The following is a 110,421-nucleotide window of genomic DNA, read 5'->3' on the forward strand; positions in this document are numbered from 1 at the left end:
CGCTACAGGCCTATGTGGGGGCCGGCGCGGGGACGAAGGCCGTCTCGGCGGCGCAATAGGTGCGCCAAAAAGAGGGCATTGCTCTTTTCCAGCGCATATTCGAACATCCCTGCTGGCCGCGGCGGCGACGCTGAGTCGCTCCGCGGGCGGTTTCCTTTTGGAGCGATTTCTCCGATGAACAAGATTCCGATGACGGCTGAAGGCTATTCCGCGCTCGAAAGCGAGCTGAAGAGGCTGAAGCAGGTGGAGCGCCCGCGCATCATCCAGGCGATCGCGGAAGCGCGTGCGCATGGTGACCTGTCGGAGAACGCCGAGTATCACGCCGCCAAGGAAGCCCAGGGCCTCAACGAGGCGCGCGTCGCCGAACTCGAGGACCAGATAGGCCGCGCCGACGTAATCGACGTCACCAAGCTGGCCGGCAACACCGTCACCTTCGGTGCGACCGTCAAGATCGTCGACGAGGACACGGACGAGGAAAAGGTCTACCGCATCGTCGGCGACACCGAGGCCGACGTGAAGGCGGGCAAGATCTCGATATCCTCCCCGATCGCCCGCGCCATGATCGGCAAGAAGCAGGGCGATTCCTTCGAGGTCGCGGCCCCCGGCGGCGCCCGCGGCTACGAGATCCTCAACATCAGCTTCAAGTAGGCCCTCGGAGCGGGACGCTCCCGTTTCGTCCGCTCACTCCCGCGAAAGGTCCCTTTTCGCCCGCTCACTCCCGCGAAAGCGGGAGTCGGGAAGCGATCAAGCACGGCCGCGACGGACGCAAGCGATTCCCGCTTGCGCGGGAATGAGCGGAGGTCCGTAGATCTCAGCCTTCCACGCGCTCGAACCCACGCGGTTGAACCCACGCGGTTGAACAATAAGCGCCGCCCATGGTTCGAGACGGGCGCCAGGGCGCCCTCCTCACCACGAGGTCCTTCATGTTTCGGGCGCAGCCAAGCCCGCCGCCCTCATCCTGAGGAGCCCGCGAAGCGGCTGTCTCGAAGGATGTGCGCTTCCGGGGATGTGCGCTTCCGGGGATGCGCGCTTCCGGATAAGCCTCAGTCCTCTTCGCGCCGGATCGAGGCGCCCAAGGCGTTGAGCCGCTCGTCGATGCGCTCGTAGCCGCGCTCGATCTGGTGGGCGTTGTGGATGATGCTGGTTCCCTCGGCGCACATCGCCGCGATGAGCAGCGCCATGCCGGCGCGGATATCCGGCGACGTCAGCTTCGCCCGGCGCAACCGGCTCGGGCCCGTGACGATGACGCGGTGCGGGTCGCACAGCACGATCCGCGCGCCCATGCTGATCAGCTTGTCGACGAAGAACAGCCGCGACTCGAACATCTTTTCGAAGACCAGCACGACACCGTCGCACTGGGTCGCCGTCACCACCGCGATCGACATCAGGTCGGCGGGGAAGGCCGGCCATGGCTGATCCTCGATCTTGGGGATGTGTCCGCCGGCGTCGGCATGGATCTTCATTTCCTGCTGCGACGGGATCAGCAGGTCGTCGCCGTCAATCTGGCAGACGACGCCGAGCCGTTCGAAGTTCATGCGGATCGCGCGCAGATGCGCCACGCCGGCGTCGCGGACGCGGATCTCGGACTTCGTTACCGCGGCCAACCCGATCAGCGAGCCGACCTCGATATGGTCCGGTCCGATCTTGTGGCTGGCGCCGCCGAAGCTGCTCGTACCCTGGATCGTCATGGTGTTGGTGCCGATGCCCTCGATCCGGGCCCCAATCGCCACCAGGAAATTGGCCAGATCCTGCACGTGCGGCTCCGATGCCGCGTTGCGCAGCACCGTGGTGCCTTCGGCGGCCACCGCCGCCATCAGCGCGTTCTCGGTGCCCGTCACGCTCGGCTCATCGAGGAACACGTCGGTGCCGATCAGCTTCGACGCCCTGAAATGGTAGTTCTCGTTCTCCTCGATCGTCGCGCCCAGCTGCTCGAGCGCCAGGAGATGCGTGTCGACCCGGCGCCGGCCGATCACGTCGCCGCCCGGTGGCGGCAGTGTCACGCCGCCGCAGCGCGCCAGCAGCGGGCCGGCCAGCAGGATCGAGGCGCGGATGCGCGCGCAGGCGTCCGCGTCGAGGTCGACGACGCGCACTTCCTTGGCGTGGATGTTCAGCGTCTGCGGCCCGATCCATTCGGCGTCCGCGCCGAGCGAGCGCACGAGATTGACCAGCGTCTCCACGTCGCGAATGCGCGGCACGTTGTCGAGCCTGACGGGCTTATCGGTCAGAAGCGTCGCGGCGATGATCGGCAGCGCGGCATTCTTGTTGCCGGCCGGCGTGATCTCGCCGGACAGCTGCTTCCCGCCCTCCACGATATACCGGATGCCAGGCATGATGTGTCCTCGTTGGTGTTCTTGGCGCGCTGGGCCTATTCCAGCGGCACCGACGGTTCGTGCTTGGACTGGCGGATCGTCAGCGTCGTCTTGACGCTTTTGACATTGGCTGCGCCGGTCAGCTCGATGATGAAGTCCTGGAAGCCGCGCAGGTCCTTGGCGACACATTTCAGAAGAAAGTCGGTCTCGCCCGACAGCATGTAACATTCGCGCACGATCGGCCACTCGCCGATCCGCTCCTCGAAGGCGATCAGGTCGGCCTCGGCCTGGCTCGACAGGCTGACGAAGGCGAAGGCCGTGACGTCGTAGCCGAGGCTCTTCTCGTCGAGCAGCGTGCGGTAGCGACGGATGATGCCGGCGTCCTCCAGCGCCCGCACCCGGCGCAGGCAGGGTGGCGCGGAGATGCCGACACGGCGGGCGAGTTCGACATTGGTGATCCGCCCGTCGGCCTGCAGCTCTCGGAGGATTTTCCAGTCGATCTGGTCTAGGCGGGCCTTCAAGCGAACTCCTGAACTGACGGGGAATCGAACGGCCACGGGCCGCCTTCCGAATAATCGTTGCGCCGACGCGACACAATATGTCGCCGGCTTTCCATCGCCGAGAGGCCATTTTGCGGTGGACTCGATTGACAAAGACAATCGATCACTTGATTTTGTCAATCGAATTGGGAGAGCCATGTCCGTTTCCGAACCAGAAACCGGGGCCGTTCGCCGTTTCACCCGCTTCTATACCCGCCAGATCGGACTGCTCAACGACGGGCTTCTGAAGAGTCCCTACTCGCTCGCCGAGTCGCGCGTGCTTTACGAGATCGCCAACCACGACGCGGTCGCGGCCAGCGACCTGAGCCGCGAACTCGGCCTCGACGCGGGCTATCTCAGCCGCATGCTGCGCGGCTTCGAGGACAAGGGCCTGATTGCCCGCTCGCCGTCGAAATCGGACGCCCGCCGCCAGCTCCTGCGGCTGACCGAAGCCGGCCGCGAGGCCTTCGCCGGCCTGAACCGGTCATCCGCCGAGCAGGTCGGGGCGATGCTGGCGCCGCTGTCTCCCGGCGACCGCAAGCGTCTGGTCTCCGCCATGGCGACGATCGAGCGGCTTCTGGGCGGCACCGAGCGGCCGGCCGCGCCGATCGTCCTGCGGCCGCAGCGCCCCGGCGACATGGGCTGGGTCGTCCACCGCCACGGCGTGCTCTACGCCCAGGAATACGGCTGGGACGAGACCTTCGAACCGATGGTCGCCGATATTGTCGCGGCATTCATCCGCAACTTCGATCCCAAACGCGAGCGCTGCTGGATTGCCGAGCGCGGCGACGACATTCTCGGCTCGATCTTCCTGGTCCGCGAAAGCGACACCGTCGCCAAGCTGCGCATGCTCTATGTCGAGCCGGAAGCCCGCGGCACCGGCCTCGGCCGCCGCCTCGTTTCCGAATGCCTCGCCTTCGCCCGCGCCTGCGGCTATGCGAAGGTCGTCCTGTGGACGAACGACTGCCTCGATGCCGCCCGTCGCCTCTATCGGGACGAGGGCTTCGAGCTGGTGAAGGAGGAGAAACACCACAGTTTCGGCAAGGATCTCGTCGGGCAGTATTGGGAACTCGAGCTATAGCCCGCCTCATTAAACCCATGATCCTGCGGCATCGCCTCACATGACAGACGGCCCTCGGCGGTCTATTTGGGCATGACCCCTTTGAAAAGACCTCCGGAAATCCGTGTCGACCCGAACCGAACCCGATACCGCCGCCACGGCCACCGCAGACCTCGGCCCGCTGACAGGCTGGGCGCTGACCGCCGGCGGCATGGGCCATGAGGTCCAGTGCCTCGGAATCCTCGAGGCGCTCGGCATCGAGCCGGTGATAAAGCGCGTCGACCCGGGAAAACTCCACCGCGCCATGGCGCCCTGGGGTCCGGCGGCGCGCCATCGCGACATCGCCCCGCCCTGGCCGGACGTGCTGGTCGTCTCCGGCCGCCAGTCGATCCCCTATGCCCGCGCCATACGCCGGCGCTCCGGCGGCCGGACCGTGACCGTGGTGCTACAGAGCCCCGGCGCGCCGGCCTCCTGGTTCGATCTCGTCTGGGTGCCGGAGCATGACAGGCTGAGGGGCGAGAACGTCATCGCCACCCTCACCTCGCCGCACCGCCTGACCCATGAGCGGCTGGCCTCCGAGGCCGAGGGATATCTGGCTGACATCGCCCATCTGCCCCGCCCGCTGGTCACGGTCCTGGTGGGCGGCGCCAGCAGCGCCTACACCTTCTCCAGCCGCGAGGCCCGCAAGCTGGCCGAAGACCTGCGCGCCTTCGCCACCCGCCACGGCTGCGGCCTTCTCGTCACCCCCTCGCGCCGCACCGGCCTTGGCAAGACCGCGATCCTCAAGGAAAGCCTGGCCGATCTGCCCGCCGTCGTCTGGGACCTTACTGGCGAAAATCCGTACTTTCCCTATATGGGTTTGGCCGATGCCTTCATCGTTACCTGCGACTCGGTGAATATGCTTGGCGAGGCGACGTTCACCGGCAAGCCGGTCTATGCCTACAGGTTGCCGGGGGGAACGCCGAAGTTTCAGCAGTTTCAGGAGGCGCTGGTCGACTTTGGGGCGGTGAGATGGTTCGATGGCAGCCTAGATAGCTGGACCTACCGCCCGTTAGATGCCACAACCGAAGTTGCCGCCGCGGTCCGTCAGTTGCTGGCCGCCCGCGTCCGGACTTCTTGATTACAGTGCGTGATCCCATGTCCCTGCTCGATTACGATGCGCTCGAGCGCACGACCACACAGACCGAGCCCTACGAGTGGCTCATCGTCCCCGATTTCGTGAAGGCCGAGGTCTTCGACGAGATCGTCGAGGACTATCCGCGCGTGCCCGGTCCCGGCTCCCATCCGCCGAGCGAGCTGGAAATCGGCGGCAAGTTCGCCGAGTTGATGACGGAACTCGACGGCCCGCGCTTCCAGGAGATGATCGAGCGGAAGTTCGACGTCGATCTTTCCGACAAGCCGACCATGTACACGGTGCGCGGCTTCTGCCGGAAGACCGACGGCAAGATCCACACCGATTCCGAGACCAAGGTCATCACCGTGCTGCTCTACATGAACCAGCACTGGGAACAGGACGGCGGGCGCCTGCGCATCCTGCGCAACGGCACCGATCTGAACGACTACGTCGCCGAGGTTCCCCCAAACGGCGGCACGTTGCTGGTGTTCAAGCGCTCAGACAGGTCCTGGCACGGCCACGAGCCCTTCGAGGGCCAGCGCCGCGCCGTCCAGATGAACTGGGTCACCGGCGCCGACGTCGTTGCCTACGAGCAGCGCCGGCACCGCATTTCCACCACTTTGAAGAAGCTCAATCCGCGCAACTGGGGCGCGTCCGCCTGATCGGGCGGACTCGGCTCAACGCGGCAACGGTCCCGTCATGGCTACCCATCACAGCAAACTCGTCATCATCGGTTCCGGCCCCGCCGGATACACCTCCGCGATCTACGCGGCCCGCGCGATGCTCGACCCCGTCCTGATCCAGGGCCTGGAGCCGGGCGGCCAGCTCACCATCACCACAGATGTCGAGAACTATCCCGGCTTCGCCGACGTGATCCAGGGCCCGTGGCTGATGGAGCAGATGCAGAAGCAGGCCGAGCATGTCGGCACCCGGCTCGTGCGCGACTACGTGACCGAGGTCGACTTCTCCCGCCGGCCGTTCCACCTGAAATGCGATTCCGGTGACGACTATGTCGCCGATGCGGTGGTCATCGCGACCGGCGCCCAGGCCAAGTGGCTGGGCCTGCCCTCCGAACAGAAGTTCAAGGGCTTCGGCGTGTCGGCCTGCGCCACCTGCGACGGCTTCTTCTATCGCGGCAAGGAGGTGCTGGTCGTCGGCGGCGGCAACACCGCGGTCGAGGAGGCCCTGTTCCTGACCAATTTCGCCTCCAAGGTCACGGTCGTGCACCGCCGCGACAGCTTCCGTGCCGAGAAGATCCTGCAGGACCGCCTGTTCAAGAATCCGAAGGTCGAGGTGGTCTGGGACACGGTCGTCGACGAGATCCTGGGCAACGACCAGCCGCCGGGCGTGACCGCGGTGCGCCTCAAGAATGCCCGGACGGGCGCGACGAGCGAGCGCGCGTTCGACGGCGTCTTCATCGCCATCGGTCACGCGCCGTCGACGGAAATCTTCAAGGGCAAGGTCGACATGCGGCCGAACGGCTACATCGTCACCGAGCCGGGAACGACCAATACCAGCGTGCCGGGCGTCTTCGCCGCCGGCGACGTGACCGACGAAACGTACCGGCAGGCGGTGACGGCTGCCGGGATGGGCTGCATGGCGGCGCTCGACGCCGAGCGCTGGCTGGCCGAGGCAGAAGAACGCGCAGCCGCCGAGTGAGCAAGCGGCGACACGGTTCGGACCTGTCGGGTTCGGGCCTGTCTGGGGGGAGAGCCTTGATATGGATTGGGACAAGCTGCGCATTTTCCATGCCGCGGCCGATGCGGGAAGCTTCACCCACGCCGGCGAGGCGCTGGGGCTGAGCCAGTCGGCCGTCAGCCGGCAGGTCAGCGCGCTCGAGCAAGAGCTGAAGGCGCCACTGTTCCACCGCCATGCCCGAGGCCTCATCCTCACCGAACAGGGCGAGCTGCTCTATCGCACCGCGCACGACGTCTTCATGCAGCTGGAGTCGGTCCGCACCCGCCTGACCGACTCCCGCGAGAAGCCGCGCGGCGAGCTGAAGGTGACCACGACGCTGGCGCTCGGGACGACCTGGCTCGCCCCGCGCCTGCGCGAGTTCGTCGAGCTCTATCCCGACATTCATCTTCAGATGATCCTCGACGACGGCGAGCTCGACCTGTCGATGCGCCAGGCCGACATCGCCATCCGTCTGCGGCAGCCGGTTCAGCCGGATCTGATCATGCGGCGGCTCTTCACGGTCCATTTTCACGTCTATGCGTCTCCGGAATACCTGAAGCGCCACGGGACCCCGCGCACGATCGACGATATCGACAAGCACAACATCATCACCTTCGGCGACCCGGCACCGGCCTATTTCCGCGATATCAACTGGCTGGAAACCGTCGGCCGGCCGGATGGAGACCCGCGCACCCCGGTCCTGCGGATCAATACGACGCATGGAATGCGCCGCGCCGTCGACGCCGGAATCGGCATCGCGGTGCTGCCCGACTACCTGATCGATCAGGGGGCAAGCCTTGTCCTGCTGTTGCCGGAGGAGAAGATCCCCGCCTTCGACACCTTCCTCGTCTATCCCGAGGAGCTGAAGGACACCGCGCGGATCAATGTTTTCCGGGATTTCCTGCTCGCGAAGGCGCGCGGCTGGAAGTTTTAACGGCCCGCCGGACAGCCATGAGCCGCACTCATATCTGACATGCGTGCATGCCCGTTGTGCAATGCACCTCAAAGCGGCATATCAACGATCAAGCTGTAGGCAGCAAGGCAAGGCGCTACCTCCTCCCGGCGCTGAGCCTCGATGCGGTCAGCTGTTCCCCTCTGGAAGGCGATTTACTCGCGAATCCCCCCTCGCGGGAAAATCGACTAAATGGCCGGATCGCCTTTCGCGATCCGGCTTTTTTTTCGTCACCGCGATCGTCGGGTGGGGAGCCTCCCCACGGCGCGCACCAGTGCCGGGGCCTGACGGCCCGCCCGGTCACATGAACAGCTTCTCGCCCTCGTAGCCGGAATAGAGCGAGGCGACCTGCTCGCCGTAGCCGTTATAGAGCTGCGTCGGCACGCGCTCGCCGGTGCCGAGCACTTCCTCGTCCGCCTGGCTCCAGCGCGGATGCGGCACGTCCGGATTGACGTTCGCCCAGAAGCCGTACTCGGTCGGCAGGATTTCCTCCCACAAACCCTTTGGCCGCTCGGCGGTGAAGGTGAACCGGACGATCGACTTGATCGACTTGAAGCCGTACTTCCACGGGGTCGCCAGCCGCAGCGGCGCGCCCATCTGCTTGGCGACCGGCTCGCCGTAGGCGCCCGTGACGAGAAAGGCCAGGTCGTTGGTCGCCTCCTCGATCGTCAGGCCCTCGACATAGGGCCAGGGATACCAGAACTGCTTCTGCCCCGGTGCCATGATCGGGTTGTAGAAGGTCTCCATGCGCACGTATTTCGCACGCGACAACGGGGCCGCCAGCGCCACCAGCCTGGCGAACGGAAAGCCGGTCCACGGCACCGCCATCGACCAGGCTTCGACGCAGCGGTGCCGATAGAGACGCTCCTCCAGCGTCATCTTGCGGATCAGCTCGTCGATGCCGAGCGTCATCTCCTTCTCGACGTCGCCGTCGATTTTCACCTCCCACGGCCGGATCTTCAGCGCTTGGGCGTCATTGGCGATCTGCTTGTGCGAACCGAACTCGTAGAAATTGTTGAAGGCGAGGTTGTATTTCTGCGGCGTGACGTCCCGGTCGAGCTCGAAGCGCTCGTTGCGCGGCGCCGGGTAGAGATCGGCCGTCGGATCGTCGCTTTGCGCGCGCGCGATGCCGGCGGGCAGCAGCGCTCCGGCGACCGACACGCCCGTCGCCGCCATGAACGCGCGACGGTTCAGGAACATCTCCCGCGGTGTCGCTGCGGACTCGGGCATCCACCATCCCGGTCTGTTTCGGATCAGCATCGGTCATTGCTCCTTCCGATTCCACACCCGACTACGCCGGGTGGGAACCAAGAGCAATTCACGCTTGCGCGACGCGGCTGTGAGCGGAGCGGGATTGCCGCCAACCCCACCGTCGCGGCGACCGGCGATCCCGGACACCGCAAGGAGGCGGTCCGGGATGCGGCCATCCGCGATGACAGGCACGACCGGCCGGGTGCTCAGGCCGCTTCCTTGCGGTGGCTCTCGATCACCTGGTCGGCGAGCTTGCCGGTCAGTTCGGCGAGGTGATCGAAGCGATAGACATAGGAGCCGACGCCGGCCGTCGCCGACCTGAGCTCGACGATCAGGTCGCGCATCTCCGATTCCGGCATCTGCGCCTGCACCACGTCCCAGCCGGTCCAGCCGGGCCTAGCGTCGAAGCCGAGGATCTGGCCGCGGCGCTGCGAGACGATGGTGTTGACCTTCGACGTCGCCTCGGACGGCGCCGCGATCTCAACGTGCATCACCGGCTCGAGCAACACCGGCGAGCACTGCGGCAGCCCCTCGCTCATGCCGATGCGCCCGGCGGTGCGGAACGCCATGTCGGAGGAATCGACCGTGTGATACGAGCCGTCCGACAGGTTGACCGCCACGTCGACGACCGGGAAGCCGAGCGGCCCGTGGGCGAGATAGTCGCGCACGCCGGACTCGACGGACGGAATGTACTGCTTGGGCACCACGCCGCCGGTGATCGAGTCGGTGAACTCGAAACCGGCGCCGCGCGGCAACGGCTTGATCTCCAGCACCACGTCGCCGAACTGGCCATGCCCGCCCGACTGCTTCTTGTGGCGCCCGCGCTGGCTGACCGACTTGCGGATCGTCTCCTTGTAGCCGACGCGCGGCTCGTGCATCTCCACGTCGATGGCGAACTTGCCGGTCAGTCGCTCCATGGCGACGCGCAGATGCATCTCGCCCTGCCCGTACAGCACCATCTCGCCCGCCTCCTGGTTGTGCGAAAGCGACAGCGAGGGGTCCTCGTCCATGATCTTCTGGATCGCCGACGTCAGCTTCACCTCGTCCTTGCGCTCCTTGGCGGCGATCGCCTTGCCGAGCACCGGCGCCGGCGGCGCCACCGAGCCGAGCTGGGAAACGCCCTTCTCCGTCGAGATGGTCTCACCGGTGGCGATGTCTTCGAGCCGGCCGAGCCCGACCGTGTCTCCGGTCGTCGCCTGGCCCGCCTTGCTGGCGTCCTGGCCCTTGAGCGTGAACAGGCCACCGATGCGCTCGTCCCCGCCCTTGGCGCCGCAGACCGTGTCGCCGTCACTGAAGGTGCCGCGCAGCACGCGCGCCACCGACAGCTTGCCGCCATGCGTCGTATGGAACGTCTTGAGGATATGCGCCACCGCGCTCGAGCCGCTGCCCAGGCCCAGCCGCTCGATCGTCTGCTGGATTGTCGGTGCCTCGTGCCGAAGCGCCTTCATCAGGCGCAGGATGCCGTTGCCGTGCTCCGCCGAACCGGTCAGCAGCGGCACGATCTGACTTTCCCTCAGTTCCGTCGTCAGGTCGTCGAACACCCGGTCGCGCGGCGGCTCGACGTCGGACAGAAGCTGTTCCATCAGCTCGTCGTCGTAGTCGGCGAGCTTCTCCAGCATCGAGAAACGGGCGTCGACCTCCTCCGCCTTCGCCGTGTCGCTCATCTCGATCACCTCGCTCGGCGCGTGCTCGCGGTAGACGAAGGCGCGCTCGAGGGCCAGATCGATGAAGCCGGTGACGATATCGTTCTCCCAGATCGGCAGTTGCCGCAGCACGATCGGCTGAGCGGACGCCGGCTGCAGCCATGCCAGCACGTCGCGCACATTGCCTTCCGCCTTGTCGATCTTGTTGAGGAAGATGAGCCGCGGAATGCCGAGGTCTTCGAGTTCCTTGAGGATGAGCTGCAGCGCCGGAACCTTTTTCTCGTCGGCTTCCGCCACCACGATCGCCATATCGACCGCGGGAACCACGTTGCGCGCTTCGTGCAGGAACTCGATCGAGCCCGGACAATCGACGAAGGTATAGGTGTCGCCCATGAACTCCGTCGTGGCGACATTGACCTCGACGCTCATGCCGTGCGCACGCGCTTCCGGAGAGGCGTCGCCGACGGTGTTGCCGTCGCTGACCCTGCCCTGCCGGGTGATGGCGCCGGTCCGCGCCAGGATGCTTTCGAGAAGTGTCGTCTTTCCGCTCAAGTACGGGCCGACCAGCGCGATGCACCGGGCAGCCCCCACCGCTCTGCCGTTCAGTTCGGACATGCCAGCAATCCTCCCTTCGCCGGGCGGACCGCCGTCGTGTTGTCATGGTATCGCGCGGGCCCGCCCGTGACCTCGCCTGAAGGTATCGTTCCAGCCCTTGGCCCCGGACGCAAGTGGGGGCTTCGCGAATGTGCCGGCCAGGACCGGAGCGCGGGCTAGTTCCGTGCCGTCCTGAACGCAAGCGGCGCCAGTTGAACGATCAGGATGGCGACCATGATGAGCGTCGCGCCCCCCAGCCCGATGACCGTCAGCCGCTCGCCAAGCAGGAGCGCACCCGCGGCGGCGGCGAACAGTGCCTCCGACGACAGGATGACGGCGGCGTCGGCCGGCGGTGTCCAGCGCTGGCCAATCGCCTGCAACGTGTAGCCGACGCCGCCCGACAGCAGGCCGGCATAGAGGATTTCGACGCCGGCGGCCGCGATCCGGTCCATCTCGACGGGCTCGGCGAACGGCGCGATGGCGGTTCCGAGCAGCCCGCCGATCACGAATTGGACGAAGGCAATCGTCACCGGCCGGCCGGTCCGCGCCGCAGTATAGCCGAGCAACGCGACCTGCAGCGCCCAGAAGACGGCGGCGATCACCATCAGTCCGTCGCCGAGCCCGAGCGGGGCGATACCGCCGCCCGACAACAGGATCGTGCCGGCGAACGACATCGCCGCCGCCGGCCAGGCGACCGCATGCGGCATCGAGCGGAACACCACCCAGGCAACGAACGGCACGAGCACGACGTAAAGCCCGGTCAGGAAGCCGGCATTGGTTACGCTCGTATACTGCAGGCCGATCTGCTGCAGGATGCTGCCGGCGAAGAAGGTGATCGCCGTCGCGATCGCGAGCATCCAGCCCGTCCGGTCCATCGCGGCGCCGCGCTTCCGCTCCCTGAGGGCAAGAGGCAGGATTGCGACCGCCGCCAGCAGGAAACGCAGGCCGGTGAACAGGAACGGCCCGACATTGTCCATGGCCGTAGACTGGGCAACGAAGGCCGTGCCCCAGATGAAGGCGGCGAACAGCAGGGTGAGGTTTGCGAACGAGCGGCGCACGCGCCCGGATAGTCCGGCGACGCGGGCGATGCAAGTCCGCCGGGCAAAACCGACGGGCACACGCCACGGTCGGCCTTCGGGAATATTCGCCGCGGCGAAACGTTAATCGGACTGCATGGCATCGGCGAATCCAGACGGAGGACATCGATCATGACGCGTATCACGCAGTCTCCACGGGCCGTCCTGACGCATCTGTTCACGACCGGGGGCCTCGCGCTGGCCGTAGCGACGGCCGTGCCGGGCGGGGCGATCGCAGCCGGCGGCGGCGGCGGTGGTGGCGGGGAAAGCGGCCCGATCAAATCGTGCCCGCGCGGCCAGATCTTCGATGGCCGGACCGGCCAGTGCATCAAGCAGTCGAGCACGACCATCGACGATACGAGCCGCTACACCTATGGCAGCTGGCTCGCCCGCACCGGCCGCTACGGCGAGGCGATCGAGGTTCTGAGCCTGGTCGAGAACAAGGACGATCCGCGCGTCCTCAACTACCTGGGCTACGCCAACCGCCAGCTCGGCCGGTTCGAGGTCGGGCTCGGTTTCTATCGCCAGGCGCTCGCCGCCGACCCCGACTACGTCAAGGCACGGGAATATCTCGGCGAAGCCTATCTGGTGCTCGACAGGCCCGCGCTCGCCCGGGAGCAGCTCCGCGAGATCGGAATGCGCTGCGGGACGGGCTGCGAGGAATACGCGCTGCTCGCCGAAGCCATCGCCGACGACGACCGGGCGCGGGCGCGCCGGTCTTAGCGCCGCCGGTTTCGAGCACCGGCGGCAGGAACGGCAAGGCCGCTCTAGAGCACGTGGAACGTCCAGGCGATATCATCGCTAAGCACCCAATCTCCGCTGCCGTTCTGGTCATAGGTGCGCACCTCGAACCACCGCTTGGGATTCGGGCAGGAGTTGCCACCAGCGCTCCAGAATGCCTGCAGATCGTTGCCGGACGATTGGCCCCACTCAACCGCGGCCACGCCGATTCGGTTCTGTGTATTGATCCGCCTTTTCGGCTTGATGCAGTAGACGCCCGTTTGAGGATTGGTCACTCGCCTGACACCGATGCTGCGAATGATGTCGTCGCCAAGATCTTAATAGACAGCGATCCTGGCGAAGCTGTACGTTCCGTCACCCCGAGCCCCTTTTTCAGTAGACGGCGAATTTTCCTCGGCGGCATATAGATTAGACGCAGCGAATACACCCACCACAGCAACAACAAACAAAAGAAGCAAACGTAAAGGCATTCGGTATCTCCTCTTACCGGGTTTTTCGAATTCGAAGCGCCGCAGACCAAGGCATCCATTAATCTTCCGCTAGGGAAGCCAGCAGGGCCTCGACGATATGTCAGCCGGATAATCGCCGTCGGGATTTCTCGCCAACGGCCTTCCGTCGCTGGCGTTTCCGGCTGAACCCGGCCATGGTGCCGCCGCCATGACCCAAACCGCCGATCCGATCATGAATGCCGCTCCGCCGTCGCCCGAGAAGGGGCGCAGCGAGGTTGCCGCGTCCATGTCGATCGCCCTGCCGCTGGCGCTGACCAATCTCGGCAACATCGCCATCAACACCACCGACGTGATCATGGTCGGCTGGCTCGGCGCCGAGGCGCTCGCCGCCGGCATGCTGGGCTTCACGCTGATCTTCCTGTTTCTCCTAGGCGGCATCGGCCTGACCTCGTCGGTGCCGGCACTGACCGCCCAGGCACACGGCTCCGGCGATGCCCGCGCCGTGCGGCGCACCATCCGCCAGGGGCTATGGGCCTCCGTGCTGTATTCGGCGCCCGCGATTGCGGTGCTCATGCACGGCGAATGGATCCTGCTCAGGCTCGGCCAGGACCCGACGGCGTCCAGGCTTGCCGGCGAATACCTCGCCTTTGCCGCGTGGAGCATACCGTTCATCCTCGGCATCATGGTGCTGCGCGCGCTGCTCGCCACCCTCGACCGCGCCGCCGTCATCGTCTGGATCACCGGATCGGGCATCGTCCTGAACGCGGCCGTCAACTATGGCCTGATCTTCGGCAACTGGGGGCTGCCGCGCCTGGAAATCGTCGGCGCCGGCGTCGCCACCATGGCGACCAGCGCCGTCGGCTTCACGATAATCGCCATCTACGTCGTCGCGCATCCGGCGATCCGCGGTTACCACGTGTTCCGGCGGCTCTGGCTCGCCGATTTCGAGCGGTTGAAGGCGATTGTCAGGCTCGGTGCACCGATCGCCCTGACCGCCTTGCTCGAGGAGGGCCTGTTCGCCGCCTCGACCCTCATGGTCGGCTGGCTCGGAGCGCTGACGCTGGCCGGCCACACGATCGCGCTGCAATGCACCGCCGTCGCGTTCATGATTCCGCTCGGCATCTCGCAGGCCGGCACCGTCAGGGTCGGCATCGCCGCCGGCCGCCGCGACAGCCAGGCGATCGGCCGCGCCGGCTGGACGGCGATGACGCTCGGGCTTGCCGTCATGTCCATTGCCGCTCTCGCCTTCTGGGTCGTCCCGGAGCCGCTGGCGCGGCAGTTCCTCGACGCCTCGGACCCTGACGCCGCCGAAGTCCTCGCCATCGCCGTGTCGCTGCTCGGCGTCGCCGCCTTCTTCCAGCTTTTCGACGGCGCCCAGGTCGTCGGCCTCGGAATCCTGCGCGGCCTCAATGACACGCGGGTGCCGCTGGCCTACGCGGTCTTCGGCTACTGGATCTGCGGCGCGCCGCTTGCCTATGTGCTGGGCTTCGTCTTCGGCTACGGCGCCGTCGGCATCTGGGTCGGCTTCATCCTCGGCCTCGGCGCCGTCGCCGTCTTGTCGCTTGCCCGCTTCTCCGCGCGCGACCGCAACGGCCTCGTCGAGAAATTCGTCGCCGTGAACGCCTGATTGGCAAAGCCGAACCGGGATGGATATGGTGAGGTTCGATCCTGCCGATTCCAAGTCCTGGAGCTTTCTACCGATGCTGATCCTGCGTTCCGCCGCACCGTCCCCCTTCGGCCGCAAGGTCAAGATCGCGATGGGCATTCTCGAGCTCGGCGACAGGATCGAGATCAAGCCCGCCGATTCCAATGCCGGCGACGAGGAACTGTTCCACCAGAACCCCCTCGGCAAGATTCCGACGATGATCCTGGAGGACGGCACGTCGCTGTTCGATTCCCGGGTGATCCTGGACTATCTCGACGACCTGGCCGGTGGCGGCAGGATCATGCCCAGAGGCGAGGGCCGCTTTGCCGCGCTGCGTCTGCAGGCGCTTGCGGACGGCATGATGGATGCCTCCATTCTGCAGACCTACGAGAAGCGCTTCCGCCCCGAAGAGATGCAGTACCGCCCCTGGCTCGACCGCCAGGCCGCCAAGGTCACCCGCGCACTGGCCGAACTGGAGACCGAGCCGCCGATCATGGGCAAGCCGCCGCATGTCGGCCATATCGCGCTGGCCTGCGCGCTCGGCTATCTCGATTTCCGCTTCGAAGGTCACTGGCGCGACGGCCATCCCAAGCTGGTTGGCTGGCTCGACGCCTTCGCCAACACGGTTCCCGCCTTCGAGGCCACGGCGCCGACGGGCTGATGCAGGGCAGACACGCTTGATAAGACCGCTCTTCGCCGGCGCGTCCGCCGCAGAAGCCATCGACGGTCCCTACGCCTGGTTCCGGCTCGCCGTGTCGGTTCTGCTGGGCACCATCGGCAGCATCGGCATGTGGGCGGTCATCGTCGTTCTGCCCGAGGTGCAGGCCGAGTTCGGCGTCAGCCGGTCCGACGCATCCCTGCCCTACACGCTGACGATGATCGGTTTCGCCGCGGGCAATGTCGCCTTCGGCCGCTTCGTGGACCGTATCGGCGTCGTCGTTCCGATCATCGTCGCCGCGCTGGCGCTCGGCGGCGGCTTCATCGCGGCAGCCTATGCGGCGGACCTCTGGCAGTTCGCCGTGATCCAGGGATTCCTGATTGGCCTCGGCACGGCTGCGACCTTCGGACCGCTGATCGCCGACGTTTCGCACTGGTTCCGGCAACGCCGTGGCGTCGCGGTGGCGGCCACCGCCAGCGGCAACTATCTCGCCGGCGCCATATGGCCGACGGCGTTGCAGGGGATACTCGTCTCGGAAGGCTGGCGCGCGACCTATGTCGTCATCGGCGTCGTCTGCCTCGTGACGATGGTGCCGCTCGCCTTCTTCCTGCGCCGGCGCCCGCCCGAGGAGATCAACCCGGTCCTGCCGGCGGGAACGCCCGCCCCGCACCAGACCAGGTCCATCGACCTGTCGCCGCGCGCGCTGCAGATCCTGCTGGTCGTCGCCGGCCTCGGCTGCTGCGTCGCCATGTCGATGCCGCAGGTCCATATCGTCGCCTATTGCGCCGACCTCGGCTACGGCGTGGCGCGCGGTGCCGAGATGCTGTCACTGATGCTGGTCGGCGGGGTCATAAGCCGTCTCGCGTCCGGTTTCCTCGCCGATTACATCGGCGGCGTGAAGACGCTGCTGATCGGCTCCCTGGGCCAGTGTCTGGCGCTGATTCTCTACATGCCCTTCGACGGACTGACCTCGCTCTACGTCGTCTCGCTCGTATTCGGCCTGTCGCAGGGCGGCATCGTCCCCAGCTACGCGCTGATCGTGCGCGAGTACCTGCCGGCCAAGGAAGCCGGACAGCGCGTCGGCCTCGTCATCATGGCGACAATCATTGGCATGGCGCTCGGCGGCTGGCTGTCCGGCTGGATCTACGACCTCACCGGCAACTACCGCGCCGCGTTCCTGAACGGGATCGCGTGGAACCTGCTCAATATCGCCATCATGCTGATGATCCTGGGCCGCACCCGCACGCCGGCGAGAGCGGTTCCCGCCTAGTTGGCGCAATCCGCCCTTTGCCATCGGGGCCGAAGCGCCTAACCTCCGCGGCATATGTTCAGTCATGGAGAGGAGGTGGCCATGGGAATTTTTTCATTTCTGAGGGATGTCGGTGAGAAATTGGGTATCGGCTCCGCCGAAGAGGCCCCGCCGGCCGATACGCTGCAGAAGTCGGTCAAGGATCTCGGCCTGAACGCGGAGAACCTGCAGATCAAGGTCGATGGCGATACGGTCAAGGTTGCCGGTACCGCGCCGTCGAGCTCGATTCGCGAGAAGATCATCCTGGCGCTCGGCAACGTGACCGGGGTGGCCCAGGTCGAAGAGGAGATCGATGTCGAGGAAAAGGAACCCGACGCGGTCTTCTACGAAGTGAAGAAGGGCGACACCCTGTGGGCGATCGCCGAGTCGCATTACGGCAAGGGCAAGGGTGGCGAGTACAATTCCATCTTCGAGGCCAACAAGCCCATGCTGACGCACCCCGACAAGATCTATCCCGGCCAGGTGCTGCGCATCCCGCCGATGTGACCGGGCCGATATCCGGCGCGGGTCATTCTGCGGGCACGATCCGCAGGATTCGGCCATCGCCGGAATCGGTGACAAGGTAGAGATACCCGTCCGGCCCCTGGCGAATGTCGCGGATGCGTTCGCCGAGCGCACCGAACAGCTTTTCCTCGGCGGCGACGCTGTTGCCGTCGAGATCCAGACGGGCGACGTGGGCACCGCGCAGCGCGCCCACGAAGACGTCGCCCTTCCAGGCCGGAAACCTGTCGCCGGTGTAGAACGCCATGCCAGACGGGGCGATCGACGGATCCCAGTAGTGGACCGGCTGTTCCATTCCCTCCTTCGCCGTGCCGATGCCGATCTTTCCGCCAGAATAGTGCCGGCCGTAGGAGATGACGGGCCAGCCGTAGTTGCGCCCGGCCTTGGGAATATTGATCTCATCACCGCCGCGCGCGCCGTGCTCGACGGTCCACAGCGCGCCGGTCGCCGGATTGATCGCCGCGCCCTGGAGATTGCGATGGCCGACCGACCAGATCTCCGGCAGGCCGCCGCCGTTCACATAGGGATTGTCGGCGGGCACCGAGCCGTCCGGTGCGATGCGGATCACCGAGCCGGCGTGGTCGGCCGTATCCTGCGCCCGCTCCATGTCGCCACGATCACCCAGGGTGACGAACAGCGTTCGGTCCGGCGCGAAGACGAGCCGCGAGCCGAAGTGCCGGGTCGAGCTCGTCTTCCGGTTCATGCGGAAGATCACCTGCGTGTCCTCGAGCCGGGGGGCGCCACCCGCGCGCACGAGCCTGGCGCGCGCCACCGCCGTCCCGGCCTTGCCGTCCTCGATCTCGGAGAAGGACAGGTAGACCATCCCGCTTCCGGCGAAATCGGGACCGGGCACGACATCCAGCATGCCGCCCTGCCCCCAGTCGCGCGTTGCCGGCGCACCGGGCAGCGGCGCCGAGAGGGTCCCGTCGGGGGCGACGATCCGCACGGTTCCGGGCCGCTCGGTGACCAGCATGGTCCCGTCGGGGAGGAAAGCCAGCGACCAGGGACGGTCCAGGCCGGCGGCGACCGTTTCTAGACGAACGCTGCCCGCAGATGTATCGAATGTCTCCTGGGCCTGCGCCGACAGGGCCGTCGTCGCCACGATGCTGATCCCCAGAAGTACCGCTGTCACCTTGATCATCGCCATCCTCCGGTCGTCAGTGGCATCTAGAGCGGATCGGATCCGCGAAAACCGCTCCGGCCGGTCACGCGGGCGTGATCGCCGATCCGCGCAACCGGCGGGAAATCGCCACTCCGCGCTCCCGCGCGATATCGTACGCAACACAGCGACCGAAGGGTTCCGAAACAATGCGCTGGATGATCCGCATCGTCGCCGGTCTGATCGTCATCACGGTCGCGCTTGCCGCCATCGGCGTCGTCTTCCTGCCGCGCACCGTCGCGGTCAGCCGCTTCACCGTCATCGACGCGCCGCCGGCCGAGGTCTGGCCGTTCGTTTCCGACCTTCGCCGCTTCAACGACTGGTCGCCCTGGGCCGGATACGATCCAGAAGGCACGCGCTATGTCTTCGAAGGACCGGAATCCGGCGTCGGCCAGATCATGCGCTGGACCAGCGACCATCCCAATGTCGGCTCCGGCACGCTGACGGTCGTCGCCTATGATCCCGGCCGCGCGGTGGAGATGCGCCTGGAATTCGGCGAGACGGGCACCGCCGAGACGACCGTCGTTCTGATTTCGAGCGACGAGGGCACCGAGGCGACCTGGGGGTTCATGACCGACCTCGGCACGAACCCTGTCGCCCGCTTGTTCGGTCTGATGTTCGATAGCTGGGTCGGCAACGACTACGAGACGGGACTGGCCAACCTGAAGGCTCTCGTCGAGCAGAATAAAGGTAGCAGCGGGTAACTCCGGCCGTCCCGATCAACCGTTTTGGGACAGAACTTAACCTTAACCCGCTGAATGGTTTCCCTTTGTTTACACAATCGGTTAGCGTGCTCGGGAATTCACGGGTTGCGCGGCGTTACGGCGTCGTCCTCGAGGTTCTGAAATTCGCTCCAATTCAGCCTTGCGCCGCCCATCGAGGCGGCGCTTTTTTTTGCGATTGCGGATGCGCGTGAGGATATCCTGCATCGCTTCACCGGCCAAAGCCGTGCGGACTGCCCGCCCTGCGGGCTCGGCTCGTGGACGGGTGGACACAGCGATGTCGCATTAGGTTCGATGAGGCGCCCCGCGATTGTCATCGCAGTCGGCGCGCCGGCCCCGGATCAGTGGTGTCGCGAATGCCGATCGTGACCGCCGGTGAAGACGAGATAGCCGCCGATAACGACGACGATGACCATCGCGTAGAACAGGATCTCGCGCCACGAGAACATCGATACCTGGGCATGCGGTCCGATGATCCGCGGAGCCGGCCTGTCGCCGCCACCGACCGTCCGCACCGCGGAAACCGGCTCGCGCAACGTCCAATGCGGGTTGGCAGCGGGAACCCGGACGCTGTTCGGCGTGACGGTCCCTGCCATGATCACGCCGGACGCCGCCCCCGGCCCAACCGCCGGTCCTGCTGTCGCGCCCGCGGTTCCGCTGTCCGCCAGCGCGCAGGACGCGCCGAGGCACAGCAGCGCCTGAATGGCGACGAGGAAGATCGTCACGCCAAGAAGCGAACGGCGCGAACGGGCGTTGATCAGTGTCTGGAATGAACCGGCCGGGCGGCGATGCACGATGCCACGCCCGCCGGCAAGCGACGCAAACATCTTGCTCTCCGTCCTGTGGGAAGCGGGTCTTGCCGACCCCCCAACAATGACGGGATATTTCCGGCATGGGTTTGCTGGCTTGATGACGCAGTCGGGCAGATTCCAAGGCGTCTTTGTGGCGAGGTCACTGGCGCCGGATCGGCGCGCCGTATTGCCCCGCGTCATGGTCGGACATCAGTGTCGACGTCCGGCCCGGAATGTCCTGGTCGTTTTCGACCTTCATCATCAATCCGTCGGCGATCAGCAACAGCCCGGCCAGCAGGGCCGCCGTCAGGCAGACGGCGACGACCTGCAGGGGCGTACCGGCGCGTTTGAACCAGGCGCCGGGTGAGCGGCGTCCGTCGGCGGCCATTACAGCCCGGCCCGCCGTCCGAGTTCCCGCCACATGGAGACCGTCAGGGTTCCGAGCCCGGCGAACAGCACCAGGATCACGCCGGCGACGATGCGCCGGTCGGACAGGGAGGACAGGTGCGGTGGCGTCAGGCCGGGCGTCAGGGCCGGCGCGGTAACGCCGATCAAACTGGCCTGCCGGAAGGACGCCGCCGAATGTGGCGCCGAATGTGTCCCCGAATGTTTGACTGATTGGGTCGACACCGTGGAGACGGATCCGGTGAAGTCGTTGCTGGTTGCGCTGACGGCATGAGTGACCGCAACCGGCGTTGCCAGCAGCGCGGCGGCGACGAACGCGGCGCATGCCCAACGGCCGCGCCTTCTGCGATCGGTCGCGACTTTGGTGTGTGTCATCTCTTCTACCCTCTGGTTCGGTTGATCTCGAACTCTCCAGGTCAAAAGAGACAGGACCAATCCGGCGGCGGTTGGTCCGGAGTTTGGCGACGGCGGACAGAAACCGCGGCGGTTTTGCGGCTTTTCAGTTACCAGTTCGTAACCTTGTGTTTCAGAACGGTATCGGCCCGCCGGCCGGTGCGCGAATAATCAAGTCATTGCCTCGGCTTCCCGCCGGATCGTGACCGCGAGGTTGTCGGCAAGCTGGATGTCGTCGAACCGCACGACGTTGCCGGCCGCCACCGCGGATGTGAGCGTCACGCCGTGTGCAAGCCCGATCGGCAGGGCGCCGACCGCCAGGCTCTTCTGCGCCGGCAGGAGCTTGCCCCAGACAGTGTAGCCGCCCTCGCCGTCGAGCCGGTCGCCGACCTTCAGATCGCGCTTGGCCACCGCCACCGCATCGCCGCAAAAGCTTCGCGTCGTGCCCGTGGGCTCGCCGCGCAAGGCGGCACTGAGCACGGACACGGACAACTCCAGGCCGATCAGATGGAACGGCTTGTACATCGCCGCGTACCGACCGCTGGCATCGGTCTTCAGGCCGTACTGGCGGAAACAGTCGGCGGCGTAGTCGTTCGGCGCCTCGAGAACCACGTAGACGCCCCAGCGCAGGTCCCGATAGACGGGCCGCGAGTCGCGCTCGAGGCTCGAGATCACCTCGACCATGCCGCCCCCCTCGAGCACGCCGCCGGCCGAACGCGGCCGCAGGATGTGCGCGAGATCGTCGACGCCGCAGGGCGGGAACAGCAGGCCATCCGCGGGGACATTCAATCCGGTCGCGTTGGCGATTGCCGCCATCTCGATCGCCGATTTGGTGCCGTCCAGGAACGAGTTGAACATCTGCGCGTTCATGCCGGCCGCCGCGGCCTGCTCGTCGCTGAGGCCGTAGTGGGACCAGACGTCGTCCGGCGTCACCCGATGGAAGCCCGGCAGGTACTTCGTACCCTTGCCGGCGGCCGCCACGTCGAAACCGCAGGCACGCGCCCAGTCGACCATCTCGCAGACGAGCGCCGGCTGGTCGCCATAGGCCATCGAGTAGACGACGCCCGCCGATCGCGCCCGCGCCGCCAGGGCCGGACCGGCCAGAACGTCGGCCTCCACATTGACCATGACGATGTGCTTGCCCGCCTCGAAAGCGGCGAGCGCGTGGGCGATGCCGGCCTTCGGATTGCCGGTCGCCTCGATCACCACCTCGACACTGTCGCGGAAGCAGAGCGCCGCCCCGTCGTCCACGAAGGCTGTCGCCGCGATCCGCTCCTCTTCCCAGCCGACCGTGCGGCAGGCGGCTCTCGCCCGGTCGACATCGAGGTCGGCGATGGCCGCGACCTCGAGACCGGGGATCGTCGGTACCTGGGACAGGAACATAGAGCCGAACTTGCCGGCGCCGATCAGCCCGGCCTTCACCGGCCGACCGCCGTCCGCGCGCGCCGCGAGCAATGCCATCAGGTTCATTGATTTCCCCTTTTCCGGACCGCCCGCAATCGCACCCGCCGGACGGCATGCGATCCAGGACAACCTCCCAACGCACAATCTCGGTTGCGCAGGTCGCACGTTTCCGTGCACACTTCAAAACGTATACACAGAATAACTTCGGGAGGAATACATGCTTGGACGGGCTCTTCGTAGCGCGTTGGTGGTGCTTGCGCTTTCGATCCTGACTTCCGTTGCGGGACCCGCATACGCCCAGTATCCGGATCGGCCACTGACTCTGATCGTGCCGTGGGGCGCGGGCGGCGGCACCGATGCCACCGGTCGCATCATCGCCTCCATTCTCGAGAAGGAACTCGGCCAGCCGGTGAATGTCGTCAACCGCACGGGCGGATCCGGCGTCGTCGGCCATTCGGCGATCGCCGAGGCCGCGCCGGACGGCTACACGCTCGGCGTCGCCACCGTCGAGATCAACATGATGCACTGGCAGGGCCTGACCAACCTGACCTACGAGGCATACACGCCGATCGCCCTCGTCAACGAGGACCCGGCCGGCCTGCAGGTGGCGGCGGATTCGCCCTACGCCACCGCCGAGGATCTCATCGCGGCGATCAAGGCGGCACCGGGCAGCCTGAAGGCGTCGGGCACCGGCCAGGGCGGCATCTGGCATCTCGCGATCGCCGGCATGCTGAACAGCGCCGGCATCGATCCCGCTTCGGTGCCGTGGGTGCCGAGCCAGGGTGCGGCGCCCGGCCTGCAGGATCTCGTCGCTGGCGGCGTCGCGATCGTGCCCTGCTCGCTTCCCGAGGCCCGCTCCCTGATCGAGGCCGGCCGCGTGAAGTCGCTGGCAATCATGTCCGACAAGCGCGCCGCGCTGTTCCCGGACGTGCCGACGCTGAAGGAAGCGATCGGCTCGGATTGGACGATCGGCGCATGGCGCGGAATCGTCGGCCCGAAGGGCCTGCCCGACGACGTGACGCAGACGCTCACCGCGGCGCTGGAGAAGGTCTACAACTCGGACGACTACCAGACCTTCATGAAGGATCGCGGCTTCGGCGTCCGCTGGGCGGCCGGCGCGGACTTCGAGGCTTTCATGAAGCAGTCGAACGAGAGCCTCGGCGCGGTGATGAAGGCGGTCGGCATCGCCAAGTGACCGCCGTCGCCTGAGGGCGGATCCGATGCGGATCAGCGACACGATGCTCGGCGGGTTTCTGATCGCCTTCGGGGCGGCGCTCGCCGGGTATTCGCAGACGTTCCCCGCCATACCGGGCCAGACCTATGGCGCCGCGATCTTCCCGACCGCCGTCGCCATCGGGTTCGCCGGTTGCGGGGGCCTGCTGGTGATGCACGGGCTGCGCTCCAACGCCCGCCACCTCGGGACGGCCGAATGGATGTTGAACCGCCGCGCGGTGGTCGGTGTCGCGTTGGCCGTGCTCGCGATCACCGGGTATATCCTGCTCGCTCCGGTGATCGGCTTCATCCCGGTCATGGCGGCGATGCTGCTCGGCCTGTTTCTGTTCCTGCGGGTTCGCTGGCCGATGGCGGTCGTGCTCGCGGCCGTCGTCACCGTGGTCATCCACGGCGTGTTCGCCGGCCTGCTGCTCGTGCCGCTGCCGATCGGCCTGTTTCCCCGCATCTCCTGGTGAGGACGTGACTCCGTGAACGCCATCGGCGCCGCCTTCGAGCTCGTCCTTCAATGGAATGTGTTTGCCACGGTGCTGCTCGCGGCCCTGTTCGGCCTGACGGTCGGGGCCATTCCAGGCCTCACCGCCACCATGGCGACCGCGCTGCTTGTTCCCCTCACCTTCTTCATGGATCCGGTGCCGGCGGTCGGCGCCATCGTCGCCTGCGCGGCGATGGCGATCTTCGCCGGCGACATCCCCGGCACGCTGTTGCGCATTCCCGGCACCCCGGCGTCCGCCGCCTATACCGACGAAGCCTACGCGATGACCCGCAATGGGGAGGCGGAGACCGCGCTCGGGGCGAACCTGCTGTTTTCCGCGCTCGGCGGGCTTGCCGGCACCGCCGTGTTGATCTTCGCCGCGCCCGCGCTCGCCGAGGTCGCGCTGAAGTTCTCGTCCTTCGAATATTTCTGGATGGCGCTCCTGGGCCTCACCTGCGCCGTGTTCATCGGCTCGGCCCAGCCGCTGCGCGCCTTCGTCAGCCTGTTCATCGGCCTAGCGATTGCGACCATCGGCCTGAACAACCCGGCCGGTGTTCCGCGCTTCACCTTCGGCTCGACCAACCTTCTCGCCGGCATCGATTTCATCCCGGCGATGATCGGCCTGTTCGCGGTCTCCGAGGTGCTGCGCTCGATCGCCAGTGGCGTGCCCTCGATCGGCAGGCTGCAGACGTCGACCGGCAATATCTTCAAGCACTGGGGCGGGATGGTCACGACCTACTGGCGCCAGCAGCTCCGGGGTAACGCGCTCGGCATCGCCATCGGCGCGCTTCCCGGCGCCGGCGCCGATATCGCCGCCTGGGTGGCCTACGCGGTGAGCCGCAAGATGTCGCGCACGCCCGAGAAATTCGGCACCGGGCATGTCGAGGGCATCGTCGAGAGCACGTCGGCCAACAACGCGGCGCTGGCCTCGGCCTGGATCCCCGCCCTCGTCTTCGGCATTCCCGGCGACACGATCACCGCGATCGTGATCGGCGTCCTCTATGTCAAGGGCCTCAACCCCGGGCCGACGCTGTTCCTGTTCAATCCGCAGTCGATCTACGCGGTGTTCATCATCTTCGTGCTCGCCAACCTGGTGATGATCCCGCTCGGCTGGGTCACGATCAAGCTGGCCAAGCGGCTGCTGCTCGTGCCGCGCAACATCATGATGCCGGTGATCCTGGCCTTCTGCATCGTCGGCGCCTTCGCCTCCAGCAATTCCAGCTACGGCATCATCGTGATGCTCGCCTTCGGCATCCTCGGTTTCGTCATGGAGGAGAACCGCATCCCGATCGCGCCGTGCATCCTCGGCATCGTCATCGGGCCGATGCTGGAGGAGACCTTCGTCACCTCCATGATCAAGTCGGACGGCTCGTTCCTCGGCTTCTTCGAGCGCCCGATCGCCGCCGGCCTGGGGATCGTGACGGTCCTGATCTGGCTCTCCCCGCTGATCGGCATGCTCATGCGCCGCCGAAATGCCGGGGCCTCCGCGTCCGGTCAGTAACCCGGCGGATAGGGCGCGTAGTAGACCCGGGGCCCCGGACCATAGGCCGGTGCCGCAACATAGGGCCTGTAGCCAACGACCGGACCACCGCCAGGAACCTGTCCGGGCCCGTCATAGGCCAGGCTCGGGATTTCCCCGCCGGGATAGAGATAGCCGGAACGGTACTGGGTGTAGACTTGGTTGTTCAGCGCCCGCCAGCTCGTGCCGGTGTCCTCGGTATCGGCCTGGAAGGATTCCGCGTGAGCGAGTACCGGCAGGCCGAGACCCATCGCGATCGCTGCTGCGTAGATCGTCTTGCGTTTCATCGGTTGTCTCCTTTCGGATCGGGGCACGCCTGGCCCCACACAGGTCCGCTGCGGCACGGCGCAGCCGGCGCCCCGACCCGCCGCCCCGCGACGGTGCCCGGGCAAGGTGCCGGCGCGATCAGCGGCAGAAATGCCGGCGGCCGTCGTAACCGAGAAAGGTACCCGACCCCGGATCGAACGAGCGGTAGCGGCTCTCGCAGTAGCGGTACCAGGCCGGCGTCCACGGCGCCGGATTGGCATAGACGTAGGCCGGTTGCCGGGGAGCCGCCAATGCGCCGCCGAGGATCGCGCCGACAGCCAGGCCGGCGACGCCCGCGGCCACCGCCGCGCCGTCGTCGTACCGATAGCGCCCGTGGGAGTAGTACGGACGATAGCGGCCGTAGCCGCGGGGATTGCGATAGCCGCCGTAGTAGGAACGACCGGCATACGGATACACCTTGCCGGGACCGTTCCAGCCGCGTCGATGATCGAGCGATTCCGCCGATGCGCTCGACGGAGCGACGATCAGCATCACGGCAACGCTTGCTGCGAGCAAAGTTGTGAGAACTGGCATTGCGACCTCCTTTGGCGCGATGCGGACGCCGTCGGCGAGGAAAAGTCCGGCCGCGCGATCAAAAGGCGTTCCGCAGGTCTGCCGATAAGGATCAAACGCCTGCCGGTCGGATTCGGTTGCATGACCATTTCGGGGCGATTCCGCGGCGCATAGCAGGCGGCGGATAGCGGGCAGCGAGGCATGCCCCGCGCGCGCCGGGTCGGTGGCCCAGCGCAAAGGTCCGGTTTGCCGGGAAGTCGGACGTGCAAACAGCGATACGCGGCCCGGTCGTGCCCGAGCCGCGTCGCTGGTCGGGTCGCCGGTCGGGTTGCCGCCGGCCTACTCTGCCGCTTCCATGCCCGTGCGGGCCAACTCCAGCAGGCAGTCGTCGGACAGCGGTTCGATCGGCGCGAAATCGCGATGGGCGATCCACGGAGCCCGCGTGAACTTGGTGATGTGGTTGGAGACCGCGCACAGCGTCAGATAGACGATCTTGCGCGGATACGGCGTGATGTTCGGCGGGCTGGCGTGAACGAGATTGCCGTGGAACATCAGCACCGTGCCCGGCTTGCCCGTCGGCGCGACGATGCCGCCCTCCGCGGCGAGCCGCGTCACCGTCTCGTTGTCCAGCGTCCAGAGCGGATAGGACGTGGTCTTGAGGTCGTGGCCCGCTTCGAGCACGCCCGCCTTGTGGCTCTTCGGGATGAACATGAGCGGCCCGTTGATCGCCATCACCTCGTCGAGGAAAACGGCGATGTTCATGGCGCGCGGCTCCGGCATGCCGTCGTCGCGGGCCCAGGTGCCGTAGTCCTGGTGCCATTGCCAGACTTCGCCATCGAACGGCGCCTTCGCGTTTATCTTGAACTGGTGCATGTAGACCGGTTCGCCGAACAGCTGCGACACCGGCTCGACCAGCCGCGGATGCGCGCCCAGGCGGCGGAAGGCCTCGTTGTAGGTATGCGCAGCAAAGGCGGTGCGCGGCGCCCCGGTGGTCTCGCGCCAGACCTCTTCGCGATCCTGCGCATAGATATTCTCGGCCTCCTCGCGCAGCACGGCGACTTCCGCTTCGGAGAAACAATCGGGCAGGAACAGGTATCCGCTTTCGTCGAAGTCGCGCAGTTGCTGGTCGGTCAGTTTCATGGCGTTGCTCCTCCTGCGCAGCCTTGTTGATTTAATGACCGGGACGCCCGCGGCTGCGCGTCAGGCGGCGTCCGAATCGATTTCGAGGCGGTTCGCCAGATCGGCGCCGGCGGCCTCCGTGTGGCGCCGTGCGAGGCGTCCCGCCTCGTCGACCGCGCCAGCTTCGATCGCCGCGAGGATCCCGGCGTGTTCGGTCCAGACCCGATGCCTGATCTCCGGCGCGTTCAGAACCGCCCCCATGCACCGTTTGAAGTGCGGCCACTGGTCGGAAATGATGTCGAGGATCGCCTGATTGCCGGACAGGCGATGCAGGGCGGAATGGAACGCGACGTCCGCGTTGATCCAGCGCCCGCGCCCGTCCTCGTCGGTCAGGGCCTGCCCGCTCTCCAGCGCCCTTCGCGCCTCCTGGAGCGTCGGGATGTCGGCCAGGCCGCCGGCCACGACCTTTGCCGCGCGCCGCGCCGACAATTCGTCGAGAGCAGCGCGCACCTCGTAAAGGTCCGCGATGCGCTCCGGCTCGACGGGCGCGATGGCCAGACCGCGCCGCCCCTGCTCGCTCACCAGTCCCTGCCGTTTCAACAGCTGTAGCGCGTGGCTGACGGGCTGACGGGACACACCCAGGCGCGCGGCGAGGTCTTCCTGCCGGATCCGTTCACCGGGCTTCAACACACCGGCGGCGATGGCGTCCACCAGGCTCTCGTGAACCTGATCGATGAGGTTCGGCACTGCCGATAATTGCTGCACGCCCTGATCCTCGCCCGACAATTTTTCGAATTCGGAATTCCGAATTCAGAATGCCGAAACAGCGGACCGCAGACAATATGCACTGCAGCATACGGGGGCGACCAAAATTCAGACGCGATGCGCATCGTGATAGCGACCCGTGGCACCAACTTGTCCCTTGCCTCGGTGCCGTTGCGCAACTACGGTCCGCGCCGTTTCCTTTGCCCCACGCAATTCCCGGGAGAAACAGGCATGGCCTTCCTTGCCGACACACTCGGCCGCATCAAGCCGTCCGCAACCATCGCCGTCACCAACAAGGCCCGCGAGCTGAAAGCCGCCGGGCGCGACGTCATCGGCCTCGGCGCCGGTGAGCCGGATTTCGACACGCCGGAGAACATCAAGGAAGCGGCGATCAAGGCGATCCGCGAGGGCAAGACCAAATACACCGCCGTCGACGGCATTCCCGAGCTGAAGCAGGCGATCACCGCCAAGTTCAAGCGCGAGAACGGCCTCGACTACGCCCCCAACCAGGTCACGGTCGGCACCGGCGGCAAGCAGGTGCTGTTCAACGCGCTGATGGCGACGCTGAACCCGGGCGACGAGGTCATCATCCCGGCGCCCTACTGGGTGAGCTATCCGGACATGGTCGCGCTGTTCGGCGGCGTTCCGGTCGCCATCGAGGGGCCGGCGGAGACCGGCTACAAGATCAGCCCGCAGACACTCGAGGCCGCGATCACGCCGAAGACCAAGTGGCTGATCTTCAACTCGCCGTCGAACCCGTCGGGCGCCGCCTACACCCGCGCCGAGCTCAAGGCCCTGACCGACGTGCTGATGAAGCACCCGCACGTCTGGGTGATGACCGACGACATGTACGAGCACCTGGTCTACGACGACTTCGAGTTCACCACGATCGCCCAGGTCGAGCCCGGCCTCTACGAGCGCACGCTGACGGTGAACGGTGTGTCGAAGGCCTATTCGATGACTGGCTGGCGCATCGGTTACGGCGCCGGGCCGGCCAGCCTCATCAAGGCGATGGGCACGATCCAGTCGCAGTCGACCTCGAACCCCTGCTCGATCTCGCAGTACGCCTCGGTGGAAGCGCTGAACGGCACGCAGGACTTCATCGCGCGCAACAACGAGGTCTTCAAGGGCCGGCGCGATCTGGTCGTCTCGATGCTGAACCAGGCGAGCGGCATCACCTGCCCCATGCCCGAAGGCGCCTTCTACGTCTATCCGAGCTGTGCCGGCACCATCGGCAAGACGTCTACCGGCGGCACCAGGCTCGAGACCGACGAGGACTTCGTCACCGCGCTTCTGGAAGAGGAAGGCGTCGCGGTCGTTCAGGGCACGGCCTTCGGCCTCGCCCCGTTCTTCCGCATTTCCTACGCCACCTCAACGGAGGCGCTGGAGGAGGCCTGCACCCGCATCCAGCGCTTCTGCGGCGGCCTGCGGTAGGCGGACGCCGTTTTCACTCGTCATTGCCGGGCTTGCCCCGGCAATGATCGGTTCTCGGCGCGGACAGCTCAGTTGAGATAGGCCGGACGCTCCGTCGCCGCCGAGCCAATCGCCCCGGCCGCGAGGATCCGGTCGAAATCTCCGCTGTTCGGGCAGAAATCGTGGAACCGCTCGGCGAACGCCGAATGCGCGATCACCTGCCGGCAATGTCCGCGCTGCCGGCACATCGCGCAAGTGCGCTGAAGGTCGCGGAACCAGTCGCTGTCCTGTACGGCGAACGCGTCGGGATCGATGCCGACCGATACCATGCCTTTCGCCATCAGATCCTCGAAGGCGAACGGGCGCGACACGGCGTCCCTCAGATCCGACGCGTCCATGCCCGTCTCCGCCAGGATGCGCGAAGCTTCGTGCGGATCGAGCGCGTTGAACTCCCGCATCGTCCGCGCGGCCTGTCGCTTGTCCCGCACGTAATCGACCGCGAGGCGCCAGGCCCCGGCGATGTTTCCAAGCAACGTGTTGTTCATCGGCGTCCTCCACCGTTCCGGTCTCGCGAAACCGCGCCGCCGGCGACAAAACGCACCGCACCGCGGCTACAACCTATCGTAACGGTAGAATATAGAAAGCATGCGGTCTTTGAGCTGCATCAAATGCGCCGGTCGCGGTCCCGCCATTGCCGGGCTTGACCCGGCCATCCGATTGCGCAGTTTTCAAAGGGCAATGTCCGCTGGAAGCCCATGATGCCCCTCGCCCTCTCCGTCCTCGATCTCTCGCCGGTGACGACCGCGGCCCCGCCGTCGCAATCGCTGCGCAATTCGATCGATCTGGCTCGTCACGTCGATCGTCTCGGTTATGCCCGCTATTGGCTCGCCGAGCATCACAACCTCGCCAACGTGGCGACCACGTCGCCGGCGATAATGATCGGCCAGGTGGCGGCCGCCACGGCGCGCATTCGCGTCGGCTCCGGCGGCGTCATGCTGCCGAACCACGCCCCGCTCACCGTCGCCGAGAATTTCCGCACGCTCGAGGCGCTGTTTCCGGGCCGCATCGATCTGGGGCTCGGCCGCGCGCCGGGCACCGACCAGCTCACCATGGCCGCGCTGAGGCGGCGCATGGAGGGCGCGGAGGCCGACGATTTCCTCGAGCGCCTGCACGAGCTGATCGCCTTCGGCACCGATAGCTTTCCCGAGGGCCATCCGTTCCGGCAGGTGACGGCGATGCCCGACGACGTGACGTTGCCGCCGATCACGATTCTCGGCTCGTCGAACTATGGCGCCCATCTCGCCGCCGCCATGGGCCTGGGCTACGCCTTCGCCCATCACTTCGCCTCCTATCCCGCCGACCAGGCGATGCAGATCTATCGCGACAAGTTCCAGCCCTCTGTCTGGCTCGACCGGCCGCACGCGATCCTCGGCGTCTCGGCGGTCTGCGCGCCGAGCGACGAGGAAGCCGATTTCCTCGCCGCCACCGCCGACCTTGCCTGGTTCCGCATCATGCGCGGCGAGCGGGCGCCGCTGGCCAGCCCCGAGAACGCGCTGGCGCTCGATCTGACGGAAGGCGACCGCGCGCAGATGCGCCGCGATCGCGTCCGCCACGCCGTCGGATCGCCCGAGACCGTGAAGGCACGGCTGGACGAGTTGGCGACGCACTGCCAGGCCGACGAGCTGATGGTGACCTCCAACATCTTCGACCATGCCCTGCGCAAGCGCTCCTACGCACTTCTGGCGGACGCGTTCGGCCTCGAAGCCGCATAGTATTCCGCGGCGAAGTGTTCCGCGGCGTAATGGTCCAGTGGGCGGGGCAACTTTTGCGCTAGGCGTGGGAAATGGCCCGCGCGGTGGGACAAAAAAGCGCTCTCGCGTGATTTGTAGACTTCCCGTTAACGCGAATGCAATCTACAACCCTTACGCGAATTCTTGCCAAACATTCGGGGGCGAACACCGGCTGGGAGGCCTTTGATGTCAGACTATCGTTCCATCCGCTATGCGACCAACGGACGGATAGCGACCATCACGCTCAACCGTCCGGACCGGCTGAATGCCATCGACCGGTACATGCCGCAGGAGATCGAAGCCGCGGTCAGGCGGGCGAATGACGACGACGCCGTTCATGTGATCGTCGTCGAGGGCGCCGGCCGCGCATTCTGCTCCGGCTACGACCTGCAGGACTTCGCCGAGGCGGGCGGCACCAATCCCGGCATCCAGGACATGCCGTGGGACCCGATGCTCGACTTCAAGTTCATGTACGCCAACACCCATGCGTTCATGAGCCTGCACCGCTCCTACAAGCCGACGATCGCCAAGATCCGCGGCCACGCGGTCGCCGGCGGCTCCGACATCGCCACCTGCTGCGACCTGATCGTGATGGCCGAGGAAGCCAAGATCGGCTACCCCCCGGCCCGCGTCTGGGGCTGCCCCTCTGTCGGCCTGTGGGTCTTCCGCATTGGCGCCCAGCGCGCCAAGCGCATGCTGTTCACCGGTGATCTGATCGACGGCCACACCGCCGTCGAATACGGCCTGGCCATCGATACCGTGCCGGACGCCGGGCTGGACGAGGCCGTCGAAGCGCTGGCCAACCGCATGGCCGGCGTCCCGAAGAACCAGTTGATGATGTCGAAGCTGATGATCAATTCCGCCCTCGACAACCAGGGGCTCAGTACCACCCAGCAGATGGCGACCCTGTTCGACGGCATCACCCGCCACTCACCGGAGGGCGTATGGTGGAAGCAACGCGCGGAGGACGTCGGCTTCAAGCAGGCCGTGCGTGAACGCGACTCCGGCGCCCCGATCGCCGCCGAAGCCGAAAGCAAGCTGCCGGATTGGCGGCAGGATTGATCGAACCGACGATCGAAACCCGGGCCGCGGTCCCCCGCAAACCGTTGATCGATCGCAATGAAGTCCGTGAAGATTGCGCGCGTCATTGTCACGGAATTGCCGGAACCGATGCCCATAGTCCGGCGTTGAAGGCGGGGGACAGCCAAGTCCTCTGCTCGAAAATGAACAAGGAGATCACCATGCGCCGAGTTGCTGCAGTCGCCGCCGTCGCGGCCCTCACCGCCGTTCTGTCCGGCCCCGCCGCCGCCCAGGATCGCGTCGAGGCTGGCGTCCTGAAATGCGACGTCGCCGGCGGGACCGGCTTCATCGTCGGCTCGACCAAGAACCTGACCTGCAGCTTCGAGCGGGCCGGCGGCGGTGTCGAGAACTATGCCGGCGTTGTCCGCAAGTTCGGCCTCGACATCGGCACGACCGGCGAGACCGTGATCGTCTGGGGCGTGCTTGGCCCGGCCTCCGGCGTCGCCCCCGGCGCGCTGGCCGGCGGCTATGGCGGCATTTCCGCCGAAGCCACCGTCGGTGTCGGTCTGGGGGCCAATGCCCTGATCGGCGGTTCGAATAAGGCGATCGTGCTGCAGCCGCTGTCGGTTCAGGCGCAGGAAGGCCTCAACATCGCCGCAGGCATGTCGTCGATCGAACTGACCTACGTGCAGTGACCGACGTGATCGCGTGAGCGAAACGGATTTCCAGGCGCCCGGCACCGCGTGTCGGGCGCCTATCGTATGGCCGATTGACAGGCGAAACTCGGTACTTGGCCGGCTACGCCTAAAGTTTGAGTGGCGAACGGCCGGGAACCGTTAATACCGTTCCGATAGACCGAAGCAGATCGATTCGACCCGCCGGCCCCGGCATTCCGCGGCCCTGGTCCGGCCAAGGCTGAGGGGCTACCCGATGGCAATCACCGCCACCCGCACGCGGGTCCGTCGACTGGCGTTCGCCGCCATCGCCACCGCAGCCGTTTCGCTTGCCCCCGGCGCCGCTGTCGCGGCGGGCCTTGTGGAGGCCGTCCCGGCGACCGAGGCGGCCTCGGTGAAAGGCCCCCCGCCCTCGCCTTTTGCATCGCGCGACCGGCTCGTGCGCCTCGATTACGGTTACATGGAGAGCAATGTCGCGCCGCGGGGCGTCGACAGGGCCCGCAATCGCATCACCCTGGCCCCCGCCGAGGCCAGCGTGGATATCGCGCTGTTTCCCGACCTGTCCGTAACGCTCGATCGGATATCCCTGAAGAAGGCCGATCTTGGCGGTTTTGTCTGGACGGGCACGATCCGCGGCGAAAGCGGCTATGCGTTGCTGATCGTCTCCGACGATCAGATCACCGGCCAGATCCAGATCGGAACGCGGGTGTTCAGGATCTCGCCGGTTTCCGGCGCGATGCACCGCGTCAGCGAAATCGATCCGGGCAGCTTCCCGCCCGAGGAATCCATTCCCGCGCCGACGCCGGGGCAGCCGTCCGCCGCACCGGAATCCAGCGGCAACGAGGAAGCGAAGACGCGGATCCGGGTGCTCGTCCCCTATACCAAGAGAGCCCGGGCCCAGTCCGGCCACATCGTCCAGGACGCGAAGCTGGCGATCGCCAACGCCAATCTCGCCGCCAACAACGCCGGGGTTAAGATCCGCTACCGACTTGCCGGAACCACCTTGGTGAGACGCTATCGGGAACGGGGTTTCCTGCGGGATCTGAAAAAGCTGACGGCCGGCAGGGGACCGTTCGCCAGAGTCAGGAAATTGCGGAATAGCAGGAAAGCCGATCTGGTCACTCTGCTGCGCAAGAACAGCAAGACCTATTGCGGCCTCGGCTGGTATATCGAGACGCCGTCGAAATCGACCGAGAATTACGGATTCACGGTGACCGCGCATGGCTGCGTCACCAACCATTCGGTCACCCACGAGATCGGCCACAACAGCGGCCTGGAGCACGACCGCTATCAGCTCGTCAACGGGGAAAACAAGCCGAACCCGCCGAGTTCCGAATACAATTTCGGCTACACCAACCTCGGCGCCGAGATCATGTCGGTGATGGCCTATCACACCGAATGCAGCGCCAGTGGCAAGAGCTGCACGCGCGTGCCCATGTTCAGCTCGCCGACGCGGACCTACGAGGGCGACACGCTGGGCATAGCGGAAGGGCAGAGCAACGCCGCCGATGCCGCCAGGCGGATGAACGAGACAAGGAAGGGCGTCGCCAGCTATCGCTGAGCCCGGCTCGGTATGGTTGCTAGGGTACGGTGCCGCCCGCCAGGGCGGCGTAGGCCGCCGCCGCCGCGACCAGCAGGAAGATAAAGATCACGATCTCTCGACCGGGCATGAGCACCGGGACCTCTCCGGTTCGCGCGTTGCCGCGTCGTTCCAAGCCGACATGACGGTGCCGCCGCAATATGGCGGTTCGGTGGTGACCCAAACGAAATTTTGGTGATCTGACAAGGAGTCCCGTCGCCGTCGGCGGGATCGCCATGTCCACATTCGCCCCCGGACATCGCCCCCGCCCATCGCAGCCCGCCCATTGCGGCCGGACCGCCCTATATGATCGTTCGCCCCCGGCACGGATTGGCCACGGAGGCAAGGTCGTGCGAGCCTGAACAGATGTTCCGCTATCTCGAATCTCGGTTGAGACCCACTGACGTGCCCGAGCGTCCCGAGCCGCCGGCCGGGCTCCTGGCGTTCTATTGGCATTTCGCCCGCCAGGCGAAGGGCCTGCTCGCCCTCCTTCTCCTCGCCGAAATCGCCCTTGCGCTCTCCGATGCGGCGGTTCCGTGGATCATCGGACAACTCGTCGGCCTGGTGACCACCATCCCCGCGGACCGGTTTCTCGCCGAGTCGTGGTCGATGCTGCTTGTCTTCGGCGCCATCCTGATCGCGCGCCCGGCCGCCACCTTCGCGCGCTCGATCATCGCCAATCAGGCGATCAACGGGCCGTTCTCCAGCCTGGTGCGCTGGCAGAGCCATTGGCACGTGGTGCGGCAGAGCTGGGGCTTCTTCCAGAACGACTTCGCCGGACGCATCTCCAACCGGGTCATGCAGACCGGTTTCGCGCTTCGCGAGAGCCTGACCCAGGCGATAACCGCGGTCTGGTACATCGTCGTCTACGGCATCACGGCGATCCTGATGCTCGCTGCCGCCGATGTCTGGCTCGCGGTCCCGGTGATCCTGTGGGGCATCGGCTATGTCACGCTGCTCGTTTTCTTCGTGCCGCGCCTGCGCCGGCGCTCGCGGCGCATGTCGGAGGCTCGCTCCGCCCTGATGGGGCGCATCGTCGACAGCTACACCAACATCCTCACCGTCAAGCTGTTCGCGCGGCCGCACGACGAGGACGCGTTCGTGCGCGAGGGCGTCGACCGTCATACCGACCGCGTCGCCGATCAACTGCGCCTGATCACCATCTTCGCCGCCGCGCTGGCGCTGTTGAATGCCGCGCTGATCGCCAGCGCCGGCGGGCTGTCGCTATGGCTGTGGACCGCCGGGACGATACAGGTCGGCGCCATCGCGATGGCGCTGCCGCTGACCTTCCAGCTCACCAACATGTCGCGCTGGATCGCCTTCCAGGTCACCTCGATCTTCGAGCAGATCGGCGTCGTGCAGGAAGGCATGCAGACGATCGCCCGGCCGATCGAGCTGACCGACCGGCACGACGCGACCGACCTCGTCGTCACCCGCGGGGATATCCGTTTCGACGACGTGAGCTTCGGCTATGGCCGCGACACCGGCGTCATCGAAAACCTGTCGCTGCATGTGCGTCCGGGCGAGAAGATCGGTCTGGTCGGCCGGTCCGGCGCCGGCAAGTCGACACTGGTCAACCTCCTGTTGCGGTTCTTCGACGTGGAACAGGGCCGCATCCGGATCGACGGCCAGGACATTTCCGCCGTGACCCAGGAATCGCTGCGCGCCGCCATATCGGTGGTGACGCAGGACACCTCGCTGCTGCACCGGTCCGTCCGCGACAACATCGGCTATGGCCGGCCGGAAGCGAGCGACGACGAGATCCGTGCGGCGGCCCGGCTCGCCCATGCCGACGGGTTCATCGAGGACCTCGTCGACTGGAAGGGACGGCGGGGCTACGACGCTCACGTCGGCGAGCGCGGCGTGAAGCTGTCCGGCGGCCAGCGCCAGCGTATCGCCATCGCCCGTGTGATCCTGCGCGACGCGCCGATCCTGGTGCTCGACGAGGCGACGTCGGCACTGGATTCCGAGATCGAGGCGGCGATCCAGTCCAGCCTCGATACGTTGATGACGGACAAGACCGTGATCGCCATCGCGCACCGCCTGTCGACCATCCACCGCATGGACCGGCTGGTGGTGCTCGACCGCGGCCGCATCGTCGAAAGCGGAACGCACGACGAGTTGCTGGCGCTCGACGGCCACTACGCCCGCCTGTGGCGCCGCCAGTCGGGCGGCTTCCTCGGTCGCAGAGAAGAAGAAGACGGAGACGCCGCTCCGCAGGCGGCGGAATGACGCCGCCGCCTTGAACGAACGCGGAACCGTTCGCATGTTCATGTAAGGTTCATACTCCCGGCGCTCCAATGGAGGGGAGTCAGGCTGCCCGGTCCATCGTTCCACCACGATGGCGGCCATGATGCCGGCCAAACTGTTTGGTACCGAGCCGCTGAATGATGTCTTTCGCCATCGATCCCAATGGAAGGAGGGTCGGATGAAACTGATTTCCCGCACTCTGGTCGCCGCGGCCGGACTGACGGCGCTGGTTTCGCTTCCCGGCACGGCCAGCGCTGCCGTCAGTGCCTATGCCGTCGGCAACGTCAACATGCGCACCTGCGGCAGCACCAAGTGCCCCCGCATCGCCACCGTCCCCGTCGGCGCGCCCGTCACCATCTACGGCTGCACCGGCGGCTACGGCTGGTGCGATACCCAATGGGGCCGCTATCGCGGCTGGGTATCCGGCCGATATCTCCAGGCGGTTGCGCCCGGCTATGCCGAGCCGAGTCCGCTGCCGGCGATCGGGGCCATTCTCGGCATCGCGATCCTCGGCGCGGCGATCGCCGATTATCCGGGCTACTACTATGGCTACGGGTATCCTTACTATCGCGGCGGCTACGCGTATCCGCGCTACCGCTATCCGGGATATCCCGGCTATCGCGGCCGCGGGCCGAGGGGTGGCGTATCTCCGTCGTGGCCGGGATACGGTGGCAGCTTTGGCGCTCCGCGCGGCGGCTGGGGCGGGGGTGCACCCCGCGGACCGAGCCGGCCGCTCAGCGCGCGCTGACGGCACCGCTTCGCAACATCGCCCGCGGAAATGTGCGGCGGCCCCTTCCGGGCCGCCGTTTTTCATGCGCGTTTCGCGCCGTAGCGCAAAAGAAAACGGCGGCTCCGCGAGGAGCCGCCGTTGTCCATTTCGAAGGTCGGCGGGTGTCCGCCGAAAGCCCTGAAGCCCTTAGAACTTGTAGCTCAGGCGGGCCCGCGCGATGACGCCGTCGTGGTCGTAGTTGACCGCCATCGACGTACCGGCCGGCGCAACGAACGGCGCCGCTGCGACACCGTTCACGGTCGTGCTGCCCAGGTCGAAGTACAGCACTTCGGCACCCAGGACGATGTTGTCCGTGATGGCGTAGTCGAGACCACCGCCGACGGTCCAGCCCCACTCGGTGTCGCTGTTGCTGCCGTTATAGACCTGCGGAACGCCCGGGAAGCCCCAACGGAACGTGTCCTCGACGCCACCAACGGCCAGACCGCCCGTGACGTAGAGCAGCGTCCGGTCGATCGCCAGACCGGCGCGGCCACGCAGGGTGGCGAGCCAGTTGATGTCCGACGTCGAGGTGAAGCGACCGTTCGCGAACGGCGCCACCGCGGTGGTGACCGTGCCGCCGCCGTTCATATCGGTGTACTCGATATCGGCTTCGAAACCGACGACGAACTGGTCGATCTGCCAGTTGTAACCGGCCTGCGCACCGCCGACGAAGCCGTCGCGGCTATAGCTCATGCCATTCGGGCACGCGCCGGCCGTGAGGCAGGGACCGAAGAAGGCGCCGCCCGGATCGACCACGCTGACGTTGACGTCATCGCTCGAGCTCCAGCCGTAGCCGGCGTTCAGACCCGCATAGAAGCCGGTCCAGTCCCAGGTCGGCACCGCGGTGACGACCGGCGGCGGAGTGTACTGCGGCATATCGGCGGCCTGGGCGGCCATCGGCGCCAGCGCAGCCAGCGAAACCGCACCAACAAAAGAAAGAGCACGCTGGTTCAACATTTCACTCATGTCCTTTTCATTTCGTTCCCAAAGGAACCCACACGGTTCACAACGGGCGGGAAACGCTTTGGTTTCCGTCATGAGCACTTCAACTGTGCCCAGACGCGGGCGAAATTGGGGCAGCCCTGGTGAATCGGAGGTGAATCCGGCGCCGAGCGCGTCGATTCGTTTTCGCAGTTGCGAACAGGCAACAGTTAACCATGGGTAAATCGCCTGATCCAGGCGTTAACAGATCGGCCCCGAGCCCCGGGTCGTGCTCCCGGCCGAGCCCCGGGCAGGCCCCCGCCGCCGGACAGCCGCACCGTTGGTCTCGTCCGTCCGCGATGCTACAAAGTCGACAGGAGAACGAGGATCGGAGAGCCCGAGGATGCGACGCCTTCTCGTCATGCTGGCCGCCATACCCGCCGCCCTGTCACTCCTGGCGCCCGCTCCGGCGCGCGCGGCGCAGTGCCAGCCGCCGAATGGCTTCGGCGGCTTCATCACCCAGTTCAAGGCAGAGGCCACCAGACTCGGCGTGTCGCCGCGGGCGCTCGCCGCCCTGGACGGCGTCACCGAGGACAAGCGCGTCCTGTCGCTCGACCGCAACCAGAAGCACTTCAGGGTCAGTTTCGAGGAATTCGCCCGCAAGCGCGTCACGACGGGTCGCGTGAACAAGGGCAAGGCGATGCTCAAGAAATACGCCAACCTGTTCGCGGCGGTCGAACAGCGCTACGGCGTGCCCGGCCCGGTGATCGTCGCCATCTGGGGCATGGAGACGGATTATGGCGCCGTGCTCGGCAACATGTCCTCCGTGCGGTCGCTGGCGACGCTCGCCCACGACTGCCGCCGCACCGAGATGTTCCAGAACGAGCTCCTGTCGGCCCTGCGCATCATCGATCGCGGCGACATGACGTCGGACCAGATGCGCGGTGCCTGGGCCGGGGAACTCGGCCAGACCCAGTTCCTTGCCTCCAACTATGTCCGCTTTGCCGTCGACTTCGATGGCAACGGCCGCCGCGACCTCATCCGCAGCGTGCCGGATGTCCTCGCCTCGACCGCCAACTATCTGAAGGCCTATGGCTGGAGGCGCGGTCAGCCGTGGACCGAAGGCAGCGCCAACTTCGTCGTGCTGCAGCAATGGAACAAGTCGCAGAACTACCAGCGTGCCATCGCCCTCTTCGCCTCCCGCGTCGCCGAGGGCTAAAGTCGGAAAAAAACCGCTTCCGCCGTCGAAATTTCCACAGCCGATGAAACTACCGGCACGAATGGCGATTAAATGGGCTTGTGGCGGGCTTCCCCCCACCCTATATGTTGCATCGCAGCATCGGATTCCGGTGCTGCAGCCCTCCTTGGGCGTTTCCTCCCTAGACTTGGGCCGTCCGGTACCCCCGGACGGTCCCTTTTTCTTCCTCCCCGCAACGTTCCCCGCGACCTCGCGCTTCGCCGACTGCCGAAGCGGACCGGTACGGACGGCCAACTGACACCCTGCTGTCAGTAGACTCCCGATCGACGGCCGCGCCCCCCTCGCCTTTGCGGCTGACTCGGCCCATATTGCGGCCATGGCCAAGCGCAAGACATCCGACCGGGCGGGCTTCGACGAAGCGCCGCAGGCCCCCTTCGACTCCCAAGTGCCGTGGAGTGCCGAAGGCCGGACCGGGAAGCAGCAAGAGGCGAGGGCGGCCGAAGGCCGGAACGGGAAACAGCAAGAGGCGAGGACGGCCGAAGGCCGGACCGGGAAACAGAAGCCCCCCAGGACACCGAATTCGAAAGCCTCCCGCCCCGCCCGCGCGCCGCGTATCGAAGGCACCGAGGGCGTCGACCTGATGGAGCCTGGCTCCGGCATCGCGCCGGCGTCGCAGGCGCCGGCGACGGAGGATCTGGAAGTATCGATGGCCGCGCGCGAGGCGCGCGACAACCTGACGGCGCTCTTGGAGCGCGGCCGGCCGTTCTACGTGCCAGACGACGCGCCCGACTGGGTGCCGCACCGCCCGACGCGGCCGGAGAAGTCGGAAGGCGGCGTCGCCCTCAGGATCGTTTCGGACTATGAGCCGCGCGGCGACCAGCCGACTGCGATCGCCGAACTGGTCGGGGGCGTCAAGGCGCACGAGGACACCCAGGTCCTGCTCGGCGTAACCGGCTCGGGCAAGACCTTCACCATGGCGCACGTGATCGAGCGCACCCAGCGCCCGGCGCTGATCCTGGCGCCGAACAAGACCCTGGCGGCCCAGCTCTACGGCGAGTTCAGAAGCTTCTTCCCCGACAACGCGGTCGAGTATTTCGTTTCCTACTACGACTACTACCAGCCGGAGGCCTACGTTCCGCGCTCCGACACCTATATCGAGAAGGAATCGTCGATCAACGAACAGATCGACCGCATGCGCCACTCCGCCACGCGCGCCCTGCTGGAGCGCGACGACGTGGTGATCATCGCCTCCGTCTCGTGCATCTACGGTATCGGCTCGGTGGAGACCTACACGGCGATGACCTTCATGCTGAAGCTGGGCGAGCGCATCGACCAGCGCCAGCTTCTCGCCGATCTCGTCGCCCTGCACTACCGCCGCAACGACCATGGCTTCCAGCGCGGCGCCTTCCGCGTGCGCGGCGACACGGTCGAGGTCTGGCCGGCGCATCTGGATGACCGGGCCTGGCGCATTTCCCTGTTCGGCGACGAGGTCGAGGAACTGACCGAGTTCGACCCGCTGACCGGCCAGAAGACCGACGCCTTCAAGTCGATCAAGCTCTACGCCAACTCGCACTACGTGACGCCTCGCCCGACGCTGCAGCAGGCGATCAAGGGCATCAAGGCGGAACTGAAGCTCCGTCTGGACGAGCTGAACCGCGCCGGCCGCCTGCTGGAAGCGCAACGTCTGGAACAGCGCACCGTGTTCGACCTGGAGATGCTGGAGGCGACCGGCTCCTGCGCCGGCATTGAAAATTACTCCCGCTATCTGACAGGGCGCGCGCCCGGAGAACCGCCCCCGACGCTGTTCGAGTACTTGCCCGACGACGCCCTTGTCTTCGTCGACGAGAGCCACGTCACCGTCCCGCAGATCGGCGGCATGTATCGCGGCGACTTCCGGCGCAAGGCGACGCTCGCCGAATACGGCTTCCGCCTACCCTCCTGCATGGACAACCGGCCGCTCCGGTTCGAGGAATGGGACGCCATGCGCCCGCAGACGGTCTGCGTCTCGGCGACGCCGGGCGGCTGGGAGATGAACCAGACCGGCGGCGTCTTCGCCGAGCAGGTCATCCGCCCGACCGGCCTGGTCGATCCGCCCGTCGAGGTGCGTCCGGCGACCTCGCAGGTCGACGACCTGCTCGACGAGGTCAAGCAGGTCGCCGCTAGAGGCTATCGTTCGCTGGTGACGGTACTCACCAAGCGCATGGCGGAGGACCTGACCGAGTATCTGCACGAGCAGGGCGTGCGCGTACGCTACATGCACTCCGACATCGACACGCTGGAGCGCATCGAGATCATTCGCGACCTGCGCCTCGGCACCTTCGACGTGCTGATCGGCATCAACCTGCTGCGCGAGGGCCTCGACATCCCCGAATGCGCGCTCGTGGCGATCCTCGACGCCGACAAGGAAGGCTTCCTGCGCTCCGAGACCTCGCTGGTCCAGACCATCGGCCGCGCCGCGCGCAACGTCGATGGCAAGGTGATCCTCTATGCCGACAGAATTACCGGCTCGATGGAGCGGGCGATGGCCGAGACCACGCGCCGCCGCGAGAAGCAGGTGGCGTGGAACACCGAGAACGGCATCACGCCGGAATCGGTGAAGAAGAACATCGCCGACATCCTCGGCTCGGTCTACGAGCAGGACCACGTGACCGTCGATTCCGGCCTCGCCGAAGCCGGCGCCACCTATGGCCACAACCTGCGCGCCGTCATCGAAGACCTGTCGAAGAAGATGCGCGAGGCCGCCGCCGACCTCGAATTCGAGGAAGCCGCTCGCCTGCGCGACGAGATCAAGCGACTGGAGCAGGCGGAACTGGCCGCGGCAGAGGACCCGATGGCCTATCCCGATGCCGACGCCTCGCCCAAGGGCAAGAAGACGAAGAAACGCCAGGAGGCAAGGAGAGCCGCAGGCTCGGGGTCCGGGGCAGGCTCCGGCCCGACCGGTACGCGACAAGAGGCAGGGAGCGCCGAAGGCGCGACCGGGAAGCGACAAGAGGCGGGGAAGGCCGAAGACCTGACAGGGAAGCAAGAACCAGCACTCGCTCCCTCGGCGCGCGTGCGCAAGCACACGCTGGACGAGATGGGCATGAAGGATCTCCCGGAACCGCTGCCCCCGGAAGGCTGGACGCCGAAACAGGCCCCCGCGCCCCTTGGCACCGGCCCCAAGGGCCGCTCGTCCGGCGGCAAACCGGGTACGCGGACGTTCCGCAAGAAGGATCGCTAGCCGCCCCTGACGATTCCGCAGCGGCGGGCGCCGCGTTTCCTGAACGATACCCCTGATCGCGCGTTCAGGTGCGGTTCAGGCGGCACCTGTCAAACCTCCTGCCACGGATCGGATGCGTTTCGAGCCCACCGCACGACGCGGACGGCCGGCGCCCGCCCCGAGATTGACAGGAGACATGTCATGAACCGGACCTTGAAGACCACCGCCGTCGCCGGCCTCGTCCTCGCGCTGGGCGCCGCCGCCCTGCCTTCCGCCGCCAATGCCGGCGGCTATCGCCACAACCACGGCGGCGCCGCCGCGGCGGGTCTGTTCGGCTTCGCCGCCGGCGCCGTCGTCGGGTCGACGCTGAGCGCGCCCCGCTACTATGCCCCGCGCCCCTACTATGCCCCTCGGCCTTACTACGCCCCTCGGCCTTACTACGCGCCCTCCCCGGTCTACTACGCCAAGCCGGCACCGTGGAGCCCGGCCTGGTACCGCTACTGCTCGGCGAAATATCGCAGCTTCAACCCGAACACCGGCTATTTCCTCGGCTATGACGGGCGCTATCACTTCTGCCGCTGATCCGTACAGCCGTCCGCAAACGCAAGCGGCCGCGACGCCTCCCTCGCGGCCGTTGGTCCTCTGCTAACCGTATTCGAATCCGCATCGCAGCCTGGCCCGTGCCGTGAACAGACAACCTGTTAAACAGTTTGTCGGCACGGTCCCCGATGGCTATCGTGCGATCAAGCCGTCCGTGACCTGTCGATACGGCCTTGCGGCTTATAAGACTTTGACGTTATTTCGCAAATGAGGGCTGGAATGAATTACGCTTTGAAATCCACCACGCTCGCGGTGGTCGCGGCGACGTGTTTGATCGGCGCCGGCGCGGACACGTCCCAGGCGGCCGGAACCGTTTCCTCGGGGGAAATGGCGAGCTCTTCTTCTGCCGAAGAGGTGGCTCTGCCGGCAAATCCGCAAAGCAAGATGCCGCTGGCGAGCATGGAGGCGTTCGCGCCCGACGCGCAGGTCAGGAGCCCGCGCATCAGGGGCGCTTCCGGCGTTTCGTTGTCCTCGGAGAGCGCGGCGTCGCAGGGCATGGCGACCGAGGCCGCGGAGGCCTTCGGCAAGGCGCGGGCGCCCTACACGACCGTCCGCGTCGCCGTCAGGTCCCTCGGTACATCCACGACGGCGCCGATGACCCCCGTCACCAGCTATCCGTTCCGGCCCGCCGGCAAGCTCTGGGCGCGTTGGGGCGACTCCTGGTTTGTATGCACCGCCTCGCTGGTCAAGCCGAGCGTGCTGATCACCGCGGCCCACTGCATCTTCGAGTACGGCAAGAAGGCCAACGGCTGGGCCGACGAGGTGCGGTTCATCCCGGCTAACTACGACACTGGCTCCGGCCCCTACGGTACCTTCACCGCCCGCGATTTGCGCGTGCCGACGCCCTACTACAGGGGGCGGGACACCTGCACCCAGCGCGGCGTCGTCTGCAACAACGACCTGGCGACGGTCGTCCTGAACGCGAACGGATCCTCCCAGTACGCCGGCAATATGGTCGGCTGGTATGCCTATGGCTGGAACGGCTACTCCTACACGCGCTCCAAGATCCTGGGCTCCAAGACGGTCGCCCACATCACCCAGCTCGGCTACCCCCAGGCTTTCGACGGCGGCTACCAGATGCAGCGCACCGACGCGGTCGGCTGGTACCTGAAGGACGGCAACCTGAAGAACACGCAGATCGGCTCCGCCCAGACCGGCGGATCGAGCGGCGGCCCATGGCTGGTCAATCTCGGCGTGAAGGCCTCGATCGATACCTCGGAGGCGAGTTTCGGCCGTAAATCGGCCCAGGCGGTCGTCGGCGTCACCAGCTACGGCTGGATCGACAAGAAGATCAACCGCCAGGGCGCATCCTACTTTGGACAGAACAAGCAGTTCTCCGGCAGGGACTATGGCGGCTACGGCGCGGGCAATATCGGCAAGATCATGTACGATACCTGCCGGTCCCATTCCTGGGCCTGCTGACCCGCATCACACGTGGCGCGGCCCGACGGTCGCGCCCCGACCAGACAGTATGAACCGTGGCGCGGCCGGAAGGTCGCGCCACATCCACATTCAATGGGCGTCGATCAGGTCCCCTGCCAGGAAGCAGTAGAAGGCATCGACATCACCGGTGGAGTCGACGAAGGCGTTCACCGTGGCGCCACCGTCGACAAACGTGTCGGTATCGGCGCGAAAGGCGAAATACTGCGTGTTGCCCTGTATGCCCACGCGGTTGGACGCGAGATCCACGACCTCTTCGCCGCCGTCGATCATCTGGCGGCGCACGCCGATATGCGAAACCTGCCCCGGCGTCGTCACCTGAGCGGCGCAGGACAGTGCGAACACCTTGAGGCGGCGGTTGTCCGGCACGCGATACATCTGCCGCTGGCACGGCGTTCCCTCGCAGGACATGTAGAAGAAGCTGGAATGCGGCGTCCCACCGGGATCGGCCGTCGCAGCGGCCGCCGCCGGCGCATTGCCCGCGACCGTGAAACAGCCAGTCGCGATCAGAACAAGGGCCAGTCCCGCCCCCTTGTTAGCGGCTCGGCCGGACACACGCGCAGACACGGCTACTCTCCTTCACGCAAACACGAAAAGCCGCATCTATTTCGCAGCCGCATATCACGCGTGTTTCGCGATCGTTTCAATTGTTTCGCCGTCTCCACGCCTCGGGAAGCGGAGCTCTCCGGCCGACTCAATCGCAGTCGATTTAATGTTTACACGCCAATTTTAACGCCGATTAACGGCGTTTTCGATCAGGCTTCCATGTTTTCACGCCAAAACGGCACGAAAAACGAACTGTTAATCATTGCCACCAAAACATGCCCCAAAGCCCGGTATTCGGCGGTCCGGTCGCTGAAAACCGACCCCGCACCCATGCACGCGCATGCAATCCACCCGAAAGGGGCTGAAATGATCAGATATCTCCGGCCGGCTTCGCTGGCATCCACAGTCGTCGCCGCCGCCTGTCTGGCCGGCGCGGTGTCCGCGTCGGCGCAGTCGGCTGGCGTCATCTCCCATCCGCTCGAGTCGACGGACGCCCGCGAAGGGTTCAGCGAGGCCGATCTGATGGGGCCTTTCAGGACACGCACGCCCGTCGTCGACCAGCGCGTCCTGGACTTGCTCAAACCGGCGGGCGCTGCGAGTGGCGCGCCGGCCGTTTCCGGCCCGAACGGAGGCGCCGAATCCCTCGACGTCGCGCCGATGGCCTACGGGACCGCGGGAATTCCCTACACGACCGTACGCGCCGCCGTCACCCGGCCGGGCTACGCCCGCAACAAGAAGATGGTCCCGATCACGAGCCGGCCCTACAGCACCACCGGCAAGCTCTACATGAAGTTTGGCGGCTCGACCTTTGTCTGCACCGCCTCGTTGCTGCGAAAGGGCATCCTGGTGACCGCCGCCCATTGCATCAGCGAATTCGGCAACGGACCGGCCGGTTTCGCCGATGCGGCGGTCTGGTACCCGGCCATGGTCAGTGGCGGCAAGCGGGGCCGGCCGTTCGGCCGCTTCCGCGCCGTCAACATCTTCGTGCCCGAGCCCTACTATGACGGCAGCGATACCTGCGACCCTCTTTACCCGGGCATCGTCTGCAACAACGACGTCGCCACGATCGCGCTCCGGAAGGAGAAGGTCCGATTCCGGAACTTCCGCGGCAAGAAGAAGGTGGTGACGAAATATCCAGGACAGCTGGTCGGCACCTATCGGTTCGGCGTCAACGGATATTCCTACACCACGTTGCCGGCGGAATTCGGCAGCGCCTCCGCCGCGCAGATCACGCAGCTCGGCTATCCCGTCGCCCTGGACAAGGGCCTGCAGATGCAGCGCACCGATTCGATCGGCTTCCGCGTAGTCGACGGCGATCTGATCAACACGCTGATCGGGTCGGCCCAGACCGGCGGCTCCAGCGGCGGCCCGTGGCTCGTCAACTTCGGCACGCGGCCGGCTGTCGACGCCACCGACGCCTCGCTGGGCTTCGCAAGCACACCGAATGTCGTCGTGGGCGTGACCAGCTATGGCGTCGAAACCCCGACGAACGTCAACTATCAGGGCGCGTCGTTCTTCGGACAGAACGTGGAGTATCCCGACGCCGACTATGGCGGCTGGGGCCCAGGCAACATCGGCGCTCTGATGATGGCGACCTGCACCCAGAACGCGGCCTCCTGCTGACGTTCAGCAACCCGGCCTGAACAGCGAAGACCCGGCACGCCGCGTGCCGGGTCTTTTTCTTTGCGTGCTTCATTGCGTCGGGGTTCTTTGCGCCCTGGCGGCGGCGGGAGGTATCCGGCCGGCGTGGAGGCGATCGAGCAGGAAACCTTTCGTTAACGATACTGGCGAAACAAAGGAAACACTCGCTGCAATACGGATGAAATCCGGAAGCGTCATAAGGGCATGACAACGGACCGGCGATAGGGTTTGCCGGCTGCCAGGGACAGACATCCGGATTACGAAAATGGTTCTCCCCCGAACGCTCACAGTCTTCCCGATAAGCCGCGCCGATCTTCGTGGCGCCGTCCTGTCGCTGGCGCTCGCTCTGGTAATCGTGCCGCTGCCCGGTGTCGGCCGCGACACCGCGAAGGCAGCGAAGGTCGAAACCCCGGTCTGCCGCGTCCACCTGGAGAAGGTCGACGCGACGCTCAGCCGCGCGCAACAACAATTCGAAGTCGCCCTCGACACAGGCCTTGAGGCCGAATGCGCGGCGATGCACGGACAGGTTCGCGCGTTGCTGGAAGTCCGCAACATCTATCGGCGCTGCGTCGACGGCCCGGAGCGCCACGAGACGGTGGCCGAACTGGACACTTCGATCGAACAGACCGCCAACCGCATCGACGCCCGCTGCGCACCGCGCAGCGCCGAAGCGGGAGCTGCGCGAATCAACTGAATACGGCATGAAGCGCGCCGGGAGGACGGCGCGCGACCTCGCCGAGACGGAACCATCGTGGGACATCGAGAGTTCGACGGAAGACATCATGAAACGCCTGCCCCGCCCTTTTCTGATTGCCGCCGCCGTGCTGACGCTCGTTCTGGGCGCGGCCGGAACCGCCGTGATGGTGACCCCGATGCCGACCGACGCGGCGGCCGGTCCCGCCGAAGCCGGCATCGACATTGATTCCGCCGAATGCCCGACCCGTGTTGCCGAGGCGGCGCGCGGCTTCTCGGCGACCCTGTCCAGCCTGTCGGGCGCCGCCCAGGCCGGCCGCGCAGAACGCTGTGATGCCTATCGCGCCCACGTCGCCGCCCTGAGCAGCGCACGCGACGTCTACGCGACCTGCCTCAGCGGTTTCGCCCGCGACGATCAGGTTTCCCAGATCGAGCTCGCTACGCGCGACTGGCACTCCGCCATCGCCGTAACCTGCGCCGACTGAGCCGGCCCGGGAAACGAAGTTGGTTGCGGCCGGGATCACGGAGGCCAGCGTGTTCACCATCGCTCTCGAAATTCTGGCCGCCTACGGGCTGAAGCTCGCGCTCTGGTTCGGCTGGCCCGGCCTGATGGCCGGCGGCCTGCTCGGAACCGCCCTGTTTCCCGGCTGGCGGATCTCCGCGGCGGTTGGCGGTGCCCTGGTGGGCGCGACCGCCTGGGCGGCCTGCTGGCTCGCCGTGGCGCTTGGTCTGCGGATGATGGGCGTCGGCGGCTGAGTGGCCGGCACGCGCCCCCGGCGGTGCCTGCCGCGCGGGTCGTAGTCCCCCTGTCAAGGATTGCCGGCAGCCCCGATCGTGCCCGCGGCCATGTTTCCGCCGCCTTTTTCCGGCTTTTCCCGCCTCAGGGGGGATCATGTCGGAGTAAGGCACGATGCCCTTCCCTCTATCCCGCGCCGCCGCGTTCGTGCTGGCGCTGATGTCCGCCCTCCCGGCCGCCGCCGAACGCGCCGAGGCTGCAGAGTGCGGTCGCGCGTCCTGGTACGCCCTGACCGGTCGGACCGCCTCGGGCATGCGCGCCGACCCGACCGGCTTCTACGCCGCGCACCGCACGTTGCCGTTCGGCACCCGCATCCGCGTGGAGAACTTGCACAACGGCCGTGTCGTCGAGGTCCGGGTCAACGACCGCGGCCCGTTCGTGCGCGGCCGCATCGTCGACGTCACCAAGGCCGCCGCCGCGAAGCTCGGCTTCATCTCAGCCGGCACCGCGCCCGTGCGCGTCACCGTGGTCGGCCGCGAAACCGCCGCCAAGAGCTGCTGAGGCACCCCCCCTCAGGCGAAACCCTGGACGCTCAGGCAATGCCTTGGGCGTTCTCGCCGACGAAGGGATTGGTACGGCGTTCCTCGCCGATCGAGCCGCCCGGCCCGTGCCCGCACAGGAAGTTGACGTCGTCGCCGAGCGGGAACAGCTTTTCCCTGATCGATTTGGCGAGCGCGTCGAAATCGCCGCCGAACAGATCGGTACGGCCGATCGAGCCGCGGAAAAGCACGTCGCCGACGATGGCGAACCTGGCCTGCTTGTTGACGAACACCACCGAGCCGGGGCTGTGCCCGGGGCAATGCAGCACCTCGAAGGCGTGCCCGGCGATCTCGACGCTGTCGCCTTCGTTCAGCCAGCGATCCGGCGTGACGTTGCGCGCGCCCGCGATGCCGTAGACCGCCCCCTGTTTCTCGAGGTTGTCGAGAAGCGGCTTGTCGGCCTCGTGCGGCCCGACGATCTCGACCCCCAGCCCCTCGCGCAGCTGATCGGCGCCGGCGGCATGGTCGATATGGCCGTGGGTGAGCAGGATGGTGTCGATCGTCAGGCCGAGTTCATCGATCGCCGCGCCGATCTGGTCGAGATCGCCGCCCGGGTCGATCACCACGCCATGCTTCGTCTCCTCGTCGAACACGATCGTGCAGTTCTGCTGGAACGGCGTGACCGGGATGATGGCGGCGCGCAGCGTGGACATGAACGTCGTTTCCTTGATTACCGGGGATTGCCGGAACGGTCGCAATCCCTGACTAACCGATGTAGAGGAGGGGCGGAAGACCCGGCCCCTGCCGATCCTCTCGAGGAGACCGCCATGTCGTCCACCTTCCTGTCCTTCGACCTCTCGTCCCTCCAGCCCGAACATGACGCGCCGGCGCCCGGGAAGATCATCGCGGGAGACCCACGCTTCACTACATGGAACCTGGAAGAGGCCGAGGACGGTACGCTGTTCGCCGGCGTCTGGGAGTCTACGCCGGGCAAGTGGCGGATCGCCTATGACGAGTGGGAATACTGCACGATCATCTCGGGCGTGTCGGTCATTACCGGGGACGACGGCACCGCAACGACCGTGAAGGCGGGCGACAGTTTTATACTTCGACCCGGATTCAACGGTAGTTGGGAAGTGATCGAGACAACGCGTAAGCAATATGTGATCAAACTGCCGTAATTCTAGGCAGAACTGATTTTTAGCCCCCCTCACCCAAATTATGACGCGAATTTTGCTTGCCAATGCGTTATGCTTGCGTCATCACGATTGGCGAGGCGGCTGATCGGACTGCCGGAATGGACGTAAGTCGCGCCTGAGATGTCGCGTGGAATGCCTATCCCGAAGATATCTGCTCGCCTGCCTCGGCAACGACCGGCCGTCGCGTTGATGGTCGGAATTCCTCGGGAAGGGAGACCTCCATGCGCCAGACGGGCACGGTAAAATTTTTCAATCAGTCCAAGGGCTACGGATTTATTACACCTGACGACGGTGGCAAGGACGTATTCGTCCATATCTCCGACGTCGAACGGTCCGGCATTCCGCCGATCGACCAGGGGTCGCGCGTGACCTTCGAGACCGAGCCCGACAAGCGGGGCAAGGGTCCGAAGGCGATCAACCTGCAGATCGCCAGCTGACCGATCCGCAATTCCGCTGCCGGTCCTGACGGTCCGGCGGCCTACCGGTTTCGACCAGATCCTGTTAGTCTTGGTGACGATGGGATAGCGAGCCGACACATCCGGCGCTTCGGCGCCATCCTGACCGTCGCGGCGGTTGTCGCGGCCGCAGGTCAGGGTCGTGCCGAAGAGCCCACCACATCCGGTGTCGCAGCATCCGGCGCCCCCTCGGGCGCGCCTATCGGATCGAAAGCCCCGGATACCGCGCTTCGCCCCGCGATAAACTGCACCTGCCGCCTCGCCGGACAGGATTTCCACCTGGGCGACACCGCCTGCATCCGCGGCAAGATCGCGACCTGCGCGACCTTCCTCAACAACACCTCCTGGACCTTCTCGAACACGCCGTGTCCGGTCGCCACATTCACCCCGGCCCGGAATCCTTGGCGCGGCTGAGACAGCGCGTCAGGTCCGGAACGGCGTGTCCACCTCGACGAAGCTGTCCGGGCAGAGGCCGTTGAAGTCGGTTCGCAGCGACAGCGAGTAGGCGCCGATATGGCCGACCTCGATCCAGTCGCCGGTCGCCACCGTTTCCGGCAGCCAGAACGGCCGCGACAGGATGTCGACGGAATCGCAGGTCGCCCCCATGATCCGGAACGGGATCACCCGCTTCGGATCGCCCTTCGGCCGCAACCGCCCCGGCTCCGGGATCAGATGCACCGGTAGCGTCAGTTTGCCGGTCCAGGCATCCGACAAGCTCGCCCATATGCCGTCGTTGATATAGAGCCGCTGCCCCTTGCGCAGCAGCACCCGCACGATCACCGAAAGCGATCTGGCGACGATGGCGCGGCCGGGTTCGGCAACCAGCGGCACGTCGGCGAAGCCGGTGCTCTCGACGGCGCGCAGGATTCGGGGGATCAGTTCGCTCGGCGTGGGCGTCGGCGGCCGCTTGCGGCGCCGGTCGACGCCGTAGCGCGCGGGATAGCCGCCGCCGATATCGAGCGCCGCGATCGGCACCCCCGCACGGGCACGCACCCACTGGGCAGTTCTCAGCGCCGTGGCATAGGCATCGGTGCCCTCAACCTGACTGCCGACATGGAAGCACAGGCCCGCCTGCGCGCCGAGCCGGTGGACGCGCTGCAGCAGTTCCACCGCGTGGCCCGGCGCCGCGCCGAACTTGCGCGACAGCTCGTAGACGGCGTGCGTGCGCGTGGCCAGCCGCACGAACAGCATGAGGTCCGGCGTATCGACGCCGGCGGCGCGCGCCTCGCGCAGGATCTTGGCCGCCTCGTTCTCGTGGTCGATGGCGAAGTGGCGAATGCCATAGGTGGTCAGCGCCTCCCGGATCGCCGTCGCCGCCTTGACCGGATGCATGTAGAACAGCGCCGCCTGCGGGGCGGCCGCGCGCGCCATGCGGAACTCCGCCGGCGAGGCGACGTCGAAGGCGTCGACGCCGCTGCGCGCCAGCGTGTCGAGCACGAGCGGGTGCGGATTGGTCTTCACCGCGTAGGCCGTTTGCCCGGGAAACGCCTGGAGGAAGGCGCGCGCATCCGCCTCCAGCTGCGTCGGGCGGAAGCAGTAGACCGGCGTATCGGGCCGCAGCGCCAGCGTCGCGGCGCGCGCGTTCGGAAAGCGCTGCAAACCGGCGCGGACGGTTTCGCGGATCTGGATCGGGATTGGGTCGGCCATGGTCACGAGTCCGGCTCCTCCAGGTTTCCCCAAGGTAGCCGGGACCTCATGTCCCCGCGTTCGCTACCCGTAAGGGGGCCGGCAAAGACAGCGAGCGGAACCGCCGACGCTCGTGACGCACGATCCTACCATCGGCGCCGCCGCGATTGAACCCGCCGCCGCAGCCGCCGCCTCAGCCGCCGCCTCAGCCGCCGCGAACCGGCGGCAGCACCACCTTGTTCAGGCGGCAGGCGCGCCGGTCGACCTCCCGGCAGCCGCGGAAGTTCAGCGCCTTGTCCATGCAGATGCGCACCTCGCGCAGCCGGCGGCGATCGCAATCAACGGCGATGGCATCGGCGGCCAGGCCCGGATTGGCTCTGCGGAACGCGTTTTCGACCGCCCCCGGCTCGACCGTCACATAGCGGTCGATGTTGCGGAACGCCGGCGGGATGATCACCCGATCACGCGCCTTGCGCACCAGGTCGAAATAGCCCTCGACCGACAGCCCGGCGCAGGTGCCGTGCTTCTGCCATTGACGCCGCACCAGGTTGGGGCTCGGCATGATGTCGAGCATGCGCCGCACGATTTGCTCGCTCGGCCTGCTGGTCGCCGCCGGGCAGAACTCCGGCCAGCCGCGCTCGTATTGCGGCCACAGCCCGTGCACCACGAAGGAATAGGGCCGCCCGCCGGCGCATTGGAACCGGTCGGCCCGTTCGGCTTCCGCCTCGCAATAGGAGGGCGACCACGACAGCGACAGGACGTAGTAGTCGAAATCACCGGCGACGTTCGTCCCCACGCGCTGCGCTTCGGCGCCGCCGGTCGCGAGGCCGAGACAGAACAGGCTGGCGAGGAAGAGACGTCGGCTGCCCGACCGCATTGCGATCCTTAGAGCGGACGCAGCATCTTGCAGGCGGGCGCGTAGGCGTATTCGCGGTCGCGCCCGACCAGGCAGAACTGCACGCCCCAGCCGACGCCGGCGAACCCCTGTTCGCTGCGCAGCCAGTAGACCAGATCGTAGCGCTGCCCGTCGGTCAGATAGGCCGAGCCGGTGCAGAAGCGCGTCGCGATGATCGGCGGATCCCAATCGCGGAAGGTGGTCTCGCGCGCGCCGGTGATCTGCGCCATCTTGACGCCGGTGTGCCAGTATTGCGCTTCCGCCTGATCGAAATGGGCGAGGATACGGCTCAGCACCGACGGATCGTCGCAGGCCGGCCCATTCCAGGGGCCGTCCCGATTCGCGCCGGAATAGAAGGTGAAGTTCCCCGCCGACGCGGGCGCGGAAACGCCAAGCGCCGTCGCACCAATTGCGAGGGCGGCACAGATCGCACCGGCAGCGAAACGCAGCATTCCAGCCTCCAATTCGGATCGTGGCGCAAGGATGCGCGGATGGGCACGGCGGGTCAAGGCGATGGATGTCACAGTACCGGAAAAACGCCATGCCGGGGTCGATTCAGCCTCTAACGACGCGGTACCGGTTGATGAACCGCGCCGCGATGCCCGGCGGAAGCGGAGAATCAACCGCACGGCCGTGCGCGGCTTCCGCCGGCCACGACAGGGCTCCCCGATACGGATACTGACCCCTGCGGTTTGCGCATTGTTAATCGAATGACGGTTCGTTGCGGCATCGCCTGTTTGTTGGAGGATTTTGCATGACAATTCGTTTGAGTGGTCTCGTTTCGCTGGCCGCCGCACTGCTCGTCGTCGCGTCTCAGGGACCGGCTTTTTCCCAGACCGCCAGGAACCTCGTCTGCCGGGGCTGCGTCGGCAAGGCCGATATCGGCAAGCGCGCCGTCAACCCGGCACGCCTCGCCAACAGTGCGAAGCCGGCCGGCCTTGACGAGGGGGCCCTGGACGGAGGCTCCGTCGCGCTGTCGACGACCGAGAAGGTGGTGGTGTCCGTCACGCTGAAGGCGCCCGCACGCGGCTTCGCCCACATCACCGGCCAAGGCATGTTTGCCTTCAAGGGAACGGCCAACGAGGCCGCCTGCAGCGTATCATCGGACGCGGCATATGATTTCGCGACCGGTGTCTCGCACTCCGGGGACAATGCACCGGAAAACGCCTATGCGGCGCTCTCCCGGACCCGCGTGGTTCAGGTTGGGAAGGGCGCCAACACGTTCCACCTCGTCTGCCTCATGGAGAACGCGCAAAGCGTCAATCTGCTCAATCCGTCCATTCTGGCGGTCTACGTTCCGCAGCGATACTGAGGCTCGCCCCCGTTTCCGGATTTCGCGCGGCGGGCGCCGAGTGCGCCCGTCCCGCAAGGCTGTCTCGCCCCTGACCCGGGGAAACGGGGGACCGGTTCGTTGGGCCCGACCGGGTCAGGTCTCGACCAGATCGTAGTGCTTGATCGACCGGGACTCGACCAGTTCGGCCTCGGCCGGGTCGATGTGCGGGGTCTTGTAGTCGTCGCCGACAAAGGCCTTCAGCGCATCCAGGTCCTTCCACACCATCACGAAGCTGAACTCCCGCGGGCTGTCCGGCCGGGACGCGCCGGGAAGAACCGAGACGATGCCCTCGGTTCCGTTCATCAGCGGGATCGCGGTTTCATGGAAGAACCTGCCGAATGCCTCCTCTTTTCCGGGCCTGGTCACGACTTGAAAGATACGCATGATCATCGGAGTATCCTCCCGGGGGTTGTGCCCTGGACGCACGCCGGATCGGCGCGACCGAAATCCTGCTTTTCCGGAAGCCTAGCACGGTCCCGACGCGCCTTCGCAATGGCCCGGCGGCGGTCTATCGTGTCTTTCCGGTCGCCCGGTCTTCGCGTTATCCTTGGCCAGACGACCGTCCAACGCCGGAACACGCCCCGGAACACGCCGATGTCCTTGCCTCTCGCGGCCTTCCTTGTCGTCCTCTGGGGACTGCTTGCCCCTGTCTCCGCCGAAATCGCCGCTTTCGGCGACTGGCGGGCCGAATGCACCGACGAGACCATCTGCGTCCTGGTCAACCAGGCAACGGGTCCGGACGGCGAGGACGTGGTGCTGGCGCTGCGGCGCCGGCCGGAGGCGGACGCGCCCTGGCAGGTCTCGGTGACGCCGCTTCATCCGGCGATCGACCTCATCCATCCCTTCGCGATGAATGTCGACGGCGGCCCCAAGCTGACCTTCAATCCCGGCTACGACTATCTGGCCTACGGCTCCACCGACAACCTGTTCCTGATCAATTCCGGCCTTGCCGAGCGCCTGCTCGGCCTGATGTCCGACGGGCGCGAGGCCACCCTGTTCTACGAGCCGGACGGCGGCGGCTCGGCGTCGGCCAGCTTCGCCCTGGCCGGTCTCGCCGACGGGCTCGCCTGGATCGACGCCGCGCAGGCCCGAACCGACGTGAGCCGCCGCGTCGCCCCGCCGATCGACCTCGCGCCGCACGAGTCGATGGCCGGCCTGAGCTCGGCCATCGACGGCGGCCAGGGCCAGCGTGGCCTGCCCAACAACGTGCTCGCCCAGCACTACGGCGTGCACGGCTGCGAGGACCTCGACAGCCCGCTGATGGCGCGGACCGAACCCCTCACCGTCCGCCTGTCGGATACCGCGATCCTCTATGGCGTGCCCTGCACCGCGACCGGCGGCCGCGTGGCCTCGCGGCTCTATCTGGTCGAAACCGGCGAGATCGGCGGCATCGCGAGCCTGTCCTTCGCCCGCTACAGCACGGCCTGGGGCTGGACCGGAACGGACACACTGGTCGACGTCAGCTTCGGCGACGGCGAGCTGACAAGCGTCACCGCCGGCCGCGACGTCGACGGCTGCGGCCATGCCGCCCGCTGGCGCTGGCGCGACATCGCCTTCGCGTTGATCGAATACCGCTATCGGGAAACCTGCACCGGATCGGACGATCCGAAGACGTGGCCGGTGGTGTTCGCCCTGGAGCAATGAGCAGGACGGCGCGGCATGCGCAGCAGCCGCTGCTTGGACCCCGGATCAGGTCCGGGGCTCAGCGCCCGTTGTGTGTTCGCTGCCGTGCCGACCGCCACGGACTCGTGCCCCGGACCTGGTCCGGGGCCCATGCGGTCGGTCCGCGGCAGACGCCAGCCCGCCTACTTGAACTTGTAGGTGACGCCGGCGCGCACGGTGTGGCTGTCGAACTCGGTGGAGAACGGCGTGCCGCCGAGCGTGCCGCTCGCCTTCCCAAGATCGGTGTAGAGATATTCGCCGCGCACCGTGAAGTTGTCGGTGATCGCCGCCTCGATGCCCGCGCCGATGGTCCAGCCGACCTTCGTGTCGCTGAACGAGGCTGCCGGTGCCGACAGCGAGACATCGCCGACGGCGAGGCCGCCGGTGCCGTAGAACATGTAGCGGTCGACCGCGTAGCCGGCCCGCCCGCGCAGGGTGGCGAACCAGTCGCTGTCCGCGGTGAAGGGCACGCCGGCGATGACGCCTGTATCGTCGCCGAGCTTGAAATTGATGTCCGCCTCGAGACCGTAGACGAACGGGCCGTTCTGGAAGTTCACGCCCGTGAAGGCACCGGCCGCGAAGCCGGTGGGGTCGAACGTCGTTTTGACGGGGGGCGTGCCGATCAGGGCGTCGAATTCGTCCCAGCTTGCGCCCGCGGACAGGCCGGCATAGACGCCGGACCAGTCGTAGACCACCGGTGCGGCGGGTGTGAACAGCATGTCGTCGGCGGCATGCGCGTACGAGGTCGCGCCCACCGCGGCGACGAACTGTGCGGCAACAAACAGCGCGGAGACGATTGCGCGCGAAAGCATTACGCGTAACTCCAAAGCGAGCCGGCAACGGCCGGCCGTACGGACTCGCCCCCTTTTCTCGGCGCCCCTCTCCTCGACGCCTCCTCACCGGATCCCGAACCGAACCCGATCAATAATCACCTGTAGTTCGGGTCGCTGAAAATTCTGTTCATTTGTAGGCAAAATCCGGCTGAGCCACGAGAGGTTCCATTAATTCTTGGCAATCTTTCACCCGGCTTGGCGGTTTGCGCGCGCATCCGCGATGCCGCGACGTCCGACCGGGACCGGCGGGCTAGACCACGGCGGCCTTTCGGTTCACCAGGCTTTTCCTATATGGCTGTTGCATCTTTTTTCGCCGCAGCCCCGCTGCCCCGCCCCCGCACACGAGTCTCTCCGTGACCGCCTACCTCCTCCTTGCCCTCGGTCTGGTGGTCCTGCTCTTCGCCGGCGACCTGCTGGTGCGCGGCGCCGTCGCGATCGCCGTCAGGCTCGGCATTCCTCCGCTGATCATCGGGCTCACCATCGTCGCCTTCGGCACCTCGGCGCCGGAACTGGTGATCTCCCTCGACGCGGCCCTGTCGAACGCGCCGGGCATCGCGCTGGGCAACGTGGTCGGCTCCAACATCGCCAACATCCTGCTGGTGCTCGGCCTGCCCTCCATCGTCTACGCCACGCACTGCGACCAGCCCGGCCTCCTGCGCAACACCGTCTTCATGTTGTTCGCGACCGCCGTATTCATCGCGCTGGCGTTCACCACGCCACTGCATCTTTGGCAGGGCGCGATCCTGATCACGCTGCTGATCGCGTTCCTCTGGGAGTCCGGCGTGAGGGCGCGCCGCGCCGCCAACGGCGCGAGAGCCGCCCCCTCCCCCACCGCGACCGACCCGCAGACAGCCGCCCCCGCCGGCGACGCCGCCGCCGAGGTTCCCGCCGCCCCGTCCGGCAAGCCGCTGTATTCCACCGCCATGGTGATCGTCGGCCTGATCGGCCTGCCGCTCGGCGCCCACTTCGCCGTCACCGGCGCCCGCGAGATCGCGCTTGCCTGGGGCATGTCGGACGCCGCCGTCGGTCTGACGGTCGTTGCCGTCGGCACCTCGCTGCCCGAACTCGCCGCGACCACGATGGCGGCGCTCAGGCGCGAGAGCGCGATCGCGGTCGGCAACGTCATCGGCTCCAATATCTTCAACCTCCTGTCGATCATGGGACTGACCGCGCTGGCGGCCCGGGTGCCGGTCTCGCCGGCGATCCTGCAGGTCGATCTGTGGGTGATGCTGGCCTCGTCGCTGGCGATCTTGCCGTTCGTCTACTGGCGGCTTCGTATCGGCCGTCTCGCCGGGGTGGCTTTCCTTGCCGTCTACGTCGCCTATGTGGTCATGGTGGTCGCCCACCGATCCGGCGGGCTCGCGGCCTCGTAACGCGCGACGACGGCGTGGACGGCATTTTCAGGCAGGACAGGCAATGACCCAGAAAACCGTTCTGGTCACCGGCGCGGCCAAGCGCATCGGGCGGGCGATCGCCCTGGACCTGGCGGAGAACGGCTATGCCGTCGCCATCCACTACCACCACTCCGCCGAAGACGCCCGCGGGCTGGCCGGCGAAATCGTCGCCGAAGGCGGCCGCGCCACGATGGTCGCCGGCGACCTCGCCGATCCCGCCGTGCCCGAACGCCTGATCGCCGACGCCACCGCCGCGCTCGGCCCCGTCACCGCGCTGGTCAACAACGCCTCGCTCTTCGAGCCCGACGACCCGGCCACCGTGACCGCCGAACACTGGGACCTGCAGCTCGACGTCAACCTGCGCGCGCCGGTCCTGCTCGCCCGCCATTTCGCCGCCGCCCTGCCGTCCGGCAAGACCGGCGCGATCGTCAACCTGATCGACCAGCGGGTGCTGAAGCCCACGCCGATGTTCTTTTCCTACGCGGTATCGAAGGAGGCGCTGTGGGCGGCGACGCGGATGATGGCGCAGGGCCTCGCCCCGACCGTCCGGGTCAACGCCGTCGCGCCCGGGCCGACGCTGCCCAACGTGCGCCAGAGCCTGGACGATTTCCACCGCCAGCAGGACGCCGTCCTGCTGCATCGCGGCCCGACCGTCATGGAGATCGCCGAGGCGACCCGTTTCCTGCTTGAATCGCCCTCGGTGACGGGCCAGATGCTGGTCGTCGACGGCGGCCAGCACCTTGCCTGGGAAACCCCGGACGTCGTAGGCATCAACGAATAGGCGCCTTTCCCCGGATGGGCCGGGGCGACGCGTCCGGCGATACTCCATGAGCGCGGACACCAACCAGCCCGACACGACCGAGACGACCGACACCGCCGAGACGCCGGCCCGCACGGGCCCCTCGGTGATCGCGGCCATGGTCAGGCGCCTGCCGAACGGCCCCGGCGTCTACCGGATGCTCGACCGCAAGGGCGACGTGCTCTACGTCGGCAAGGCGCGCAGCCTGAAGAAGCGCGTCGGCAACTACGCCCGCATCGGCGGCCAGACCCAGCGCATCGCCCGCATGATCGCCGAGACCGCGGCGATGGAATTCGTCTCCACCCAGACGGAGACAGAGGCGCTGCTGCTGGAAGCCAACCTGATCAAGCGCCTGCGCCCGCGCTACAACGTGCTGCTGCGCGACGACAAGTCGTTCCCCTACATCCTGATCACCCGCGACCACCCCGCCCCGCAGATCGTCAAGCATCGCGGCGCCCGCAATCGCAAGGGCGACTACTTCGGCCCCTTCGCCTCGGCCGGCGCGGTCGGGCGCACGATCAACGCCCTGCAGCGCGCCTTCCTGCTGAGATCCTGCTCGGATTCCGTCTACGAGAGCCGGACGCGGCCCTGCCTGCTCTATCAGATCAAGCGCTGCGCCGCGCCGTGCACGGGCGAGATCTCGCTCGACGACTACGCCGTGCTGGTCAAGGAGGCCGAGGCCTTCCTGTCGGGCAAGAGCCGGGCGGTGCGCGAGGACCTGGCACACCAGATGGAGGCGGCCGCCGAGCGCCTCGAGTTCGAGACCGCCGCCGTCTACCGCGACCGCCTCGCCGCGCTGTCCCACGTGCAGGCGCACCAGGGCATCAACCCGCAGACCGTCGACGAGGCCGACGTCTTCGCCGTGCATCAGGACGGCGGCCAGACCTGCATCCAGGTGTTCTTCTTCCGCACCGGCCAGAACTGGGGCAACCGCGCCTACTTCCCGCGCGCCGACAAGTCGCTCGACGCCGCCGAGGTGCTCGGCGCCTTCATCGCCCAGTTCTACGACGACAAGCCGGTGCCGCGCCTGATCCTCCTGTCCGACGAGATCGAGGAGACGGCGCTGCTGTGCGAGGCGCTGTCGCTCAACGCCGGGCACAAGGTCGAGGTCGCGGTGCCCAAGCGCGGCGAGAAGCGCGAGCTGGTCGAGCACGCCCTGTCGAACGCGAAGGAGGCGCTCGGGCGCCGCCTCGCCGAAAGCGCCTCGCAGGCCCGCCTGCTCGCCGGCGTCGCCGAGGCCTTCGGCCTCGACGAGGCCCCGCGCCGCGTCGAGGTCTACGACAACTCCCACATCATGGGCACCAACGCGGTCGGCGGCATGGTCGTCGCCGGGCCGGAGGGCTTCGAAAAGGGCCAGTACCGCAAGTTCAACATCAAGGGCGCCGACCTGACGCCGGGCGACGACTACGCCATGATGCGCGAGGTGCTGACCCGGCGCTTCAAGCGGCTGCTCAAGGAAACTGGCCGCGCACCGGGCGGCGGCGACGCCCCCGGCCACACCGCAGGCCCTCATCCCGAGGAGGGCGCGGATGCGCCGGTCTCGAGGGATGGGCGGGGGGCCGGGGCCGTCCCCCCGCCCTTCGAGACGCAGGCTGCGCCTGCTCCTCAGGACGAGGGACCGGAGCAGATGCCGCGATCCCGGCGTGATCCCGAGGCGAGGCAAGGCGCCGTCTCGACGGATGACCTCGATATCCCAGACGTCGTCGAGGACGACGACTCCCCCTGGCCTGATCTGGTGCTGATCGACGGCGGCCAGGGCCAGCTGTCAGCCGCCCGCGCGGTGATGGCCGAGCTCGGGCTGGAGGACGTTCCGTTGGTCGCCATCGCCAAGGGCGTCGACCGCGACGCCGGCCGCGAGGAGTTCCACATCCCCGGCCGCCAGCCCTTCCGCCTCGCCCCGCGCGATCCGGTGCTCTACTTCGTCCAGCGCCTGCGCGACGAGGCGCACCGCTTCGCCATCGGCTCCCACCGCGCCCGCCGCAAGAAGGCGCTCGCCGCCAACCCGCTCGACGAGATCGCCGGCATCGGCCCGACCCGCAAGCGCGCGCTGCTACGCCATTTCGGCTCGGCCAAGGCCGTCAGCCGCGCCGGCCTCGCCGACCTCGAGGCCGCACCGGGCATCAGCGCCCAGATGGCGCGGCAGGTGTACGATTTCTTTCATGAAAGCGAAGGGTAAAGCCGGACTCCGCCGTGGTCCGGGATACGGGGTTTGTTCAGGTGGCACGGCTGCGCCCAACAACAGGCCACGTGCTCCGGGCCTGATCCAGAGCCCCGGGGGCGCCTGGCAAGACCTCTCCCCCTCCGCTCATTCCCGCGAAGGCGGGAATCCAGCGGCCGCAGTACCGCGTCCTCTCCAGTCTCCACGTCATGCCCGGGCTCGACCCGGGCATCTTGTGCCACGCGCCCGGGATTGCCGGGTCAAGCCCGGCAATGACGTGGAGGAGGAGTTTGGCAGGCGCTGGATGCGACCCATCGGCGGCAACATCGCAAGCAATCCTGCGTGGATGGGCTGCATGGGTCCCGTCAAGTCCGGGACACGGGTTTGTTCGGGTGGCACGGCCGAGCTTCACACCAAAGCCGCGTGCTCCGGGCTTGACCCGGAGCCCAGGGGACGGCTGGCGAGACCTCTCTGCCTCCGCTCGTTCCCGCGAAAGCGGGACTCCGCAAGCCGTGGCGCGAGGCCGTGCCCCAGGCGGGCCGATCCCCGCTTGCGCGGGGAGGAGCGGCCGGGACGGGCGCGTGAAGGGATCGGGATCAGTTCTGCCGATTCCATTCTTCTTTTCAGTCTCTTACGCGAATTCCGAGCCCATTTTCTTCACGCCTTGCGAAACGGGCGTATCCTAGCCCCCATCCCCTTCCACGCGGGGGCGTGCCTGGATCCGACACGGGCTCACGCGGAAGGGGAGCGGCGCCTCCATGGTCCGTCGTCGGGACGGATCATCGGGGAGGATGTGGATCGCCGGTCCCGTACTACGGCGGGGCCGTGGTAGACCAGCACGACAACGCCGGTCGCCGGGGCGCGCGTCAGGCTCCCATGGTCGGGGGTACAACGGCGAACCGCAGCGATACGGCCGCAGGCGGTCCGAGGGTCCAGAAATCGCCGCGGCGGGCGCTCGCAGGAGCACCGTTTCGGACTACCCGCATTGGTGCTTTCGCGAGCGCCCGCGCCCCATCGGGGCGGATGATGGGTTCTTTGAAAAGCGGCGACCGCCGCCGCGCTGAATCGGAATTGCGCCCCCCGCGCGTTGGACGCCGGGGCGGATTACGCATGCCTCGGCCTGTCTTTGGCGGGCACGTTCCGGCAATCCATGACCACGGTGGCCATGAATGCCCGGGACAAGCCCGGGCATGACAGCAAGAGCAAGGCGCGCGGCCGCGCCGTTCGCTGCCCCCTCTCCCCTTGCGGGAGAGGGATGGGGAGAGGGGTTGCGGCGCGCACGCGCCGCCGAGGACAACTGCCCCGGCCCGCGCTTTCGATATCGGTTGCCGCGCCGCACGGAGGAGCTGCATGGGTCCCGGATCAAGTCCGGGACACGGAGTTTGTTCGGAGGCACGGCCGTGCCTCACCCCAGCCTGTCACTGCAGGTGGATCTTTAGCCCCCGGACTTGTTCCGGGGGATGGTCCGGCAATCCAGGACCACCGTCCTCGCTACAGGCGTGACCACCGTGGCCATGGATGCCCGGGACCAGCCCGGGCATGACAGCGGGAGCAGAGGCATGGCCGCGCCGTTCGCTGCCCCCTCTCCCCTTGCGGGAGAGGGATGGGGAGAGGGGTTGCGGCGCGGATGCGCCGCGGAGAACAACTGCCCCGGCCCGCGCTTTCGATATAGGTTGCCGCGCCGCACGGAGGAGCTGCATGGGTCCCGGATCAAGTCCGGGACACGGAGTTTGTTCGGAAGCACGGCCGTGCCTCACCCCAGCCTGTCACTGCAGGTGGATCTTTAGCCCCCGGACTTGTTCCGGGGGATGGTCCGGCAATCCAGGACCACCGTCCTCGCTAAAGGCGTGACCACCGTGGCCATGGATGCCCGGGACAAGCCCGGGCATGACAGCAAGAGCAAGGGGCGAGGCCGTGCCCCACACTGCCCCCTCTCCCCTTGCGGGAGAGGGCTGGGGAGAGGGGTTGCGGCGCGGATGCGCCGTGAAGGACAACTGGCTTGGCCTGCCCCTAAGCGGCCTGTCCCGCGACCCAGCCCGACGACCATGCCCACTGGAAATTGTAGCCGCCGAGCCAGCCGGTGACGTCAACCACCTCGCCGATGAAGAACAGCCCCGGTACGGCGCGCGCGGCCATCGTCTTCTGGTCGAGGTCGCGGGTATCGACGCCGCCGACGGTCACTTCCGCCGTGCGATAGCCTTCCGACCCGACCGGCTTCACCGTCCAGGCGTTCACGCCCGCGCCGACCCGGCGAAGCACCGCGTCGGAGCAGTCGGCGAGATTGCCCCCCGGCCCGGTCCGCACGCCCGCCATCTCGCAGACCGCCTGGGCAAGCCGCTTCGGCAGCAGGTCGGCGAGCACCGTCGACACCGCACGTTTCCCGGCTTGCGCACGCGCGGCCTTCAGATGACCGAACGCGTCGGTTCCCGGCAGCATATCGACGGTGATCGCCTCGCCCTCGCGCCAGTAGGACGAGATCTGCAGGATCGCCGGCCCGCTAAGGCCCCGATGGGTGAACAGCATGGCTTCCGCGAACCGCGTCTTGCCGCAGGCGACGACCGCGTCGACGGAGACGCCGGCAAGCGGCTTCAGCCGCTCCAGCAGCCCCGCCTCGAAGGTGAGCGGCACGAGGCCCGGCCGGGTCTCGGTGATGCGCAGGCCGAACCGGCGGGCGACGTCGTAGCCGAAGCCGCTCGCCCCCATCTTCGGGATCGACTTGCCGCCCGTGGCGATCACCACCGAAGAACAGGCGATCGGACCTTCCGTTGTCGCGACCATGAAGCCGTCGCCGGTCCTCTCGATGCCGTCGACGCTGGTGGACAGCCGCACCTGCGCCCCGGCCCGCGCCATCTCGGCCTTGAGCATGTCGATGATCTGTCTGGCCGAGCCGTCGCAGAAGAGCTGTCCCAGCGTCTTCTCGTGCCAGGCGATGCCGTGTTGTTCGACCAGCTTGATGAAGTCGTGCTGCGTATAGCGGCTCAGCGCGGATTTGCAGAAATGCGGGTTCTGCGACAGGAAGGCCTTCGGGCCCGCGCCGAGATTGGTGAAATTGCAGCGCCCGCCGCCGGAAATGCGGATCTTCTCGCCGGGCGTGCCGTTGTGTTCGACCACGAGCACCGAGCGGCCGCGGCGGCCCGCCTCGATCGCGCACATCATGCCCGCCGCGCCGGCGCCGATGATCAGGACGTCCACATGTTCCATGCGGGCGGTGTGGCCGTTGCCGGCGGCCCCGTCAATGGTGGAGTCGCGGGCACGACTGCCGGGACGCGAATATCGGGCACGGGACCGGCAGCCGCGTTAACCGCCGCGACAGTCGGCCCTCTTCCGCTTTTCCCGGAACGCTATAGTTCTGACACACGGATACCCTAGAAGCGCATCGAACCCATTGACGCGCGGGGGATTCCCATGGTGACTGAAGGCATGACGAGTTCGTCGACCCACGCGCGGGGCCATGCAACGTCCCTGCCGAATATCCTGACCTACGGCCGCATCGCCGCGGTGCCGGCCATGGTCGCCTGTTTCTATCTGGAAGGCCATCTGGCGAACTGGCTGGCGCTGACGGTCTTCATCGCCGCCTCCATCACCGACTTCCTCGACGGCTATCTCGCCCGCGCCTGGCAGCAGCAGTCCGCGCTCGGCCGCATGCTCGATCCGATCGCCGACAAGCTGCTGGTCGCCGCCGCCCTGATGATGCTGGTCGATGCCGGCACCATCGGCGGCTGGTCACTGCTCGCCGCCATCATCATCCTGAGCCGCGAGATCCTCGTTTCCGGCCTGCGCGAATTCCTCGCCGAGCTGCGCGTGTCCGTGCCGGTCACGACGCTGGCCAAATGGAAGACGACCATGCAGATGGTGGCCATCGGCTTCCTGCTCGCCGGCCCCGCCGGCGACGCCGTCATCCCCGGCGTTAGCCTGGTCGGCCTGACGCTGCTCTGGCTCTCGGCGATTTTGACCCTTTATACTGGTTGGGACTACTTCCGCGCCGGCATCCGCCACGCGATGGAAGAGTAGAAGCAACGAGGTACAGGGTTTGAAAGCTCTCTATTTCGCATGGATCCGCGAACGCACGGGCCTTGCCGAGGAAGTCATCGAGCCGCCGGCGACCGTGAAGACGGCCGGCGACCTGATCGAATGGCTCAAGGGCCGCGGCGAGGAGTTCGAGTACGCCTTCGGCAACGAGCACGTGGTGCGCATCGCCATCGACCGCGCCCATGTCCAGCGCGACGCGCCGATTGAGGGCGCCCGCGAGATCGCCTTCTTCCCGCCGATGACCGGCGGCTGACCGGGGCCTGACATGGCCGACGAACCGATCATCGACGTGCGCGTCCAGGCAGGGCCGTTCGATGCCGCGGGCGAAGCGAAACGGCTCGCCGCTCTCGCCGATGTCGGCGCCGTGGTCACCTTCACCGGCATCTGCCGGTCCGACGGCGGCAGGCTGAAAGGCCTCGAGCTCGAGCACTATCCCGGCATGGCCGAGGCGGAGATCGCCCGCGTTGCCGCGGAAGCCGCCCGCCGCTGGCCGATCGCCGGCGCTGTCGCGATCCACCGCTACGGCGTCATCGCGGCCGGCGACGACATCGTCCTGGTGGTGACCGCCTCGCCCCACCGCGCTGCCGCCTTCGCCGCCGCCGAGTTCCTGATGGACTGGCTCAAGACCCGCGCGCCGTTCTGGAAGCGCGAGATCTTCGCCGACGGCGGCTTCGGCGACTGGGTGGAGGCCAGGGCGGCGGACGACCACGCCGCCGACCGCTGGCGGCTCGACAGGGCCGCCGAGTAGCGCCCGCCGGCCGCCCCTCCCCAGACAGGTCGAGGCAGAGGTCAAGGCAGGGCAGACATGCGCTATCGAAGGTTGTTTGCGGGCGCTTTCTCCCGTTCAATAATCGACCCGGATCAACGTCCGTCCGTGCGTCGGGTCTGGTGCACGGATTCCCGAAACATGAAACTGATCGACGCGCCCACATGACACCACGCGCCGCCGGCAGCGCCAACGCGTTCTCGCTCCCGTTCGCCGAGTTCGTGGCGATCATCGCGATGCTGATGGCGCTCACCGCGCTCTCGGTCGATATCATGCTGCCGGCCCTGCCGATGATCGCCGACGACCTCGCCGTCGCCGATCCCAACGACCGGCAGCTGATGATAACCGCCTACATGCTCGGCTTCGCGGCGGCCATGCCGGTCTACGGCCCGCTGTCGGACCGGTTCGGGCGCAAGCTGATCCTCACCGTCGGCCTCGGCATCTTCGTGCTGGCGTCGCTGGGCACGCTGCTGGCGGATTCGTTTTCCTCCATGCTGCTGCTGCGGGCCCTGCAGGGCATCGGCTCCGCGTCGCCGCGCATCGTCGGCATCGCCGTCGTGCGCGACAAGTTCGAGGGCCGGGACATGGCCCGCGTCATGTCCTTCGTCATGATCGTCTTCATCATCCTGCCGATGCTGGCCCCGGCCATGGGCAGCGGCATCCTGGCGCTGGGCAGCTGGCACCTGATCTTCGTCGCCCTGCTGCTGTTCAGCTTGGCGATCGCCGTCTGGGTGCAGGCCCGGCTTCCCGAGACGCGGCCGCCGGAGGAACGCGAACCTCTGTCGGTGCGGTGGCTGGGCCATGCGCTTTACCGGACGGTCTCGAACCGCGAGACGCTCGGCTACACCATCGCCACCGCGTTCATCTTCGGGCCGCTGCTCGCCTACATCAATTCGGCGCAGCAGATTTTCGTCGAGTCATTCGAGACCGGCGAGCTGTTCCCGCTGTTTTTCGCGATGATTTCGGCGTCGCTGGCCGTTGCCGCGTTTATGAACGGCCGGCTGGTCGTCCGGATCGGCATGCGCCCGCTCTCGCATGCCGCGCTCATCGGCTTCGTCGTGATCGCCGCCACGCATCTCGCCGTGGTGTTGATCTACGGCCACTCGCCATCGGTCTGGCTGTTCTGCGCCTTCCTGGCCGCCAACTTCTTCTGTTTCGGCATGATGATGCCGAACTTCAACGCCATGGCGATGGAACCGCTCGGCAACATCGCCGGCGTGGCCGCCTCCTTCGTCGGCGCGATCACGACGGCCGGCGCGACGGTCTTCGGCTGGTATGTCGGCCTTCTCTACGACGGAACCGTGGTGCCGCTGCTCTCGGGATTCCTGGTTCTCGGCACCCTGGCGCTGATTACGGTTCTGATCACCGAGCGCGGCCGCCTGTTCAAGCCGCATCACGCGGCGCCGGCCGAATAACAAAACGGCGCGGATCCCACCGGGGACCCCGCGCCGTCCGGCCTTAGCCGTTTCGCAAATCGGTCAGCGAACCGCCGCCGCCATCTGTTTGGCCGGCTGCTTCGGCTGAACTTCCTCGCTGTAGTCGTTCATCAGCGTCAGTGTGATGTTGCCGGGCGTGAAGGTGTAGGGCCCGATCTCGGAGACCGGCGTCACTTCCGCCGCCGTGCCGCAGATGAAGCACTCCTCGAACCCTTCCATCTCTTCCGGCTTGATGTGCCGCTCGACCAGCTGGTAGCCGCGCCGCTTGGCCAGATCGATGACGGTGCGCCGGGTGATGCCGTCAAGGAAGCAGTCCGGCGTCGGCGTGTGCAGAACGCCGTCCTTGACGAAGAAGACGTTGGCGCCGGTCGCCTCGGCCACGTAGCCGCGCCAGTCGAACATCAGCGCGTCGGCAAAGCCCTTCTTCTCGGCCTTGTGCTTGGAGATCGTGCAGATCATGTAGAGGCCCGCGGCCTTCGACTTGCACGGCGCGGTGCGCGGATCGGGACGCCGGAACTCGGCGATATCGAGCCGGATGCCCTTGGCCCGCTGCGCCGGATCGAAATAGGACGGCCACTCCCACACGGCGATCGCCAGATGGATCTTGTTGTGCTGGGCCGACACGCCCATCATCTCGCTGCCGCGCCAGGAGACCGGGCGCACATAGGCGTCGGAATAGCCCTGCTCGCGCAGAACGGCGTTGCAGGCGTCGTTGATCTCGTCGACGGAATAGGGGATCTCGAAATCCAGCAGGCGGGCCGACTCGTGCAGCCGACGGGTATGCTCGTCGAGCTTGAAGATCTCGCCGCCATAGGCCCGCTCGCCCTCGAATACGGCGCTCGCATAGTGCAGCCCGTGGCTGAGAACGTGCAGATTTGCGTCCGTCCACGGCACCATGCGGCCGTCATACCAGATGACGCCCTCACGCTGATCGAAGGGAAGAGACGACATGACTTACTCCTTGGCGTTGCCCGATTGCGCCCCAATCCCTTGGCAGGCGGCATGGGCTTTGCGTGTTGATGCGACAATCGGTATCTTCCGCCTGAACAGGCCAGTCAATAGCGGGTGCGCTATCGTTTAGCCTTGAACGGCGATCGCGGCGACCGATTATTTCGCAAACGATCGTCTATCCGTAACAATCGAAAAAAATTATGTCAATATGGCTGACGTAAATTTCAGTCGCCTAGCGGCGGAACAGGACCGGCAAGCGGAGAGCGGGGCGGAGTCCGCCGACACCAGTCTGTTCGACCTGGTGGAACTGCTGTTCTTCGCCTACCGCGATTTCATCAGCGACCCGGACGCGATCCTCGACGAATACGACTTCGGCCGTGCCCATCACCGGGTGCTGCATTTCGTCAACCGCAACCCGGGCCTGAGCGTCGCCGAACTCCTGGATATCCTGAAGATCACGAAGCAGAGTCTCGGGCGCGTATTGAAGCAGCTCGTCGACGAGGGGTTCGTGTACCAGCAGGAAGGCCCATCCGACCGGCGCCAGCGTTTGCTGTTTCCGACCGAACGCGGTCGCGCGCTCGCGCTGCGGCTGGCCTCGCCCCAGTTCGCGCGATTCGCCGCGGCGATCGCGGCGACGAGCGAGGCCGACGCCGATGCGACGCGGCGCTTCCTGATGGCCATGGTCAATCCGCGCGAACGCGACAAGGTCGCCGCCTTGTTGAAGGGCAACCAGGGCTCGCGGCAGAATGACTGAAACGAGCCCCCGCGAACCGGGACACGGGGGCGACCGGAGGTCCGCTGACATGGTAGCTGGCGATACGACGAGTGAACGCGTACCGGCCGCGAAGGGCCGCGCGACGGTGCCGGAAGACACCGCGCCGCACCTTTTAGTGGTCGACGACGACCGCCGCATCCGCACGCTGCTGTCGCGCTACCTGGTCGAGAACGGCTATCGGGTCACGACCGCGGACACGGCCGCGGAAGCGCGACGGCGGCTCAACGGCCTCACCTTCGATCTGATCGTGCTCGACCTGATGATGCCCGGCGAGTCCGGAATCGACTTCGCCGCAGACCTGCGGACGTCCTCCGATGTGCCGATCCTGATGCTGACGGCCCGGTCCGAGCTCGAGCATCGCATCCAGGGCCTGGAAGCCGGCGCCGACGACTATCTGGCCAAACCCTTCGAGCCGCGTGAGCTGTTGTTGCGGATCGCCTCGATCCTGCGCCGCCAGTCGCGCGGCCAGCCGGTCGAGGAGACGGTGTGCTTCGGCCCGTTCTCGTTCCATCTCGGCCGCGGCGAGCTGAAGTGCGGCGACGAGATCGTCCGGCTGACGGAGCGCGAGCGCGATCTCCTGCGCATCTTCGCCACGCAGCCCGGCGAGACGGTGTCGCGGATCGACCTGGCCGCCAGCGCCAATGGCAGCGAACGCGCCGTCGACGTCCAGATCAATCGCCTGCGTCGCAAGATCGAGACCGATCCCGGCAACCCGATACACCTGCAGACCGTCCGCGGCATCGGCTACCGGCTGCAGATCGACTGATCGCAACGGAGCGCCCCCGGAGCCGCAATGGCATCGATCACCGACATCGCCCGCCCCGCCCGCGCCGGCCGCAACATCTGGCGCTGGTTCTGGCGCGGCGTGGCCAACCTGATGCCGAAGGGCCTTTTCGCCCGGTCGCTGCTGATCATCATCCTGCCGATCGTCCTCCTGCAGGCCATCGTCGCCTTCGTTTTCATGGAACGCCACTGGCAGCAGGTCACCGCGCGCCTGTCCGAGGCGGTGACCCAGGAGATCAGGGCAATCATCACCGTGTACGAGAATTTCCCGCGGGACGCCGACAACCAGAAGCTGGTGCGCCTCGCCGCCGACGACTTCGGCCTGTCCATCTCGTTCCTGCCGCCCGACCCGTTGCCCCCCGCCGGCCCCAAGCCGTTCTTCTCCCTGCTGGACCGGACGCTCAGCGAGGAGATCACCCGTCAGATCGGCCGGCCCTTCTGGATCGACACGGTCGGCAAGTCCAATCTCGTCGAGATCCGCATCAAGCTGGACGACGCGGTGCTGCGTGTGTTCGCCCGGCGCAGCCAGGCCTACGCCTCGAATTCGCATATCTTCATCGTCTGGATGGTGGGCGCCTCGCTCGTGCTGCTCGCCGTCGCGGTGGCCTTCCTGCGCAACCAGATCCGGCCGATCCTGCGACTTGCCGAAGCCGCCGAGACCTTCGGCAAGGGCCGCGACGTCGAGGATTTCCGTCCGCGCGGCGCCCGCGAGGTGCGCCAGGCCGCCCTCGCCTTCCTCGAGATGAAACGGCGCATCGAGCGCCAGATCGAGCAGCGCACGACGATGCTTGCCGGCGTCAGCCACGACCTGCGGACGATCCTGACCCGCTTCAAGCTGGAGCTCGCGCTGCTCGGCGACTCGCCCGAGATCGAGATGATGACGGCCGACGTCGACGAGATGCAGCACATGCTCGAGGAATACATGGCATTCGCCCGCGGCGATTCCGGCGAACAATCGGAACCCGTCGACGTGCCCGCCCTGCTCGAGACGCTGAAGTCCGACGCCGAGCGCTCCGGCCACAAGGCCACGGTCAGCTATTCCGGCGAACCGACGGTGACGGCGAAGCCGCAGACCATGAAGCGCGGCCTCGCCAACCTCGTTGACAACGCCTGCCGCTATGGCGACGAGGTCAGGATTTCCGGCGTGCGCGGCGACATGTGGCTGACCGTGATCATCGAGGACAACGGACCGGGCGTTCCCGAGGAACTCCGCGAGGCGGTGTTCAAGCCGTTCTACCGGCTCGACGACTCGCGCAACCAGGAAAGCGGCGGCACCGGCCTGGGCTTGGCGATCGCCCGCGACGCGGTGCGCAGCCACGGCGGCGACATCACCCTGTCCGACAGCCCGCTGGGCGGCCTGCGCGCGACCGTGCGGCTGCCGGTCTAGGGAGCCGCGCCGAAATACCGTCCGGGCGTTACGCCGAACTCGCGCCGGAAGGCGTGGATGAAGGCGCTGGTGCTGTCGTACCCCGCCTCCAGCGCGACGGCCGTCACCGGCTCGCCGGCGGCGAGCCGCTCGATGGCGCCCAGCAGCCGCAGCCGTCGCCGCCACGCCCCGAAGCTCAGGCCCGTGTCCGCCGCGAAACGCCGGGCGAAGCTGCGCCGCGCCATGCCGGCCGCCACCGCCCAGTCGTCGAGGCCGCGCCTGTCGGCGGGATCCTCCATCAGCAGCCCGGCCACGCGGGCGAGCCGCTCGTCGGTCGGTTCCGGCAGGTTGAGCGGCATCACCGGACCGGTCCTCAGGTCCGCTATCAGCAGCGCCAGCAGGTGCGGCCGGGTGCCGTCGGCCACCGGCCCCTCGACAAGCCGCACGATCAGCTCGCGCATCAGCGCGCTGACGCCGAGCACCGCGAAGCTGGCGACGAACGGCAGGCGCACACTGTCGGAAATATAGACCGTCCGCATCGCCACCTCGGTCCGGCAGAAGACCTCGTGCGGCTCGCGCGCCGGCATCCACAGCGCGCGTCCCGGCGGCACCACCCAGGTCCCGCCGCGTGCCTTGACCCGCATCGCCCCGCGCTTGGCGAACACGAGCTGGCAGAAGGCGTGCGCGTGCAGCGCGATGACGTGGCCGCGCGGATAGTCGTTGGCCCAGGTCTTGATGTCCGGCAGGTCCGACATTGGCACGAATTCGACACTGCCGGACCGGATTGCGCAAGCGGGCAACACACCCCGGTGCTAGGCTGAGGCCGAATTCGCCTGTTTCGCCGAGCGACCCAGATGAACCGGACCCTGCGCTTCGTCAACATCGCCCACTTTCTGGATCACTACTTCCTGCTGATCTTCCCGACGGCGGTGCTGGCGATCCATCCCGCCTGGGGCATGAGCTATGGCGAGGCGCTGGCGCTCGGCACCCCGGGGTTCATCGCCTTCGCGCTGTGCACCCCGCTGGCCGGCTGGCTGGGGGACCGCTACGGCGACAAGCCGCTCATGGTCGCCTTCTTCCTCGGCCTCGGCCTGTCCTCGATCGCCACCGGCATGGCGGCGGGGCCGATAACGCTGGCGCTCGGCCTGACGGGCATCGGCGCCTTCGCCTCGATCTATCATCCCGTCGGCACGGCGATGATCGTGCGGCTCGCCGCCCGAACCGGCCGCGCGCTCGGCGTCAACGGCGTCTACGGCAATCTCGGCGTCGCCGCGGCCGCCGGCGCCACCGGCCTGCTGGCGGGCTATCTCGGCTGGCGCGCGGCATTCTTCGTGCCGGGCGCGCTGACGGTACTGCTCGGGATCGCGTTCGCATGGCTGCCGGCGGTCGTGCTGGACGCCGACGGCACCGGCGGGCCGAAATCGTTCGAGGCGACAAACGGCGACCGGCTCCGCGTGCTGGCCGTCGTGTTCGTCGCCAGCCTGTTCGGCGGCATCGCCTTCAACGGCGTCACCGTCGCCCTGCCGAAGATCTTCGAGGAACGCCTTACCGGTGGCCTCGATGGCGCGTCCGGCGTCGCGGCGATCGGCGCCTATGCCTCGCTGGTCTTCGCGCTCGCCGCCTTCACGCAGCTTCCGGTCGGCCGCCTGCTCGACCGGATCGGCGCCAAGCCGATCATGGTCTCGCTGACCGGACTGCAGGCCGTCCTGTTCCTCGTTCTGGCGCAGGTCGACGGCGCCCTCGCCGTTCTGGTGTCGGTGCCGCTGATGCTGGCGGTCTTCGGCGAGATCCCGGTCGGCGCCTGGCTGATCGGGCACTACGTGGGGCCGGCCTGGCGCTCGCGGGTCTACTCGGTCCAGTTCCTGCTGACGCTCGGCGTCAGCTCGGGCATCGTGCCGATGATCGCGGTACTGCACGAGCGCACCGGCTCGTCGACGGCGCTGCTGATGCTGCTGGGCGGCGCGATGGTGGTGGTCTTCGCGATGTCGCTGGTGCTGCCCGGCGGCGCGCGCTCGCCACGCGCGGCACCGCAACCGGCCGCGGAGTGAGGTCGCGTCAGTACAGCCGGCCGCCGTTTGGCACCAGACGCCCGGGCCGGATCAGCACGACCTCGCCGTCCTCGTCGGGAAAGCCGAGGGTCAGCACTTCCGACATGAACTTGCCGATCTGGCGCGGCGGGAAGTTGACGACGGCGGCCACCTGCTCGCCGAGAATGCTCTCGGGCGTGTAGTGCCTGGTGATCTGCGCCGAGGTCTTCTTGGTGCCGATCTCCGGCCCGAAGTCGATCCACAGCTTGATGGCCGGCTTGCGCGCTTCCGGGAAAGGCTCGGCCTGGACGACGGTGCCGACGCGCACGTCGACCTTGAGAAAGTCATCAAAAGCGATGAAGTCCGCAGGATCGGTCATGGTCGCCCCCTCCAGGCAAGGCGCCTAGCACGGTCCATGCCGGCGCGGCAAGATCAGATGCCGCCGCCGTATTCCTCGTCCGGCTCCGGACCCTCGTCATAGCGGCGCCGCCGACGGCGACGGCCGCGGCGCACCCGGTCGATGGCGTCGGCGAAACTCGCCAGCCCCTCGAGCCGGCGCATCCAGCGACCGCCCTCGGTCAGCCTGCGGTCGAGCTCGACCATGGTGCGCGCCATGCCCGGATCGTCGTCCCTCAGCCAGACCCGCAAGGTCCGCCCGAAGGCGACGGCGAGCCCCTGCGCGCCGACCATGCCGAGCCGCCCGCTTGTATCGATGCCCGCGGCCTCGAGCATCCACACCATCGACCGAACGGCGATGGGGTTCATCGCGATCAGGTCGCCGGGCCGCCGCTCGAAGCTCCTGGCGATCGACCGCACCGCGTCCTTGTAGGGCATCAGCGCGTCGAAGCGTGTCATCAGCACGTCGAACAGCCGCTCGCGCGCCGGCTCGTCGGTCAGCTCGGGATCGAGCGCGTCGAGCACCGCCTGGTCGATGCGCCGGGTGAAGGCGGCGAGGATGTCGGTCTTGCCGTCGAAGGCGGCGCGAAGCGCCGACAGCGACACGCCCGCGCGCGCGGCGATATCGGTGAGCCGAACTTCGTCCCAGGGCTGATCGGCAGCAAGGTCGAGCGCCGCGTCGACGATGTCGTCCGGCGTCTTCGCTTTCTGGGCTTTCGATTTCGTGGTCTTTCGGGCCATCGGCACCTCCGGCACCGAAAGATAGGCCATGGCGCCAGACACGCAAGGCGGCGATGCGCCGCGACCGGCCCTAGCCCGCCAGTTCCTTGCCGCGTTTCGTGGCGGCGGCGACCGCGTCGGTCATCAGTTCTCGCAGCCCCGCCTCGCCCATCAGGACCCGGAGCGCGGCCTCCGTGGTGCCCCCCGGCGAGGTGACGTTCTTGCGAAGCGTCGCGGGGTCGAGATCGGAGCGATTCAGCAGTTCGCCGGCCCCGGAAACGGTGACACGGGCGAGTTGCATGGCCAGGTCGGCCGACAGGCCCGCCGCCACGCCTGCCTCGGCGAGGCACTCGGCGAGCAGGAACACGTAGGCCGGTCCGGAACCCGACACCGCCGTCACGGCGTCCATCAGCGCCTCGTCGTCGATCCAGGCGACCGCGCCGCAGGCTTCGAGCAGCGAGGACGCCGCCGCGCGCTGGCTTGCGTCGACTTCGCCGTTGGCCACGCACACGGTAATGCCGCGCCCGATTGCGGCCGGCGTATTCGGAATCGTGCGGATGATCGGCTGGCCGGGCGGGAAATGCCGGGCGAGATTGGCGATGGTCTTGCCGGCGGCCACCGACACCACGGCGCAGGCCTCGGGGATGCGCGCCGCGACGCCGCCGAGCACGTCATCCATGACCTGCGGCTTCACCGCGATAACCGCGATCTGCGGCGGCGTGGTCGAACAGACCGGATTGAGATGAAATCCCTTGCCCGCGGCAAGCGCCGACAGTTCGGCGGAGGGCGCGGGATCGAGGACCGTCAGACTGGCCGGCGGCAGGCCGCGCGCAAGCCAGCCTTCCAGCATCGCCCCGCCCATCTTTCCGGCCCCGACGAGCACGACCGGGCCGAGCGTCTGGAGACTCACGCGTGCCCCGCGGTCTCGAACAGGGCGGACTCAATCGCCTCGTTGGCGGTTTTGCCGGCCCAGACCACGAACTGGTAGGCCTGGAAGTAGCGCTCGCAGGTGTCGACCGCGGCGTCGAGCAGCGCCTCGCACTGGCGCGGGCTCGTCTCGGTTCCCACCAGTGGCAGCGCGTGGCGGAAAATCACCACGCCTTCCTGGGCCCACAGGTCGAAGTGTCCGATCCAGAGCTGCTCGTTGATGCGCGCCATCAGGTCCATCACCTCGCGCCGGCGCGCGTCGGGAACCTTCAGATCGAAGGCGCAGGCGAGATGCAGCGCTTCCAGATCGTCCATCCAGGTGAAGGAGATGTGATAGTCGGTCCAGTTGCCGGTGACCGAAATGGTAATCTCGTGATCGCCCGATCGGTCGAAGGACCAGTCGTTGAGCGCAGCGATCTGCTCGATCGTATCGACGGGGTTGATCAGGCGTTCGGTGCCGAAATCGACGACGAGTGTCATGGCCTGTCCTCTCGGTCGTTGGGCGTGAGCGGAGCAACCGGACCGTATGCCGCCGGTCCGGTAGAAACAAAAACGGGCCGGCAAGGGCCGGCCTGGTGATCGGGCGAAGAGGCGTGTTCCGGGGCCACTTCCCGTCGGGCGTATCGTCGCGGCACAGAGGCGAATCGCGGCATGGGGCCAATATATCGTGGCCGGAACAGGGTCGGCTACTTGTTATGGATGTTTTCCGTTAACACCCTGTTAACGATGACGCCTTCGATCCGTCACGAGGCCCGCCACCCCGCCCTACTCCTTGGATTTCGCGGCGGACGAATTTCTTGTTGAAGCCGGCTTGCGCGTCGTCGCCTTCCGGGCGGCGGCCTTCTTCGGCGCCGCCGGCGGTTCGATGCCCGCAGCCGTTTCCAGCGCGGCGATACGGCTCTTCAGCGCCTCGTTTTCCTCGCGCGCCTTGGCTGCCATCGCCTTGACGGCTTCGAACTCCTCGCGCTGGACCACATCGAGGTCGCGCAGCACCTTCTCGGCCTGGGTGCGCACGACGGTCTCGACTTCCGAACGAACGCCCTTGGCAACACCGGCCGCGTCGGTCATGAAGCGCGCGAACTCGTCGAGGATGCGATTGCTGGACTGCGGCATGCTGGTTTCGAGCGATCTGCGCCCGACTCCCTGTTGTCGATTCGCTTTACAGACAATGGGCACACCACTGCCGGAGTTCAAGACGACGGCCGAAGCACCGCGAATGCGTCTTTAGTTGCGCCCGCCAATGCGAACGCCGCCGGATCGCTCCGGCGGCGTCGCGACGTTTCTTTGATCGCTTGAGGCGATCAGGCCAGCTCGATACCGACGGCCTGGGGCCCACGACCGCGCCGATCTTCCTCGATTTCGAAACTCACCTTGGTGCCTTCGTCGAGGGCCGGCAGACCGGAACGCTCAAGTGCAGTAATGTGCACGAACACGTCCTTGCCGCCCTCTTCCGGCGTGATGAAGCCGAAGCCGCGCGAATGATTGAAGAACTTCACGGTGCCATTTTGGCGCATGGGAAACTCCTGTCCCGAATTCCGTCGAATTCAAACCAAAGACCCGGGCCGCGACGTCCGGCCCGGCAATCTCAGACATTCGGGATAGGTAACCATTCACCCCCCTAGGAGGACAGTCCTGACCGAAATCCTGAGGGTACGTCCCACCGCGGGCCGTACCGGCGTATCTCCTATGGCAGCGCAATGCGGCATCCGCAAGGCATGTCCCCTAACGAAAGTTACGAACATCTTTCGTTGGCTGCGGATTTTTTAGGTAGAGGTAAACCGGCAACATATCAACTGGCACAACCGGAACGGGAGAGTTTCGGGCGATGCGCGGGCAATTCCTCCGTCTTCCCGGGGCCGTTTCGCGCCGATCCTCTTCGTCACCGCTCCGGCCGACGGGCGCTGGTTGCGCCGTTCGCTTTCCGGCGTGGCGCGTTTCGGAGCCGGCCTGACGATCTCGACGCGTCTTTGCAACGCGCGCCTTCACCGTCCCTCGGCATCGGCACACCCCGGTAGTGTCGCGGATCCCCCCGACCCATGCCCTTGCCTCGCCGTGCGCACACCCCTAAAGCTCTGGCACCCGTTTGATCGCGCTCGGCCGGGCACACAGCCCGGCGCAACCCGCCGCCGGAGGCCCAGATGCCTGTATTCGTCCTGCCATTCCCGGCGATCGATCCCGTCGCCATCGCGCTCGGCCCCTTCGCCATCCGCTGGTACGCGCTCTCCTATATTGCCGGAATCCTGTTCGCCTGGTGGTACATGCTCCGCCAGGTCGCCAACGCGCGTCTTTGGGGTGGCGTCTCGCCGCTTGAAAAGCGCGACGTCGACGACCTGATCCTATGGACCACGCTCGGCGTCGTTCTGGGCGGTCGCCTCGGCTACGTGCTGTTCTACAATCCGACCTATTTCGCCGCCAACCCCGCCGAGATCCTGCAGATTTGGACCGGCGGCATGTCGTTCCACGGCGGTTTTCTCGGCGTCGTGCTCGCGGTGCTGCTCTTTGCGTGGTGGCGCGGCCGCCCGGTCTCGGCGATGGCCGACATCTCGGCGGCGGCGGCGCCCATCGGCCTGATGCTCGGCCGCATCGCCAATTTCATCAACGGCGAGCTCTGGGGCCGGCCCGCCGACGTACCGTGGGCGATGGTGTTCCCGCTCGCGGGCCCCGAGCCGCGCCACCCCAGCCAGCTCTACCAGGCGTTGATGGAAGGGCTGATCCTGTTCCTGGTGCTCCGGCTGCTGACCCATCGCTACGAGAGCCTGAACCGCCCGTGGCTGACCACCGGTACCTTCCTGATCGGCTATGGCATCGCCCGCATCGTCGGCGAGCAGTTCCGCATGCCCGACGCCCATATCGGCTTCCTATGGGGCGGGCTCACGATGGGCATGCTCCTGTCTCTGCCGATGGTGCTGATCGGCCTCGCCGTCGTCGCCTTCGCCCTTAAACGGCCGAAACGCACGGCATGAAAGCGCTCGAGGCGCTCATCCGCGAGCAAATCACGAAAGACGGGCCGCTGCCGCTGGAGCGCTACATGGCGCTCTGCCTCGGCCATCCCGAACACGGCTACTACATGGCGAAGCCGGCGATCGGCGCCGCCGGCGACTTCACCACCGCCCCCGAGGTCAGCCAGATGTTCGGCGAGATCGTCGGCGCGGTGCTTGCCCACGGCTGGCAGGCGATGGGCTCGCCCGCCCCCGTCCGGCTGGTCGAGCTGGGCCCGGGCCGGGCAACGCTGATGCTCGACATGCTGCGCACCTTCAAGGTGCTGCCCGCGTTGATCGAGGCCGTCGACATCCATCTGGTCGAGACCAGCGCGCGCCTGCGCGCCGCCCAGGCATACCGCCTGACCGAAGCCGGGCTCTCCGCCACCTGGCATGAATCGATCGACACGGTGCCTGCCGGACCGATGCTGCTGGTCGCCAACGAGTTCTTCGACGCCCTGCCGATCCGTCAGCGCATCATGCGCGGCGGCGAATGGCGCGACGTGATGGTCGGCATCGGCGCCGGCGACAGGCTCGCCTTCGTCGACGGTCCGGCCGGTCCCGGCGAAGATATTCCCGGCGGCCTGCGCGACGCCGCCGAGGGAACGATCCACGAGGACTGTCCCGCCGCCCGCGAGATCGCCGGCAGGATCGGCGCGCGGCTTGCGACCGATCCCGGCCTCGCCCTGATCGTCGACTACGGCTTTCGCGAGCCCGCCCACGGCGACAGCCTGCAGGGCCTGCGCGGCAAGGCGTTCGCCGATCCGCTGGAAGCCCCCGGCGAGGCCGACCTCACCTCCCATGTCGATTTCGCCGCGCTCGCAAAAGCCGCGACGGCGACCGGCGCCGCCGCCTTCGGACCGATCACCCAGGGCTCGTTCCTGACCGCGCTCGGCATCGGCCTGCGCGCCGAGCGGCTGCGCGCGTCGGGCGCCGCCGCCCAGGACCTGACGCTTGCACTCGAGCGCCTCACCGGCGCCGGCGCTATGGGCACCCTGTTCAAGGTGCTGGCCCTGGCCTCGCCCGGCCTGGCCGCCCCGCCGCCGTTCGAGGATCGGTGATCCGCCGCCCCCCGGAAGGAAACACGGCAGGAAGAATGGCAGGAAACGCGGCAGCACATACCGCGCGTTTGACACGTTCCCCACTTCGCGCCACCGTCCCCGCCGCCCCGAACGCCATGACCGCACCCCATTCGAAAGCCACATCGCCGCCCAGGAAGATCGACGCCCATGAAGATTGAAGCTGACGCCCTCGCCCTGCCGGGCATCCGCCACGGCTTCTTCACCCGCCACGGCGGCGTCTCGGAGGGCGTCTACGGCAGCCTCAATATCGGCCTCGGCTCGAAGGACGATCCCGCCCGCGTTCACGAGAACCGGGGCCGCGTCGCCGACGCGATGGGGGTCTCCCGCGACCGGCTGGTGACGCCCTGGCAGTATCATTCCGACGTCGCGCTGGTCGTCGACAGGCCCTGGGCCGAAGACGACCGCCCCGAAGCCGACGCCGTCGTCACGGCGGTGCCGGGGCTGGCGCTCGGCATCTCGACGGCCGACTGCACGCCGGTCCTGTTCGCCGATCCGGTCGCGAAGGTCGTCGGCGGCGCCCATGCCGGCTGGCGCGGCGCGCTCGCCGGGGTGCTCGAATCCACCGTTGCGGCGATGGAGCGGCTCGGTGCCCGGCGCGAGCGCATCGTCGCCGTCATCGGGCCGACGATCTCGCAGGCGAACTACGAGATCGGCCACGACTTCCGCGACAACTTCCTTGCCGCCGATCCCGCCAACGCGCGCTACTTCGCCGAACCGGAAAGGTCCGACGGCGGCGCGACAAAGCCGCATTTCGACCTGCCGGCCTATGCCGCCAACCGGCTCGGGCACGCCGACGTCGGCACGGTGGTCGATCTACGCCGCTGCACCTACGCCGAAGAGGACATGTTCTTTTCCTTCCGCCGCACCACGCATCGTCGCGAGCCCGACTACGGTCGCCTGATCGCCGCGATCGCGCTGGAGGCGTGAGCGCCGATGGCCCTGCATTTCGACGAAGCGGAGTTCACCGCGCGCCGCCTGCGGCTCGACGCGGCGCTGGAGGTCGCCGGCCTCGACGGTCTGCTGATGTTCGCCCAGGAATCGATGTACTGGCTGACCGGCTACGACACGTTCGGCTTCTGCTTCTTCCAGTGCCTCTATGTGGGCACCGACGGCACGACGGCGCTGCTGACCCGCTCGGCCGACCTGCGCCAGGCGCAGCGCACCTCGAACATCGCCGACATCCGCATCTGGACCGACGCCGCCGGCGCGACGCCTGCCGGGCAGCTCAAGGACATGCTCGCCGCGCTCGGCGCCCGGGGCAAACGGCTCGGCGTCGAGTATGAGAGCCATGGTCTCGTCGCCGCCAACGGCCGTGCCGTCGACGCGGCCCTGGACGGCGTCTGCACCCTCGAGGACGCCTCGCGGCTCGTCACCCGTCTGCGCGCGGTGAAGTCACCCGCCGAGATCGCCTATGTGCGCAAGGCCGCGGAACTGGGCGATGCCGCCTATGACGCAGCCCTCGCCGAGATCGCGCCCGGCGCAGACGAAGGCGCGGTGCTGGCCGCCATGCAGGGCGCGGTCTTCGCCGGCGGCGGCGACTATCCGGCCAACGAGTTCATCATCGGCTCCGGCGCCGACGCGCTGCTCTGCCGCTACAAGGCGGGCCGGCGCACGCTCGACCGGCAGGACCAGATCACGCTGGAATGGGCCGGCGTCTACCGCCACTATCACGCGGCGCTGATGCGCACCGTGTGCGTCGGCGCGGCGAGCGATCGCCACGTCGCGCTTCACGCCGCAGCGCTGGAAGCGTTGCGGGAGGTGGAGGCGACCATCGCGCCGGGCCGCACCGCCGGCGAGGTCTTCGACGCCCACGCCCGCGTCATGGACGCCCACGGGCTCGAACAACACCGCCTGGCCGCCTGCGGCTACTCGCTGGGCGCCAAATTCACCCCGTCCTGGATGGACTGGCCGATGTTCTACACCGGCAACCCCTGGGTTCTGGAGCCGGGAATGGTGATGTTCGCGCACATGATCATCATGGATTCCGACACCGGAACCGCCATGTGCCTCGGCCGCACCTCGCTGGTGACGGAATCCGGCGGCGAACCGTTGTCCACGGCCTCGCTGGACCTCATCGTCAAATAGCGATACGAACCGCAGACGGCGCGGGGCCGTAACACGCGGATAAGGCGTCGACGGTCAGGAGCATGGTTTCCCTAGCAACAACAACCGGATTGCGCCGGACGGCCCTGCTGGGCCTCGCGATCGTCGCGGGCCTGCTCGGCGGCTGCCAGACGAACGGCCCGGCGACCGGAACCCCGCCGACCGCTGAAGCGACGCCGCCGGTCGGCCAGGAATCGGCCGCCGCCAAGACGGCACTCGCCTTCGAGCCGGTCGTCGGCATTCCCGAGGATCGCGCGACCGTGCTGGCAACCGAACTCGGCGCCGGCGCCGCCGCCAGCAACCTGCCGATTATCGGCCGCGACAAACCCGACGTGACGTTCCGCATCAAGGGCTACTTCAATGCCGTGGCCCAGGGCGGAACGACCAAGGTCAGCTACGTCTGGGACATCTTCAACGCCGAAGGCACTCGCGTACACCGGATCTCGGGATCCGAATCCGTTCCCGCCGCCCTGCCCGACCCCTGGTCAGGCATTCCGGACGAGACGCTGAAGAAAATGGCCCGCCAGACGGTCGACGAGCTGCGCAGCTGGCTCGATAGCGGCGCGCCCACCACCGCGCTCGCCAGCGACCCGCCGCCGCCCGGCGCCGGGTCCTCCTACGCCGAGGCCCCGACCGCGGGAACCCGGGCCGGCCTGACCAAGACGCAGGCGATGGCGACGGGACGCGGCGGACGGATTCCCGACGCCGCGGCGCTCCACTCGGCTGCGGCGGCGGACGCCGCCGCCATGCCCGAACCGCCGCGGTTCACCTACTTTCTGTCGGACGTGGCCGGCGCGACCGGCGACGGCGCCAAGGCACTCACCTACGCCCTGTCGGGCCAGCTCGAGGCCGCCGGTGGCGCCCGGGTCGCCACCCCGCGGGACGCCGACTACGTGATCGGCGGCGAAGCCACCGTCGCCCCGCCCGTGCGCGGCAGCCAGATCGTCGCGATCATCTGGTCCGTCGCCGATCGCGGCGGCAAGGCACTGGGCAGCGTCCGCCAGATCGCCAAGTTCGCGCAGGGTGCGCTCGACGCCGCCTGGGGAACTTCCGCCGACACGGCCGCGGCATCCGCTGCCCCGGGCGTGCTGGCGCTGATACCGCAGGAGCAGTAGACTGGGGCCGTCACGGCCACGCCCGCGACGGATTTCGCACGGACGGCGTCGTGCAAGCAGCGGAGACGGATATGTCCGGGGCGATGCACCACACTTCGACCCTCACATGCCCGAAATGCGGGCACCGGCAGACCGAGCAGATGCCGGACAACGCCTGCGTGTACTTCTACGAATGCCGTGACTGCCACACGCTGTTGCGGCCCAAGCCCGGCGACTGCTGCGTGTTCTGCTCCTATGGCGACGTCCCATGTCCGCCGATACAGGCCGGTGACGGTACGGCATCGCGGTGTTGCTGACCGGCCCGCGACGACACTGGTCCCGATTCCCGTTTGCACCTTGTCCTAGGCCTTGCTATTTAGCCCGCGCCGCGCGGTCGTCCCGCCGACCCCGCAATTCCTTCAGCGGCCATGGGCTTGGGAAAAAATATGAAACTCGTCGCAGGCAACTCGAACCGGGCCCTCGCCGAGGCGATCGCCGCCTATCTGAATTCGCCTCTCACCCGATGCCAGGTGCGGCGCTTCGCCGACATGGAAGTGTTCGTCGAGATCCAGGAGAACGTCCGTGGCGAGGATGTCTTCGTCCTCCAGTCGACGTCGTTCCCGGCCAATGACAACCTGATGGAACTGCTGATCATCACGGATGCGCTGCGCCGCGCCTCGGCCAAGCGCATCACCGCGGTGATCCCCTATTTCGGCTATGCCCGCCAGGACCGCAAACCGGCCGCCCGCACGCCGATCTCGGCGAAACTGGTCGCCAACCTGATCACCCGCGCCGGCGCCGACCGCGTGCTGACCATGGATCTGCATGCCGGCCAGATCCAGGGTTTCTTCGATATCCCGACCGACAATCTCTACGCCTCGCCGGTCATGGTGCGCGACATCAAGGAGCGCTTCGACCTTTCCAAGCTGATGGTCGTCTCCCCCGATGTCGGCGGCGTGGTGCGCGCGCGCGGACTGGCCAAGCGCATCGACGCCCCGCTCGCCATCGTCGACAAGCGCCGCGAGCGTCCCGGCGAATCCGAGGTCATGAACATCATCGGCAATGTCGAGGGCATGACGTGCATGCTCGTCGACGACATCGTCGATTCCGGCGGCACCCTGTGCAACGCCGCCGACGCGCTGCTTGCCAAAGGTGCAACGGGCGTTCACGCCTACATCACCCATGGCGTCCTGTCCGGCGGCGCGGTCGCCCGCATCACCGCCTCGCGGCTGGCCGAACTGGTGATCACCGATTCGATCCAGGCGACGGAAGCCGTCCGGGTCGCCCACAACATCCGCGTCCTGTCGATCGCGCCGCTGATCGGCGAGGCGATCGGCCGGACCGCCAGCGAAGAGTCGGTGTCGAGCCTGTTCGACTGACCCCCTTCGCCGCCGGTCGCCAGCGGCTGTCCGCGACCGGTTAGCCGGTCGCGTAGCACACCGCCTGCAGCTTGTTGCCGTCCGGGTCGCGCACATAGGCGGCATAGTAGGTGTCGCCATAGTGCGGGCGCGGCCCCGGCTGTCCTTCGTCCATTCCCCCGTGCTGCAACGCGAGCTCGTGAAAACGGTGCACCTGCTCGCGGGTCTCGGCGACGAACGCCACATGCGTCCCGTTTCCCCATGTCGCCGGGCGTCCGTCTTCCGGCGTGTAGATGTAGATGGTCGGCATCCGGCCGTCCCTCTCGTAGGCGGGCGGCGCGCCGGCTGGCTTGGCCAGGCGATCGAAGCCCAGAACGCCCAGAACCGCGTCGTAGAAGCGGCCGGCGCGTTCGCTGTCGTTGGTCCCCAGGGTGATGTGGCTCAGTGCGGACATGCAAGTCTCCTAGCGAAGGTGTTTCCCGTCGTTGTTACGACAGGTCTCCTGACAAGGCGCCGTTAGGAGCGTTCAGTGAGACGTCGGCTTCACCAGGATTTCCGACACGTCCACGTGAGCGGGCTGCGACACCGCGTAGAGGATCGCGTTCGCCACGTCCTCGGCCTTGAGCGCATCGGGTTTGGGGGCCTCGAAGAAGGGCGTATCGACCATCCCCGGCTCGACCAGCGTGCAGCGCACCCCGGTGCCCTCGAGTTCGTCGATCAGGTTGTATCCGAGCCCGGTCACCGCCCATTTGGTCGCGCCGTAAATCGACCCCTTGATCGTGCGGCGTCCGGCGCGTGATCCCAGCAGCAGGATGTGGCCCCGGCGTTTGCGGATTTCGGGCAGGCACACCTTGGCCGTCAGCGCCAGCCCGTAGAAATTGGTGAGGATCATCTCCCGCCAGTTGTCCGGGTCGCCGGTCTCGATGCCCGCCGCCGTCGAGCCGATGCCGGCATTGGCGAGAACCACATCGATCCGGCCGAACGCGGCAAGCGTCGCCGCGACCATCGCCTGCTGGGCGGCGTGGTCGGCGACGTCGCAGGCAACCGCAATCGCCCTCTCAGGTCCGCCGAGTTCCTCGGCCAGCGCGGCAAGCCTGTCGGTGGAGCGCGCCGCCAGCGCAACCCGATAGCCGGCCGCGACGGCCGCGCGGGCCGTGGCCGCGCCGATGCCGGACGAGGCACCGGTGATCAGGAAGGTCTTCGTGGGTTGCGTTTCCGACATCGTACTCCTCTCGTCTGTTGTCCCTTTGAATCCGTTGAATCCGGCGGCGCGCGCCTGCGTCACGTCAGCGGCAGCATCACGTGTTCCCGGAAGGCTGGCCTTTCGGCGAGGCGCGCGTACCACGCCTCGACGTTCGGCAGATCGGGACGTTTGATATCGAGCCCGAAATACCGGTAGGTCGCGCATCCCACCGGGATGTCGCCCATCGTCAGCCGTTCGCCCGCCACATGGTCGCGGCCTTCCAGCGCGGCGTCGAGCAGGATGAACGCCCGGCCAAGCGCGATGACGCCGGCCTTGATCGCCGCGTCGTCGCGCTGCTCCGGGGGTGTCCTGATCAGCCCCCAGAATACCGTGCGCATCGGCGCGTTCAGCGTGCTCGCCGTCCAGTCCATCCAGCGGTCGGCATTGGCGCGAACCGCCGGATCGGTCGGCCAAAGCCCGCCGTCGTCGTATTTCGCCGCGAGGTACCGGACGATCGCGTGCGACTCCCACAGCACCACGTCGCCGTCGCGGATCGTCGGCACCAGCCGGTTCGGATTGAGCGCGGCATAGTCCTCGGTATCGACCACCCCGTAGGCGCCCCCGGCATCGTGGCGCACATGCGCCAGGCCGATCTCACCCACCGTCCACATCACCTTCTGGACGTTGATCGAATTGGTCCGGCCCCATATTTCCAGCATCGCCATCTCCGTTCCGGCACGCGGTTGCCCGCGACCATGCGCCGTGAAACGGCGTTTGTCACGTAACGCGAGGTCATGGCCACCGGGTCGCGGGCCGCCCGGTCACGGACTGCCGTCGCGGCTTCTTGCCTCCAGGCCCCGCCTGCCTTATAAGCCCTCTCGCGTGCCCGTCCGCACCCCTGGAGGAGACGGGCAACCGGAGCCGGCCCGATTGGTCGGCCCTTTCATTTCGAGGAGACTACGACATGTCAGCGACCGTTTCGCTCAAGGCGGCGGCGCGCGAACGGGTCGGCAAGGGGGCCGCCCGTGCCGAACGTCGCGCTGGACGCATTCCCGCCGTTATCTACGGCGGCAAGGAATCTGCCACCCCCATTACGCTCGACCACAAGGAAATCGCCCTGAAGATCAAGGGCGGGCACTTCCTGACGACCGTGTTCGAGATCGACGTCGACGGCAAGAAGGTTCGTGCCCTGCCGCGCGACTTCCAGCTCGATCCCGTCAAGGATTTCCCGGTCCACGTCGATTTCCTGCGCCTGACCAAGGGCGCCACGATCGCCGTCGAGATTCCGGTGAACTTCGTCAACGAGGAAGACAGCCCCGGCATCAAGCGCGGCGGCGTCCTCAACGTGGTGCGCCACGAGATCGAGGTGAACGCGCCGGCCGACGCCATTCCCGACGAAATCGTCGCGGATCTGACCGGCCTCGACATCGGCGACTCGCTGCACATCTCGGCGATTGCCCTTCCGGAAGGCGTGACGCCGACCATTACCGACCGTGACTTCACCGTCGCCACAGTTGCCGCCCCGGCCGCTCTGAAGAGCGAAGAGGAAGCGGCGGCCGAGGAAGGTGCCGAGGAAGGTGCGGCTGCGGAAGCCAAGGCTCCGGAAGGCGAGTCCGAGTAAGGATCGCCTGCCGGCCCGCCGGACAGGTGATCGGGCTCATGGTGCTGATGGTCGGCCTCGGAAACCCCGGGCCGAAATACGAAGGCAACCGCCACAATATCGGCTTCATGGCCATCGACGCCATCGCCGACCTGCATCGTTTTTCCGGCTGGCGCAGCCGGTTCCAGGGTCAGGTCGGCGAGGGATCGCTTGGTGATACCCGCGCCATGCTGCTGAAGCCGATGACGTGGATGAACGAGTCCGGACGCTCCGTCGGCGAGGCGATGCGCTGGCTGAAGAAGACGCCGGGCGAGGTGATCGTGTTCTACGACGAGCTCGATCTCGCGCCCGGCAAGGTCCGCGTGAAGACCGGCGGCGGCGCTGCCGGTCACAACGGCATCCGCTCGATCATTTCGCATATCGGACCGGACTTCAAACGAGTGCGCCTGGGTATCGGCCACCCCGGCCGCAAGGAGCAGGTTCAGCGTCACGTCCTGTCCGATTTCTCCAAGGCGGACAAGGACTGGCTTGGCCCCCTCCTCGTTGCCGTCGCCGACAACGCGCCACGTCTGGCCGCCGGCGACGATTCCACATTCATGAACAGGGTCGCCATCGCGCTCGGCAGTCAGGACAAGGCCGACAACGGGCGCGCGGCGGGTAAAGCGGAGAGCTGATCGCATGGGCTTCAAGTGCGGTATCGTCGGACTTCCCAACGTCGGCAAGTCGACGCTCTTCAATGCGCTGACCCAGACCGCGGCGGCGCAGGCGGAGAACTATCCCTTCTGCACCATCGAGCCGAATGTCGGCGAGGTCGCGGTCCCCGATCCGCGCCTGAGCGAGCTTGCCCGTATCGGCAAATCCGCCGAGATCATCCCGACCCGGCTGACCTTCGTCGACATCGCCGGCCTCGTGCGCGGCGCCTCCAAGGGTGAAGGGCTCGGCAACCAGTTCCTCGGCCACGTCCGCGAGGTCGACGCCATCGCCTTCGTCGTGCGCTGTTTCGAGGACGAAGACGTCACCCACGTCGAGGGGCGCATCGACCCCCTCGCCGATGCCGAGACCATCGAGACCGAGCTGATGCTCGCCGATCTCGAGAGCCTCGAGAAGCGGCTGCCGACGCTCGATAAGCGGATCCGCGGCGGCGACAAGGAAGCCAAGCTCTCCTTCGAGCTGGTGAACCGCGCGCTGGAGAAGCTGCGCGACGGCAAGCCCGCCCGCCTGGTGGAGATCGCGGACGAGGAACGCAAGGCCTTCGAGGCGCTCAACCTCTTGACCTCCAAGCCTGTTCTCTATGTCTGCAACGTCGACGAGGCATCGGCGGCGACGGGCAACGCGTATTCCCGCAAGGTCGAGGAGCGCGCCGCCGCCGAAGACGCGGCCTGCGTCGTCATCTCCGCCAAGATCGAGGCCGAGATCGCGCTGCTGCCCACCGACGAGCGCGCCGAGTTCCTGGAAACCCTCGCGCTGGAGGAGCCGGGCCTCAACCGGCTGATCCGCGCCGGCTACGACCTGCTGCACCTCGTGACCTTCTTCACGATCGGCCCCAAGGAAGCGCGCGCCTGGACCGTGCATCGCGGCGCCCGCGCGCCGCAGGCCGCCGGCGTAATCCATACCGATTTCGAAAAGGGCTTCATCCGCGCCGAAACCATCTCCTTCGACGACTTTATCCGCTGCAACGGCGAGACGGGCGCGAAAGAGGCTGGCAAGATGCGGCTGGAGGGCAAGGAGTACGTCGTCCAGGATGGCGACGTGTTCCATTTCCGCTTCGCGGCCTGACGGGGGCAATCGGAATGATCGGTAGCACACGAAAAGCATTCGAGGACTTCACGCCCGGCGACAGCGTCGTGTTCCACCGTACCCGGGTGTCGAAGGAGGACATCGTCGATTTCGCCGCCGATTGGGACCCGCAGCCGATGCACCTCGACGAGGAGGCCGGCAAGGCGAGCATCCTCGGCGGGCTCACGGGCTCGGGCTGGCACATGATCTGCCTGCTGATGCGCGGCATGTGCGACGGGTTCCTGATCGACTCGACGTCCGCCGGCTCGCCCGGCGTCGACGACGTGCGCTGGCTCAGGCCGCTGCGCCCCGGCGACGACCTGAGCATCCGCTACACCGTGCTGGATGCGCGCGTATCGAACAGCCGGCCCGGAATCGGCATCGTCCGTTTCCGCTTCGAGATGACCAACCAGAACGACGAGACGATCATGGTGGTCGAGAACCCGATCATGTTCGGCCGGCGCCAGCACGCGGAGGCGGCATCGTGATCTACTTCGAGGACGCCCAGATCGGCTTCAAGGCGGACATCGGCAGCCACACCTTCACCGCCGACGAAATCATCGCGTTTGCCAGCCGCTGGGACCCGCAGCCCTTCCACATCGACGCCGATGCCGCGCGCGAGAGCCTGTTCGGCGGCCTGTGCGCGAGCGGCTGGCACACCGCCTGCACATGGATGCGGCTCAATGTCGACGACCTGAATCAGCGCACCAAGGACGCCGCTGCGGCGGGTGGGCCGACGCCGAAGTTCGGCCCCTCCCCCGGCATCTTCGACCTGAAGTGGCCGCGTCCCGTCTATGTCGGCGACACCATCACCTATTCCTGGGAGATCGTGGACAGGCGCGAATCCGCCTCGCGCCCGGAATGGGGGATCGTCACCTATCTGGCCGAAGGCCATAACCAGAACGACGACCGCGTCCTCAGCTTCCACGGCCGCTTCTTCATGGGCCGCCGCCCCATCGCCTGACGCGGCCTTCCGGAGCGCCCTAGGGGGCGTCGTCGGGCGCCCCTATTCGCCCTCGCCTATTCGCCCTCGGCCCCTATTCGCCTTCGAACGCCAGCAGCGTATGGACGGTGACGCCCTTGCGGCGCAGCCGCTCGGCGCCCCCCAGATCCGGCAGGTCGATCACGAAGCAGGCCGCGACCACCTCGCCGCCGGACTTGCGGATCAGGTCGATCGCCGCATCCGCCGTGCCGCCGGTCGCCACCAGGTCGTCGACCAGCAGCACCTTGTCGCCCGGGCCGATCGCGTCGGCGTGGATCTCGACCGTATCGACACCATATTCCAGCTCGTAGTCCTGCCCGATCGTCGCGTAGGGCAGCTTGCCCTTCTTGCGGATCGGCACGAAGCCGCGGCCGAGTTCGTGCGCCACCGCGCCACCAAGGATGAAGCCGCGCGCCTCGATGCCGGCGACATGGTCGAGCGGTGCGCCGAGGAACGGCCAGATCAGCTCGTCGATCGAGGCCCGCAGTCCCGCCGGATCGGCCAGCAGCGTGGTGACGTCGCGAAACAGCACCCCGGGCTTCGGGTAGTCGGGAATCGTCCGGATCAGCGCCTTCAGATCGAGGCCCGCCCGCGTGTTGATCTGCCGTGTCATCGTACTTCCCCTTGCCTTGACGCGCCGAACACGCCAACCCTCGGCGTTGCTCTCGGGCGATTCAGGAGATCAGAAATGGAAACGAATTCCCGCGTGACGCTGACGGACATCGATATCCCGTTCGGCCGGCTCGTCGTCATCTTCATCAAATGGGGCCTCGCCGCAATCCCGGCGGCGATCATCATTTCGCTCGTCATCTCGCTCTTGATGTTCGTGTTCGCGGGCCTGTTCGGCGGCGTCGGCATGATGTTCGGCGAATTCGGCCGCTACTGAACCCGCAGCGCGCAGGCATCAGCCCTTCAGCACCCGTCCCGCCACCGCATCGAGCTTGGCGACAAGGTCCGGGTCGCGGGCCTCGGGCGGCGTGATGATCGCGGTGTCGAGCGCGCGGTCCGAGCCGATGGGACAGGGCTGGTGCTCGCGCGGGAAGTCTGTCGCCAGCCTCAGCACCAGACGGCGCGCGTTGTCGGCGTTCTCGGCGACGATCTTCAGAATCGAGGGTACGTCGACGTCGCCGTGGTCGGGATGCCAGCAGTCGTAGTCGGTGACCATGGCGACCGTGCAGTAGCAGAGCTCGGCCTCGCGCGCGAGCTTGGCTTCCGGCATGTTGGTCATGCCGATGACGTCGCAGCCCCACGACTTGTAGAGCAGCGATTCAGCCAGCGTCGAGAACTGCGGGCCTTCCATGGCCAGGTAGGTGCCGCCACGGTGGACCCGAATGTTTTCCGCCCGCGCCGCTGCCTCGACATGGTCGGCGAAACCCGGGCTCACCGGATGGGAGAAGGCCACGTGGGCGACGCAGCCGACCCCGAAGAAGCTCTTCTTGCGGGCGAACGTGCGGTCGAAGAACTGGTCGACCAGCACGAAGGTGCCCGGTGACAGGTCCTCCCGGAACGATCCGACCGCCGAGATCGAGATGACGTCGGTGACGCCGACCCGCTTCAGCGCGTCGATATTGGCCCGGTAGTTGATGTCGGAGGGGGGAACGCGGTGGCCGCGCCCGTGACGTGGCAGAAACACCAGCTCGAGGTCGCCGATCTCGCCGAAATGCAGCTGGTCCGATGGCTCGCCCCAGGGCGTCGGCACATGCTCCCAGCGCGGATTCTTCAGGCCCGGAAGCTCGTAAACCCCGGAGCCGCCGATGATGCCCAGTTTGGCCTTGGTCATTCTGTCCCCTGCCCGCTTCTCGTGTGTGGTCGAGGGGTTTTAGCGGTCCGCGCGGTCCGCGCAAAGCCCGGCGGCGTTACGCGCCGGTCAGGCCGCTCGCCCACAGGAGAAGCCCGGCGAACGCGGCCGCGACGAGGACCCAGCCCATCGCCAGCCGCAGGCCGAAGACCGCGACCACCGCGGCGGCGGTCAGGGCAGCGGCGGCGGGATCGAGCGTCGACACAACGGGCACGTCGACGGCAATGCCCGGTCCCCGCACGGTCGCCACCTCGGCGAACAGGACGTGCAGGGAGAACCAGATCGACAGGTTGAGGATGACGCCGACGACGGCCGCCGTGATGGTGGCGAGCGCCGCCGACAGCGCCCGGTTGCCGCGCAGCCGTTCGACGTAGGGCGCGCCCAGGAAGATCCATAGGAAGCACGGCGCGAAGGTGACCCAGGTGGTCAGGAGGGCGCCGAGCGTGCCGGCAACGAGCGGCGGCAGGCCGGTCGCCTCGCGGAACGCCGCCAGGAACCCGACGAACTGCACGACCATGATCAGCGGGCCCGGCGTCGTTTCCGCCAGTCCCAGCCCGTCCAGCATCTCGCCCGGCGCCAGCCAGCCATAGGTGTCGACCGCGGCCTGCGCGACCCAGGCCAGCACCGCGTAGGCGCCGCCGAAGGTTACCACCGCCAGCATCGAGAAGAACGACGCGATGTCGGCGAAGACATTTCCGGGCCCCGCCACCGCCAGGAGCACCGCCGTCGGCGAGAGCCACAGCAGGAGGAAGATTACGGCGATACGGACGCTCCACGCGCGGTCCGGTCGGGCGTGGGCGGGGATATCGAGACCGAGGACCGTATCGGCGTCGGCGACTTCGTTGCCGATCCGTCCCGGGCCGCCCTCCGTCTGGAAGGCGGGAAGCGCCATGCGGCCGCCGACGAAGCCGATCAGACCGGCCGCCGCGACGATCAGCGGAAACGGCACGTCGAAGACGTAGATCGCCACCAGCGAGGCGGCGGCGACCGCGATCATCACCCGGTTCCTGAGCGCCCGCCCGCCGATCCGCACGACCGCCTGCAACACGATCGCCAGGACCGCGGCCTTCAGGCCGAAGAACAGCGATTCGACGGGCGCGAGCTGTCCGTAGACTGCATAGATCATGCTCAGCGCCAGGATCGACACCGCGCCGGGCAGGATGAACAGGACGCCGGCTATGATGCCGCCCAGGGTCCGGTTCAACAGCCAGCCGACATACACGGCAAGCTGCTGCGCTTCGGGGCCGGGCAGCAGCATGCAGAAGTTCAGCGCGTGCAGGAACCGCGTGTCGCCGATCCAGCGCTTCTCTTCGACCAGCACCCGGTGCATCAAGGCGATCTGGCCGGCCGGCCCGCCGAAGCTCATCGCCGCGATTCGCGCCCACACCCGCACCGCTTCGCGCAGCGGGACGATATCGCCGGGACGGCTGGGCTCGGAGGACATCATCGGCATCTGGCAGACTCGGGCTCCGTCATCCGGGTGTATCCCCCATTCTCCGCCTTTTCCCGCCCTGGCGGGAGTGAGCGGCGAAGAGCGACACGTCGACGGCTACCGAGAAACGAAAAAGGGGCCGCGAACGGCCCCTTCTAGATCTCGACTATGACGGTTCGAACTCAGTGCTCGACGTCCCGCCACAGTTTCTTCTTGGAGAAGTACAGCAGCCCCGACAGCACGATCAGGAACACCATGACCTGGAAGCCCAGGCGCTTGCGCTCCTCCATCTTGGGCTCGGCCGTCCACATCAGGAAGGCGGAAATGTCCTTGGCGTACTGCTCGGTCGTCATCGGCGAACCGTCGGTGTATTCGACCAGTTCATCCATCAGCGGCGGCGCCATCGAGAGCTGGCCACCCGGGAAATACGGGTTGTAGTAGGACCCGGCCCGCAGCTCCATGTGCGCGGGCGGATCCTCGTAGCCGGTCAGCAGCGAATAGATGAAGTCCGGCCCGCCTGCCCGCGCCTTGGCCAGCACCGAGAAATCCGGCGGCATAGCGCCGTTGTTCGAGGCCCGCGCGGCCGCATCGTTCGGGAACGGCGGCGGGAAGCGGTCCGACGGCTTGCCCGGCCGCTCGAACATGTCGCCCACCTCGTCCGGTCCGTCGACGACCTCGCGCGGGAACTCCGCGGCGAGCACGGCGACCTGTTCGCGGGTGAAGCCCGGCCCGCCGTCCTCGGCGAGGTTGCGGAAGGACAGAAGGTTCATCGAGTGACAGCTCGCGCAGACCTCGACATAGACCTTGTAGCCACGCTGGAGCTGGCCCCGGTCGAACGTGCCGAACGGCCCTTCGAACGAGAACTCGACGTTCTTCAGCGCCGGCCCGGTGGTTTCCGCCGCCCCGGCCGGGGCGGAGAGCCCCGTCGAGATGGCCGCGGCGAGCGCGATCGGTGCGATACGGGTAAGGGTCATGGCTTTGTTCATGAAAGGCGTCATCGTCATTCCCCCGACCTCAGCCTCTGCTTTCCGGTGCCGAGGCCGCGCCGGCCGCCGCGGTCGCGCCGCCGCCTCCGGACTTGGCCAGGACCGATTCCGAGATCGATGCGGGCAGCGGCTTCGTCCGCTCGAAGATGCCGAGCAGCGGCAGGATGACCAGGAAGTGCAGGAAGTAGTAGGCCGTCAGGATACGCGACGCGATCACGTACACGCCCTCCGGCGGCTTGGCGCCGAGATAGCCCAGACCGATGCACACCAGGACGAGGATCCAGAAGAACTGCCGGTACAGCGGCCGGAAGCTCGCCGACTTGACCCGCGAGGTGTCGAGCCACGGCAGGATGAACAGCACGCCGATCGAGGCGAACATGGCGATGACGCCGCCGAGCTTGTCGGGGATGGCCCGCAGGATCGCGTAGAACGGCAGGAAGTACCATTCGGGCACGATGTGCGGAGGCGTCACCAGCGGATCCGCCGGGATGTAGTTGTCGGTGTGGCCGAGATAGTTCGGCATGTAGAACACGAAGGCCGCGAAGAAGATCAGGAACACCGCGATCGCGAAGCCGTCCTTCACCGTGTAGTAGGGATGGAACGGCACCGTGTCCTTCGGCGACTTCACCTCGACGCCCGTCGGGTTGTTGTTGCCCGGCACGTGCAGCGCCCAGATGTGCAGGAACACGACGGCGGCCAGCACGAACGGCAGCAGGTAATGCAGGCTGAAGAACCGGTTCAGGGTCGGGTTGCCGACCGCGAAGCCGCCCCACAGCCACTCGACGATCGTCGGGCCGACCAGCGGGATGGCGCTGAACAGGTTGGTGATGACGGTCGCGCCCCAGAAGCTCATCTGGCCCCACGGCAGCACGTAGCCCATGAAGGCTGTGGCCATCATGATCAGCAGGATCACCACGCCGATCATCCACAGGAGCTCGCGCGGCGCCTTGTAGGAGCCGTAGTAGAGTCCGCGGAAGATGTGGATGTAGACGGCGATGAAGAAGAACGACGCGCCGTTGGCATGCATGTAGCGGATCAGCCAGCCGTAGTTCACGTCGCGCATGATGTGCTCGACGCTGTTGAAGGCCAGGCCCACGTTCGCCGTGTAGTGCATCGCCAGCACGATGCCGGTGACGATCTGGATGGCGAGGAACAGCGTCAGGATCCCACCGAAGGTCCAGAAGTAATTCAGGTTCTTCGGCGTGGGAAAATCCATCGCGTTGACTTGCATGGTGCTGATGATCGGCAACCGCGTGTCGATCCAACGCACCACAGGGTTCTTGTAGTGAACAGTCGAGTGCCCGCTCATGAGATTCTGCTTCAGCCCCCGGTTTGCTTAGCCGACGCGGATCCGCGTGTCGGACACGAATTCATACACCGGAATGTCGAGGTTTCGCGGTGCCGGCCCTTTGCGGATGCGCCCGGCCGTATCGTAGTGCGAGCCGTGGCACGGGCAGAACCACCCGTCGTAGTCGCCCTGCTCGCCCAGCGGGACACAGCCCAGATGGGTGCAGATGCCGACCATCAGCAGCCACTCGGGGCGGGAATCGCCCTGGCCGTGCGCCCGGTTGGCGTCGCTCGCCGGATCGTCGGCCGGCAGGTTGGCGTTGCGAGCCAGGGGATCGGGCAGCTCGTCCAACGCGACGGCGTCGGCCTCCTCGATCTCCGTGTCCGTGCGATGCCGGATGAAAACCGGCTTGCCACGCCACATCACCGTGAGGCTCTGCCCCACTTCCACCGAGCTGATGTCGACCTCGATCGACGCCAGTGCCTGGACGCTTGCATCCGGATTCATCTGATCGATGAACGGCCAAACGGCGGCACCGACACCGACTGCGGTGACGGCTCCTGTGGCGATGTAAAGGAAATCCCTGCGCGTGGGCTCTTGCGTGTCCGTATGGGCGTGGGCCACGTCCAATTCCCCGATGTCGTTTTACAGACAAACGTCCATCCTGCCATAACAGCATAGCCTGCCGAAACAGCATAGGAAGACGCGCCCGCCGACCTGGCAGGCGGCATCCTTTTTGCACTCTTGACCCGCGTTGTCCAGCGCACCAAAGGGGTTCGTGTCCAATTGTCGCGAATATTTCTGAGGAGCGAGGCTTGCCGGTGATCCGTCTGGCCCTCTATCAGCCCGATATCCCACAGAACACGGGAACCGTTCTGCGGCTCGGGGCGTGCCTCGGCGCACCCGTGGATATCATCGAGCCGGCCGGTTTTCCCGTGTCGGACCGGGCATTCCGCCGTGCCGGCATGGACTATCTCGACCACGTCGCGCTCACCCGGCACGTTTCGTTCGACACCTTCCTGGAAACGCTCCGCCGCGACGGTCGCCGCCTGGTGCTGGCGACCACCAGGGGCGCCGTTCCCTACACGGACCATGCCTTCCGGGACACCGACACCGTGCTGCTGGGGCGGGAATCGCAAGGCGTTCCCGACGACGTTCACGCCGCGGCGCACGCGCGCGTGCTCATCCCCATGCGCCCCGGCCTCAGGTCGCTGAACGTCGCCGTTGCCGCCGCGATTCTCCTGAGCGAGGCCCTGCGCCAGACCGGCGGCCTTCCGGCCGCCGGTCCCGCGCAGATCGGCCCGACATAGATCAGGACACAGGCGTCAGCGTTTCCGGCTCGATCTCGCCAAGAAAGCCGCCGGACTGGCGCCGCCACAGGCGGGCGTAGATCCCGTCGCAGGCGACCAGCTCGTCATGGCTCCCGATTTCGGCGATCCGTCCCGCCTCCATCACCACCAGCCGGTCCATCCGCGCGATCGTCGACAGGCGGTGAGCGATGGCGATCACCGTCTTGTCGGCCATCAGCGCTTCCAGATCCTCCTGGATCGCCGCCTCGATCTCCGAATCGAGGGCCGAGGTGGCCTCGTCGAGGATCAGGATCGGCGCGTCCTTCAGGAGAACACGGGCGATCGCGATCCGCTGGCGCTGGCCGCCGGAGAGCTTCACGCCGCGTTCGCCGACATGGGCATCGAGCCCGCGCCGGCCGCCCAGATCGACCAGGTCCGGCACGAACGCATCGGCATGGGCGCGCCGAAGCGCCGCCCAGATCGCGGCGTCGTCCGCGTCCGGCAGCCCGTAGCGCACGTTGTCGCGCACCGAGCGATGCAGCAGCGACGTGTCCTGCGTCACCATGCCGATCGCCTCCCTCAGGCTTTCCTGGGTGACGTGGGCGATGTCCTGCCCGTCGATCAGGATGCGGCCGGCTTCCAGGTCGTGGAACCGCAGCAGCAGATTGACGAGCGTGGACTTGCCCGCGCCCGACCGTCCCACCAGGCCAACCCGTTCTCCCGGCTTGATCTCCAACGACAGCCGGTCGATGACGCCGCTGTCGCGGCCGTAGTGGAACGTCACCTGCTCGAAGCGGATCGCGCCGCGGTCGACACGCAGGCGGTCAGCGTCCGGCCGGTCGACGACCGTGTAGGGCCGCGAGATCGCCTCCATCCCTTCGGCAACGGTGCCGAGGTTCTCGAAGATCTCCGTCATCACCCACATGATCCAGCCGGACATGGCGTTGATGCGCATGACCAGGCCGGCCGCCAGCGCGACGGCGCCGATGGTGATCGCGTTCGCCTGCCACAGCCACAGCGCCATTCCCAGCGTGCCGGCGATCAGCAGGCCGTTGATCACCACCAGCGAGAAATTCATGGCGGTGATCTGCCGCATCATCACGAAGTGCTTGGCGGTGTGGTCGACGATCGCTTCGCGGGCATAGTCGTCCTCCCGCTCGGCGTGGGCGAACAGCTTCACCGTCATCACGTTGGTGTAGCTGTCGACGATGCGCCCGGTCAGCGTCGACCGCGCCTCCGACATGATCGTGGCGTTGTCCTTGACCCGCGGCACGAAGGTCGCGAGCACCAGCACATAAGCAGCGATCCACAGCGCCAGCGGGATCGTCAGCCGGACGTCGGCGTCGGCGAACAGGATCAGCGCGCTGCCCGTGTAGACGACGACGTACCAGATCGCGTCGATCAGGCTGACGACGGCTTGGCGCAGGGCCGGACCGGTCTGGATGATCTTGTTGGCGAGCCGCCCGGCGAAGTCGTTCTGGAAGAAGCCGAGGCTCTGGCGCAGCACGTAGCGGTGCGTCTGCCAGCGCACGAGATTCATCAGCGCCGGCTCGACGGCCTGATGCACCAGCAGCAGGTGGAGGCCGAACACCAGCGGCCGCAACAGCACCACGACCGCCGCCATCCACAAAAGCGTCGGGCCGTATTCGGCGAACAGATCCCCCGGCGCCACGGTCTTCAGCAGATCGATGATCTGCCCCACGAAGGCGAACAGGCTGACCTCGACCAGCGCCACGGCGCCGGCCACGACCACCAGGACGGCCAGCGTCTTCCACGCCTGGCGCGTGTAGAACCAGATGAACGCGACGAGCTGGTCGGGCGGACGTTTGTCACGACCGACGGAAAGAGGATCGATAAAGGATTCGAAACGGGCAAACATGATTGGCTCCGGACATTCGGCGGCGTTGGGAAAGGACGCACCGGATGCGGAGCCGGCGGGTCACGGACGTGACCCGGGAACTCGGCAAGGGCGCGTCAATGCGATGGTGTGAGGAGGATTCGCATTGTCTGGTCCAATTGCTGTTGTGAACGCTCTGTTCGCAGCCCGATACGTGCTGTCCGACGCGTGCAGGAACACACGTTGGCGAACGGGCGAGCCGTCCTATACCCCTACGGAAAACGTTTTGCACCCCGCCGGATGACGAAAAATGCGATCGCGTGCGCGCCTGTTGCCGAACGGCCACGGATGGCGTAGGGCGACCGGCAGATGGCGACCATGACCGAGACCACCGACATGCCGAACGACGATTCGACGCTCGCGGGCCGCAAGGAGACGGCGCGCGCCTGGTTCGAGACTTTGCGCGACCGCATCTGTTCCGCCTTCGAGACGCTGGAAGACGAGCTGCCGCGGGGCATGCCCTTCTCCGATCAGCCGCCCGGCCGCTTCGTCCGCAAGCCGTGGAACCGGTCCGACCACACCGGCGCCGATGGCGGTGGTGGCGTCATGTCGATGATGTCGGGCCGGGTGTTCGAGAAGGTCGGCGTCCATTGCTCGACCGTCCACGGCGAGTTCAGCCCGGAATTCCGCAGCCAGATCCCGGGCGCGTCGGAAGATCCGCGTTTCTGGGCGAGCGGCATCTCGCTCATCGCCCACATGCACAATCCCAACGTGCCCGCCGTGCACATGAACACCCGCTTCGTGGTCACGACCAAGGCCTGGTTCGGCGGCGGCGCCGACCTGACCCCTGTGCTCGACCGGCGCCGCACCCAGGATGATCCCGATTCCCGGGACTTCCACGCCGCGTTGCGCAAGGCGTGCGAAACGTCCGGCCGCAACTGGCGGGAATACAAGGAATGGTGCGACCGCTATTTCTGGCTGGCGCATCGCAATGAATCGCGCGGCATCGGCGGCATTTTCTACGACTATGTCGATACCGGCGACTGGGACGCCGATCTCGCCTTCACACGCGCTGTCGGCGAGGCGTTCCTCGGCGTCTACCCGGACCTCGTCCGCCGCAATTTCGCCGCGCCGTGGACCGAGGCCGACCGCGAGGAACAGCTGGTCCGTCGCGGCCGCTACGTCGAATTCAACCTGCTTTACGACCGCGGCACGATCTTCGGTTTGAAGACCGGCGGGAATGTCGATTCGATCCTCTCGTCGATGCCCCCGGTGGTGAAATGGCCCTGACGATACGAGGGGCTGACGGCACCAGGCCCTGAGGCTCAAGACGACCGGCCGCGAATTTAACGCAACGTCAATCAAAAACTTTCCGCGAATATTAAGCCTTCAACACTACGAGTTATTCCCGCAACGCCCGCCTTTTAGTTGGGGGAATGATGCTGATCCGAGACAAACGGGGAGACCTGATGGTACTTCCCGCCTTATGCGGACTGGTGATCGTTCTCTATGTCGCCGGATATATAGTCGGCAAATTTATTGATTTGAGAACATTACGGCTGGAAGCGGATACTGTTGTTGAAGCGATCCAGAATTACATCGAGGACCACCTCGGCCCGGACCTCACGTTCAAGTATGCCGAGCATCCCCCTTCGAACCCGCGCACGATCGCGATTCCCGGCGCGAATACGCTGCATGCCGACCTGCGATCAGTGCTGGTTCTCGCCCCGGACGGCGACGTAGCCGTCCCGTCGTCGCCGCACCGCGGAGGCTTCGACTTTCTGTCGCACACCGACCACGGGACATTCGAACGGGCCGTTCGATCCGGAACGCTGCAATATCTGCGCGTCGACCCGGACCAGTCCGGCGCGTTCCGGACCGTATTCTACGTGCCGGTGATGTCGGTGGGAAAGCTGGCCGGGGTGATCCGCATGGATATCGACCAGACCCGCGACGCGCGGTTGCTGCAGAGCGCGGTGTGGTCGCGCAGGATCGTGTACGTGACGCTCGGCGCCCTCGGCCTCTCGATAATGATCTTCGTATTCTGGCGCTTCATCAGGGAGCGTCGATTCGCCGAGGACGAGGCCCGGTTCCTGGCGATGCACGATGTCCTGACCGGTCTTCCGAACCGGGCCCAGTTCAAGCAACGCCTGAACCGGGCGCTCGAAACCGCCAGGCGCGACGGCACCAGCGTCGCGGTGATCTGTATCGACGTCGACAATTTCAAGGACATCAACGACACCCTCGGCCATCCGATCGGCGACCGGATCCTCAAGACGACGGCCGAGCGCATCCTCGCCATGTCCGGCCCCTCCTCCACCGTCGCGCGCCTGTCGGGAGACGAGTTCGCCGTTCTGATCGAAGGGATCAGCGACGTGGCGGCCCTGCGCGGCACTGCCCAGCGGATGCTGCGCAACACATCGATCGTCAACGAGATCGACGGCCAGGAGCTCGTGTGCTCGATCAGTCTCGGCATCTCCATCGCCCCCGCCGATGGCAACGACGTGGATACGCTCATCAAGAACGCCGACGTCGCCCTGTACCGGGCCAAGTCGGAGGGACGCAATACGATCCGCTTCTTCACCGCCGACATGGACCGGGAGTTCCGCCGCCGGCGGCAAACGGAGGACGAATTGCGGCGCGACCTGGGAACCGACCGGTTCAAGGTCTACTACCAACCGCAATTCGACCTGAGGACCGGCTCGCTGACCGGCTACGAGGCACTTGCCCGCTGGACCAGTCCGGCGCTGGGCCCCGTCTCACCGGAGGTGTTTATTCCCGCCGCCGAAGCGTGCGGCCTGATCGCCCCGCTGTCGGAATGGATCCTGACGAAGGCCTGCCGGACGGCAACGGAATGGCCGGAGCCCGTGAAACTGGCCGTCAACCTCTCGGCCGCCCAGTTTCGCACCGGCGATGTCGCCGACATGATCGAACGGATCCTGCGCTGGACGGCGCTGCCGCCGGACCGGCTGGAGATCGAGATCACGGAAACGGCCCTGCTCAGGAACACGGAGACCGCCCGGTCGGCGCTCACCCGGCTGCGCGACATCGGCGTCTCGATTGCGCTCGACGATTTCGGCACCGGTTATTCGAGCCTGAGCTACCTGTCGCGCTTCCCGATCGACAAGATCAAGATCGATCGCTCCTTCGTCCAGCAATTGACCGCGGACCGGAACACGTCGGCGATCGTCCAGGCGATCGTCGGCCTCGGCAAGGCGCTCGATCTCGAGATCATCGCCGAGGGGGTCGAAACCCATGATCAGGTCGCGCAATTGCGCGCCATCGGCTGTCACCGGGTTCAGGGCTATCTGTTCGGCCGCCCCCAGGAAACCGTCGGCTTCCCGATTCCCGACGTCGTCCGCCGGCAGCAGGCTCTGGACCGGGCGTCGGCCTAGTCTCCCCGCCCCTTCGCCGCCCGCGCCAGCAACGCGTCGCGATCGGGTCCGAAATCCTCGGCGATCCAGTCCGCCTCGAGTCTGGACAAAAGACGCCCGATCTCCGGCCCGCTCGGCAGTCCCAGGCGCATCAGATCCGCGCCCTTGATCGGGAACTGAGGGATTTTCCAGCGGTCCGGCAGGTCCATCAGGTCGCGCCAGCCGGCCTCGTCGGCTGCCGCGCCGGAGCGCGCGAACGCCAGCGCGACGCGGTCGCGATAGGCCTCGATGCCGACCCGGTACAGCAGCGCCCGCCGCGCCCGGTCCGGCAGATCGGGCGAAACATGCCACCACCCGTCCGCGGCCTGGCCGAGCCTGCGCCGTTCGGCATTCGACAGGCGCAACCGGTCGGACAGCCGCTCGGCATCCTCGGGAACGGCGACCGCCAGCGCGGCGAGCCTGCGCACGGGGTCCGGAGTTTCGCCTGCGGCGGCCTCGTTGGCCACAGCGCGTACGAACGCCCGACCGTACGGAACGCCGCCGGTGACGATGCCCAGGATCCCGCATTCGGCCATGATCGCGACCGTCGCCGGCGCCCCGGGAGCTGCCAGCAGCCGGAACAGTTCCTGCCGCAGCCGTTCGCCCGACAGGCCGAGCAGGCCGCGCCGCTCGTGGATGGCCGCCGTCAGCCCGTCGGGATCGGGCGGTCCCTCGGCGAACTGGGCGTGGAACCGGAAGAACCGCAGGATGCGCAGGAAATCCTCGCGGATGCGCGCGGTCGCGGCGCCGATGAAGCGCACCCGCCGCGCCAGGAGATCGCCGTAGCCGCCGACCGGATCGTAGAGCCGCCCGTCGCGGCCGACATAGAGCGCGTTCATGGTGAAGTCGCGCCGGTGCGCGTCCTCGTCCCAGTCCGCCCCGAAGGCGACCGTGGCGTGGCGGCCGTGCGTCTCGACGTCGTGGCGCAGCGTCGTCACCTCGAACGGCCGCCCGTCGGCGATCACCGTGACCGTCCCGTGCGCCACGCCCGTGGGCACCGCCTTCAGGCCGTTGGCCTCCGCCATCGCCGTGATCTCGTCCGTCGACGCCGTGGTGGCGCAGTCGACATCGCCGTGCGGCCGGCCGAGCAGCGCGTCGCGCACGGCGCCGCCGACGATCCGCGTTTCAGCTTCGCCCCGGTTCAGCGCCGCCAGGACCGTCGACAGCGGCGGCGCCTTGATCCACTCCCCGTTCGGCAGGAATTCCGGCGCCGCGGTCAATCCAGATGTCCCGGTTCGATCTGTCCGTCGCGCATCTGCGCCGGCGTGTAGGTGGCGTCGGGCGGCGCGCCGGAGAACGTCGCCGTCAGGATGAATCCCGCGATCATCAGCAACAGCCCGGCGATCGACAGCCAGTACAGCGGGCTGTTTATCCAGGATTCGCGCTTGGTCGGATCGATCCGCGAGAAATACAGGTAGAACCCGTAGCCGATGAACGGCAGCAGAAGCAGGAGCAGTTCGAGGGCAATGACGCGAAACATCAGCGATAGATCCGATTATAGAGGTTGCGAATAATTCCCGCCGTCGCGCCCCAGATATAGTTGTCGCGATAGGGCATGGCGTAGAAATGCCGCTCCAGCCCCTTGAAGATCCGGCTGTCGCGTTTGTGATTGTCGGGCGTCATCAGGAACGCGAGCGGCACCTCGAACACGTCGGCCACCTCGTTCTCGTCGATCCTGAGCCGGTATCCCGGCGCGACTGCGGCGACGACGGGAACGATGCGGAAACCGGTTCCGGTCTGGTACAGATCGAGATAGCCGAGCGGATCGATCTTCTCGGCGGGAATCCCGATTTCCTCCTCGGTTTCGCGCAGCGCCGCAGCCAGCGGCGTCGCGTCGGTGCCCTCGATCTTGCCGCCGGGAAAGGCCACCTGCCCGGCATGCGCGGCCAGATGCTCGGTGCGTCGGGTCAGGAGCACGGTCGCACCGGATTCGTGCCCAATGACGGGCACCAGCACGGCGGCGCGCCGCGGCGGCCCGTCGTGGAACGACGTCATCGGCTGTCCGGCGTTGAGATCGTGATCGCCGACATCCGGGGGCAGGTCCGCGTTAAGGTCGCCCGCCGGCGGCGCCTTCAGCAGCCTGTGCCGCGCAAGCCCCCTGAACGCGTCGGGAGCGAACAGCGCCGGCGCCGAATGGGCATGCGCCTCGGCGATACCGTCGTCGACGTCGCTCATCTCAAACCGGCTAACGAATCGGCGGGTGCCATCGGAAAGAAGGTTCCCTGGCTCCAAACGCCGAACATGACAGTTCCATCCACAGTCTGCTCCTCACCCAGCTCGACCAGATCGTAGAAGACCGACCGTACCACCAAAGTCTCCAGACGGCCGCGCACAAGCACATAGGGCTTGAGGCCGCCCGACCCCGCCTCGGTCTCGAACCGCAACGGGTGGTCGCCATCGACCGCGACGAAATCGTCGACATTGGTGCGAAACCCGATGCGTTGATCCCGCCCCGTGCCCTCGACCGCCATCTCAACGGCCAGGAACGGCGCATCATCGACTGTGATGCCGATCTTTTCCACCGGGGTAACCAGGTAGGTGCGCCCGTCCGCGTCCTTGCGCAGGACCGAGGAAAACAGACGGACCAAGGGCTTACGGCCGATCGGCGAGCCCAGATAGTACCAGGTGCCGTCTGCCGCGATACGGATGTCGAGATCGCCGCAGAAATCCGGCTCCCATTTCTCGACCGGCGGGATCCCTTTCGCCCCGGCCTCACGCGCGATCGTCTCCAGGCCGGCGAGCCCGCCGGCTGCGGATTGCGATTTGAACTCGGCAGATCGTTTTGGCGAGGTCATAGTTCCGCCCATCTCGCTGGGCCTGATCGCACCGGAAAGCGGCGCGAATACCTGATAGGGTAGCGGCCGAAGGCGGCCGCCTTGTCTTCGCCAATCACGCTGCTGTGAGCAGGCTCCACTTCCAGCACGCCTCCGATGGGTCATATAGTCAAAGCTATGAGCGCGATCAATCAGACCTCCCAGACCGACAGCCGGACGACGGACGACATCGTCGCCTCGGCCGATGCGACCGCCGCGCGCCTGAAATCGGTGCGCGACGCCATAGGGGCCGTGATCTTCGGACAGGAAGACGTCGTCGAAAAGGCCCTTGTCACCGTTCTTGCCGGCGGCCACGCCCTGCTGGTCGGTGTTCCCGGCCTCGCCAAGACGAAGCTCGTCGAGACCATGGGCATCGTCCTGGGCCTCGACGCCCGCCGCATCCAGTTCACGCCGGACCTGATGCCTTCCGACATTCTCGGCGCCGAGGTGCTCGAGGAAACGCCCGGCGGCAGCAGGTCCTTCCGCTTCATCCGCGGCCCGATCTTCTCGCAGCTGCTGATGGCCGACGAGATCAACCGCGCCAGCCCGCGCACGCAGTCCGCCCTGCTGCAGGCCATGCAGGAGCACCATGTCACCGTCGCCGGCGTGCGCCACGACATGCCGCGCCCCTTCCACGTGCTCGCCACCCAGAACCCGCTCGAGCAGGAAGGCACCTATCCGCTGCCGGAAGCCCAGCTCGACCGCTTTCTGATGCAGGTCGACGTCGGCTATCCGGACCTCGATTCGGAACGGCGCATGCTGTTCGAGACGACCGGCGACGCTGAAGCCGCCGTTCAGCGCGTCATGGACGCCGACGAACTGATGGCCGCCCAGCGGCTCGTCCGGCGCATGCCGGTCGGCGAATCGGTCGTCGAGGCGATCCTCTCCCTCGTCCGCGCCGCCCGCCCCGGCGAAGGCGATGCCGAGGTCGACGCACGTATCGCCTGGGGCCCCGGCCCGCGCGCCAGCCAGGCGCTGATGCTGACGGTTCGCGCACGCGCCCTGGTGCAGGGCCGCCTCGCACCGTCGATCGACGATGTGGTGGCGCTGGCCAAACCGGTGCTGCAGCACCGCATGGCGATCACCTTCGCCGCCCGCGCGGACGGTGTCGACGTCGGCTCCGTCATTGACCGTTTCATCGAGCAACTCGGGTAATCCACATTGGCCGTCGCCCGGCCCGAACTGGACCTGACGCCCCCGTCCCCGACCGATCTCGGCCGGGAGGCCGCGGCGCTGTCCGCACGCATGCCCGAGCTGCTGCTACAGGCCCGCTTCGTCTCCAACACGGTCGCCCACGGCATCCACGGTCGCCGTCGCGCCGGGCCCGGCGAGACGTTCTGGCAGTTCCGGCATTTCCAGTCGGGCGAGCCGGCCAAGCGCGTCGACTGGCGGCGATCGGCCCGCGACGACCATCTCTATGTCCGCGAGAAGGAGTGGGAAGCCGCGCACACGGTGTGGATCTGGCTCGACCGCTCTCCGTCCATGTATTTCGGCTCGTCGCTGGGCCAGTGCCGCAAGATCGACCGTGCGGTGGTGATGGCTCTAGCGCTCATCGATCTGCTGATCCGCGGCGGCGAGCGCGTCGGCCTCGTCGGCCTGCTCCGCCCGACGGCGCAGCGCCATGCCGTCGAACGCGCCGCCGTCGCCATCGCGCGCGAGCCGCTAACCGACGACGCCATGCCTACGGACGCGCCCTATGGTCCGTTCTCCGAGCTGATAGCCATCGGCGACTTCCTCGAGCCGCTCGGCGAGATCGAGGCGGCGCTGGCCGCCATCGCCGGGCGCAAGGTGCACGGCCATCTGGCGCAGATCCTCGATCCGGTCGAGGAAACCTTCCCGTTTACCGGCCGCACCGAGTTTCACGACCCCACGCTCGGGCTGCGCTACGTCGCCGGGCGCGCGGAAACGGTGCGTGAGGCCTATCGCGCCCGCATGGCGCAGCGCCGGGACCGGCTGAAGGCCGTCGCCGGGCGCATCGGCTGGAGCCAGCTCGTGCACCACACCGACCGTCCGGCGCAGGAGCCCGTGCTGGCGCTTCACGCCCGCCTGTCCGGCGGCAACGATCCGCGCACCTTCTCCCACGGCCTCGCAACGGGGACGGGCACATGATCGCCGGTCTGCCCATCGCCTTCGCGCAGCCGTGGCTTCTGGCCGCGCTGGTTCTGCTGCCGGCGATCTGGTGGCTGTTACGGTTCACTCCGCCGCGCCCGCTCCGCGTCGCCTTCCCGCCGACGCGCATCCTGCTCGAGATCGACCAGCGCGAAGAGACCCGGTCGAAGAGCCCGTGGTGGCTGGTTCTCCTCAGGATGCTGCTCGCCGCGCTGGTCATCGTCGCCCTGGCCCGGCCGATCCTCAATCCGCAGGCGGTGACGGCCGGCGGCGACGGCACGATCCTGGTCGTCGTCGACAACGGCTGGGGCGCGGCGCCGAACTGGCAGCGCATGTCCGCGACCGCCGACGAGATTCTCGCCGAGGCCGGACGCGCCGGCCGCCCGGCAGTTCTCGCCGCCACGGCGACGGACACCGTTCTCGGCGAACCGGGCGACGCCGCCGCCGCGCGCGAGAAACTCGCCGGCCTCTCCGTCGCCCCGCATGAACCCAACCGCGCCGCGCTCGCCCCCCTGATCGCCGAGGCCGTCACCCGCTACGGCATCGGCGAGATCGTCTGGCTGTCCGACGGCATCGCCTATGCCGACGGCGCCGATTTCGCCTCGGCTCTCGAAAGCGCCGGCGCCGAGACCGTCGAGGTGGCGACGCCCGCCGCCGGCGACCTGCCGCTGGCGCTGTCCCCCGCCCTCAACGAAACCGGTGGCCTGCATGTCGGCATCCTGCGCGCCGCGACGCAAAGCGGATCGGCCGGCACCATCCGCGCCCGCGACCTCAAGGGGCGCGTGATCGCCGAGACGCCCTACGCCTTCGAGGGCGACGCGGCGCGCGCCGAGGCGATCGTCGATCTGCCCGTCGAGCTTCGCAACGACATCGCCCGGCTCGAGATCGGCGAGGAGGAGACCGCCGGCGGCGTCCAGCTCCTCGACGACCGCTGGCGCCGCCGCGTGATCGGGCTCGTCTCCGGCGAGACCCGCGAGCGGGCGCAGCCGCTCCTGTCGCCGCTCTACTACATCACCCGGGCGCTCACCCCCTTCGCCGACCTGCGCGAAAGCCCCGACCCGAACCTGGCCGTCGCCATCAAGCAGCTTCTCGAACAGCGCGTATCCGCGCTGGTGCTCGCCGATATCGGTACGCTGGTCGGCGACACCCAGGACGAGTTGAGCCAGTGGGTCGACAATGGCGGCGTGCTCGTGCGCTTCGCCGGCCCGCGCCTTGCCGGCGCCGAGGACGATACCTTCGTGCCGGTGGAGTTGCGCAGCGGCGACCGCTCGCTCGGCGGCACCCTGTCGTGGAGCGAGCCGCAGCCGCTCGCCGAGTTTTCCGAGGACACTCCCTTTGCCGGCCTCGAGGTGCCGCCCGACGTCCGCGTCACCCGTCAGGTGCTCGCCGAACCGTCGATCCACCTCGTCGAGAAGACCTGGGCCAGCCTCGCCGACGGTACCCCGCTGGTGACCGCCACGCGGCGCGGCGACGGCTGGATCGTGCTGTTCCACGTCACCGCCGACGCGGCCTGGTCGAACCTGCCCCTCTCCGGCGTCTTCGTGGAGATGCTGCGCCGTATCGTCGACCTGTCGGGCGCGCCCGAGGACGCCTCGGCCGCAGCCCGCGGCGTACCCGGCGGCATCCTGCGGCCGCTGCGCTCGCTCGACGCAACCGGCGTCCTCGGCAGCCCACCACCGCGCGCCGAGCCCATCGCCACCGCCGATTTCACCACGACGAGGCCGGGCGCGATCCACCCGCCCGGGCTCTACGGCGAGCCCGATGCTTTCCGCGCCCTCAACGTGATCGATGCCGCGACCAGGTTCACCGCGCTCGATGCCGGCGGCCTGACGATCGAGACCTACCCGGCCTCGGAACCGCGCTCGATCGGCCCCTGGCTTCTGGTCGCCGCCGTGATCCTGTTGATCGCCGACGGCATCGCCGTCCTGCTGCTGAGCGGACGCCGGCTGCGGGTCGGGCCGCTGCGCGGCGCGGCCACGGGCGCGATGCTGGCCTTCGCGATCATGGCGCCGCACGCCGACCCGGCGGCGGCGCAGTCGTCGGGCGACGGTCTGAGCGAAGCCGACCGGCTCGCCCTCGAGGCGACGCTGAGAACGCATCTCGCCTATGTGCTGACCGGCAATCGCGAGATCGACGAAACCAGCCGTGCCGGCCTCGAAGGGCTGTCCCGCATCCTCGCCGACCGCACCGCGCTGGAGCCGGCCCCGCCGATCGGCGTCGAAATAGCCGGCGACGAGCTCGCCTTCTTCCCGCTGCTCTACTGGCCGATCGATCCGCAGGCCGAGCCGCCCGCACCCGACGTGCTCGCCAAGATCGACGCCTACATGAAGCAGGGCGGCACCATCCTGTTCGACACCCGCGACCAGCTCGAGGCCCGTCCCGGCCTCGACGGCGCCGTCGCCGGCCCCGGCATGCTGCGGCTGCGCACGCTGCTGCGCGGGCTCGACATCCCCGAACTGGAACCCGTTCCCGGTGATCACGTGCTGACCAAGGCGTTCTATCTGCTGCAGGATTTCCCCGGCCGCTGGGACGGCGGCCCGCTGTGGGTTGAGGCGGCCCTGCGCGACCCGAACGAAGCCGCGCGGCCGGCCCGCAACGCCGACGGCGTCTCCGCGATCATCATCACCTCGAACGATCTGGCCGGTGCGTGGGCGATCGGCGACGACAACCGCCCGCTCTATCCCGTCGCGCCCGGCGGCGACCTGCAGCGCGAGATGGCCTATCGCTCCGGCGTCAACATCGTCATGTACACCCTGACCGGCAACTACAAGGCCGACCAGGTGCACGTGCCGGCGCTGCTCGAACGGCTGGGGCAGTAGGCGATGACCTGGAGCATCGACTTCGCCCCCCTCGTCGACTGGCGGCTGATCGCGGTGCTGGCCGTCGGCGTCGCCGCCGTGTCGCTGCTCGGCCTGGCGCAGCGCGTGCCCGGCGCCTGGCTGCGCACGCTGGCCGCTTCCCTGTTCATCCTGGCGCTGCTGGATCCCTCGCTGAAGGAAGAGGACCGCGAGATCCTGCCCGGCGTCGTCGCCGTCGTCGTCGACCGCAGCGCCAGCCAGACGCTCGCCGAGCGCACGGCCGAGACCGACGCGGCGCGCGCCGAGCTGGAGGCGCGGATCGGCCGCCTGCGCGGACTGGAGGCGCGCTGGATCGACGTCACCTCGACCGGCGCCGACGGCACCGAGCTGTTCACCGCGCTCGAACGCGGCCTCGCCGACGTGCCCTCCGACCGCATCGCCGGCGCCGTGCTGGTCACCGACGGCCAGGTCCACGACGTGCCCGAGCGCGCCGAGCAGCTCGGCTTCAACGCGCCGCTGCACGTCCTGCTGACCGGCAACGATCGCGAGCGCGACCGCCGCCTCGTCGTTCATTCCTCGCCGCGCTTCGGCATCGTCGGCCAGGAGCAGCAGATCACCTTCCGCGTGGAGGATCTCGGCCCGCGC

Annotated in this window: 115 protein-coding genes (2 of these 115 only partly in view); 67 read left to right on the top strand and 48 right to left on the bottom strand. The window is 67.2% G+C overall.

Annotated features, from left to right (window positions below; genetic code table 11):
* On the top strand, positions 1–59 hold the final stretch of the coding sequence (gene carB, locus ACSF9G_RS03250; RefSeq protein WP_436638265.1) for a carbamoyl-phosphate synthase large subunit. Its footprint begins 3,286 nt before the window's first position; the window shows 59 of its 3,345 coding nt (coding positions 3,287–3,345); its start codon lies off the left edge, out of view; it ends in the stop codon at positions 57–59.
* Positions 60–174: 115 nt separating this feature from the next.
* Positions 175–648: a transcription elongation factor GreA gene (gene greA / locus ACSF9G_RS03255; RefSeq protein ID WP_436638267.1), complete on the top strand. Its 474-nt coding sequence runs from the start codon at positions 175–177 to the stop codon at positions 646–648.
* A 395-nt stretch (positions 649–1,043) separates the two neighbouring features.
* Here greA and murA read toward each other — a convergent pair whose 3' ends face one another.
* Entirely contained in the window at positions 1,044–2,330 is a 1,287-nt protein-coding gene (gene murA / locus ACSF9G_RS03260) for a UDP-N-acetylglucosamine 1-carboxyvinyltransferase (RefSeq protein WP_436638269.1), read from the bottom strand.
* A 35-nt stretch (positions 2,331–2,365) separates the two neighbouring features.
* On the bottom strand, positions 2,366–2,830 hold the full coding sequence (locus ACSF9G_RS03265; RefSeq protein ID WP_436638271.1) for an Lrp/AsnC family transcriptional regulator: 465 nt from the start codon (positions 2,828–2,830) through the stop codon (positions 2,366–2,368).
* Between the two features lie 175 nt (positions 2,831–3,005).
* On the opposite strand from ACSF9G_RS03265, the gene ACSF9G_RS03270 reads away from it, so the two are divergent.
* The 5 genes from ACSF9G_RS03270 (at position 3,006) to ACSF9G_RS03290 (ending at position 7,633) form a co-directional block, all read left to right on the top strand.
* Positions 3,006–3,929 carry a bifunctional helix-turn-helix transcriptional regulator/GNAT family N-acetyltransferase gene (locus ACSF9G_RS03270; protein ID WP_436638273.1) on the top strand — a complete coding sequence of 308 codons (924 nt, stop codon included), beginning with the start codon at positions 3,006–3,008 and terminating at the stop codon, positions 3,927–3,929.
* 103 nt (positions 3,930–4,032) lie between these two features.
* Complete coding sequence (locus ACSF9G_RS03275) at positions 4,033–5,028, top strand: mitochondrial fission ELM1 family protein (protein ID WP_436638287.1); 996 nt, start codon at positions 4,033–4,035, stop codon at positions 5,026–5,028.
* 17 nt (positions 5,029–5,045) lie between these two features.
* Positions 5,046–5,684: a 2OG-Fe(II) oxygenase family protein gene (locus ACSF9G_RS03280; protein WP_436638296.1), complete on the top strand. Its 639-nt coding sequence runs from the start codon at positions 5,046–5,048 to the stop codon at positions 5,682–5,684.
* A 37-nt stretch (positions 5,685–5,721) separates the two neighbouring features.
* On the top strand, positions 5,722–6,681 hold the full coding sequence (gene trxB / locus ACSF9G_RS03285) for a thioredoxin-disulfide reductase (RefSeq protein ID WP_436638298.1): 960 nt from the start codon (positions 5,722–5,724) through the stop codon (positions 6,679–6,681).
* Between the two features lie 61 nt (positions 6,682–6,742).
* Entirely contained in the window at positions 6,743–7,633 is an 891-nt protein-coding gene (locus ACSF9G_RS03290) for a LysR family transcriptional regulator (RefSeq protein WP_436638300.1), read from the top strand.
* Between the two features lie 318 nt (positions 7,634–7,951).
* On the opposite strand, the gene msrP is transcribed toward ACSF9G_RS03290, so the two are convergent.
* From msrP to ACSF9G_RS03305, 3 genes are all read right to left on the bottom strand, one after another.
* The gene (gene msrP, locus ACSF9G_RS03295) at positions 7,952–8,911 is read right to left on the bottom strand and encodes a protein-methionine-sulfoxide reductase catalytic subunit MsrP (protein ID WP_436638302.1); all 960 of its coding nucleotides are present in this window, start codon (positions 8,909–8,911) and stop codon (positions 7,952–7,954) included.
* A gap of 197 nt (positions 8,912–9,108) precedes the next feature.
* The gene (locus tag ACSF9G_RS03300) at positions 9,109–11,160 is read right to left on the bottom strand and encodes an elongation factor G (RefSeq protein ID WP_436638304.1); all 2,052 of its coding nucleotides are present in this window, start codon (positions 11,158–11,160) and stop codon (positions 9,109–9,111) included.
* 155 nt (positions 11,161–11,315) lie between these two features.
* Positions 11,316–12,197 carry a DMT family transporter gene (locus ACSF9G_RS03305; RefSeq protein WP_436638306.1) on the bottom strand — a complete coding sequence of 294 codons (882 nt, stop codon included), beginning with the start codon at positions 12,195–12,197 and terminating at the stop codon, positions 11,316–11,318.
* Positions 12,198–12,347: 150 nt separating this feature from the next.
* Between ACSF9G_RS03305 and ACSF9G_RS03310 the strand changes: the two genes are divergently transcribed.
* Positions 12,348–12,938 carry a tetratricopeptide repeat protein gene (locus ACSF9G_RS03310; protein WP_436638308.1) on the top strand — a complete coding sequence of 197 codons (591 nt, stop codon included), beginning with the start codon at positions 12,348–12,350 and terminating at the stop codon, positions 12,936–12,938.
* A gap of 44 nt (positions 12,939–12,982) precedes the next feature.
* Here ACSF9G_RS03310 and ACSF9G_RS03315 read toward each other — a convergent pair whose 3' ends face one another.
* Positions 12,983–13,231, bottom strand: coding sequence for a hypothetical protein (locus ACSF9G_RS03315; protein ID WP_436638310.1), 249 nt, complete (start codon positions 13,229–13,231; stop codon positions 12,983–12,985).
* 382 nt (positions 13,232–13,613) lie between these two features.
* On the opposite strand from ACSF9G_RS03315, the gene ACSF9G_RS03320 reads away from it, so the two are divergent.
* From ACSF9G_RS03320 to lysM, 4 genes are all read left to right on the top strand, one after another.
* A complete protein-coding gene (locus tag ACSF9G_RS03320) occupies positions 13,614–15,032 on the top strand; it encodes an MATE family efflux transporter (protein ID WP_436638312.1) in 1,419 nt (472 codons plus the stop codon).
* A 73-nt stretch (positions 15,033–15,105) separates the two neighbouring features.
* Positions 15,106–15,711, top strand: coding sequence for a glutathione S-transferase family protein (locus ACSF9G_RS03325; RefSeq protein ID WP_436639648.1), 606 nt, complete (start codon positions 15,106–15,108; stop codon positions 15,709–15,711).
* Positions 15,712–15,730: 19 nt separating this feature from the next.
* Entirely contained in the window at positions 15,731–16,978 is a 1,248-nt protein-coding gene (locus ACSF9G_RS03330; RefSeq protein ID WP_436639650.1) for an MFS transporter, read from the top strand.
* An 81-nt stretch (positions 16,979–17,059) separates the two neighbouring features.
* The gene (lysM, locus tag ACSF9G_RS03335) at positions 17,060–17,503 is read left to right on the top strand and encodes a peptidoglycan-binding protein LysM (protein ID WP_436638314.1); all 444 of its coding nucleotides are present in this window, start codon (positions 17,060–17,062) and stop codon (positions 17,501–17,503) included.
* A 22-nt stretch (positions 17,504–17,525) separates the two neighbouring features.
* Here lysM and ACSF9G_RS03340 read toward each other — a convergent pair whose 3' ends face one another.
* Positions 17,526–18,659: a PQQ-dependent sugar dehydrogenase gene (locus ACSF9G_RS03340; RefSeq protein WP_436638316.1), complete on the bottom strand. Its 1,134-nt coding sequence runs from the start codon at positions 18,657–18,659 to the stop codon at positions 17,526–17,528.
* Positions 18,660–18,826: 167 nt separating this feature from the next.
* Between ACSF9G_RS03340 and ACSF9G_RS03345 the strand changes: the two genes are divergently transcribed.
* Entirely contained in the window at positions 18,827–19,381 is a 555-nt protein-coding gene (locus ACSF9G_RS03345; protein WP_436638318.1) for an SRPBCC family protein, read from the top strand.
* A gap of 359 nt (positions 19,382–19,740) precedes the next feature.
* Here ACSF9G_RS03345 and ACSF9G_RS03350 read toward each other — a convergent pair whose 3' ends face one another.
* From ACSF9G_RS03350 to ACSF9G_RS03365, 4 genes are all read right to left on the bottom strand, one after another.
* Positions 19,741–20,226 (bottom strand): hypothetical protein, encoded by a 486-nt coding sequence (locus ACSF9G_RS03350; protein WP_436638320.1) that lies wholly within the window; start codon positions 20,224–20,226, stop codon positions 19,741–19,743.
* Between the two features lie 124 nt (positions 20,227–20,350).
* Positions 20,351–20,578, bottom strand: a complete 228-nt coding sequence (locus ACSF9G_RS03355; RefSeq protein WP_436638322.1) for a hypothetical protein — start codon at positions 20,576–20,578, stop codon at positions 20,351–20,353.
* Positions 20,578–20,970, bottom strand: coding sequence for a hypothetical protein (locus ACSF9G_RS03360; protein ID WP_436638324.1), 393 nt, complete (start codon positions 20,968–20,970; stop codon positions 20,578–20,580). The genes ACSF9G_RS03355 and ACSF9G_RS03360 overlap by 1 nt, the downstream gene beginning before the upstream one ends.
* Positions 20,971–21,159: 189 nt before the next feature.
* Positions 21,160–22,458, bottom strand: coding sequence for an NAD(P)H-dependent oxidoreductase (locus ACSF9G_RS03365; RefSeq protein ID WP_436638326.1), 1,299 nt, complete (start codon positions 22,456–22,458; stop codon positions 21,160–21,162).
* Between the two features lie 151 nt (positions 22,459–22,609).
* Between ACSF9G_RS03365 and ACSF9G_RS03370 the strand changes: the two genes are divergently transcribed.
* Genes ACSF9G_RS03370 through ACSF9G_RS03380 form a run of 3 tightly spaced genes read left to right on the top strand, consistent with a single transcriptional unit; the run spans position 22,610 to position 25,598 of the window.
* On the top strand, positions 22,610–23,587 hold the full coding sequence (locus tag ACSF9G_RS03370; RefSeq protein WP_436638328.1) for a tripartite tricarboxylate transporter substrate binding protein: 978 nt from the start codon (positions 22,610–22,612) through the stop codon (positions 23,585–23,587).
* Between the two features lie 25 nt (positions 23,588–23,612).
* Positions 23,613–24,080, top strand: a complete 468-nt coding sequence (locus ACSF9G_RS03375) for a tripartite tricarboxylate transporter TctB family protein (protein WP_436638330.1) — start codon at positions 23,613–23,615, stop codon at positions 24,078–24,080.
* 12 nt (positions 24,081–24,092) lie between these two features.
* Entirely contained in the window at positions 24,093–25,598 is a 1,506-nt protein-coding gene (locus ACSF9G_RS03380; protein ID WP_436638332.1) for a tripartite tricarboxylate transporter permease, read from the top strand.
* Here the strand turns inward: ACSF9G_RS03380 and ACSF9G_RS03385 are convergent.
* The 4 genes from ACSF9G_RS03385 to ACSF9G_RS03400 form a co-directional block, all read right to left on the bottom strand.
* On the bottom strand, positions 25,592–25,903 hold the full coding sequence (locus tag ACSF9G_RS03385; protein WP_261618452.1) for a hypothetical protein: 312 nt from the start codon (positions 25,901–25,903) through the stop codon (positions 25,592–25,594). The two genes, ACSF9G_RS03380 and ACSF9G_RS03385, sit on opposite strands and share 7 nt — an antisense overlap.
* A gap of 118 nt (positions 25,904–26,021) precedes the next feature.
* Positions 26,022–26,672 carry a BA14K family protein gene (locus tag ACSF9G_RS03390; protein WP_436638334.1) on the bottom strand — a complete coding sequence of 217 codons (651 nt, stop codon included), beginning with the start codon at positions 26,670–26,672 and terminating at the stop codon, positions 26,022–26,024.
* Positions 26,673–26,774: 102 nt separating this feature from the next.
* A complete protein-coding gene (locus ACSF9G_RS03395; RefSeq protein WP_436638336.1) occupies positions 26,775–27,575 on the bottom strand; it encodes a phytanoyl-CoA dioxygenase family protein in 801 nt (266 codons plus the stop codon).
* A gap of 60 nt (positions 27,576–27,635) precedes the next feature.
* Positions 27,636–28,319, bottom strand: a complete 684-nt coding sequence (locus tag ACSF9G_RS03400) for a GntR family transcriptional regulator (RefSeq protein WP_436638338.1) — start codon at positions 28,317–28,319, stop codon at positions 27,636–27,638.
* Positions 28,320–28,550: 231 nt separating this feature from the next.
* Here ACSF9G_RS03400 and ACSF9G_RS03405 point away from each other — a divergent pair, with 231 nt between their 5' ends.
* Positions 28,551–29,753, top strand: a complete 1,203-nt coding sequence (locus tag ACSF9G_RS03405; RefSeq protein WP_436638340.1) for a pyridoxal phosphate-dependent aminotransferase — start codon at positions 28,551–28,553, stop codon at positions 29,751–29,753.
* Positions 29,754–29,821: 68 nt separating this feature from the next.
* On the opposite strand, the gene ACSF9G_RS03410 is transcribed toward ACSF9G_RS03405, so the two are convergent.
* Positions 29,822–30,277, bottom strand: a complete 456-nt coding sequence (locus ACSF9G_RS03410; RefSeq protein WP_436638342.1) for a hypothetical protein — start codon at positions 30,275–30,277, stop codon at positions 29,822–29,824.
* 213 nt (positions 30,278–30,490) lie between these two features.
* On the opposite strand from ACSF9G_RS03410, the gene ACSF9G_RS03415 reads away from it, so the two are divergent.
* The 6 genes from ACSF9G_RS03415 (at position 30,491) to ACSF9G_RS03440 (ending at position 37,793) form a co-directional block, all read left to right on the top strand.
* Positions 30,491–31,504, top strand: coding sequence for an LLM class flavin-dependent oxidoreductase (locus ACSF9G_RS03415; protein ID WP_436638351.1), 1,014 nt, complete (start codon positions 30,491–30,493; stop codon positions 31,502–31,504).
* A gap of 204 nt (positions 31,505–31,708) precedes the next feature.
* Positions 31,709–32,584 carry a crotonase/enoyl-CoA hydratase family protein gene (locus ACSF9G_RS03420; RefSeq protein WP_436638353.1) on the top strand — a complete coding sequence of 292 codons (876 nt, stop codon included), beginning with the start codon at positions 31,709–31,711 and terminating at the stop codon, positions 32,582–32,584.
* A 179-nt stretch (positions 32,585–32,763) separates the two neighbouring features.
* A complete protein-coding gene (locus ACSF9G_RS03425) occupies positions 32,764–33,237 on the top strand; it encodes a DUF992 domain-containing protein (protein WP_436638355.1) in 474 nt (157 codons plus the stop codon).
* 235 nt (positions 33,238–33,472) lie between these two features.
* The gene (locus ACSF9G_RS03430; RefSeq protein WP_436638357.1) at positions 33,473–34,777 is read left to right on the top strand and encodes a M12 family metallo-peptidase; all 1,305 of its coding nucleotides are present in this window, start codon (positions 33,473–33,475) and stop codon (positions 34,775–34,777) included.
* A gap of 384 nt (positions 34,778–35,161) precedes the next feature.
* Positions 35,162–37,027 carry an ABC transporter ATP-binding protein gene (locus ACSF9G_RS03435; protein ID WP_436638359.1) on the top strand — a complete coding sequence of 622 codons (1,866 nt, stop codon included), beginning with the start codon at positions 35,162–35,164 and terminating at the stop codon, positions 37,025–37,027.
* Between the two features lie 196 nt (positions 37,028–37,223).
* Positions 37,224–37,793 (top strand): SH3 domain-containing protein, encoded by a 570-nt coding sequence (locus tag ACSF9G_RS03440; protein WP_436638361.1) that lies wholly within the window; start codon positions 37,224–37,226, stop codon positions 37,791–37,793.
* Positions 37,794–37,961: 168 nt separating this feature from the next.
* On the opposite strand, the gene ACSF9G_RS03445 is transcribed toward ACSF9G_RS03440, so the two are convergent.
* On the bottom strand, positions 37,962–38,780 hold the full coding sequence (locus tag ACSF9G_RS03445) for an outer membrane protein (protein ID WP_436638363.1): 819 nt from the start codon (positions 38,778–38,780) through the stop codon (positions 37,962–37,964).
* Between the two features lie 358 nt (positions 38,781–39,138).
* Between ACSF9G_RS03445 and ACSF9G_RS03450 the strand changes: the two genes are divergently transcribed.
* The 3 genes from ACSF9G_RS03450 (at position 39,139) to ACSF9G_RS03460 (ending at position 43,714) form a co-directional block, all read left to right on the top strand.
* Entirely contained in the window at positions 39,139–39,954 is an 816-nt protein-coding gene (locus ACSF9G_RS03450; RefSeq protein ID WP_436638365.1) for a lytic murein transglycosylase, read from the top strand.
* Positions 39,955–40,309: 355 nt separating this feature from the next.
* A complete protein-coding gene (gene uvrB, locus ACSF9G_RS03455; RefSeq protein WP_436638367.1) occupies positions 40,310–43,153 on the top strand; it encodes an excinuclease ABC subunit UvrB in 2,844 nt (947 codons plus the stop codon).
* 180 nt (positions 43,154–43,333) lie between these two features.
* Complete coding sequence (locus ACSF9G_RS03460) at positions 43,334–43,714, top strand: BA14K family protein (RefSeq protein WP_436638369.1); 381 nt, start codon at positions 43,334–43,336, stop codon at positions 43,712–43,714.
* 242 nt (positions 43,715–43,956) lie between these two features.
* Here the strand turns inward: ACSF9G_RS03460 and ACSF9G_RS03465 are convergent, their stop codons facing one another.
* A complete protein-coding gene (locus tag ACSF9G_RS03465; protein WP_436638371.1) occupies positions 43,957–44,229 on the bottom strand; it encodes a hypothetical protein in 273 nt (90 codons plus the stop codon).
* Between ACSF9G_RS03465 and ACSF9G_RS03470 the strand changes: the two genes are divergently transcribed.
* On the top strand, positions 44,228–45,154 hold the full coding sequence (locus ACSF9G_RS03470) for a trypsin-like serine peptidase (RefSeq protein ID WP_436638373.1): 927 nt from the start codon (positions 44,228–44,230) through the stop codon (positions 45,152–45,154). The two genes, ACSF9G_RS03465 and ACSF9G_RS03470, sit on opposite strands and share 2 nt — an antisense overlap.
* Positions 45,155–45,244: 90 nt before the next feature.
* On the opposite strand, the gene ACSF9G_RS03475 is transcribed toward ACSF9G_RS03470, so the two are convergent.
* Complete coding sequence (locus ACSF9G_RS03475; RefSeq protein WP_436638376.1) at positions 45,245–45,739, bottom strand: hypothetical protein; 495 nt, start codon at positions 45,737–45,739, stop codon at positions 45,245–45,247.
* Between the two features lie 345 nt (positions 45,740–46,084).
* On the opposite strand from ACSF9G_RS03475, the gene ACSF9G_RS03480 reads away from it, so the two are divergent.
* The 5 genes from ACSF9G_RS03480 (at position 46,085) to ACSF9G_RS03500 (ending at position 49,349) form a co-directional block, all read left to right on the top strand.
* Positions 46,085–47,341 (top strand): trypsin-like serine peptidase, encoded by a 1,257-nt coding sequence (locus tag ACSF9G_RS03480; RefSeq protein WP_436638378.1) that lies wholly within the window; start codon positions 46,085–46,087, stop codon positions 47,339–47,341.
* Between the two features lie 283 nt (positions 47,342–47,624).
* The gene (locus tag ACSF9G_RS03485; RefSeq protein WP_436638380.1) at positions 47,625–48,053 is read left to right on the top strand and encodes a hypothetical protein; all 429 of its coding nucleotides are present in this window, start codon (positions 47,625–47,627) and stop codon (positions 48,051–48,053) included.
* An 88-nt stretch (positions 48,054–48,141) separates the two neighbouring features.
* Complete coding sequence (locus ACSF9G_RS03490) at positions 48,142–48,537, top strand: hypothetical protein (protein WP_436638382.1); 396 nt, start codon at positions 48,142–48,144, stop codon at positions 48,535–48,537.
* A gap of 49 nt (positions 48,538–48,586) precedes the next feature.
* Entirely contained in the window at positions 48,587–48,808 is a 222-nt protein-coding gene (locus ACSF9G_RS03495) for a hypothetical protein (RefSeq protein ID WP_436638384.1), read from the top strand.
* 154 nt (positions 48,809–48,962) lie between these two features.
* Positions 48,963–49,349, top strand: coding sequence for a septal ring lytic transglycosylase RlpA family protein (locus ACSF9G_RS03500; RefSeq protein WP_436638386.1), 387 nt, complete (start codon positions 48,963–48,965; stop codon positions 49,347–49,349).
* A 31-nt stretch (positions 49,350–49,380) separates the two neighbouring features.
* On the opposite strand, the gene ACSF9G_RS03505 is transcribed toward ACSF9G_RS03500, so the two are convergent.
* The gene (locus tag ACSF9G_RS03505) at positions 49,381–50,040 is read right to left on the bottom strand and encodes an MBL fold metallo-hydrolase (protein ID WP_436638388.1); all 660 of its coding nucleotides are present in this window, start codon (positions 50,038–50,040) and stop codon (positions 49,381–49,383) included.
* 114 nt (positions 50,041–50,154) lie between these two features.
* Between ACSF9G_RS03505 and ACSF9G_RS03510 the strand changes: the two genes are divergently transcribed.
* Together ACSF9G_RS03510 and ACSF9G_RS03515 are read left to right on the top strand one after the other, a co-directional pair.
* Positions 50,155–50,508: a cupin domain-containing protein gene (locus tag ACSF9G_RS03510; protein WP_436638390.1), complete on the top strand. Its 354-nt coding sequence runs from the start codon at positions 50,155–50,157 to the stop codon at positions 50,506–50,508.
* Between the two features lie 239 nt (positions 50,509–50,747).
* Complete coding sequence (locus tag ACSF9G_RS03515) at positions 50,748–50,963, top strand: cold-shock protein (protein ID WP_261618426.1); 216 nt, start codon at positions 50,748–50,750, stop codon at positions 50,961–50,963.
* A 441-nt stretch (positions 50,964–51,404) separates the two neighbouring features.
* Here ACSF9G_RS03515 and ACSF9G_RS03520 read toward each other — a convergent pair whose 3' ends face one another.
* The 3 genes from ACSF9G_RS03520 to ACSF9G_RS03530 form a co-directional block, all read right to left on the bottom strand.
* A complete protein-coding gene (locus ACSF9G_RS03520) occupies positions 51,405–52,580 on the bottom strand; it encodes a type III PLP-dependent enzyme domain-containing protein (RefSeq protein WP_436639652.1) in 1,176 nt (391 codons plus the stop codon).
* A gap of 232 nt (positions 52,581–52,812) precedes the next feature.
* Entirely contained in the window at positions 52,813–53,484 is a 672-nt protein-coding gene (locus ACSF9G_RS03525; protein ID WP_436638392.1) for a ribonuclease T2 family protein, read from the bottom strand.
* Positions 53,485–53,492: 8 nt separating this feature from the next.
* Complete coding sequence (locus ACSF9G_RS03530; protein WP_436638394.1) at positions 53,493–53,954, bottom strand: hypothetical protein; 462 nt, start codon at positions 53,952–53,954, stop codon at positions 53,493–53,495.
* A gap of 302 nt (positions 53,955–54,256) precedes the next feature.
* Here ACSF9G_RS03530 and ACSF9G_RS03535 point away from each other — a divergent pair, with 302 nt between their 5' ends.
* Positions 54,257–54,814 (top strand): hypothetical protein, encoded by a 558-nt coding sequence (locus ACSF9G_RS03535; RefSeq protein ID WP_436638396.1) that lies wholly within the window; start codon positions 54,257–54,259, stop codon positions 54,812–54,814.
* A gap of 114 nt (positions 54,815–54,928) precedes the next feature.
* On the opposite strand, the gene ACSF9G_RS03540 is transcribed toward ACSF9G_RS03535, so the two are convergent.
* Positions 54,929–55,225, bottom strand: a complete 297-nt coding sequence (locus ACSF9G_RS03540) for a putative quinol monooxygenase (RefSeq protein ID WP_436638398.1) — start codon at positions 55,223–55,225, stop codon at positions 54,929–54,931.
* A 204-nt stretch (positions 55,226–55,429) separates the two neighbouring features.
* Here ACSF9G_RS03540 and ACSF9G_RS03545 point away from each other — a divergent pair, with 204 nt between their 5' ends.
* Entirely contained in the window at positions 55,430–56,479 is a 1,050-nt protein-coding gene (locus tag ACSF9G_RS03545) for a DUF1176 domain-containing protein (RefSeq protein ID WP_436638400.1), read from the top strand.
* A 161-nt stretch (positions 56,480–56,640) separates the two neighbouring features.
* Here the strand turns inward: ACSF9G_RS03545 and ACSF9G_RS03550 are convergent, their stop codons facing one another.
* A complete protein-coding gene (locus tag ACSF9G_RS03550; RefSeq protein ID WP_436638403.1) occupies positions 56,641–57,309 on the bottom strand; it encodes an outer membrane protein in 669 nt (222 codons plus the stop codon).
* 374 nt (positions 57,310–57,683) lie between these two features.
* Between ACSF9G_RS03550 and ACSF9G_RS03555 the strand changes: the two genes are divergently transcribed.
* Genes ACSF9G_RS03555 through uvrC form a run of 3 tightly spaced genes read left to right on the top strand, consistent with a single transcriptional unit; the run spans position 57,684 to position 61,699 of the window.
* Positions 57,684–58,703, top strand: coding sequence for a calcium/sodium antiporter (locus tag ACSF9G_RS03555; protein WP_436638405.1), 1,020 nt, complete (start codon positions 57,684–57,686; stop codon positions 58,701–58,703).
* A 43-nt stretch (positions 58,704–58,746) separates the two neighbouring features.
* On the top strand, positions 58,747–59,505 hold the full coding sequence (locus tag ACSF9G_RS03560) for an SDR family oxidoreductase (RefSeq protein WP_436638414.1): 759 nt from the start codon (positions 58,747–58,749) through the stop codon (positions 59,503–59,505).
* 46 nt (positions 59,506–59,551) lie between these two features.
* Positions 59,552–61,699 carry an excinuclease ABC subunit UvrC gene (gene uvrC / locus ACSF9G_RS03565; protein WP_436638426.1) on the top strand — a complete coding sequence of 716 codons (2,148 nt, stop codon included), beginning with the start codon at positions 59,552–59,554 and terminating at the stop codon, positions 61,697–61,699.
* A 1,992-nt stretch (positions 61,700–63,691) separates the two neighbouring features.
* Here uvrC and ACSF9G_RS03570 read toward each other — a convergent pair.
* Positions 63,692–64,882: a BaiN/RdsA family NAD(P)/FAD-dependent oxidoreductase gene (locus ACSF9G_RS03570; RefSeq protein ID WP_436638428.1), complete on the bottom strand. Its 1,191-nt coding sequence runs from the start codon at positions 64,880–64,882 to the stop codon at positions 63,692–63,694.
* Between the two features lie 219 nt (positions 64,883–65,101).
* On the opposite strand from ACSF9G_RS03570, the gene pgsA reads away from it, so the two are divergent.
* From pgsA to ACSF9G_RS03590, 4 genes are all read left to right on the top strand, one after another.
* Positions 65,102–65,692 carry a CDP-diacylglycerol--glycerol-3-phosphate 3-phosphatidyltransferase gene (gene pgsA / locus ACSF9G_RS03575; RefSeq protein WP_261615525.1) on the top strand — a complete coding sequence of 197 codons (591 nt, stop codon included), beginning with the start codon at positions 65,102–65,104 and terminating at the stop codon, positions 65,690–65,692.
* Between the two features lie 19 nt (positions 65,693–65,711).
* Complete coding sequence (gene moaD / locus ACSF9G_RS03580) at positions 65,712–65,963, top strand: molybdopterin converting factor subunit 1 (RefSeq protein WP_436638430.1); 252 nt, start codon at positions 65,712–65,714, stop codon at positions 65,961–65,963.
* Between the two features lie 12 nt (positions 65,964–65,975).
* Positions 65,976–66,458 (top strand): molybdenum cofactor biosynthesis protein MoaE, encoded by a 483-nt coding sequence (locus ACSF9G_RS03585; protein WP_436638432.1) that lies wholly within the window; start codon positions 65,976–65,978, stop codon positions 66,456–66,458.
* 182 nt (positions 66,459–66,640) lie between these two features.
* Complete coding sequence (locus tag ACSF9G_RS03590; protein ID WP_436638434.1) at positions 66,641–67,891, top strand: multidrug effflux MFS transporter; 1,251 nt, start codon at positions 66,641–66,643, stop codon at positions 67,889–67,891.
* A gap of 63 nt (positions 67,892–67,954) precedes the next feature.
* On the opposite strand, the gene ACSF9G_RS03595 is transcribed toward ACSF9G_RS03590, so the two are convergent.
* Positions 67,955–68,863: a branched-chain amino acid aminotransferase gene (locus tag ACSF9G_RS03595; protein WP_436638436.1), complete on the bottom strand. Its 909-nt coding sequence runs from the start codon at positions 68,861–68,863 to the stop codon at positions 67,955–67,957.
* A 208-nt stretch (positions 68,864–69,071) separates the two neighbouring features.
* Between ACSF9G_RS03595 and ACSF9G_RS03600 the strand changes: the two genes are divergently transcribed.
* The 3 genes from ACSF9G_RS03600 to ACSF9G_RS03610 are packed head-to-tail and all read left to right on the top strand — an operon-like array spanning position 69,072 to position 71,808.
* Complete coding sequence (locus ACSF9G_RS03600) at positions 69,072–69,617, top strand: MarR family winged helix-turn-helix transcriptional regulator (protein WP_436638438.1); 546 nt, start codon at positions 69,072–69,074, stop codon at positions 69,615–69,617.
* Positions 69,618–69,666: 49 nt separating this feature from the next.
* Complete coding sequence (locus ACSF9G_RS03605) at positions 69,667–70,404, top strand: response regulator (RefSeq protein ID WP_436638440.1); 738 nt, start codon at positions 69,667–69,669, stop codon at positions 70,402–70,404.
* Positions 70,405–70,431: 27 nt separating this feature from the next.
* Positions 70,432–71,808: an ATP-binding protein gene (locus tag ACSF9G_RS03610; protein WP_436638442.1), complete on the top strand. Its 1,377-nt coding sequence runs from the start codon at positions 70,432–70,434 to the stop codon at positions 71,806–71,808.
* On the opposite strand, the gene ACSF9G_RS03615 is transcribed toward ACSF9G_RS03610, so the two are convergent.
* Entirely contained in the window at positions 71,805–72,542 is a 738-nt protein-coding gene (locus ACSF9G_RS03615) for an AraC family transcriptional regulator (RefSeq protein WP_436638444.1), read from the bottom strand. The genes ACSF9G_RS03610 and ACSF9G_RS03615 overlap by 4 nt on opposite strands.
* A gap of 99 nt (positions 72,543–72,641) precedes the next feature.
* Here ACSF9G_RS03615 and ACSF9G_RS03620 point away from each other — a divergent pair, with 99 nt between their 5' ends.
* Positions 72,642–73,835: an MFS transporter gene (locus ACSF9G_RS03620; RefSeq protein WP_436638446.1), complete on the top strand. Its 1,194-nt coding sequence runs from the start codon at positions 72,642–72,644 to the stop codon at positions 73,833–73,835.
* A gap of 7 nt (positions 73,836–73,842) precedes the next feature.
* Here the strand turns inward: ACSF9G_RS03620 and ACSF9G_RS03625 are convergent, their stop codons facing one another.
* From ACSF9G_RS03625 to ACSF9G_RS03650, 6 genes are all read right to left on the bottom strand, one after another.
* Positions 73,843–74,193 (bottom strand): tRNA-binding protein, encoded by a 351-nt coding sequence (locus tag ACSF9G_RS03625; protein WP_436638448.1) that lies wholly within the window; start codon positions 74,191–74,193, stop codon positions 73,843–73,845.
* A 53-nt stretch (positions 74,194–74,246) separates the two neighbouring features.
* Positions 74,247–74,951: a TetR family transcriptional regulator gene (locus tag ACSF9G_RS03630; RefSeq protein WP_436638450.1), complete on the bottom strand. Its 705-nt coding sequence runs from the start codon at positions 74,949–74,951 to the stop codon at positions 74,247–74,249.
* 70 nt (positions 74,952–75,021) lie between these two features.
* Positions 75,022–75,840: a pyrroline-5-carboxylate reductase gene (gene proC / locus ACSF9G_RS03635; RefSeq protein ID WP_436638452.1), complete on the bottom strand. Its 819-nt coding sequence runs from the start codon at positions 75,838–75,840 to the stop codon at positions 75,022–75,024.
* Entirely contained in the window at positions 75,837–76,337 is a 501-nt protein-coding gene (locus tag ACSF9G_RS03640; RefSeq protein WP_436638454.1) for a type III secretion system chaperone family protein, read from the bottom strand. The genes proC and ACSF9G_RS03640 overlap by 4 nt, the downstream gene beginning before the upstream one ends.
* Positions 76,338–76,622: 285 nt before the next feature.
* Complete coding sequence (locus ACSF9G_RS03645; protein ID WP_436638456.1) at positions 76,623–76,970, bottom strand: accessory factor UbiK family protein; 348 nt, start codon at positions 76,968–76,970, stop codon at positions 76,623–76,625.
* 188 nt (positions 76,971–77,158) lie between these two features.
* The gene (locus tag ACSF9G_RS03650; RefSeq protein ID WP_436638458.1) at positions 77,159–77,371 is read right to left on the bottom strand and encodes a cold-shock protein; all 213 of its coding nucleotides are present in this window, start codon (positions 77,369–77,371) and stop codon (positions 77,159–77,161) included.
* Positions 77,372–77,995: 624 nt separating this feature from the next.
* Between ACSF9G_RS03650 and lgt the strand changes: the two genes are divergently transcribed.
* The 7 genes from lgt to ACSF9G_RS03685 all read left to right on the top strand — a co-directional run bounded on the left by lgt (position 77,996) and on the right by ACSF9G_RS03685 (position 84,493).
* A complete protein-coding gene (gene lgt / locus ACSF9G_RS03655; RefSeq protein WP_436638460.1) occupies positions 77,996–78,820 on the top strand; it encodes a prolipoprotein diacylglyceryl transferase in 825 nt (274 codons plus the stop codon).
* Complete coding sequence (locus ACSF9G_RS03660; RefSeq protein WP_436638462.1) at positions 78,817–79,896, top strand: class I SAM-dependent methyltransferase; 1,080 nt, start codon at positions 78,817–78,819, stop codon at positions 79,894–79,896. Before lgt ends, ACSF9G_RS03660 begins: the two co-directional genes overlap by 4 nt.
* Before the next feature lie 168 nt (positions 79,897–80,064).
* Positions 80,065–80,844 carry a peptidoglycan editing factor PgeF gene (gene pgeF / locus ACSF9G_RS03665; RefSeq protein WP_436638464.1) on the top strand — a complete coding sequence of 260 codons (780 nt, stop codon included), beginning with the start codon at positions 80,065–80,067 and terminating at the stop codon, positions 80,842–80,844.
* A 6-nt stretch (positions 80,845–80,850) separates the two neighbouring features.
* Positions 80,851–82,002, top strand: coding sequence for a M24 family metallopeptidase (locus tag ACSF9G_RS03670; RefSeq protein ID WP_436638466.1), 1,152 nt, complete (start codon positions 80,851–80,853; stop codon positions 82,000–82,002).
* Between the two features lie 62 nt (positions 82,003–82,064).
* Positions 82,065–83,135, top strand: coding sequence for a hypothetical protein (locus ACSF9G_RS03675; protein ID WP_436638468.1), 1,071 nt, complete (start codon positions 82,065–82,067; stop codon positions 83,133–83,135).
* Positions 83,136–83,218: 83 nt separating this feature from the next.
* Positions 83,219–83,431, top strand: coding sequence for a GDCCVxC domain-containing (seleno)protein (locus ACSF9G_RS03680; RefSeq protein WP_436639654.1), 213 nt, complete (start codon positions 83,219–83,221; stop codon positions 83,429–83,431).
* Positions 83,432–83,560: 129 nt separating this feature from the next.
* The gene (locus ACSF9G_RS03685; protein ID WP_436638470.1) at positions 83,561–84,493 is read left to right on the top strand and encodes a ribose-phosphate pyrophosphokinase; all 933 of its coding nucleotides are present in this window, start codon (positions 83,561–83,563) and stop codon (positions 84,491–84,493) included.
* Between the two features lie 40 nt (positions 84,494–84,533).
* On the opposite strand, the gene ACSF9G_RS03690 is transcribed toward ACSF9G_RS03685, so the two are convergent.
* The 3 genes from ACSF9G_RS03690 to ACSF9G_RS03700 form a co-directional block, all read right to left on the bottom strand.
* Positions 84,534–84,926 (bottom strand): VOC family protein, encoded by a 393-nt coding sequence (locus ACSF9G_RS03690; RefSeq protein WP_436638472.1) that lies wholly within the window; start codon positions 84,924–84,926, stop codon positions 84,534–84,536.
* Positions 84,927–84,998: 72 nt separating this feature from the next.
* Entirely contained in the window at positions 84,999–85,694 is a 696-nt protein-coding gene (locus tag ACSF9G_RS03695) for an SDR family oxidoreductase (protein ID WP_436638474.1), read from the bottom strand.
* A 59-nt stretch (positions 85,695–85,753) separates the two neighbouring features.
* The gene (locus ACSF9G_RS03700; RefSeq protein WP_436638476.1) at positions 85,754–86,374 is read right to left on the bottom strand and encodes a glutathione S-transferase family protein; all 621 of its coding nucleotides are present in this window, start codon (positions 86,372–86,374) and stop codon (positions 85,754–85,756) included.
* Between the two features lie 245 nt (positions 86,375–86,619).
* Between ACSF9G_RS03700 and ACSF9G_RS03705 the strand changes: the two genes are divergently transcribed.
* Genes ACSF9G_RS03705 through ACSF9G_RS03725 form a run of 5 tightly spaced genes read left to right on the top strand, consistent with a single transcriptional unit; the run spans position 86,620 to position 89,995 of the window.
* On the top strand, positions 86,620–87,276 hold the full coding sequence (locus ACSF9G_RS03705; RefSeq protein WP_436638478.1) for a 50S ribosomal protein L25/general stress protein Ctc: 657 nt from the start codon (positions 86,620–86,622) through the stop codon (positions 87,274–87,276).
* Between the two features lie 38 nt (positions 87,277–87,314).
* Positions 87,315–87,929, top strand: a complete 615-nt coding sequence (gene pth / locus ACSF9G_RS03710) for an aminoacyl-tRNA hydrolase (RefSeq protein ID WP_436638480.1) — start codon at positions 87,315–87,317, stop codon at positions 87,927–87,929.
* Positions 87,930–87,933: 4 nt separating this feature from the next.
* Positions 87,934–89,031, top strand: coding sequence for a redox-regulated ATPase YchF (gene ychF, locus ACSF9G_RS03715; RefSeq protein WP_436638482.1), 1,098 nt, complete (start codon positions 87,934–87,936; stop codon positions 89,029–89,031).
* A gap of 14 nt (positions 89,032–89,045) precedes the next feature.
* Positions 89,046–89,519 (top strand): MaoC family dehydratase, encoded by a 474-nt coding sequence (locus ACSF9G_RS03720; protein WP_261615499.1) that lies wholly within the window; start codon positions 89,046–89,048, stop codon positions 89,517–89,519.
* Positions 89,519–89,995 carry a MaoC family dehydratase gene (locus ACSF9G_RS03725; protein ID WP_261615553.1) on the top strand — a complete coding sequence of 159 codons (477 nt, stop codon included), beginning with the start codon at positions 89,519–89,521 and terminating at the stop codon, positions 89,993–89,995. The genes ACSF9G_RS03720 and ACSF9G_RS03725 overlap by 1 nt, the downstream gene beginning before the upstream one ends.
* A gap of 73 nt (positions 89,996–90,068) precedes the next feature.
* On the opposite strand, the gene ACSF9G_RS03730 is transcribed toward ACSF9G_RS03725, so the two are convergent.
* Entirely contained in the window at positions 90,069–90,614 is a 546-nt protein-coding gene (locus ACSF9G_RS03730) for an adenine phosphoribosyltransferase (protein ID WP_436639656.1), read from the bottom strand.
* Positions 90,615–90,701: 87 nt separating this feature from the next.
* On the opposite strand from ACSF9G_RS03730, the gene ACSF9G_RS03735 reads away from it, so the two are divergent.
* Positions 90,702–90,899, top strand: a complete 198-nt coding sequence (locus ACSF9G_RS03735; RefSeq protein ID WP_261615497.1) for a hypothetical protein — start codon at positions 90,702–90,704, stop codon at positions 90,897–90,899.
* 18 nt (positions 90,900–90,917) lie between these two features.
* Here ACSF9G_RS03735 and ACSF9G_RS03740 read toward each other — a convergent pair whose 3' ends face one another.
* The 5 genes from ACSF9G_RS03740 to petA all read right to left on the bottom strand — a co-directional run bounded on the left by ACSF9G_RS03740 (position 90,918) and on the right by petA (position 96,141).
* Positions 90,918–91,793, bottom strand: a complete 876-nt coding sequence (locus ACSF9G_RS03740; RefSeq protein WP_436638485.1) for an S-methyl-5'-thioadenosine phosphorylase — start codon at positions 91,791–91,793, stop codon at positions 90,918–90,920.
* 76 nt (positions 91,794–91,869) lie between these two features.
* Positions 91,870–93,264 (bottom strand): chromate efflux transporter, encoded by a 1,395-nt coding sequence (gene chrA, locus ACSF9G_RS03745; protein ID WP_436638487.1) that lies wholly within the window; start codon positions 93,262–93,264, stop codon positions 91,870–91,872.
* A 161-nt stretch (positions 93,265–93,425) separates the two neighbouring features.
* A complete protein-coding gene (locus tag ACSF9G_RS03750; protein ID WP_436638489.1) occupies positions 93,426–94,229 on the bottom strand; it encodes a cytochrome c1 in 804 nt (267 codons plus the stop codon).
* A gap of 28 nt (positions 94,230–94,257) precedes the next feature.
* Complete coding sequence (locus ACSF9G_RS03755) at positions 94,258–95,538, bottom strand: cytochrome b (RefSeq protein ID WP_261615494.1); 1,281 nt, start codon at positions 95,536–95,538, stop codon at positions 94,258–94,260.
* A 27-nt stretch (positions 95,539–95,565) separates the two neighbouring features.
* Positions 95,566–96,141, bottom strand: a complete 576-nt coding sequence (petA, locus tag ACSF9G_RS03760) for a ubiquinol-cytochrome c reductase iron-sulfur subunit (protein ID WP_261615493.1) — start codon at positions 96,139–96,141, stop codon at positions 95,566–95,568.
* A gap of 197 nt (positions 96,142–96,338) precedes the next feature.
* On the opposite strand from petA, the gene ACSF9G_RS03765 reads away from it, so the two are divergent.
* Entirely contained in the window at positions 96,339–96,827 is a 489-nt protein-coding gene (locus ACSF9G_RS03765) for a tRNA (cytidine(34)-2'-O)-methyltransferase (protein WP_436639658.1), read from the top strand.
* Between the two features lies 1 nt (position 96,828).
* Here ACSF9G_RS03765 and ACSF9G_RS03770 read toward each other — a convergent pair whose 3' ends face one another.
* A complete protein-coding gene (locus ACSF9G_RS03770; protein ID WP_436638491.1) occupies positions 96,829–98,685 on the bottom strand; it encodes an ABC transporter ATP-binding protein in 1,857 nt (618 codons plus the stop codon).
* Positions 98,686–99,012: 327 nt separating this feature from the next.
* Here ACSF9G_RS03770 and hemF point away from each other — a divergent pair, with 327 nt between their 5' ends.
* Complete coding sequence (gene hemF / locus ACSF9G_RS03775) at positions 99,013–99,933, top strand: oxygen-dependent coproporphyrinogen oxidase (protein WP_436638493.1); 921 nt, start codon at positions 99,013–99,015, stop codon at positions 99,931–99,933.
* A gap of 179 nt (positions 99,934–100,112) precedes the next feature.
* Positions 100,113–102,038, top strand: coding sequence for a putative bifunctional diguanylate cyclase/phosphodiesterase (locus tag ACSF9G_RS03780; protein WP_436638495.1), 1,926 nt, complete (start codon positions 100,113–100,115; stop codon positions 102,036–102,038).
* Here ACSF9G_RS03780 and ACSF9G_RS03785 read toward each other — a convergent pair.
* The 4 genes from ACSF9G_RS03785 to ACSF9G_RS03800 are packed head-to-tail and all read right to left on the bottom strand — an operon-like array spanning position 102,035 to position 104,851.
* Positions 102,035–103,276 carry a CCA tRNA nucleotidyltransferase gene (locus ACSF9G_RS03785; protein ID WP_436638497.1) on the bottom strand — a complete coding sequence of 414 codons (1,242 nt, stop codon included), beginning with the start codon at positions 103,274–103,276 and terminating at the stop codon, positions 102,035–102,037. The genes ACSF9G_RS03780 and ACSF9G_RS03785 overlap by 4 nt on opposite strands.
* A complete protein-coding gene (locus ACSF9G_RS03790) occupies positions 103,273–103,536 on the bottom strand; it encodes a DUF6111 family protein (protein WP_436638499.1) in 264 nt (87 codons plus the stop codon). The genes ACSF9G_RS03785 and ACSF9G_RS03790 overlap by 4 nt, the downstream gene beginning before the upstream one ends.
* On the bottom strand, positions 103,536–104,231 hold the full coding sequence (locus ACSF9G_RS03795; protein WP_436638501.1) for a CoA pyrophosphatase: 696 nt from the start codon (positions 104,229–104,231) through the stop codon (positions 103,536–103,538). The genes ACSF9G_RS03790 and ACSF9G_RS03795 overlap by 1 nt, the downstream gene beginning before the upstream one ends.
* Positions 104,228–104,851, bottom strand: coding sequence for a DUF1285 domain-containing protein (locus tag ACSF9G_RS03800; RefSeq protein ID WP_436638503.1), 624 nt, complete (start codon positions 104,849–104,851; stop codon positions 104,228–104,230). The genes ACSF9G_RS03795 and ACSF9G_RS03800 overlap by 4 nt, the downstream gene beginning before the upstream one ends.
* A 156-nt stretch (positions 104,852–105,007) precedes the next feature.
* Between ACSF9G_RS03800 and ACSF9G_RS03805 the strand changes: the two genes are divergently transcribed.
* The 4 genes in view from ACSF9G_RS03805 to ACSF9G_RS03820 are tightly spaced (at most 6 nt apart) and all read left to right on the top strand, a layout consistent with a single transcriptional unit that may run on beyond the window.
* Positions 105,008–106,024 (top strand): AAA family ATPase, encoded by a 1,017-nt coding sequence (locus ACSF9G_RS03805; protein ID WP_436638505.1) that lies wholly within the window; start codon positions 105,008–105,010, stop codon positions 106,022–106,024.
* A gap of 6 nt (positions 106,025–106,030) precedes the next feature.
* On the top strand, positions 106,031–106,978 hold the full coding sequence (locus ACSF9G_RS03810) for a DUF58 domain-containing protein (protein ID WP_436638507.1): 948 nt from the start codon (positions 106,031–106,033) through the stop codon (positions 106,976–106,978).
* Positions 106,975–109,797 (top strand): DUF4159 domain-containing protein, encoded by a 2,823-nt coding sequence (locus tag ACSF9G_RS03815; protein ID WP_436638509.1) that lies wholly within the window; start codon positions 106,975–106,977, stop codon positions 109,795–109,797. The genes ACSF9G_RS03810 and ACSF9G_RS03815 overlap by 4 nt, the downstream gene beginning before the upstream one ends.
* Before the next feature lie 3 nt (positions 109,798–109,800).
* Positions 109,801–110,421: the beginning of a hypothetical protein gene (locus ACSF9G_RS03820; protein WP_436638511.1), read on the top strand. Its footprint extends 1,455 nt past the window's final position; the window shows 621 of its 2,076 coding nt (coding positions 1–621); it begins with the start codon at positions 109,801–109,803; the stop codon falls past the right edge of the window.

The sequence above is a fragment of the Microbaculum mangrovi genome (genome assembly GCF_051390635.1).
In the GTDB taxonomy this organism is placed as follows: domain Bacteria; phylum Pseudomonadota; class Alphaproteobacteria; order Rhizobiales; family Tepidamorphaceae; genus Microbaculum.

Excerpts from the sequence above, each read along its gene's own strand:
- ACSF9G_RS03320 (WP_436638312.1), top strand. The coding sequence starts at position 13,614 with ATGACCCAAACCGCCGATCCGATCATGAATGCCGCTCCGCCGTCGCCC.
- ACSF9G_RS03615 (WP_436638444.1), bottom strand. The coding sequence starts at position 72,542 with ATGTCGGACCTGCCGGACATCAAGACCTGGGCCAACGACTATCCGCGC.
- ACSF9G_RS03345 (WP_436638318.1), top strand. The coding sequence starts at position 18,827 with ATGCGCTGGATGATCCGCATCGTCGCCGGTCTGATCGTCATCACGGTC.
- ACSF9G_RS03585 (WP_436638432.1), top strand. The coding sequence starts at position 65,976 with ATGGCCGACGAACCGATCATCGACGTGCGCGTCCAGGCAGGGCCGTTC.
- ACSF9G_RS03465 (WP_436638371.1), bottom strand. The coding sequence starts at position 44,229 with ATGCCCTGCGACGCCGCGCTCTCCGAGGACAACGAAACGCCGGAAGCG.
- ACSF9G_RS03435 (WP_436638359.1), top strand. The coding sequence starts at position 35,162 with ATGTTCCGCTATCTCGAATCTCGGTTGAGACCCACTGACGTGCCCGAG.
- ychF (WP_436638482.1), top strand. The coding sequence starts at position 87,934 with ATGGGCTTCAAGTGCGGTATCGTCGGACTTCCCAACGTCGGCAAGTCG.
- ACSF9G_RS03690 (WP_436638472.1), bottom strand. The coding sequence starts at position 84,926 with ATGTCCGCACTGAGCCACATCACCCTGGGGACCAACGACAGCGAACGC.
- ACSF9G_RS03740 (WP_436638485.1), bottom strand. The coding sequence starts at position 91,793 with ATGACCAAGGCCAAACTGGGCATCATCGGCGGCTCCGGGGTTTACGAG.
- ACSF9G_RS03620 (WP_436638446.1), top strand. The coding sequence starts at position 72,642 with ATGAACCGGACCCTGCGCTTCGTCAACATCGCCCACTTTCTGGATCAC.
- ACSF9G_RS03680 (WP_436639654.1), top strand. The coding sequence starts at position 83,219 with ATGCACCACACTTCGACCCTCACATGCCCGAAATGCGGGCACCGGCAG.
- ACSF9G_RS03550 (WP_436638403.1), bottom strand. The coding sequence starts at position 57,309 with ATGCTTTCGCGCGCAATCGTCTCCGCGCTGTTTGTTGCCGCACAGTTC.
- ACSF9G_RS03570 (WP_436638428.1), bottom strand. The coding sequence starts at position 64,882 with ATGGAACATGTGGACGTCCTGATCATCGGCGCCGGCGCGGCGGGCATG.
- ACSF9G_RS03695 (WP_436638474.1), bottom strand. The coding sequence starts at position 85,694 with ATGTCGGAAACGCAACCCACGAAGACCTTCCTGATCACCGGTGCCTCG.
- ACSF9G_RS03510 (WP_436638390.1), top strand. The coding sequence starts at position 50,155 with ATGTCGTCCACCTTCCTGTCCTTCGACCTCTCGTCCCTCCAGCCCGAA.
- ACSF9G_RS03410 (WP_436638342.1), bottom strand. The coding sequence starts at position 30,277 with ATGAACAACACGTTGCTTGGAAACATCGCCGGGGCCTGGCGCCTCGCG.
- ACSF9G_RS03515 (WP_261618426.1), top strand. The coding sequence starts at position 50,748 with ATGCGCCAGACGGGCACGGTAAAATTTTTCAATCAGTCCAAGGGCTAC.
- ACSF9G_RS03375 (WP_436638330.1), top strand. The coding sequence starts at position 23,613 with ATGCGGATCAGCGACACGATGCTCGGCGGGTTTCTGATCGCCTTCGGG.
- ACSF9G_RS03545 (WP_436638400.1), top strand. The coding sequence starts at position 55,430 with ATGTCCTTGCCTCTCGCGGCCTTCCTTGTCGTCCTCTGGGGACTGCTT.
- ACSF9G_RS03425 (WP_436638355.1), top strand. The coding sequence starts at position 32,764 with ATGCGCCGAGTTGCTGCAGTCGCCGCCGTCGCGGCCCTCACCGCCGTT.
- pth (WP_436638480.1), top strand. The coding sequence starts at position 87,315 with ATGGTGCTGATGGTCGGCCTCGGAAACCCCGGGCCGAAATACGAAGGC.
- ACSF9G_RS03525 (WP_436638392.1), bottom strand. The coding sequence starts at position 53,484 with ATGCGGTCGGGCAGCCGACGTCTCTTCCTCGCCAGCCTGTTCTGTCTC.
- ACSF9G_RS03645 (WP_436638456.1), bottom strand. The coding sequence starts at position 76,970 with ATGCCGCAGTCCAGCAATCGCATCCTCGACGAGTTCGCGCGCTTCATG.
- ACSF9G_RS03650 (WP_436638458.1), bottom strand. The coding sequence starts at position 77,371 with ATGCGCCAAAATGGCACCGTGAAGTTCTTCAATCATTCGCGCGGCTTC.
- lysM (WP_436638314.1), top strand. The coding sequence starts at position 17,060 with ATGGGAATTTTTTCATTTCTGAGGGATGTCGGTGAGAAATTGGGTATC.
- pgsA (WP_261615525.1), top strand. The coding sequence starts at position 65,102 with ATGACGAGTTCGTCGACCCACGCGCGGGGCCATGCAACGTCCCTGCCG.
- ACSF9G_RS03590 (WP_436638434.1), top strand. The coding sequence starts at position 66,641 with ATGACACCACGCGCCGCCGGCAGCGCCAACGCGTTCTCGCTCCCGTTC.
- chrA (WP_436638487.1), bottom strand. The coding sequence starts at position 93,264 with ATGCCGATGATGTCCTCCGAGCCCAGCCGTCCCGGCGATATCGTCCCG.
- ACSF9G_RS03290 (WP_436638300.1), top strand. The coding sequence starts at position 6,743 with ATGGATTGGGACAAGCTGCGCATTTTCCATGCCGCGGCCGATGCGGGA.
- ACSF9G_RS03675 (WP_436638468.1), top strand. The coding sequence starts at position 82,065 with ATGGTTTCCCTAGCAACAACAACCGGATTGCGCCGGACGGCCCTGCTG.
- ACSF9G_RS03755 (WP_261615494.1), bottom strand. The coding sequence starts at position 95,538 with ATGAGCGGGCACTCGACTGTTCACTACAAGAACCCTGTGGTGCGTTGG.
- ACSF9G_RS03350 (WP_436638320.1), bottom strand. The coding sequence starts at position 20,226 with ATGTTTGCGTCGCTTGCCGGCGGGCGTGGCATCGTGCATCGCCGCCCG.
- ACSF9G_RS03640 (WP_436638454.1), bottom strand. The coding sequence starts at position 76,337 with ATGACACTCGTCGTCGATTTCGGCACCGAACGCCTGATCAACCCCGTC.
- ACSF9G_RS03505 (WP_436638388.1), bottom strand. The coding sequence starts at position 50,040 with ATGTCCACGCTGCGCGCCGCCATCATCCCGGTCACGCCGTTCCAGCAG.
- ACSF9G_RS03365 (WP_436638326.1), bottom strand. The coding sequence starts at position 22,458 with ATGAACCTGATGGCATTGCTCGCGGCGCGCGCGGACGGCGGTCGGCCG.
- ACSF9G_RS03450 (WP_436638365.1), top strand. The coding sequence starts at position 39,139 with ATGCGACGCCTTCTCGTCATGCTGGCCGCCATACCCGCCGCCCTGTCA.
- ACSF9G_RS03470 (WP_436638373.1), top strand. The coding sequence starts at position 44,228 with ATGGCGACCGAGGCCGCGGAGGCCTTCGGCAAGGCGCGGGCGCCCTAC.
- ACSF9G_RS03670 (WP_436638466.1), top strand. The coding sequence starts at position 80,851 with ATGGCCCTGCATTTCGACGAAGCGGAGTTCACCGCGCGCCGCCTGCGG.
- ACSF9G_RS03385 (WP_261618452.1), bottom strand. The coding sequence starts at position 25,903 with ATGAAACGCAAGACGATCTACGCAGCAGCGATCGCGATGGGTCTCGGC.
- ACSF9G_RS03795 (WP_436638501.1), bottom strand. The coding sequence starts at position 104,231 with ATGAGCGACGTCGACGACGGTATCGCCGAGGCGCATGCCCATTCGGCG.
- trxB (WP_436638298.1), top strand. The coding sequence starts at position 5,722 with ATGGCTACCCATCACAGCAAACTCGTCATCATCGGTTCCGGCCCCGCC.
- ACSF9G_RS03500 (WP_436638386.1), top strand. The coding sequence starts at position 48,963 with ATGCCCTTCCCTCTATCCCGCGCCGCCGCGTTCGTGCTGGCGCTGATG.
- uvrB (WP_436638367.1), top strand. The coding sequence starts at position 40,310 with ATGGCCAAGCGCAAGACATCCGACCGGGCGGGCTTCGACGAAGCGCCG.
- ACSF9G_RS03660 (WP_436638462.1), top strand. The coding sequence starts at position 78,817 with ATGAAAGCGCTCGAGGCGCTCATCCGCGAGCAAATCACGAAAGACGGG.
- ACSF9G_RS03700 (WP_436638476.1), bottom strand. The coding sequence starts at position 86,374 with ATGCTGGAAATATGGGGCCGGACCAATTCGATCAACGTCCAGAAGGTG.
- msrP (WP_436638302.1), bottom strand. The coding sequence starts at position 8,911 with ATGCTGATCCGAAACAGACCGGGATGGTGGATGCCCGAGTCCGCAGCG.
- ACSF9G_RS03530 (WP_436638394.1), bottom strand. The coding sequence starts at position 53,954 with ATGCTGCGTTTCGCTGCCGGTGCGATCTGTGCCGCCCTCGCAATTGGT.
- ACSF9G_RS03440 (WP_436638361.1), top strand. The coding sequence starts at position 37,224 with ATGAAACTGATTTCCCGCACTCTGGTCGCCGCGGCCGGACTGACGGCG.
- ACSF9G_RS03625 (WP_436638448.1), bottom strand. The coding sequence starts at position 74,193 with ATGACCGATCCTGCGGACTTCATCGCTTTTGATGACTTTCTCAAGGTC.
- ACSF9G_RS03780 (WP_436638495.1), top strand. The coding sequence starts at position 100,113 with ATGGTACTTCCCGCCTTATGCGGACTGGTGATCGTTCTCTATGTCGCC.
- ACSF9G_RS03595 (WP_436638436.1), bottom strand. The coding sequence starts at position 68,863 with ATGTCGTCTCTTCCCTTCGATCAGCGTGAGGGCGTCATCTGGTATGAC.
- ACSF9G_RS03540 (WP_436638398.1), bottom strand. The coding sequence starts at position 55,225 with ATGATCATGCGTATCTTTCAAGTCGTGACCAGGCCCGGAAAAGAGGAG.
- ACSF9G_RS03355 (WP_436638322.1), bottom strand. The coding sequence starts at position 20,578 with ATGGCCGCCGACGGACGCCGCTCACCCGGCGCCTGGTTCAAACGCGCC.
- ACSF9G_RS03460 (WP_436638369.1), top strand. The coding sequence starts at position 43,334 with ATGAACCGGACCTTGAAGACCACCGCCGTCGCCGGCCTCGTCCTCGCG.
- ACSF9G_RS03300 (WP_436638304.1), bottom strand. The coding sequence starts at position 11,160 with ATGTCCGAACTGAACGGCAGAGCGGTGGGGGCTGCCCGGTGCATCGCG.
- lgt (WP_436638460.1), top strand. The coding sequence starts at position 77,996 with ATGCCTGTATTCGTCCTGCCATTCCCGGCGATCGATCCCGTCGCCATC.
- ACSF9G_RS03685 (WP_436638470.1), top strand. The coding sequence starts at position 83,561 with ATGAAACTCGTCGCAGGCAACTCGAACCGGGCCCTCGCCGAGGCGATC.
- ACSF9G_RS03395 (WP_436638336.1), bottom strand. The coding sequence starts at position 27,575 with ATGAAACTGACCGACCAGCAACTGCGCGACTTCGACGAAAGCGGATAC.
- ACSF9G_RS03325 (WP_436639648.1), top strand. The coding sequence starts at position 15,106 with ATGCTGATCCTGCGTTCCGCCGCACCGTCCCCCTTCGGCCGCAAGGTC.
- ACSF9G_RS03790 (WP_436638499.1), bottom strand. The coding sequence starts at position 103,536 with ATGTTTCGCGTCATTGCCCTCGAACTGCTCCTGCTTCTGCTGCCGTTC.
- ACSF9G_RS03610 (WP_436638442.1), top strand. The coding sequence starts at position 70,432 with ATGGCATCGATCACCGACATCGCCCGCCCCGCCCGCGCCGGCCGCAAC.
- ACSF9G_RS03480 (WP_436638378.1), top strand. The coding sequence starts at position 46,085 with ATGATCAGATATCTCCGGCCGGCTTCGCTGGCATCCACAGTCGTCGCC.
- ACSF9G_RS03705 (WP_436638478.1), top strand. The coding sequence starts at position 86,620 with ATGTCAGCGACCGTTTCGCTCAAGGCGGCGGCGCGCGAACGGGTCGGC.
- ACSF9G_RS03600 (WP_436638438.1), top strand. The coding sequence starts at position 69,072 with ATGGCTGACGTAAATTTCAGTCGCCTAGCGGCGGAACAGGACCGGCAA.
- ACSF9G_RS03270 (WP_436638273.1), top strand. The coding sequence starts at position 3,006 with ATGTCCGTTTCCGAACCAGAAACCGGGGCCGTTCGCCGTTTCACCCGC.
- ACSF9G_RS03405 (WP_436638340.1), top strand. The coding sequence starts at position 28,551 with ATGGCCTTCCTTGCCGACACACTCGGCCGCATCAAGCCGTCCGCAACC.
- ACSF9G_RS03420 (WP_436638353.1), top strand. The coding sequence starts at position 31,709 with ATGTCAGACTATCGTTCCATCCGCTATGCGACCAACGGACGGATAGCG.
- ACSF9G_RS03535 (WP_436638396.1), top strand. The coding sequence starts at position 54,257 with ATGACAATTCGTTTGAGTGGTCTCGTTTCGCTGGCCGCCGCACTGCTC.
- ACSF9G_RS03815 (WP_436638509.1), top strand. The coding sequence starts at position 106,975 with ATGATCGCCGGTCTGCCCATCGCCTTCGCGCAGCCGTGGCTTCTGGCC.
- ACSF9G_RS03770 (WP_436638491.1), bottom strand. The coding sequence starts at position 98,685 with ATGTTTGCCCGTTTCGAATCCTTTATCGATCCTCTTTCCGTCGGTCGT.
- ACSF9G_RS03415 (WP_436638351.1), top strand. The coding sequence starts at position 30,491 with ATGCCCCTCGCCCTCTCCGTCCTCGATCTCTCGCCGGTGACGACCGCG.
- greA (WP_436638267.1), top strand. The coding sequence starts at position 175 with ATGAACAAGATTCCGATGACGGCTGAAGGCTATTCCGCGCTCGAAAGC.
- ACSF9G_RS03485 (WP_436638380.1), top strand. The coding sequence starts at position 47,625 with ATGGTTCTCCCCCGAACGCTCACAGTCTTCCCGATAAGCCGCGCCGAT.
- ACSF9G_RS03720 (WP_261615499.1), top strand. The coding sequence starts at position 89,046 with ATGATCGGTAGCACACGAAAAGCATTCGAGGACTTCACGCCCGGCGAC.
- ACSF9G_RS03605 (WP_436638440.1), top strand. The coding sequence starts at position 69,667 with ATGGTAGCTGGCGATACGACGAGTGAACGCGTACCGGCCGCGAAGGGC.
- ACSF9G_RS03750 (WP_436638489.1), bottom strand. The coding sequence starts at position 94,229 with ATGAACAAAGCCATGACCCTTACCCGTATCGCACCGATCGCGCTCGCC.
- ACSF9G_RS03630 (WP_436638450.1), bottom strand. The coding sequence starts at position 74,951 with ATGGCCCGAAAGACCACGAAATCGAAAGCCCAGAAAGCGAAGACGCCG.
- ACSF9G_RS03370 (WP_436638328.1), top strand. The coding sequence starts at position 22,610 with ATGCTTGGACGGGCTCTTCGTAGCGCGTTGGTGGTGCTTGCGCTTTCG.
- ACSF9G_RS03445 (WP_436638363.1), bottom strand. The coding sequence starts at position 38,780 with ATGAGTGAAATGTTGAACCAGCGTGCTCTTTCTTTTGTTGGTGCGGTT.
- ACSF9G_RS03800 (WP_436638503.1), bottom strand. The coding sequence starts at position 104,851 with ATGACCTCGCCAAAACGATCTGCCGAGTTCAAATCGCAATCCGCAGCC.
- ACSF9G_RS03735 (WP_261615497.1), top strand. The coding sequence starts at position 90,702 with ATGGAAACGAATTCCCGCGTGACGCTGACGGACATCGATATCCCGTTC.
- ACSF9G_RS03340 (WP_436638316.1), bottom strand. The coding sequence starts at position 18,659 with ATGATCAAGGTGACAGCGGTACTTCTGGGGATCAGCATCGTGGCGACG.
- murA (WP_436638269.1), bottom strand. The coding sequence starts at position 2,330 with ATGCCTGGCATCCGGTATATCGTGGAGGGCGGGAAGCAGCTGTCCGGC.
- ACSF9G_RS03280 (WP_436638296.1), top strand. The coding sequence starts at position 5,046 with ATGTCCCTGCTCGATTACGATGCGCTCGAGCGCACGACCACACAGACC.
- ACSF9G_RS03430 (WP_436638357.1), top strand. The coding sequence starts at position 33,473 with ATGGCAATCACCGCCACCCGCACGCGGGTCCGTCGACTGGCGTTCGCC.
- pgeF (WP_436638464.1), top strand. The coding sequence starts at position 80,065 with ATGAAGATTGAAGCTGACGCCCTCGCCCTGCCGGGCATCCGCCACGGC.
- ACSF9G_RS03360 (WP_436638324.1), bottom strand. The coding sequence starts at position 20,970 with ATGACACACACCAAAGTCGCGACCGATCGCAGAAGGCGCGGCCGTTGG.
- ACSF9G_RS03560 (WP_436638414.1), top strand. The coding sequence starts at position 58,747 with ATGACCCAGAAAACCGTTCTGGTCACCGGCGCGGCCAAGCGCATCGGG.
- ACSF9G_RS03490 (WP_436638382.1), top strand. The coding sequence starts at position 48,142 with ATGAAACGCCTGCCCCGCCCTTTTCTGATTGCCGCCGCCGTGCTGACG.
- uvrC (WP_436638426.1), top strand. The coding sequence starts at position 59,552 with ATGAGCGCGGACACCAACCAGCCCGACACGACCGAGACGACCGACACC.
- ACSF9G_RS03805 (WP_436638505.1), top strand. The coding sequence starts at position 105,008 with ATGAGCGCGATCAATCAGACCTCCCAGACCGACAGCCGGACGACGGAC.
- hemF (WP_436638493.1), top strand. The coding sequence starts at position 99,013 with ATGGCGACCATGACCGAGACCACCGACATGCCGAACGACGATTCGACG.
- ACSF9G_RS03310 (WP_436638308.1), top strand. The coding sequence starts at position 12,348 with ATGACGCGTATCACGCAGTCTCCACGGGCCGTCCTGACGCATCTGTTC.